This is a genomic window from Modestobacter versicolor (assembly GCF_014195485.1).
GTDB lineage: Bacteria > Actinomycetota > Actinomycetes > Mycobacteriales > Geodermatophilaceae > Modestobacter > Modestobacter versicolor.
Genome location: NZ_JACIBU010000001.1, coordinates 4,006,988 through 4,101,612 on the forward strand (window position 1 = coordinate 4,006,988; position 94,625 = coordinate 4,101,612).

The following is a 94,625-nucleotide window of genomic DNA, read 5'->3' on the forward strand; positions in this document are numbered from 1 at the left end:
CGATCCACGGTGGTCTCCCGCAGTCGGCCCGCCGCCGCGCGCTGGAGGCGTTCACCGACGCCCGCAGCCCGGTGCTGGTCGCCACCGACGTCGCCGCGCGTGGCATCCACGTCGACGACGTCAGCCTGGTGCTGCACTACGACCCGCCGGCAGACCACAAGACCTACCTGCACCGCTCCGGCCGCACCGCGCGCGCCGGTGCCGCGGGTGTCGTGGTCTCCCTGCTGCTGCCCGACCAGGTGGGACAGGCCAAGCGCCGGTTCCGCCAGGCCAAGCTGGACCCGCAGGTGACCCGGATCCGTCCGGGTGACCAGCCCATCGCCGACCTGGTCGCCGGTGGCACGTTCGTCGAGCCGATCGTCCGTCCGGTGCGCGAGTCGCGCCGGCCGGCCGGTGGCCGCGACGGGCGCCGCCCCGCCGGTGACCGTCCGGGTGGGTTCCGCAGCGGACCGCGCCGTCCGGCCGGCGACCGCGATCGCTCGTACGGAGACCGCCCGCAGGGCGAGCGCTCCTACGGCGATCGGGATCGCACCGCCGGTGCCGGTGACCGTCCCTCCGGGGACCGCTCCTTCGGTGGCGACCGCAGTCGCTCGTACGGAGACCGCCCGCAGGGCGAGCGCTCCTACGGCGACCGGGATCGCTCCTACGGCGGCGAGCGCCGCTCCGGCGGGGACTCCCGGGACCGTCGTCCCGGTGGGTACCGCGGCTCGAGCGAGGGGCAGCGCCCCGGCGCCCGCCCCGCGCGCCCGGCTCGCTCCTTCTGACGAGGGGCCCCGTCCTCCCGGACGCGGCTGAGCAGCACCAGCAACGGCAACGGCCGGTCCCCGCACTGCGGGGGCCGGTCGTTGCCGTTGTGCTCAGTCCTGGTGGTTGATCATGGGGCCGTTGCCCCGGGACACGCCGTCACCGGCGCGTTCCGCGGCCAGACGCCCATGATCAACGGGGCAGCGCGGCCCCCGGGCTAGCGGACGACGTCGCTGCGGAAGACCAGCGCCGTGCCGACGTCCTCCACGACCTGCGCCCACGCGGTGAGCAGCGCGGGCGCCTCCTCGGCGGCCAGCGGTGCCCGCGGGTCGCTCTCGGCGCGGGCGAGGGCCCGGCCCAGCGGCGCCCCGGCGGCGAGGTGCTGCTGCACGCGCGGCAGCTCGGCGTACTCGGCCAGGTCGAGCACGCCCTCGACCGGCTGCAGCAGCGCGCGGTGCTCGACCAGGCCGCCGGCACCCTGGGCGACCTCGGCGAGCACCTCGGAGATCTCGACCAGGTCGTAGCGGTCCTGGTCGGCCGGCAGCGGCAGGGTGTCGGTGTCGGCGACCTCGGGCCAGGAGGCGATCTCGGTAAGGTCGTGGGCCTCGTCACCGGCGCAGAAGCGGGCCAGCTCGACCGGCGTCGGGAAGACGAACACCTGGCCGTCACGGCCCAGGAAGCGGGCCCGGTCCTCGACGTAGCAGCGCAGCGTCAGCCCGGCGCCCTCGGGGACGACGACCTCCACGGGCAGGATGCCCACCGCCTCCCAGAACTCCTGGGCGGCGGCGACGGCCGCGGGGGTCGCGCGCAGCGGGCTGCCGCTGCGGATCGTGCGGATGCCGGCGGTGGCGGCCTCCGCGGGGGCCGCGGCGGTGGAGCCGGCCGCGGGGCGGCGGACCGGGGCGTCGTCCTCGTCGTCGACCAGGTCCTCGTCCACGTCGGCGTCGGGGTCGTCCTCGGGCTCGGCGGCCCGGGACTCGGCCTCCTCGGCTGCCGACGGGTAGTCCTCGACCGAGACGGTGCCCGCGCCGGTCCAGTCGAGGTGCTCGTCGAGCTCCTCGAGGACGTCCTCCCAGAGCTCGTCGATGGCGGTGCCCAGCCGCACCCAGGACTCCTCGCCGTCCCGGCCGAGGAACGCGTCGATGCCCAGGCCCAGCGCCGCGGCCTCCGGGCGGGACACCAGGTCGGCGACCGACTCGAAGCCGGTCTCGTCGTCGGTGTCCTCGTCCTCGTCGTCCGCGGCGGTGTCGCAGCACTCGGCCAGCCGCCCGACGATGTCGAAGGTCGCGGCCAGCTCCTCGACGGCCCAGCGGTCGGGGTTCTCCGCGACCACGTCGTAGACGCCGTCGAGGTCGAAGCGGTGGTCCTCGTCAGGGGTGAGGTCAGCGGCGCTGAGCTCGGCCACCACCGGCCAGACCGGGTGGTCGGCCAGGTCGTGGTCGGTGTTCACCCGGCAGAACGCGGCGAGCGCGGCGGGGGAGGGGAACAGGTGGACGACGGCCGTCGGGCGCGGCGGCTCAGGGTCGTCGTCGTTGATGTCGGCGAGCACCTCGACGGTGCTGCCGAGGAACGCCTGCCACTCCTCGCCGTCCTCCTCCCAGGGCGGCGCCCAGAGCGTGTAGCCCGTGCGGTCGTCGAGGGTCAGGGCGATGGGGACGATGCTGGGGCGGGACACGGGACGATCCTGCCCGATGCCCCCGGGAACCCGCTCGGCCCGTCTAGACGCCGATGGGGTGCCACACGCTCTTGGTCTCCAGGAACGGCCGCATCCGGGACAGGCCGGGGTCGGCGGTCCAGTCCGGCTCCTCGGCGCCGGACCGCAGCACCCGCTTGATCGTGCCGGCCGCGGACCGCTCCAGCTCCATCGCCAGCGGTGCGGGCGCACCGGCCAGGTCGATCCCGTCGACGTCGGCGTGCTCGGCCAGCCAGGGGCCGATCTCCGCGGCGTCGCCGGTGAGCAGGTTGACCACCCCGCCGGGGACGTCGGAGGTCGCCAGCACCTCGCCGAGGGTGATCGCCGGCAGCGGCCGGTCCTTGGAGCTCACCACGACGGCGGTGTTGCCCGATGCCAGCACGGGGGCGAGCACGCTGACCAGGCCGAGCAGCGAGCTGCGCTGCGGGGCGAGCACGGCGACGACCCCGGTGGGCTCGGGCACGGAGAAGCCGAAGTACGGGCCGGCGACCGGGTTGGTGCTGCCCAGCACGGCGGCGAGCTTGTCGGTCCAGCCCGCGTACCAGACCCAGCGGTCGATGGCGGCGTCCACCTCGGCCCGCGCCTTGGACGACGACAGCCCCTCGCCGGCGGCGACCTCCTCGGCGAACTGGGCGGCCCGGCCCTCCATCACCTCGGCGACCCGGTAAAGCACCTGGCCGCGGTTGTAGGCGGTCGCGCCGGACCACTTCGGGAACGCGCCGCGGGCGGCGACGACGGCGTCCCGGGCGTCCTTGCGGGAGGCCCAGGCGGCGTTGGCCAGGAAGTGCCCCTTCGCGTCGTGCACCTCGTAGGTGCGCCCGGACTCCGAGCGGGGGAACGCCCCGCCCAGGTAGAGCTTGTAGGTCTTGCGGACGGCGAGGCGGTCGCTCACTTCTCGTGCCCTTCGGAGAGGTAGGCGGCCAGGCCCTGCCGGCCGCCCTCGCGGCCGTAGCCGGACTGCTTGTAGCCGCCGAACGGCGAGGTGGGGTCGAACTCGTTGAAGGTGTTCGCCCACACGACGCCGGCGCGCAGCTGGTCGGTGACCTTCAGGATCCGGGAGCCCTTCTCCGACCAGATGCCGGCCGAGAGCCCGTAGGTGGTGTTGTTGGCCTTCGCGACCGCCTCGTCGGGGGTGCGGAAGGTCATCACCGACAGCACCGGCCCGAAGACCTCGTCGCGGGCGATCCGGTGCGCGGGGGAGACGTCGGTGAAGACGGTCGGCTTGAACCAGAACCCGCGGTCGGGCAGCTCGCCCTCGGGCTGCCAGCGGTGCGCGCCCTCGGCGTCGCCCGCGGCGGTGAGCTCGGTGATCCGGGCCAGCTGCTCGGCGGAGTTGATCGCGCCCAGGTCGGTGTTCTTGTCCATCGGGTCGCCGACCCGCAGCGTGCCGATCCGCCGCTGCAGCGCGGCGACGACGTCGTCGTGCACCGACTCCTGCACCAGCAGCCGGGAGCCGGCGCAGCAGACGTGCCCCTGGTTGAAGAAGATGCCGCGGACGATGCCCTCGACGGCCTGGTCGACCGGGGCGTCGTCGAAGACGATGTTGGCCGCCTTCCCGCCCAACTCCAGGGTCAGCCGCTTGCTGGTGCCGGCGACCGCCCGGGCGATCGAGCGGCCCACCTCGGTCGAGCCGGTGAACGCGACCTTGTCGACGTCGGGGTGGCTGATCACCGCCCGCCCGGTCTCGCCGGCGCCGGTGACGATGTTGACCACGCCCGGCGGGAGGTCGGCCTGCCGGCAGACCTCGGCGAACAGCAGCGCGGTCAGCGGCGTGGTCTCGGCCGGCTTGAGGACGACGGTGTTGCCGGCGGCCAGCGCCGGGGCGACCTTCCAGGCCAGCATCAGCAGCGGGAAGTTCCACGGGATGACCTGACCGGCCACGCCCAGCGGGCGCGGGGCCGGCCCGAGGCCCGCGTGCTCGAGCTTGTCGGCCCAGCCCGCGTGGTAGAAGAAGTGCGCCGCGGCCAGCGGGACGTCGACGTCGCGGGACTCCCGGATCGGCTTGCCGTTGTCCAGCGTCTCCAGGACGGCGAACTCCCGGGCCCGCTCCTGCAGCAGCCGGGCGATCCGGAACAGGTACTTGCCGCGGTCGGCCGGCCGCATCGGGCCCCACACCCGGGTGAACGCCCGCCGGGCGGCGCGCACGGCGCGGTCGACGTCCTCGGTGCTGCCGGTCGCGACCTCGCTGAGCACCTCCTCGGTGGCCGGGTTCACCGTCTTCAGCGGGGTGCCGGTGCCGTCGGTGAACTCGCCGTCGATGAACAGCCCGTAGCTGGGCCGGATGTCGACGATGGAGCGGGACTCCGGCGCCGGGGCGTACTCGAAGAGGCTGGTCATCTCAGTCCACGCTCACGTGGTCGGGGCCGCTGTAGTGGCCGGTGCGGAGCTTCTGGCGCTGCAGGAGCAGGTCGTTGAGCAGGCTGGAGGCGCCGAAGCGGAACCAGTCCGGGGACAGCCAGTCCGCACCCGCGGTCTCGTTGACCAGCACGAGGTGCTTGACGGCGTCCTTCGTCGTCCGGATGCCGCCGGCGGGCTTGACGCCGACCTGGCGGCCGGTGGCCGCGCGGAAGTCGCGCACCGCCTCGAGCATCACCAGGCAGACCGGCAGGGTCGCGGCGGGGGAGATCTTGCCGGTGGAGGTCTTGATGAAGTCGCCGCCGGCCAGCATCGCCAGCCAGGACGCCCGGCGGACGGCGTCCAGGGTGACCAGCTCGCCGGTCTCCAGGATCACCTTGAGGTGCGCGGACCCGCAGGCCTCCTTGACCGCCACGATCTCGTCGAAGACGTCGAGGTACCGGCCGGAGAGGAACGCGCCCCGGTCGATGACCATGTCGATCTCGTCGGCGCCTCCTGCCACGGCGTCGCGGACGTCGGCCAGCTTGACCGCGCGGCTGGCCCGGCCGCTGGGGAAGGCGGTGGCGACGGCGGCGACGTTGATGCCGGTGCCGGCCAGCGCCTCCTTGGCCACCCCGGCCAGGTCGCCGTAGACGCAGACCGCGGCGACCGCCGGGCAGCCCGGGTCCTCGGGGTCGGGGCGGCGGGCCTTGGCGGCCAGCGAGCGCACCTTGCCCGGGGTGTCCGAGCCCTCCAGGGTGGTCAGGTCGACCATCGAGATGGCGGTGTCGATCGCCCACGCCTTGGCGGTGGTCTTGATCGAGCGGGTGCCGAGCACCTTCACCCGGGTCTCGGCGCCGACCTGGTCGACGCCGGGGAGGCCGTGCAGGAAGGCGCGGAAGGCGTCGTTCGAGCGGGTCACGTCGGCGAACGGGTCCGGCAGGGGGCCGGTGAGGCTGCCCCCACCGGTCAGCGCGCCCGGGTCCAGCACGTGGGTCATGCCCGGCATTCTCCACTGCCACCCGGCACGGCCGGACGGGCCGTCACCCCGGTCGGCGCCCGGTCCGGTCCTCGCCGTCGGCCGGTTCGTCGCCGCGGGGGTCGCCGGGCTGCCCCGGCGCGCTGCCGAGCTCGTCGACGAGCAGCAGGTCGCGGCGGACGTGCCGGCGGCGGTAGGCGATCCGGCTGACCATGTGCGCGCTGACCGGTGCGGTGAGCAGCTGGAAGGCGGCGACCAGCAGCAGCATCCAGGTCACCGACGACCCGGTCAGCCGGATCGCACCGCCGACCATGATCAGCAGCACGCCGGCGGTCTGCGGCTTGGTGCCGGCGTGCATCCGGGACAGCACGTCGGGGAAGCGGAGCAGCCCGAGCCCGGCGGTGAGGCAGAGGAACGCGCCCACCAGCAGGCAGACCATCGCGATCACGTCGGCGACGGAGTCCACGTCGTTCACGCCCGGGCCTCCTCGGTGGGGGCGGCCCGGTCGGCGGCCGCGCCCTCGGCCGCCGGTGGCAGCCCGACGTCCTGGCCGTCACCGGTGGACTCCATCAGCATCCCGCCGATGTAGCGGGCCACCGACACCGAGCCGACGAAGCCCAGCAGCGACACGACGACCAGCACCGGCACGACCGTCGGGTTGCGGGTCAGCGCCGCGTAGACGGCGAGCCCGGCGGAGACGATCACCAGCAGGGCGTCGGTGGCGACCACCCGGTCCAGCAGCGAGGGGCCGAGGGCGAGCCGGACCAGCGCCAGCAGCACGCCGGTGCCCAGCATCGCGAAGGCGAGCACGGAGACGACGGTCACGCGGGGGTCCTCCGCTCGTCGGGCTGCGGGTCGAGCGCAGCGATGTCGGCGTCCGAGCCGAAGGCGCGCACCACCCGCTCCTCGGTGGCCAGCACCTGGGCGCGGGCGGCCTCGACCGCGGCCAGGTCACGGACCGAGAGCAGGTGCAGCGCGACGGTGCCGGCCTCCCGGTCCAGGTCGATGACGATCGAGCCGGGCACCAGGCACAGCGTCTCGGTGACCATGGTCATCAGCAGGTCGGAGTCGGTGCGCAGCTGGACCGAGATGATCGCGCCGTTGCGCAGCCCGCCGAGGCGCAGCGCGTCCCAGGCCACCTGCGCGCTGGAGGTCACCAGGTCGAAGGCGAACCGCAGCAGGTACCGGAGCACCGCCGCCGGGTGGAAGCCAGCGCCGTCGGTCACCGGCGGGAGCGGGAGCAGCCAGGTGACGGCCACCGCGACCACCGCGCCGGAGATCAGGTTCGCCCACGACCAGGTGCCCCAGAGCAGGTTCCACACCAGCACCAGGGCGACCAGCAGCGGCAGCTGGTCGCGCAGCCGGCGCAGCGCCACGTCGGGGGCGGTCACCGGGGGGTCTCCTCGCCGAGCACCGACTCCAGGTAGGGGGTGCGGTCCCGCAGGTCGCCCGCCGCCCGGTCGGTGAAGCCGTACAGCGGGCCGGCGACCACGGTGAGCGCGGCGGTCACCGTGACCATCGCGATCGTCGCGCCGAGCATCACCCCCGGCAGGGGGCGGTCGGGTCGCGGGCGACGGCCCCGGTGCCGGTCGCCGAACCCGTCCTGCGAGGGGGCGGTGTCGGTGGCGACGGCGGTGTGCCGGGCCCAGGCCCGCTGGCGGGCGGCGGCCCGGACGGGCCCGCGCCCACCGGCGGCCGGCCCCGCCGCGCCGTCACCGGCGGCCACCGCGGCCGGCTCGGGCTCGGCGGCGGTCTCCGGACCGGCGTCGGCGGCGGCCGCCCGGGCGGTGTCGGCGCCCGGCTCCTGCGCGGCCGGCCGCCAGAACGCCCGGGTCCACACCCGGGCGATCGCGATCAGCGTGAGCAGGCTGGTGACCACGCCACCGCCGACCAGCACCAGGGCCGGCCAGCTGCCCTCGGCCACCCCGGCCTCGAGCAGCCCGAGCTTGCCGATGAAGCCCGACAGCGGCGGGATGCCGGCCAGGTTCATCGCCGGCACGAAGAACAGCACCGCGAGCAGCGGCGACGAGCGGGCCAGCCCGCCCAGCCGGTCGACCGACGTCGACCCGCCCTGCCGCTCGACCAGCCCGGCGACGAGGAACAGCGTGGTCTGGATGGCGATGTGGTGGGCGACGTAGAAGACCGCCCCGGCCAGGCCGGCCGTCGTCCCCAGGGCGATGCCGAAGACCATGTAGCCGATGTGGCTGACCAGGGTGAAGGACAGCACCCGGCGGATGTCGGTCTGCGCCACCGCGCCCAGGATGCCGATGAGCATGGTGGCCAGCGCCGCCCACATCAGCACGTCGTCGAGCGCGCCGTCGGGGAACAGCAGCGTCTGGGTGCGGATGATCGCGTAGACGCCGACCTTGGTGAGCAGGCCGGCGAACACCGCGGTGACCGGCGCCGGGGCGGTCGGGTAGCTGTCCGGCAGCCAGGCCGACAGCGGGAACACCGCGGCCTTGATGCAGAAGGCGATCAGCAGCATCGACTGCAGCAGCAGCTGGGTGCCCTCGGGCAGCTCGGCGACCCGGACGGCGAGCTGGGCCATGTTGACCGTGCCGGTGGAGGCGTAGACCAGCGCGATCGCCGCGAGGAACAGCAGCGAGCTGAGCAGGCTGACCACGATGTAGGTGATGCCGGCCCGGATCCGCGGCGCCGAGCCGCCGAGGGTCAGCAGCACGTAGCTGGCGGTCAGCAGGATCTCGAAGCCGACGTAGAGGTTGAACAGGTCGCCGGCCAGGAAGGCGTTGCTCACACCGGCGATCAGCACCAGGAACGTCGGGTGGAAGATCGACAGCGGCGTCTCCTCGTCGCCGTCGGCCGAGCCCTGCCCGACGGCGAACACCAGCACGCCGAGGGCCACGGTGCTGGCCACGACCAGCATCAGCGCCGAGAGCCGGTCGACGACCAGCACGATGCCCAGCGGCACCGGCCAGCCACCCACCGACACCGCCTCGGCGCCGTTCGCGTCGGCCAGCAGCAGCAGCGCCACCGAGACGGCGAGCACCGCCGACAGCACCAGGATGCTCAGCGTCCGCTGGGTCCGCGGGTGCCGGCCGACCAGCAGCGCACCCGCCGCCCCGAGCAGCGGCAGCAGCACCGGCAGCGGGGTCAGGACGCTGGTCACGAGCGGCTCCGCAGGGTCGGGGGCAGGCCGACGTCGTCGGAGGCGATGCCCGGGTGCCGCCGCCGCAGGGCCGCCTCGGCGTCCCGGTCGGCGGACAGGCTGTCGGCGTGGGCGGCCGGCCGGTCGTCAGGCGCGAGGTCGTCGGGGTCGAGGTCGTCGGCGTCCATCGCCTCGCGCGCGGCGACCCGCCGGTCCTCCTCGTCGACGCCGACCACCTCCTGGCGGACGAGCCGCCAGGAGCGGTAGATCATCGCCAGCAGGAAGGCCGAGATGCCGAAGGTGATCACGATCGCGGTGAGCACGAAGGCCTGGGGGAGCGGGTCGCTCATCTCCTCCGGCTCGGCGACGCCGAGGATCGGCGCGAGGCCGGCCGGCCCGCCGGTCGACAGCAGCAGCAGGTTGGTGGCGTTGCCCAGCAGCAGGAAGCCGAGCAGCACCCGGGTCAGGCTGCGGTCCAGCAGCAGGTAGACGCCGGCGGCGTACAGGCCACCGATGACCACGGGCAGGACGACGGTGGGGGTCATCGCACGATCACCTCCTCGGGGGTGGAGTCGATGGGGTCGTCCTCGTCGACCTGGCGGTCCAGCTCGGCGCCCAGGCTGCGGAGCACGTCGAGCACCAGGCCCAGCACGATCAGGTAGACGCCGATGTCGAAGAACAGCGAGGTCACGAGCTTGACGTCGCCGAGCACCGGCAGGGTGGTCTCCAGGATCGCGGTCTGCAGCACCTCGGCGCCCAGCGCCAGCCCGACCACCCCGGTGACCCCGGAGAACAGCAGCCCGGCGCCCAGCAGCAGCCCCGGGTCGACCGGGGCGGCCTCGCCCAGCTCGTACCGGCCGCCGGCCAGGTAGCGCAGCACCAGGGCCAGCCCGGCCACCAGGCCGCCGGCGAACCCGCCGCCGGGCTCGTTGTGCCCGGTGAAGAGCAGGTACAGCGAGAAGACGACGATCGTGTGGAACAGCACCCGGGTGACGACCTCGAGCACCACCGACCGGCGCTGGGGCGGCAGCAGCGCGCTGGCCGCCAGCCACCGGTGGCGGGGTGCCCAGCGGGCCGGGGCCGGCGAGGTGGGGACCGGGTCGGTGGCGCGCTCGACCGCCCCGGTGCGCCGGCGGAGGAAGACCAGGCTGGCCACGCCGGTCGCGGCGACCACCAGCAGCGAGATCTCGCCGAGGGTGTCCCAGGCGCGGATGTCGACCAGGGTGACGTTGACGATGTTCTGCCCGCCGCCGAACTCGTAGGCCTCCGCCGGGTAGTCGACCGACACCGGCTCGGCCGTGCGGGCGGCCAGCGCCACGGCGCCCACGGCGGCCATGAACCCGCCGACGCAGACGGCGACGACCCCGCGCAGCGCCCGCTCGCGCGGCCGGTGCCGCTCGGTGATGTCCTTGGGCAGCTTGCGCAGCACCAGCACGAAGGTCACCAGGGTGAGCGTCTCGACCAGGAACTGGGTCAGCGCCAGGTCCGGGGCGCCCTGCAGGATGAACAGCACCGCCAGCGCGTAGCCGGTGACGCCGACGACCAGCACCGCCGAGAGCCGCTGGCGGATCCGGATGGCCAGCACCGCGGCGACCAGCGCGGTCGCGCCGACCAGCGCCTGCACGGGGGAGTCCCAGGCCCGCCACTCGTCGGGCCACGGCGCCCGGAACACCAGCACGCTGCCGGGCAGGGCCAGGACGGCGACGAGGATGGTGCCCAGGTAGGCCGGCAGCGAGCCGCGCTGGGTCGTGCCGGTGACCAGCACCGCGAGCCGGTCGAGTGCCTGCAGGGTGTTCCAGTAGCCCTCGTCGGCGGAGGCGCCGACGGCCAGCCGCTGCTGCAGCCGGGTGGTGCGGGCCCGCGCGGCGAACAGCGCGAGGCCGCCGGCGACGGTGACCGCGGACAGCGCGAGCGCCGGTTGCAGGCCGTGCCACAGCGCCAGGTGCTCGGCCTCCGCGGCGAGCAGCGGCAGGGTCTCGGCGTAGCCGGCGACCAGGGGGTCGAGCAGCGGGCTGGCGACCCCGGCGACCAGCCCGCACAGCGCGAGGACGGCCGGCGCGGCCAGGAACAGCGCGCCCGGCGGGTGCACCAGCTCGACCGGCTCGACGTGGGCCAGGTCGGGCTTGCGGGCGAACGCACCCCACAGGAAGCGGGCCGAGTAGGCGACGGTGAGCGCGGAGCCGAGCACCAGACCGGCCAGCACCAGCGCCGCTGCGGTGCGGTCGGGCAGCCCGCCGTCCCAGAGGGCGGTGAAGGCGGCCTCCTTGCCGACGAAGCCCAGCAGCGGCGGCAGGCCGGCCATCGACGCCGCGGCGAGCGTGCCGATCACCGCCAGGGCCGGCAGCCGGCGGCCCAGGCCGGAGAGCCGGCGCAGGTCGCGCACGCCGGTGGCGTGGTCGATGACCCCGACGGTGAGGAAGAGGGTGGACTTGAACAGCGCGTGGGCCACGGTCATCGCCAGCCCCGCCGCGGCGAGCTCGGCGCTGCCCGCGCCCACCAGCACCATCAGGAAGCCGAGCTGGCTGACCGTGCCGAAGGCGAGCAGCAGCTTGAGGTCGTTCTGGCGCAGCGCGCGGTAGCCGCCGACCAGCATCGTGGCCAGGCCCAGGCCGAGCACGACCGGCCGCCAGCCCGGGACGTCGGCCAGCCCGGGGGCGAGCCGGGCGACGAGGTAGACGCCGGCCTTCACCATGGCCGCGGCGTGCAGGTAGGCGCTGACCGGCGTCGGCGCCTCCATCGCGGCGGGCAGCCAGAAGTGGAACGGGACCATCGCCGACTTGGTGATCGCGCCGACCAGCACCAGCAGGGTGCCGGCGACGACCAGCGGGCCGCTGCCGGGGTCGGCCACCACCTCCGACAGCAGGAAGCTGCCGCTGGCCTGGCCCAGCATGATCAGCCCGACCAGCATCGCCAGCCCGCCGGCGGTGGTCAGCACCAGCGCCTGGCTGGCCGCCCGGCGTCCGGCCAGCCGCGAGCCCGAGCCGCCGATCAGCAGGAACGAGAAGACGGTGGTGAGCTCCCAGAAGACGTAGAGCAGGAGCATGTCGTCGGCCAGGACCAGGCCGAGCATCGAGCCGGCGAAGGCGGTCAGCGTGCCGGCGAAGCGGGCCAGCCCCTCGTCGCCGGGCTCGAAGTAGCGGGAGCAGTACACGAGCACGAGCGCGCCGACGCCGGTGACCAGCGCGGCCAGGGTGAGCGACAGCTGGTCCAGCCGCAGGGTGATCGTCAGGTCCAGGGCCGGGATCCACGGCGTCGTCTCGGTGACCGCGCGGCCGCCGGTGACCGCGGCCAGCTGCCCCAGCACCCAGCCGAGGGCCACCCCGGGCACGAGGGCCAGCGCGAGGAAGGCGGACCGCCCCCACCAGCGCACGAGCAGGGGGGCGGCCAGGGCGGCCACCAGGTGCAGGGCGAGCAGTGCGGTCATGCGTCTCCCGGGGTCGTTCGACGGGCGGCTCGGGGGGACACCTCGGCCGTCGAGGACGACGCGGCGACGTCCCGACCCTACCAAAGGCTTTCGATTTGTTCGATTTGAGCCGGGAGCGGCCTATGCTGCGCCGGTGCACTCCGCCGCCGCTGGTGAACACACCGTCGACCCGCCCGCCGACGCCGCCGCCGCCGACCGGCTGCGCGACCTGGCGGCCGCCGTCCCGGGCGAGGCGGCGTGGGCGGTGGTCGGCGCCGACGGCCGCCGCTGGGAGCTGCCCGCCGAGATGCTCGAGGTGCTGCGGCTGGCCGCGACGGCCCTGGCCGAGGGGCGGCCGGTGACCCTGTCCTGCCACGAACCGGTGCTCTCCACGCAGGAGGCCGCCGACCTGCTCGGCGTCAGCCGTCCCACGCTGGTCCGGCTGCTGGACTCCGGCGTCATCCCCTACGACCAGCCGCGCCGCCACCGCCGGGTGCAGCTGGCCGACCTGCTCGCCTACCAGGAGCGCTGCCACCACGACGACCAGGACGGCGTGACCGCCGCCGGCCGGGGACGCGCCCGCCGGGAGGCGACCGCCCCCCGGTAGCCCGCGTGCCGACGAGGCCGGGAGCGGGGCGGATACGGTGTGCGCCGTGCAGCTGACCGTCGTCGACCACCCGATCGCCCGCGCCCGCCTGTCCCGGATGCGCGACGAGCGCACGGACAACGCCACCTTCCGCGCGGCGCTGCGCGAGCTGACCCAGATGCTGGTCTACGAGGCCACCCGCGACCTGCAGGTCGCCGAGGAGCCGATCACCACCCCGGTCACCGACACGATCGGCTACCGGCTCGCCGCCCCGCCGCTCATCGTCCCGGTCCTGCGCGCCGGCCTGGGCATGGCCGACACCGCGCACGGCATGCTGCCCGAGTCGCAGATGGGCTTCGTCGGCCTGGCCCGCAACGAGGTCACCTTCGAGCCGGAGCCCTACATGGCCTCGCTGCCGGCGTCGCTGGTCGGCCGCGCGGTCTTCGTGCTCGACCCGATGCTGGCCACCGGCGGCTCGCTGGTGAACTGCTGCACCCTGCTCACCGACCGCGGCGCCACCGACATCACCGTGCTCTGCGCGCTCGCCGCCCCGGAGGGGATCGCGCGGCTGGAGGAGAGCGGCCTGCCGCTGCGGGTCTTCACCGCCAGCGTCGACGAGCGGCTCAACGAGCACGCCTACATCGTCCCGGGGCTGGGCGACGCCGGCGACCGCCAGTTCGGCGCCGTGTGAGCATGCGGTTCGGCGTGCTCGGCACCGGCTTCTGGGCCGGCGAGGTGCACGCCACGTCGCTGGCCGGGCACCCGGACGCCGAGCTGGTCGGCGTCTGGGGGCGCGACCTGGCGAAGGCGAAGGCGGTCGGGGCGCAGTTCGACGTCCCGGGCACCGACGACGTCGACGCCCTGCTCGCCGACGTCGACGCGGTGAGCTTCGCCCTGCCGCCCGACGTGCAGGCCCCGCTCGCCGAGCGCGCCGCCGCCGCCGGCAAGCACCTGCTGCTGGAGAAGCCGGTCGCGCTGTCGACCGAGGCGGCCGACCGGGTGGTCGACGCCGTCGCCGCGGCCGGCGTCGCGTCGGTCGTGTTCTTCACCAACCGCTTCCGGACGGCGACCTCCACCTGGCTCGAGCAGGCCGCCCGCACCACGCTGGCCGGCGGGTCGGTGACCTGGTTGGGCCGGCTGACCGGCTCGCCGTTCGACACCCCCTGGCGGCGCGAGCACGGCGCGCTGTGGGACATCGGCCCGCACGCGCTGTCGCTGCTGGTGCCCGCCCTCGGCCCGGTGACGGCGGTGCAGGCCGGTGCCGGCCAGGGCGACACCGTGCACCTGACGTTCTTCCACCCCGGCGGCCGGGCGAGCACGGCCACCGTCTCCTCCACGGTCGCCGAGCTCGCCTCCGGCATCGACGTGTGGGTGCACGGGGACGCCGGCCGGCTGGTGCTGCTGCCCGAGTCCGGCACCGCGGTGGAGGCCCACCGGGTGGCGGTCGACGAGCTGCAGGCCGCCGCCCTCACCGGCGGCGCCCACCCCTGCGACGCGGCGTTCGGCCGGGACGTCGTCCGGGTGCTGGCCGCCGCCCAGCGCTCCCTGGGCACCGGCTGCCGGGAGCTCGTCGAGGGATGAGCCGGGCCGCCGGGCTGGGCTCCTGGTTCGTCCCGACCGGGCGGACCCGGCGTCGGGACTGGTGGCTGCGGTACGTCCTGGTGCTCGTGGTGATCGGCGCGGTCGCCGTCTTGGTCGACGCCCGCTGGTTCCCGGACAGCTACCCGCGGCTCGAGCGCGGCGACGGGTTCGACGTCCTGTGGCCCTTCCCGGACTCCGGGGGACCGGTCACCGCGATCGGTGCGCTGGTCCTGCTGGTGCCCAACGTCGCGGCGATGACCACCCGGCTGCACGACCGGGACCACTCCGCGTGGTGGCTGCTGTGGAACCTGCTGCCCGGCATCGGCTGGCTGGTGCTCGTCGTCACCGTCGGCCTGCTGGGCTCCCAGCCGCGCGCCAACCGCTACGGACCGCCTCCGCCCCGAGGTGGCCGGCGCGGGGGACACTGACCCGGTGAGCTTCTGGCAGTGGTATGTGCGCCGCGGACGCATCGACCGGCGCACCTGGTGGTTGCACTACTCGCTGCCGGTGACGGCGCTGGGCGTGCTCGGCCTGCTCGCCGACGTGTCGCTGGGCAACGTCGACCTGGACGCGGTCGCCGCCGGCGACGCCTCCGCCTACGGCCCGGTCGTCGTGCTCGTGCTGCTGCTCACCGCCCCGGCGTCGATCTCGGCCAGCGCGACCCGGCTGCACGACCGCGGCATGCCGGCCTGGTGGCTGCTGCTGGGCCTGGTGCCCTACGTCGGTGGGCTGGCACTGCTGGTGCTCAACGGCTTCCTGCCCGGCGACGCCGGCCCCAACCGGTACGGCCCCGCGCGGGGGTGGCTGCCCGGCCCGGCCGCCCAGCCGCTGTTCCCGCCCGCGGCGCCGCCGGCCGGTCCGCCGACCGGGCCGCCGACCGGGCCACCGTCCCCGCCGCCGTCCGCGCCGCCCTACTGGGGCTGATCCCCCGGGCGGTCGCCGTCAGCCGGTGGTGAGCGGGGTCGGCCGGGACAGCAGGTTGCTCAGCAGCAGCACGGTGTTGGTCTGCTGCACGTAGGTCAGGTCGCGCAACCGGCTGACGACCCGCTCCAGGTGCCGGGCGTCGGAGGCGACCACCCGCAGCACGGCGTCCGCACCGCCGGACACCGTCTCCGCCGAGATGACCTCCGGCATCGCGTCGAGGTCCCGCTTCATCCGCTCCACCGGCACCGTCCCGGTGGTGAACAGCTCGACCGACGCCGACAGCGCCCAGCCCATCACCACCGGGTCGACGACCGCGGTGAACCCGCGGATCGCCCCGTCGGCCACCAGCCGGTCGACCCGGCGCTTGGTCGCCGACAGCGACAGCCCCACGGCACGCGCCAGGTCGGCGTAGGGCTCCCGCCCGTCCTTGACCAGCCGGGACACCAGCTTCCGGTCGATGTCGTCCACGAACCGATCGTAGTTCCTTGCGTTGATCGCTGAAAGTCGCAAGGAAGTGGTGCATGGACGCGCGCGCGGCGCAACATCACCGAAATCATCCGCTCCCTACGCTCAGCGCCGACATCCGGAACCCCTGAGTGCTGGAGGACCCATGCCGCGGCTGACGACCCTCGAGGCCCGTGCCCTGGACGCCGTGGACCGGGAGGCCGTCGCCACCTCGCTCACCGAGCTGCTGGCGGTCCCCAGCGTGACCGGGTCCGACGCCGAGTCCGACGTCCAGCACGTGCTCGCCAAGCAGCTCAGCACGCTCGGCCTGGACGTCGACCTGTGGCCGCTGGACCTCCCCGCGCTCACCGCGACCGCCGGCTTCCCCGGCACCGAGGCCGACCGCGCCGAGGCGTGGGGGCTGGTCGGCACCGCCCACGGGGAGGGCGACCGGCCGGCGCTGGTGCTGCAGGGGCACGTCGACGTGGTCCCCTCCGGTGACCTGGGCCAGTGGCGCAGCGACCCGTTCGAGCCGACCTGGCGCGGAGGGCGGGTGCACGCCCGGGGCGCCTGCGACATGAAGGCCGGGGTGGCGGCGAACCTCGCCGCCTACGCGGCGGTCGCCCGCTCCGGCGTCCGGCTGCGCCGCGGCCTCGCGCTGCAGTTCGTGGTCGGCGAGGAGGACGGCGGCCTGGGCGCCTTCGGCACGCTGCAGCGCGGCCACACCGGTGACGCCTGCATCATCACCGAGCCGACCAGCGGGACGCTGATCACCGGCGCGGCCGGCGCGCTCACCTTCACCCTCGAGCTGCACGGGGTGGCCACCCACGCCAGCACCCCGTACGCCGGGCACAGCGCGCTGGACTCCTACCTGCCGCTGCACCGCGCCCTCGCCGGGCTGTCCGAGGAGCGCAACCGCACCGTCGAGCCGCTGATGCGGGAGTACCCGGTGCCGTACCCGATCGTCGTCGGCCGGCTGCGGGCCGGCGACTGGTCCAGCAGCGTGCCCGACCTGCTGGTCGCCGAGGGCCGGCTGGGCCTGCGCATCGAGGAGGACCCGGACGACGCCCGCCGGGAGCTCGAGCAGCGCGTCGCCGAGGTCGCCGCCCGCGACCCGTTCCTGCGCGACCACCCGCCCGTGCTGACCTGGTCCGGCGGCCAGTTCGCCGGCGGCCACCTGCCCGCCGGGGCCGAGCTGCGCGACCTCGTCGCCGACGTGCACGCCGACGTCACCGGCGCCGGCCGCCCCCGCGAGCGCGGGGCCCCCTACGGCAGCGACCTGCGGCTCTACGCCGGCGCCGGCATCCCGACGCTGCACTACGGCCCGGGCGACGTCCGGCTGGCGCACGGCCCCGACGAGGCGGTCGACCTCGACGAGGTCCTCACCGTCACCCGGGCGCTGGTGCTCGCGGTGCTGCGCAGCTGCGGTGCGGAGGGCTGAGCGGGCACCGACCACGCGCTGACGCTGCCGACCCCGTCCTGCAGGGCAGGGTCGGCAGCGCTGCCGCGTGGTCGGTGGGGGAGCCCGGTCAGAGGCCGAGGGCCGCGGACATCTCCGCGCGCAGCCGGTCGAGCTCGTCCGCCGCTCGGCGGCGGGCGGCAGGCACGGCCGCGGCGTCGGCGACCGGGACGACGGTCTCCAGGTAGGCCTTGAGCTTGGGCTCGGTGCCGCTGGGCCGCACGATCACCCGGACGCCGTCGCCGCGCAGCCGCACCGCGTCCACCGGCGGCCGGCCCTCCATCAGGTCGGTCGCCTCGACGTCCCGGCCGAGCAGCTGCGCCGGTGCCGACGCCCGGAGCCGGTCCATCGCCGCGGAGATCAGCGAGAGGTCCTCCACCCGCACCGACAGCTGCCCGGTGGCGAACAGCCCGTGCTCGACGGCCAGCTCGTCGAGCCGGTCGGTGAGCGTGCGCCCCTCGGCGGCGAGCTCGGCGGCCAGCAGCGCCACGGCCAGCGCGGCGGAGATCCCGTCCTTGTCGTGCGCGACCGCCGGGGTCACCGCGTAGCCCAGCGCCTCCTCGTAGCCGAAGACCAGCGGGGCCTCGGCCGACCCGGCGCGGATGATCCACTTGAAGCCGGTCGGGGTCTCCTCGGCGGGCACCCCGTGCGCCCGGGCGAGCTCGCCGAGCAGCGATCCGCTGACCAGCGAGCGGGCGTACGTGCCGCGCACGCCGCGGCGGAGCAGCCAGTCGGCCAGCAGCGCGCCCACCTCGTCGCCGGTGAGCTGCCGTCCGCCCACGACGACCGAGCACCGGTCGGCGTCGGGGTCCTCGGCGATCGCGACGTCCGCGCCCACCCGCCCGGCCAGCGCCGACAGCAGGTCGACCGCGCCCGGCTCCTCCGGGTTAGGGAAGGCGACCGTCGGGAAGGCCGGGTCGGGCCGGTCCTGCTCGGCCACGGTGTGCAGCGGGGCGAAGCCGGCGGCCTCGAACACCCGGCGGGTCGTCGCCGAGCCCACGCCGTGCATCGCCGTGTACGCGACCACGAGACGGCGGCGGGCAGCGGCGTCCAGCCGGTCGGGCTGCAGGGCGGCGACCACCGCGGCCACGTAGTCGTCCTCGACCTCGTCGCCGAGGGTCAGCCAGTCGTCGGAGAGCGGCAGCTCGCGGGCCGGGCCGACGGCGGCGATCGCGGCCTCGATCTCCCGGTCGGCCGGCGGCACCAGCTGGGCGCCGTCGGCGAGGTAGACCTTGTAGCCGTTGTCCTGCGGCGGGTTGTGGCTGGCGGTCACCACCACGCCGGCGACGGCGCCCAGGTGCCGGACGGCGTAGGACAGCACCGGCGTGGGCAGCGGCCGGGGGAGCACCTGGACGGCGAACCCGGCGCCGGAGAGCACCGCGGCGGAGAGGTGCGCGAACTCGTCGGAGCGGTGCCGGGCGTCGAAGCCGATGACCACCCCGCGGCCGGCGTGCCCCTGGGTGACCAGCCAGGCGCCGAGGCCGGCCGCGGCCCGGGCGACCACGGCGGCGTTCATCCCGGCCGGTCCGGCCCTCAGCGGCCCGCGCAGCCCCGCCGTCCCGAAGGTGAGCGGCCCGGTGAACCGGCGTTCCAGCTCGGCGGTGTCGCCGGCCGCCACCAGCGCCTCGACCTCGGCCCGGTCGCCCTCGTGCGGGTCGGCCGCGGCCCAGGCGCGCGCGGTGTCGAGCAGCCCGCTCACGGCGCCGGACGGCTCGCCGGCGCTCACGGCATCCGCTCGATCAGCTGCACCAGGAACCGTCCCAGCTCGCCGGCCGCGGCCTTGCCCGCCGCCAGCACCTCCAGGTGGTCCAGCGCCTCGCCGGTGATGCCGGCCGCGGCGTTGGTGACCATCGACAGGCCGAACACCTCCATGCCCGCGGCCCGGGCGGCGATCGCCTCCAGCGCGGTGGACATGCCGACCAGCTGGGCGCCGAGCGTGGTGAGCATCCGGATCTCGGCGGGGGTCTCGAAGTGCGGGCCGGGCAGCGCGGCGTAGACGCCCTCGGCGAGGGTGGGGTCGATCTCCTTCGCCAGCGCCCGCAGCCGCGCGGAGTACAGGTCGGTGAGGTCGACGAAGGTGGCGCCGACCAGCGGCGAGCGCGCGGTGAGGTTGAGGTGGTCGCTGATCAGCACCGCCTGGCCCACCCGGTGCTCGGGCGCCAGCCCGCCGGCGGCGTTGGTGAGCACGACGGTGCGCACGCCCGCCGCGGCCGCGGTGCGGATGCCGTGCACCACCGGCTCCACGCCGCGGCCCTCGTAGAGGTGGGTGCGGCCCAGGAAGAGCAGCACCTTGCGCTCGCCCACCTGCACCGAGCGGATCTCGCCGCCGTGCCCGGTGACCACGGGGGCGGCGAAGCCGGGCAGGTCGCCGATCGCCACGCTGGCCAGCGTCTCGCCGAAGGCGTCCGCGGCCGGAGCCCAGCCCGAGCCCATCACCACCGCGACGTCGTGGCCACCGCCCAGGGCGGCGGTCAGCTGCTCGGCGGCCCGGGCGGCCAGCGCAGCGGGGTCCAGGGAGGTGGGGGTGGTCGGCTCGCTCACGCGCCGAAAGTAGCCCAGCGCCGGTGCGGCCCAGCGCTCAACACCGGGGTGGTGGCTGCCGACAACGACGGCATGGAGCGCACCGACGTCGACGGCGTCCCGGTCTTCGCCGCCCCCGGCCCCGAGCGGATCACCGCCGGCCTGGTCTTCGGCGTGGGCTTCCGGGACGAGACCTTCGCGACCCGCGAGGTCAGCCACCTGATCGAGCACCTGGCGATGGGCGCGCTGCCCAAGTCGCACCTCAAGTGCAACGCCACCACCGACGTCGACTCCACGACCTTCTTCGCCACCGGCCGCCCCGAGGCGGTGCGCGACTTCCTCGAGGGCGTCTGCCGGGCGCTGTCGGACCTCCCGCTGGAGCGGATGGCGATGGAGGTCGGCGTGCTGCAGGCGGAGAGCTGCAGCACCGGCTACAGCACCGCGGCCTCGATGTGGGCCGCCCGCTACGCGCTCACCGGGCCGGGGCTCGCCGTGACCGACGGCCCGGGCCCGGACTGCCTGACCCCCGAGGTGGTCCGGGCGCACGCGGCCCGCTGGTTCGTCCGGGAGAACGCCGCCCTCTGGTGCCACGGTGAGCTGCCCGCGGGGCTGCGGCTGCCACTGCCCGGCGGCGCGGTGCCGGTGCGGGTCCGCCCGGTGCCCCGACCCCAGCAGGGGCCGGTGTGGACCAAGGGCGAGGCGCCCGGCGTCGGCCTGCTGCTCGCCGACGAGCGGCCCTACGACATCGCCCTGCGGATGGGCGTCGAGGTGCTGAGCGAGCGGCTGCGCGACGTCGCCCGGCACGCGCGCGGGCTGAGCTACCACGTGGCGGGCACCGGCCTGGACGTCACGCCCGAGCGCCGCGAGCTGGCGGTGTGGGTCGACGCCCGCGAGGGCCAGGAGGCCCCGGTGGCCGGGATCGTGTGGCAGCAGTTCTCCACGCTGTGCCAGGACGGCCCGACCGCCGAGGAGCTGGCGCACGCGCTGGCCGGCTTCGAGGAGGACGTGGACAGCGAGCCCGACGCCGTGGTCGCCTCCGACCTCGCCGACGCCGCCCTGTGCGCGGTCACCGGGATGCGCCCGTTCCCGGTGGCCGAGGCCCTCGCGGCCTGGCGGGCGGTCACGCCGGCCGACGTCGTCGCCTCGCTGCGGACGGCGTGGGCCAGCGCCCTGCTGTACGTGCCCGAGTGGGCGCACTACGCCGGTCCGGCCGGTCCGGTCGAGCGGCGGTACACCTGCAACGTCGTCCCGGGGCTGCCGGCGGGCACCGTCTTCCAGCCGCCGGCGGTCAGCCGCGCGCTCAAGCGGCAGGTGCGGCTCACCGTGGTCGTCAACGACGCGGTGCTGGCGCACTCCGACGCGGACGGCGACGTGCACTGCATCCCGTGGGACGCCGTCGAGGCGGTGGCCCCGATCGACGAGTCCCGCGGGGTCGTCGTGGTCGGCCGGAACCTGTGCTCGATCGTCGTCCACCCGGAGGTGTACGGGAAGAAGACCGCCGAGCGGATCGTCGAGGCCATCCGCGGCCACGTGCCGGCCGAGCGCTGGCTGCAGCGCCGGCCCGCGCCGACCCTCGCCCCGGTCGGCTGAGCCGCAGGTCACCGCCCGGCGGGTGATCGCGACCCTCCCTAGACTCCTCAGGGTGCAGATCCCCTTCCACTCCTCGGAGCGCGCCAGCCTGGGTGTCGAGTGGGAGCTCCAGCTCGTCGACCCGCAGACCCGTGAGCTGACCTCCGGGGCGACCGAGATCCTGGCCGAGATCACCCCGGCCGGGCTCGACGAGCACCCCAAGGCCAAGCACGAGCTGCTGCAGTCGACCGTCGAGATCATCACCGGCGTCTGCACCACGGTCGCCGAGGCGAAGGCCGACCTGGCCGCCACCCTCGACGAGGTCGTCGCGGCCGCCGCGCGCCGCGGGCTCGGGGTGATGTGCGCCGGCAGCCACCCGTTCACCCGGTGGGACTCGCAGGAGGTCTCGCCCAAGGAGCGCTACGCCCAGCTGGTCGAGCGGATGCAGTGGCTGGCCCGCCGGCTGCAGATCTTCGGGGTGCACGTGCACGTCGGCGTCCGGGCGCCGGAGAAGGCGATCCCGATCGTCAACGCGCTGGCCCAGTACCTGCCGCACTTCCTCGCGCTCTCGGCGTCGTCGCCCTTCTGGGCCGGCTGCGACACCGGGCTGGCCTCGGCCCGCACCAAGGTCTTCGAGGGCATGCCCACCGGGGGGCTGCCGCACCAGCTCGCCGACTGGGCCGAGTTCGAGGAGTACATGGAGACGCTCATCCGGGCCGGGGCGATCGAGAGCGTCCGCGAGGTCTGGTGGGACGTCCGGCCGCACCCGGACTTCGGCACCGTCGAGCTGCGGGTCTGCGACGGGCTGCCCACGCTCGACGAGATCGGCGTGGTCGCCGCGCTGGCCCAGTGCCTGGTCGAGCAGTTCGACGGCCAGCTCGACCGCGGCTACACGCTGCCCATGCCGGCCGAGTGGGTGCTGCGGGAGAACAAGTGGCGCGCCGTCCGCTACGGGCTGGACGCCGACATCGTGGTGGACGAGAAGGGCACCGTGCGCCCGGTGCGCGAGTCGATCGCCGAGCTCGTCGAGGAGCTCATGCCGGTGGCCCGGCGGCTGGGCTGTGAGGCCGAGCTGGCCGACGCCCACCGGCTGCTCGCCGCCGGCGCCTCCTACCAGCGGCAGCGCGCGGTGGCGGCCGCCCACGGCGGTGACCTGCGCCCGGTCGTCGACAGCCTGCTCGCCGAGCTGCGCGACGGCCTGCCCGGGCGGGCACCCGGGGCGTGAGCGGCGACGGGGAGGACGAGATGACGACGGGGTTGATGACCGAGGACGACCCCGGCCGGGCCGTGGACGGGTGGTCGCGGGCCCACCACGCCGAGCTGGTGGAGGTGCGGCGGCACCTGCACGCCCACCCGGAGCTGGGCTTCGCCGAGCACGAGACCACCGCCTACCTGGAGCAGCGGCTCACCGCCGCCGGGCTGCGGCCGCGACGGCTGAAGGTGGGCACCGGGCTGGTCTGCGACGTCGGCGGCGACGTCGACGGCCCGGTCGTGGTGCTGCGCGCCGACATCGACGCGCTGCCGCTGACCGACCTCAAGGACGTCCCGTACGCCTCGACCCGGGACGGGCTGTGCCACGCCTGCGGGCACGACGTGCACACCACCGTGCTGCTGGGCGTCGCCCTGGCGCTGGCCTCGCTGGACTCGCTGCCCGGCACCGTCCGCTGCGTCTTCCAGCCCGCCGAGGAGCAGGTGCCCGGCGGTGGCCTGGAGGTCGTCGACGAGGGCGTGCTCGCCGGTGCGACGCGGGCCTTCGCGCTGCACTGCGACCCCTCGCTGCAGGCCGGCAAGGTGGGGCTGCGCACCGGCTCGATCACCGCGGCCTGCGACCGGGTCGAGGTCACCCTGACCGGCCCGGGCGGGCACACCGCCCGGCCGCAGCTCACCGTCGACCTGGTGCACGCCCTCGGCCTGGTCGTCACCGAGGTGCCCGGGCTGCTGTCCCGGCTGGTCGACCCCCGGTCCAGCCTCTCGCTGGTGTGGGGCGCGGTCAGCGCGGGCGTCGCGGCGAACACCATCCCGGAGACCGGCCAGCTGCGCGGCACGCTGCGGGTGCTCGACCGGTCGGTGTGGAACGAGGCCGAGGACCTGGTCCGGCGGCTGGTCACCGAGGTCGCCGAGACCGCCGGGGCGTCGGTGTCCATCGAGTACGTGCGCGGGGTGCCGCCGGTGGTCAACGACCCGCGCAGCGTCGCGCTGCTGCGGTCGGCCGCGCTGGAGACCGTGGGCAGCGAGGGCGTCGCGCTCTCGCCGCAGAGCATGGGCGGGGAGGACTTCGGCTGGTTCGCCGAGGTGCTGCCGATCGCGCTGGCCCGGCTGGGCACGCACGGCTCCGGCGACCCGCTGGACCTGCACCGGGGCACCTTCGACGTCGACGAGCGCGCGATCGGCGTGGGCGTGCGGCTGATGGCCAGGACAGCGCTGCACGCGCTGGCGGCCGACGCCGCCGTACCCGCCGGTAACGTGCCGCGGTAGACGCGCTCCACAGGCACTGAGAGGCGGGGACCCGACGATGCGTTCCACCGGCCAGCAGACCGCCGCACCCGAGGGCGGGCCACCGGCCGAGCCGGAGGCCCCCGAGCTGCTCGAGCTCGCCGGGGAGTTCCCGGCCGCCAGCCGCGCCCAGTGGCGCGACCTGGTGGCCGGCGTGCTGCGCAAGGCCGGCCGCGACCAGCTGCCCGACCCGGTCGAGGACGCGCTGCGGCGCACGGTGGCCACCGGCGTCAGCGTGGCCCCGCTGTACACCGCCGAGGACGCCGGCGACCTCCCCGCGCTCGCCGGGGTGCCCGGCCTGCCGCCGTTCACCCGCGGCTCCCGGGCCGGTGCGGCCGGGGTGACCGCGGCCGGCGGTGCGGACACCGAGGTGCCCGGCGGCTGGGACGTCCGGCAGCGGCACGCCGACCCGGACGTCGCGCTGACCCGGGAGGCGATCGCCGCCGACCTGGAGAACGGCGTCTCCTCGCTGTGGCTGGTGGTCGGCGAGGGCGCGGTGCCGGTCGGGTCGCTGGGCGAAGTGCTCGCCGACGTCTACCTGGACCTGGCGCCGCTGACCCTCTCCGGGGGTGCGCCCGCCGCGGAGGCGTTCCTCGCGCTGGTCGAGGGCCGCACCGACCTCGCCTCCGGCGGGTGCCTGGGGCTGGACCCGCTGGGCGTGCACGCCACCACCGGCCAGGCCCAGGACCTCGACGGGCTGGCCGACCTCGCGCGCCGTGCGCCCGACGGCTGGCGCACCGTCGTCGTCGACGGCACCGTCTTCGCCGACGCGGGTGCCTCGGCGGTGGAGGAGCTCGGCTGCGCGGTCGCCGCGGGGGTCGCCTACCTGCGGGCGCTCACCGCCCAGGGCCTCACCGTCGACGAGGCCCTCGGCCAGCTGGAGTTCCGGTTCTCCGCCTCCGCGGACCAGTTCACCACCATCGCCGCGCTGCGGGCCGCCCGCCGGGTCTGGGACCGGGTGGCCGACGCCAGCGGCGGCGCACCGGCGGCCCGCGCGATGCGCCAGCACGCGGTCACCTCCTCGGTGATGACCAGCCGGCACGACCCGTGGGTGAACATGCTGCGGACCACGGTGGCCTGCTTCGCCGCCGGGGTGGGCGGCGCCGACGTCGTCACCGTGCAGCCCTTCGACGCCGCGCTCGGCCTGCCCGACGCCTTCGCCCGCCGGATCGCCCGCAACACCCAGAGCCTGCTGGTCGAGGAGGGGCACCTCGCGCGCGTGCTCGACCCGGCCGGTGGCTCCTGGTACGTCGAGTCGCTCACCGAGGACCTCGCCCGGGCTGCGTGGAGCTGGTTCACCGAGATCGAGCGCGCCGGCGGGCTGGCCGCGGCGCTGTCCAGCGGCCTGGTCGCCGAGCGGATCGGCGCGGCGTGGACCGAGCGCTCCCAGCGGCTGGCCACCCGCACCGACGCCCTCACCGGGGTCAGCGAGTTCCCCAACCCGGCCGAGGTGCTGCCCACCCGCCGGCCGGCCACCCCACCGCCGTCCGGCGGGCTGCCGCGGGTGCGCGCCGCCGCGGCGTTCGAGGAGCGGCGCGACGCCGTGGAGGCCGTGGACCCCCGGCCGCGGGTGTACCTGGCGACCCTCGGCCCCGTCTCCCGGCACACCGCCCGGTCCACCTTCGCCGCGAACACCTTCGGCGCCGGCGGGTTGCACACCCCGGCCGGCGACGGCGTCGCCGGCCTCGCGGACGCCGCGACCACGGTCGCCTGCATCTGCGGCACCGACCGCGACTACGCCGACTCCGCCGCGTCGCTGGCCGCCGAGCTGCGGGCGGCCGGCGCCACCGCGGTGTGGCTGGCCGGTCCGCCGTCGCTGGAGGTGGACGGCGTCGACGGGTACGTGTACGCCGGGTGTGACGCGCTCGCGGTGCTGGACCGCGTGCTCGAGCAGCTGGAGGTCACGGCGTGAGCACCATCCCCGACTTCGGCGGCCTCGAGCTCGACCCGCCGGCTCCCGCCGCGGGCCCCGAGCAGTGGGCGCAGGCGTACGAGCAGGCCACCGGCCGCAGCGTGGCCGAGGCGACCTGGGAGACCCCCGAGGGGATCGCCGTCCCGCCGCTGGCCACCCCGGCCGACCTGGCCGACGTCGACTTCCTGCACACCCTCCCGGGGATCGCGCCCTACCTGCGCGGGCCCTACCCGACGATGTACACGACCCAACCCTGGACGGTACGGCAGTACGCCGGGTTCTCGACCGCGGCGGAGTCCAACGCCTTCTACCGGCGCAACCTCGCCGCCGGGCAGAAGGGCCTGTCGGTCGCCTTCGACCTGCCCACCCACCGCGGCTACGACTCCGACCACCCGCGGGTGGTCGGAGACGTCGGGATGGCCGGGGTGGCGATCGACTCGATCCTGGACATGCGGCAGCTGTTCGACGGCATCCCGCTGGACCGGATGAGCGTCTCGATGACGATGAACGGCGCCGTCCTGCCGGTGCTGGCGCTCTACGTGGTCGCGGCCGAGGAGCAGGGGGTGAGCCCGGACCAGCTCACGGGGACGATCCAGAACGACATCCTCAAGGAGTTCATGGTCCGCAACACCTACATCTACCCGCCGAAGCCCTCGATGCAGATCATCAGCGACATCTTCGCGTTCACCTCGACGCAGATGCCGCGGTTCAACTCGATCTCGATCTCCGGCTACCACATCCAGGAGGCCGGGGCGACGGCCGACCTGGAGCTGGCCTACACGCTGGCCGACGGGGTGGAGTACCTGCAGGCGGGCAAGGCGGCGGGGCTGGACGTGGACGTGTTCGCGCCCCGGCTGAGCTTCTTCTGGGCCATCGGGATGAACTTCTTCATGGAGGTCGCCAAGCTGCGGGCCGGGCGGCTGCTGTGGGCCAAGCTGGTCAAGGAGGCCGGCGCGCACAAGGACAAGTCGATGTCGCTGCGCACCCACTGCCAGACCTCGGGCTGGTCGCTCACCGCGCAGGACGTCTACAACAACGTCGTCCGCACCTGCCTGGAGGCGATGGCCGCGACCCAGGGGCACACCCAGTCGCTGCACACCAACGCCCTGGACGAGGCGCTCGCGCTGCCGACCGACTTCTCCGCCCGGATCGCCCGCAACACCCAGCTGCTGCTCCAGCAGGAGTCGGGGACGACGCGGGTCATCGACCCGTGGGGCGGGTCGGCGTACGTGGAGAAGCTGACCTTCGACCTGGCCCGCCGCGCCTGGGCGCACATCCAGGAGGTCGCCGAGCACGGCGGCATGGCGCAGGCGATCGACGACGGCATCCCGAAGCTGCGCATCGAGGAGGCCGCCGCCCGCACCCAGGCGCGGATCGACTCCGGCCGGCAGCCGGTGATCGGCGTCAACAAGTACCGGGTGACCGCCGACGAGGCGGTCGAGGTGCTCCGGGTCGACAACGCCGACGTGCTCGCCCAGCAGAAGGCCAAGCTCGCCGAGCTGCGCGCCACCCGTGACGCCGGTGCGGTCGCCGAGTCGCTGCGCCGGCTCACCGACGCCGCCCGGGCCGCCGCCGAGGGCCGGCGGTCGAACGACCTCGACGCCAACCTGCTCAAGCTGGCCGTCGACGCGGCGCGGGCGAAGGCGACGGTGGGGGAGATCTCCGACGCGCTGGAGGAGGTCTACGGCCGGCACTCCGGGCAGGTGCGCACCATCTCCGGCGTGTACCGCGACGAGGCAGGGAAGGACGGCGCGGTGGCCGAGACCCGCGACATGGCGGCGGCGTTCGCCGAGGCGGAGGGCCGGCGGCCGCGGATCCTGGTGGCCAAGATGGGCCAGGACGGCCACGACCGCGGCCAGAAGGTGATCGCCACGGCCTTCGCCGACCTCGGGTTCGACGTCGACGTGGGCCCGCTGTTCCAGACCCCGGAGGAGGTGGCCCGGCAGGCGGTCGAGGCCGACGTGCACGTCGTGGGCGTCTCCTCCCTCGCCGCCGGCCACCTGACCCTGGTGCCGGCGCTGCGCGACGCGCTCGCCGCCCTCGGTGCCGACGACGTCCTGGTCGTGGTCGGCGGGGTGATCCCGCCCGACGACGTCCCGACGCTCGAGGAGATGGGCGCGGCCGCGGTGTTCCCGCCCGGCACGGTCATCTCCGAGGCCGCCCAGGACCTGCTGCGCACGCTGTCCCAGCGCCTCGGGCACGGCTGAGCGGACAGGGGAGTGAGCATCGCAGCGAGCGAGGAGCGGAGCGACCCGCGGGAGCGAGGGGATGATGGCGGCTCCTGACGTCGCCGGCCTGGCCGACGGCGTGCTGGCCGGTGAGCGGCGGGCGACGGCGCGGGCGATCACGCTGGTCGAGTCGCGCCGGGCCGACCACCGGGAGGCCGCCCAGGAGCTGCTGGTCGCGCTGCTGCCGCACACCGGGGCTGCTCGCCGGGTCGGCATCAGCGGGGTGCCCGGGGTGGGGAAGTCGACGTTCATCGACACCCTCGGGACGACGCTGACCGCGGCCGGCTCGCGGGTGGCGGTGCTCGCCGTCGACCCGTCGTCCGCGCGGTCGGGCGGGTCGATCCTGGGCGACAAGACCCGGATGGCCCGGCTGGCCGTCGACGACCGCGCGTTCATCCGGCCCGCGCCGACCGCCGGCACGCTGGGCGGGGTGGCCCAGGCGACCCGGGAGTCGATGGTCGTGGTGGAGGCGGCCGGCTACGACGTCGTCCTGGTGGAGACCGTCGGGGTCGGGCAGTCGGAGGTCACCGTCGCGGAGATGGTCGACTCGTTCCTCTTCCTGACCCTGGCGCGCACCGGCGACCAGCTGCAGGGCATCAAGCGCGGGATCCTGGAGATCGCCGACGTCATCGCGGTCAACAAGGCCGACGGCCCCGGCGAGGTCGACGCCCGCCGGGCGGCCCGCGAGCTGGCCGGGGCCATCCGGATGCTGCGCGGGCGCGGCGACTCGTGGGACGTCCCGGTGCTCACCTGCGCGGGGCTGACCGGCGACGGGCTGGACGCCGTCTGGGCCGCGCTGGTCGACCACCAGGACCGGATGCGGGCGTCGGGTGAGCTGGCCGAGCGGCGCCGGGGGCAGCAGGTTCGGTGGCTCTGGCAGCTGGTGCGCGACGGGCTGGAGCACCAGCTGCGCGCGCACCCCGCGGTGCGGGCGGCGACGCCGGAGCTGGAGGCCGCGGTGCTGGCGGGCGAGCTCACCCCTGCGCTGGCCGCCCGGCAGGTGCTGGACACGTTCCTCGGCGGCTCGGCGTCGTCCCCCTCTTCCTCTTCCTCCTCCTCCTCCTCCCCGTGATCATGGAGCTGGTGCAGCGACACCCCGTCGAGCACCGGTGGGTCGTCGACGCAGCTCGATGATCGTCGGGCGTCCCCAACCGCGGGCGTCGTCCACAGATCGCCCTCGGCCGCCCACCGGTGGCATCGACGGCCCCAGCCTCGGCCGGTGGACTTCAGCTTCTACCGGACGGTGGCCGCCCAGGGCGGCGTGTTCAGCACCGCACAGGCCCAGACGACCTGCTCGGACGCCGACATCCGGCGCCTCGTCGCGAACGGACGGTGGAGGCGGACGCGCTGGCGAGGGGTTCTGGCCGACGCGGAGTGCCCGCAGACGCCGGCGTTGGTGGTCCGCGCCGCTCTGCGCGCGGTCGGCGCGGACCTGGTGGCCTGCCACGGGACGGCGGCCGTGCTCCACGGCTTCGACGTGCTGGGCTCGGACACCGTGCACCTCCTCGGGCCCGCGTCGGTGGCCAACCGTTCGCGTCCCGGGATCCAGGTGCACCCCTCGGTGCAGGGCACGGACGACGCCCTGATGGTCGACGGCGTCTGGTGCACGCCACCCGCACGGACGGCGTGCGACGTGGTCCGCTCGAGCCCGCCCATCGACGGGCTGGCGGTGCTCGACGCTGCGTTGCGCCACGGTGCCTGCGGTGCGGCCGACCTGGTGGCCGCCGCCGAGGCGCAGGCCGGGCTGCGGGAGGTCGTCCGGCTCCGTGGGCTGGTGCCGCACGTCGACGGCCGGGCCGGGTCGCCGATGGAGTCACGGATGCGCTGGCGGTTCATCGACGGCGGGCTGCCCGCGCCGGAGGTCCAGGTCCGGGTGGCGGAGGGGCATCGGTGGCGCGAGATGGACACGGCCTGGCGCGCAGCACGGGTGGGCGCGGAGTTCGACGGGCTCGAGGCGCACATGACGGCGGAGCAACTCCGCGACGACCGGCGTCGGCACAACTGGCTCACCGAGCGCCGATGGACGCTGCTGCACTTCACGGCAGCCGACGTCTACCGCCGACCTGAGCTGATGGTGGCTGCGGCGTCCCGGGCGCTGCGCCTGCCGGCCCGCTGACGATCATGGAGCTCGACGGGCGACGCGCCGTTGCCGCACGGCGTGCCGCCGCCCCAGCCCCATGATCGTCGCGAGGGGGGCGGGGGACGACGGTTCAGTTGCCGATCGAGCGGCAGTCGCGGCGGCGCAGGTCGAGCAGGTAGTCGTCGGGCGCACCGGCGGCCTCGGCGGCGTCGGCGATCGTGCCCAGGTGCCGGGCCGAGGGCAGGCCGCCCTCGAAGGCGTCCAGCGCGTAGGCGAAGGCCACCACGTCGCCGGCCAGGGTGTGCACCCGCAGCCGCACCTTGCGGTACAGCCCGATGTCGACGCCCTCCCAGGCGTCCAGCGCCCGCTCGTCGGCCTCGGTCAGGTCGTAGAGGGCGACGAAGACGCCGGGCGAGGCGCCCTCGGCCGGCACCAGGGTGGCCAGCGCGCCCTCCCAGCCGAACTCCTCGGCGCCGAAGGTCAGCCGCCAGCCGGGGATCCAGCCGGTGCCGGCGAACGGGGAGGACGGGCAGCGCTGCAGCATCTGCGCGGGGTCCATGTTCGACCCGTACGCGGCGTAGAGGCCCATCCCCGGCAGCCTAGCGATCACGGGCGGCCCGGGCCCGTCCGCGTCGGTGGTCCGCACGCGGCCCGGGAGCAGGGACAATGGAGGAGCACACGCCCGACCAGCTCTGGAGACGAAGACCCATGACCCGCATCGTGATCATCGGCGGTGGCCCGGCCGGCTACGAGGCCGCGCTCGTCGCCGTCCAGCTCGGTGCGGACGTCACCGTGATCGAACGCGACGGCATCGGGGGCGCCAGCGTCCTCACCGACTGCGTCCCGTCCAAGACCTTCATCGCCTCCGCCGGCGCCATGACGTCGGTCCGCGACTCCGCCGTCCTCGGGCTGCGCGGCACCGACCTCGCCACCGTCGGGCTCGACCTGGCCGCGGTCAACCAGCGGATCAAGGGCCTGGCCGTGGCGCAGTCCGCCGACATCCACGCCCGGCTGGAGTCCGAGGGCGTCGCGATCATCGCCGGCCACGCGCGCCTCTCCGACGAGGTCCGCGGGCTGGCCGCGCACCGGGTCGAGGTGCTGGACGCCGACGGCGCGGTCGCCCAGGAGCTCGAGGGCGACGTCGTCCTCATCGCCACCGGCGCCGACCCGCGGGTGCTGCCCGGGGCCGAGCCCGACGGCGAGCGGATCCTCTCCTGGCGCGACGTCTACGACCTCGACGAGATGCCCGAGCACCTGGTCGTCGTCGGCTCCGGCGTCACCGGCGCCGAGTTCGCCTCCGGCTACCTGGAGGCCGGCGTCCCGGTGACCCTGGTCTCCTCACGCGACCAGGTGCTGCCCGGTGAGGACGCCGACGCGGCCGCGGTGGTCGAGGAGGTCTTCCAGTCCCGGGGCGGGCGGATCGCCGAGCGCGGCCGCGCGGAGAAGGTCATCCGCACCGAGAAGGGCGTGCGGGTCGAGCTGACCGACGGCCGGGTGGTCGAGGGCTCGCACGCGCTGATGACCGTGGGCACCGTGCCGAACACCGACGGCCTGAACCTGGAGGCCTGCGGGGTCGACGTCACCAAGGCCGGCCACATCGTCGTCGACCGCGTCTCCCGCACCACCGTGCCCGGCATCTACGCCGCCGGTGACGTGACCGGTGTCTTCCAGCTGGCCTCCGTGGCCGCGATGCAGGGGCGGATCGCGATGTGGCACGCCCTCGGCGAGGCGGTGGCGCCGATCCGGCTGAAGACGGTGGCCGCCAACGTCTTCACCCACCCGGAGATCGCCACCGTCGGCGTCCAGGAGGAGTCGCTGACCGAGGGCGCGGACGTCGAGGTCATCCGGCTGCCGCTGGCCACCAACGCCCGGGCGAAGATGGGCGACCTGCGCGACGGGTTCATCAAGCTCTACGCCCGCCGCTCGACCGACGTCGTCATCGGCGGTGTCGTGGTGGCCCCCGGGGCGTCGGAGCTGATCCTGCCGATCGCGCTCGCGGTCACCAAGGGGCTCACCGCCGGCGACCTGGCGCAGACCTTCGCGATCTACCCCTCGCTGTCCGGTTCGATCACCGAGGCCGGCCGCCGGCTGATGGGCATCGAGGACGAGCACAGCTGAACCCCGCCCGACGTGGCCGGTCTGTGACGGGGGAGGAGCAGGGGACGTGGTGAGGCACCCGGTCGGGTGACACCCGGCCGGTCGCTCAAGTTCCGGCACCGGGACGTCGATGCTGACCCAGGTCCCCCCTCGGTCAGGAGTTCTTCCTTGCACGTCGACAACCGGCCGCGCCGCCGCCTCATCGGGCTCGTTGCCACCGCCGTCGTGCTGACCGGGGTCCTCGCGACCGGTCCGGTCGCCGCCCGCGCCGAGCAGACGCCGGCGCCGACGACCGCGAGCGCCGAGCCCACGACACCGGCTCCGACCGAGGCCCCGGCGCCCACCGAGGCCCCGGCGCCCACCGAGGCCCCGGCGCCCACCGAGGCCCCGGCGCCCACCGAGGCCCCGGCGCCGGCCGTGATCCCGACGCCGTCCACCGCGCCCGCGACGGAGGACGCCCCGGAGGCACCGGCCGAGGCCGGTGACACGGTCGTCGGTGAGCTGGTGCAGGCCTACGCCGACCCGGCGCCGGCCGACGAGGACGGCCACGAGGACGGGCACGGGGACGGGCACGAGGACGGGCACGGGGACGGGCACGAGGACGGGCACGACGACGGCCACGACGACACGCTGCTCAGCTGGGTGGAGACCGCCGCGGGTGACACGGTGCGGGTCGTCACCGAGGACGTCGCCGAGCTGCCCGCCGGTGCCACCGTCGAGGTCACCGTCGGCGAGACCGTGCCCGACCAGGCCGCGGCCGAGGGGCAGGAGCCCGCCCGCGAGGTGCTGGCCGCCGACGTCCTGGCCGGCCCGGCCCCCGACGAGCCGACGACCGCGCAGACCGTGGCCCCGGTCAACCACCCGGTCACCGTGGTGATGCTCCAGCCGGCCAACGCCGCGCGGGACTCCACCACGCTGGCCCAGGTCGTCTCGGCGGTCAACGGGCCGGTCGGTGACTTCTGGGAGCAGCAGAGCGGCGGTGCCGTCCGGGTCGGGGTCACCGCGGCCGTCGACTGGTTCCAGGGGACGTCGACCTGCGCCAATCCCACCGCGCTGTGGACCGAGGCGGCGGCCCGGGCGGGCTGGACCTACGCCGCGGGCCGGCACCTGCTCGTCTACGTCCCGTCCGGCGCCACCGGCTGCTCCTACGGGCTGGGCGAGGTGCGCCAGGACATGAACTCCGGTGGCCGGATCTACGTCCGGGCGACCGCCACCTCCGTGATCGCCCACGAGCTCGGGCACAACTTCGGTCTCAACCACTCCTCGGAGCTGCAGTGCGACCGCGCGGTCGAGGGGCCGCTCGGCAGCGCCTGCCAGATCAGCGCGTACCAGGACTACTACGACCTGATGGGCGTCTCCTGGAGCCAGGTCGGCACCCTGTCGGCGCTCCAGCAGGCCCAGCTCGGCGTGCTGCCGGCCGCCCAGCGCGTCGAGGTCACCCCGGACACCCTGGCCGCCGACCACCTGCTGTCGCCGTTGGGCGGCAGCAGCGGGACGCGGGCGGTCAAGCTGACCACGGCCGGCGGCGTCGTCTACTGGCTGGAGTACCGGACGGCCGTCGGCCGCGACTCCTGGCTGGGCACGTCCGGCAACGTGGTGGGCCTGGACCAGGGGGTGGTGCTCCGCCGCGCCAACCCGGGTCAGCCCGACTCCTCCCTGCTGCTGGACCCGACGCCGTCCGCGCGGGCCTCCTGGGGCGGCGACGTCCGCACCGTGATCACGCCCGGCAGCCCCCTGGTGCTCGCAGACGGCGCCTTCACGGTGACCGTGACGTCCCAGTCCGCCGGTGGGGCGGTGGTCCGGGTCGTGCCCGGGCGTGCGCCGGTCGGCTCGCTGGACACCGCGGTGCTCTCCGGGGTCACGTACTCGATGTCGGGCTGGGCGCTGGACCCGGACGCCCCGTCGGTGAGCGTGCCGGTACACGTCTACGTCGACGGCCGGGGCGTCGCGCTGACCGCCGACCTGGCCCGTGACGACGTCGCGGTCGCCCGCCCGGGCGCGGGTGCCCTGCACGGGTGGTCCTTCAGCACCGTCCTCCCGGAGGGCGGTCACACCATCTGCGCCTTCGCCATCGACGTGGCCCACGGGCCCGGTAACAGCACGCTTGGTTGCCGGGTGGTCACGGTGGCGACACGGCTGCCGCGTGCCTCCCTGGACGCCGTCTCGGTCTCCGGCTCGGACATCACCGTGCAGGGCTGGGCGATGGACCCTGACCTGCCCACCACGTCGGGGCGGGTGCACGTCTACGTCGACGGCCGGGCAACCGTGGTCGTCGCGGCCGGCGACCGTCCCGACGTCGCAGCGGCCTTCCCGGGTGCGGGAGCGGCGCACGGGTTCTCCTCCTCGGCCACGGTCGCACCGGGCGTCCACTCGGTGTGCGTCTATGCCATCGACGCCGACACCCCGACCCGCAACACCCCGCTGGGCTGCCGTTCGGTCGCCGTCCACTTCGCCCTGCCGGTTGCCAACTGGGAGGTGCTCTCGGCCTCCGGTCCAGCGTTGACGGTGCGCGGCTGGGCGGTGGACCCCGACGACCTCACCGCACCGGTCGCCGTGCACGTGTACGTGGACGGCCGGGGGACGGCGGCCACGGCGGACGGCGACCGTCCCGACGTCGCTGCGGTCCTCCCGGGAGCGGGACCGGCGCACGGGTTCAGCGCCACGGTCCAGGTGTCGCCGGGCCCGCACGTCGTCTGCACATACGCGATCGACAGGGACCTCGGGTCGCGCAACGCACCGTTGGGGTGCCGGTCCATCAGCACCCAGGTGGCCCTCCCGCTCGGCAGTGCGGACCAGGTCACGGCGCGGGGCACGACGGTCTCGGTGACCGGGTGGGCGCTGGACCCCGACACCCCGACGACGCCGAGCACCGTGCACCTCTACGTCGACGGGGTGGGCGCGGCGGTCACCTCCGAGCTGTCCCGGCCGGACGTCGCGGCTGCCTTCCCCGGCGTCGGGGACGCGCACGGTTTCGCCTTCAGCACGCAGGTGGGCGCTGGGACGCACACCGTCTGCAGCTACGCGATCGACGACCTGCCGGCGCGCAACACGCCCCTCGGCTGCCGCACCGTCACGACCGGCCCGTAGCCCGGCCGGGCCGCACGGGCTTCGGGGCGTCGAAGCCTCCGCTGCGGCCGCTCGGTGTGTGCGTCCGCCGTGGACGGACCGATCCCAGGACGCGGCTGAGCCGTCCCGCAGTCGGAGCCGGCCGGTGGACGGCGGGTGAGCGGTGAGTGACTGGTCGGTCCGGTGTGGGCGTGGAGTGACGGCGAGCCGGTCCTGTCAGGTCCTCGCGTGCCAGCATCCCGGCGTGTCGCCCGAGTCCCGGTGGTGCGGCCACCCGCACGCCCTCCTGCGCGGCGTCGTCCTGGTCCTGCTCACCGGCTGCCTCGCCCTCGCCGCGGGCGCGCTCCCGGCGAAGGCGGCCGCACCACCGGTCGGCAATTGGGAGGCGCTGTCGGCGACGGGGTCGACCCTGTCCATCGCGGGCTGGACCACGGACCCGGACCAGCCGCACGCGGCCGTCGCGGTGCACGTCTACGTGGACGGTCGGGGCGCGGCCCTGGTCGCCGACCGTGATCGGCCGGACGTCGCGGCGGCCTTCCCCGGTGCCGGTCCCGCGCACGGCTTCACCTGGTCCGGGGAGGTGCCGGTGGGCCGGCACACCGTGTGCGTCCACGCCATCGACCCGGCCACGCCGTCGACGTACACGCCACTCGGCTGCCGGTCGATCGTCACGGCGGGCACGCAGCCCGTGGGCAACTGGGAGGAGACGACACCGAACGGCACGCGCGCCGAGCTACGCGGCTGGGCACTCGACCTGGACCAGCCCACGGTGGACACCGCGGTGCACGTCTACGCGGACGGGCGATTCGCGGGCACCGGGGAGCCGACGTCGCGGCCCGACGTCGGGGCCCGACGTCGGGGCCGCGTATCCGGGGACGGGCTCCCAGCACGGCTGGACGGCGAGCGTGTTCCTCCTCCCGGGGTCCCGCAGCGTCTGCGTGTACGTCATCGACGTCGACGACCCGTCCCGGAACACCCCGCTGGGCTGCCGCACGGTCACCACGCAGATGGCGCTCCCGCTGGCCAGCTGGGACGAGACCCGGGTGCAGATGCCCCACACCACGATCTCCGGTTGGGCCTTCGACCCCGACCGGCCGGGGGAGGCAGTGCAGGTTCACGTCTACCTCGACACGGGGACCGCCGCTCTGTGGACCGGCGACCTCCGGCCTGACGTGCACGCCGCTCACCCAGCCGCCGGGGACTCCGCGGGCTGGAGCCTGACGGCGTACCTCGAGTCCGGGCTCCACCGGGCCTGCGTCTGGTCATCGACGCGGACGACTCGCGGCGGAACACCCCACTGGGCTGCCGGGACATCAAGGTGGGGATGACGTCACCGACCGCGGCCTGGGAGCACGTGCAGGTGCAAGGGGCACGGCTGCTCCTCACCGGCTGGGCGTTCGACGCCGACTCCCCGGGCACGACCACCCGCCCGCTCGTGTCCGTGGACGGCGAGACGTGGGGGAGCGCCGAGCAGCTGGCGCGGGCCGACGTCGCCGCCGCGTTCCCGGTCGCAGGCCCGTCGGCCGGCTGGTCGTTCGAGCGCTCCGTCGCCCCGGGTCGGCACCGGGTGTGCGTCACCGTTCCCGACGTCGGTCGAGCACCCGGCGCCGACCTGGGCTGCCGTGACGTCGTCACCAGCCGCGCGCTGCCGATCGGGAACGTCGACGTCCGCACCGCCGCCTCGGGGGTCATCACCCTGTCCGGCTGGGCCCTAGACCCTGATGACCCGACGGCCTCGATCGAGGTGACGGCGTACGACGCCTACAACCGCACCGACCGGCGGGTCACGGCGGACGAGGACCGCCCTGACATCGCCGTCACCTTTCCCGGTGCCGGTCCAGCGCACGGCTGGTCCATGGAGCTCCCGCAGGGATCGAGCGGCGGGGGTTGGACCGTCTGCGCCACTGCGGACACGGGGTGGGGCACCCGGAGCCTGGGCTGCGGCTTCGTTCCCGACACCCACCCTTGATCCGCCCGGCGGTCGGCCCTCAGCCGGCGGCGTCGGAGATGGTGCACAGGACGGCCCCGCTGGTCACGCTCGCGCCGACCTCGGCGGTCAGGCCGGACACGGTGCCGGCCTTGTGGGCGGTGATGGGCTGCTCCATCTTCATGGCCTCGAGCACCACGACCAGGTCGCCGGCGGCCACGGTCGCGCCGTCGGAGACGGCCACCTTGACGATGGTGCCCTGCATCGGCGCGGTCAGCGAGTCGCCGGAGGCGGCCGAGCCGCCGTGACCGCCGCCGCGCTTGCGCGGCTTGGCGCCGGCAGCGGCCGGTGCGGGGCCACCCGCGGCCAGCCCGGCCGGCAGCGAGACCTCCAGCCGGCGCCCGCCGACCTCGACGACGACGGTCTGCCGCGGCTCGGCGTCGGCGGTCTCCGCAGCCGGTCCGTACGGCGGGACCTGGTTGTCCCACTCGGTCTCGATCCACCGGGTGTGCACGGTGAACGGCTCGCTGGTGAACGCGGGGTCGCTCACCACGGCGCGGTGGAACGGGACGACGGTGGGCATGCCCTCGACGACCAGCTCGGCCAGCGCGCGGCGGGCCCGCTGAAGGGCCTCGGTGCGGGTGGCGCCGGTGACGATCAGCTTGGCCAGCATCGAGTCGAACGCGCCTGCGACCTCGCCGCCGGTCTCGACGCCGGAGTCCCAGCGCACGCCGGGGCCCTGCGGGACCTCCAGCCGGGTCACCGGGCCGGGCGCGGGCATGAAGTTCCGCCCGGCGTCCTCGGCGTTGATCCGGAACTCGATGCTGTGCCCGCGCGGGGCGGGGTCCTCGGTGATCTCCAGCGGCAGGCCCTCGGCGATGCGGAACTGCTGGCGCACCAGGTCGATGCCGGAGGTCTCCTCGCTGACCGGGTGCTCGACCTGCAGCCGGGTGTTGACCTCCAGGAAGGAGATCGAGCCGTCGGCCCCCACCAGGTACTCGACGGTGCCGGCGCCGTGGTAGCCGGCCTCGGCGCAGATCGCCTTGGCCGAGGAGTGGATCCGCTCGCGCTGCTCCTCGGTGAGGAACGGCGCTGGCGCCTCCTCGACCAGCTTCTGGTTGCGCCGCTGCAGCGAGCAGTCCCGGGTGCCGACGACGATGACGTTCCCGTGGGTGTCGGCGAGCACCTGGGCCTCGACGTGCCGGGGCTTGTCCAGGAACCGCTCGACGAAGCACTCCCCGCGACCGAAGGCGGAGACCGCCTCCCGGACGGCGGAGTCGAACAGCTCGGGGATCTCCTCGATCGTGCGGGCCACCTTGAGCCCGCGGCCGCCACCGCCGAAGGCGGCCTTGATCGCCACCGGCAGCCCGTGCTCCTGGGCGAAGGCGATGACCTCGTCGGCGTCGGCGACCGGGTCCTTGGTGCCGGGCACCAGCGGGGCGCCGGCCTTGGTGGCGATGTGCCGGGCGGCGACCTTGTCACCGAGGTCGATGATCGCCTGGGGAGAGGGGCCGATCCAGGTCAGCCCGGCGTCGATGACCGCCTGGGCGAAGTCGGCGTTCTCGGACAGGAACCCGTAGCCGGGGTGCACCGCGTCGGCGCCGGACTGCCGGGCGGCGTCCAGGATCTTGTCGACCACCAGGTAGGAGTCGCCGGGGGTGGTGCCGCCGAGGGCGAAGGCCTCGTCGGCGGCGCGCACGTGCAGGGCGTCCCGGTCCGGCTCGGCGTACACGGCGACGCTGGTGAGCCCGGCGTCCCGGCAGGCACGCGCGACGCGCACCGCGATCTCACCGCGGTTGGCGATCAGGACCTTCTGCACGTCAGTTCTCCTTCGACGACACGTTCGGGACGGGGTGCTCAGCGCTGCCAGAGGTCGGTCAGCGCCACCCCGAGCTTGGCGAGCTGGGTGCGCAGCAGCGGCAGCGAGAGGCCGATGACCGCGGAGTGGTCGCCCTCGATCCGGCGGACGAACGGGGCGCCCAGCCCGTCGAGGGTGAAGGCGCCGGCGACCGCCAGCGGCTCACCGGTGCCGAGGTAGGACTCCAGCTCGGCCGGGGTGGGGGTGGCGAAGTGGACGACGGTCGAGGAGACGCCGACGTCCCGCTGGGTCACCGAGCCGCCCTGCACGTCGAGCACGGCCTGACCGGTGTGCAGCACGCCGCTGCGCCCGGCCATCCGCTGCCAGCGCAGCCGGGCGTCGGCGGCGTCCGCCGGCTTGCCCATCGCCTGGCCGCGGAACTCCAGCAGCGAGTCGGCGCCGACCACCAGGGCGTCGGTCTCCTCCTTGGCGACCGCACCCGCCTTGGCGGCGGCCAGCAGCGCGACCAGCTCGGCCACCCGGGGCGCGGTCACCGCGGACTCGTCGACCCCGCTGACCACGACCTCCGGGGTGAGCCCGGCCTGGCGCATCAGCTGCAGCCGGGCGGGGGACTGCGACGCCAGCACCAGCCGGCGGCTCATGCCGGCCGCCCGGCCGCGCGCCAGCCACCGGGGCCCGGCTGCAGCGGGGTGCGGACGACCGGGGAACCCCAGCCGCCCACCGGGGAGGGCCGGCGGCGCGGACGGCGCTGGGACATCGCCGCGACGACGACGGTGAGCGCGGCGAGCTCTTCGGCGGTGGGCTCGCCGCGGACGACGCGGAGGAGCGGCTCGGTCGCCGTCACAGCGGGATGTTCCCGTGCTTCTTGGGCGGCAGCGTCTCCCGCTTGTTGGCCAGCAGCCGCAGCGCCCGCACCACGTGGATGCGGGTGTGCGACGGCGGGATGACCGCGTCCACGTACCCGCGGTCGGCGGCGATGTAGGGGTTGGCCAGGGTGCCCTCGTACTCGGTGATCAGCTCCGCGCGCAGCGCCTCCGGGTCCTCCGCCGCGGCGAGCTCCTTGCGGTAGAGGATGCCGACCGCGCCCTGCGCGCCGATGACGGCGATCTGCGCGGTCGGCCAGGCCAGGTTGACGTCGGCACCGAGGTGCTTGGACCCCATCACGTCGTAGGCGCCGCCGTAGGCCTTGCGGGTGATCACCGTGATCAGCGGGACGGTGGCCTCGGCGTAGGCGTAGATCAGCTTGGCGCCGCGGCGGATGATGCCGTCCCACTCCTGGGAGGTGCCGGGCAGGAAGCCGGGGACGTCGACGAAGGTGAGCACCGGGATGTTGAACGCGTCGCAGGTGCGCACGAACCGAGCGGCCTTCTCGCTGGCGTCGATGTCCAGCGTCCCGGCGAACTGGGTGGGCTGGTTGGCCACGACGCCGACCGGGCGGCCCTCGACCCGGCCGAAACCGGTGAGGATGTTGGGCCCCCACAGCTCCTGCACCTCGAGGAAGTCGCCGTCGTCGAGCACGTGCTCGATGACGGTGTGCATGTCGTAGGGCGTGTTGGGCGAGTCGGGGATGAAGGTGTCGAGCTCGAGGTCGGTCTCGGTGAGCGCCTCGGGCAGCGCGGTGTCGACCGGGGCGACCTCGATCGCCGGCAGCGGGTCCAGGTTGTTGCTGGGCAGGTAGGACAGCAGCGCCTTGACGTAGTCCAGCGCGTCGGCCTCGTCCTCGGCCAGGTAGTGCGCGACGCCGGACTTGGTGTTGTGGGTGCGGGCGCCGCCGAGCTCCTCGAGCGTCACGTCCTCACCGGTCACGGTCTTCACCACGTCGGGGCCGGTGATGAACATCTGGCTGGTCTTGTCGACCATCACGATGAAGTCGGTGAGCGCGGGGGAGTACACGTGCCCGCCGGCCGCGGCCCCCATCACCAGCGAGATCTGCGGGACGACGCCGGAGGCGTGCACGTTGCGCCGGAAGATCTCCGCGTAGAGGCCGAGGGAGACCACGCCCTCCTGGATCCGGGCACCGCCGCCCTCGTTGATCCCGATGACCGGGCAGCCGTTGCGCACCGCCAGGTCGAGCACCTTGACGATCTTCTCGCCGTAGACCTCGCCGAGGCTGCCGCCGAAGACGGTCACGTCCTGGGAGAACACGCACACCGGGCGGCCGTCGACGGTGCCGTACCCGGTGACGACGCCGTCGCCGAAGGGGCGCCGGGCGTCCATCCCGAAGTTCGTGGACCGGTGCCGGGCGAACTCGTCGAGCTCGGTGAACGAGCCCGGGTCCAGCAGCGCCTCGATCCGCTCGCGGGCGGTCATCTTCCCGGCGGCGTGCTGCTTGGCCACCGCGCGCTCGGACCCGGCGTGCGACGCCTCCTCCACCCGCCGCTGGAAGTCGGCCAGCTTGCCGGCGGTCGTGTGCAGGTCGATGTCGGCGGGGACGGGTTCTCCCGCGCTCTCCAGTTCGGCGGCACTCACAGCGCCGTAGCGTAGGTGACGTGCCAGGACCCGACCTCCCCGCGGGCGGAGACGCCGACCGCCCGGCCCTCGACGCCGCCGCCCTGACCGCCTCGCTCACCGCCGGCAGCAGCCTCTGGCGGGCGGTCGAGGCCGTCGAGGCGATCGGGTCGACCAACGCCGAGCTGGTCACCCGGGCGGCCGCCGGCGAGCCCGAGGGGCTGGTCCTGGTCGCCGAGCACCAGCAGGCCGGGCGGGGCCGGCTGGACCGCACCTGGACCTCGCCGCCGCGGGCCGGGGTGACCGTCTCGCTGCTGCTGCGCCCCGACGTCCCCGCTGCCCGCCGCGCCTGGCTGTCGCTGCTCACCGGCGTGGCCCTGGCCGAGTCGGTGTCCGCGGCGGCCGGGGTGCGCACCTCGCTGAAGTGGCCCAACGACCTGCTCGCGCCCGACGGCACCAAGCTCGCCGGGATCCTGGCCGAGAGCTCCGGGTCGGCCGTCGTCGTCGGCGTGGGGCTCAACGTCTCCACCCGCCGCGAGGAGCTGCCGGACACCGGCACCTCCCTCGCGCTGGTGGCGGGGGGTCCGGTCGACCGGACCGAGGTGCTGCTGGCCTTCCTGCGCGCGTTCGAGCGGCGTTACCGGCGCTGGACCGAGGTGCTCGGCGACCCGGTGTCCTCCGGGCTCGCCCAGGACTACCTGGCCTGGTGCAGCACCGTCGGCAGCACCGTCACCGTGACGATGCCCGACGGGTCCACGCTCGACGGCCTCGCCGAGGCGGTCGACTGGGACGGCCGGCTCGTGGTGCGCACCCCCGCCGGGGTGCTCGAGCTCGCCTCCGGCGACGTGCGACACGTGCGGCGCAGCGTCCGGGAGGGATGACTGCGCCTGCGCGGTCGGTCATCCTGTCCGCATGGCGTACCCGGACAAGGTGCTCGGCGAGGACGAGGAGGTCGTCCGCCACCTGCACCCGCACTGGACGACGGTCTTCTGGCCGGTCGTGCTGTTCCTCGTCCTCGTGGGCGCCGCGTCCTTCGGGGCCGCGCTGGTGCCCGACGGCGACCAGCAGGGCCTGTGGCGGCTCGTCGTGGTCGCCGCGGCCGCCGTCCTGGCGCTCGTGCTCGTGGCGGTGCCGCTGCTGCGCTGGCGGACGACGCACTACGTGGTCACCACGCACCGGCTGCTCTTCCGCACCGGCATCCTCGCCCGGCACGGCCGGGACATCGGGCTGTCCCGGATCACCGACGTCTCCTACAAGCAGACGCTGTGGGAGCGGGTCATCAACTCCGGCACCGTGTCGATCGAGACGGCGGGGGAGGGCGGCCCCACGGTGTTCTCCGCCATCCCGGACAGCGACGGCGTGCAGCAGCTGCTCAACCAGCTGGTCGAGGAGGACGCCGACCGGCGGGCGCAGGAGAGCGCGGCCTACCTCGGGGAGTACCACCGCGGCGACGGGCACCCCACCCAGCAGCACTGAGGGGCCGGTGCGGGGGCCGGGCTGACCACCGGACCGGTCCGTCACGGCGCGCCTGGGCGGTTCTGTCAGAGGGCCGACCTAGCTTCGGGGCATGCGCCTGCTCCACACCTCCGACTGGCACATCGGCAGGTCCCTGCACGGCACCGACCTGCTGGCGGAGCAGGAGGCGGTGCTCGGCGGGCTGGCCGAGGTGGTCGCGGCAGAATCGGTCGACGTGGTGCTGGTGGCCGGCGACGTCTACGACCGTGCGGTGCCCTCTGCCGACGCGACCGGAGTGCTCGACCGCGTGCTGATGCGGCTCCGGCGCGCCGGAGCCGAGATCGTCCTCACGCCCGGAAACCACGACTCGGCGCGCCGGCTGGGCTTCGGCGCCGGCCTGATGGCCCGGTCCGGCGTGCACGTGCGGGCGGTCACCCCAGCGCTCGACGAGCCGGTCCTGCTGTCCGACGAGCACGGTGACGTCGCCGTGTACGGCCTGCCCTACCTGGAGCCGGAGATCGCCCGGCACGAGCTGGGCATGGCCGAGGGTCGCAGCCACGAGGCAGTCCTCACCGTGGCGATGGACCGGGTCCGGTCCGACTTGTTCCTCCGGCCGAACAGCCGGTCCGTCGTCCTGGCCCACGCCTTCGTCGGCGGCGGAGTGCCCAGCGACAGCGAGCGCGACATCTGCGTGGGCGGGGTCGACCTGGTGCCGGCCGCGATCTTCGACGGGGTCGACTACGTCGCCCTCGGGCACCTCCACCGCCCGCAGACGCTCAGCGACCGGGTGCGGTACAGCGGTTCGCCGCTGGCCTACTCCTTCGGCGAGGCCGGGCAGCAGAAGCAGGCCTGGCTGGTCGACCTCGACGCCGGCGGCCTCGCCGCGGTCCGGCCGGTCCCGCTGCCCGCGCCCCGGCAGCTCACCCTGCTCCGCGGTGAGCTGGCCGAGCTGCTCGCCGAGCCGGCGCTCGACTCCGTGGTGGAGCACTTCCTGTCCGTCCAGCTCACCGACCCGATCCGGCCGGTCGACCCGATGCGTCAGCTGCAGGGTCGCTTCCCGTACTGCGTCCACCTGGAGTGGGTGGGCAGCGGCGCCCTGGCCGACGGGCGCAGCTACACCGAGCGGCTGTCCGGGCGCAGCGATCTCGAGGTGGCCGACGAGTTCGTGAGCCACGTCCGCGGCCTGGGGGCGACACCCGCCGAGCGCGACCTGCTCGGCCGCGCCCTGGTCGCCGCGGCGCGCGAGGGCGAGGACCGGTGAGGGTCCACCGGCTCGCACTCACCGCCTTCGGGCCGTTCGCCGAGCGGGTGGAGGTCGACCTCGACGATCTCGGCCGGGACGGGCTCTTCCTGCTGTGGGGACCGACGGGTGCGGGCAAGACGACGCTGCTCGACGGCGTCGTGTACGCCCTGTACGGCACCGTGCCGGGCGCCCGCGGTGAGGAGAAGCGGCTACGCAGCGACCACGCGTCGAGCGAGGTGCGCACCCAGGTCGAGTGCGAGGTCACCCTGGGCAGTGAGCGGCTGCTGGTCACCCGTCGTCCGGAGCAGCAGCGGCCCAAGCGGCGCGGCACCGGCTTCACCACCGAGCAGGCCCGGCTGACCGTGCAGCGCTGGGCCGCGGGCAGCTGGGAGCCGGTCAGCACTCGGATCGATGAGGGGTCCGATCACCTGCGCACCCGGCTGGGACTGTCGGCGGAGCAGTTCTGCCAGGTGGTCCTGCTGCCGCAGGGTGACTTCGCGCGCTTCCTGCGGGCCGAGCCGGAGGACCGCAGCCGGCTGCTCCGCACGTTGTTCGACGTCGGCCGGTTCGCCCGGGTGGAGTCCTGGCTCGACGAGCAGCGTCGGGCAGCTCGCACGGAGCTCGACGTGGTGCGCACCAGGGCGAGCACGCTGCTGGCCCGGGTGGCCCAGGTCGCCGACGTGGACGTTCCCGAGGAATTGGCCCCCGAACTCGTGGGCGTCGCTCCGGCCGCTCAGGCGGGGGCGTGGCTGCACCGGGTCCGTACCGAGGTCGCCGAGCGGCTGACCGAACTCGAGAAGGCGGCCACCGCAGCGGCCGACGAGGTCGGCCGGGTCGATGCGGCGCTGGCCGCGGCCCGGGCCGAGGAGCAGCGCCACGCCCGCCGGGACCGGGCCCGCGCCCAGCTGGCGCGGCTGCAGGCCGAGGCCGCGGAGCTGGTGCCGCTGCGCGCCGCTCTGGACGGGAGCACGCGGGCCGAGCCGGTGCGCGACGTGCTGGAGGCCGCCGGGCGCGCGGGCCTGGCGGCCGAGGCCGCCGATCAGCAGCTGGCATCGGTCCGCAGGGCCTGGGCCACGGTGTCGGCAGGGCGCGCGGCCGACACGCTGCTGGCCCGGGCGCTGCGCGACGAGGTGGCCGAGCTGCGCAGGCTGGTCCCCGAGGTCGACCGCGCCGACCAGCTGGCCCGGTCGGTCGCGCGCACCGGCCGGCAGGTCGCGGAGCTGGTCGACCGGTGCGCAGCCGCCGAGGTCGCGGCCACCGGGTGGCCCGACCGGCTGGCTGCGCAGGAGGCGGTCGTCGCGGCTGCCGCTGAGGCCGAGGCCCGGCTCCCTGGCGCGACCGCGACGCTGGAGCGCGCCCGGGCGTCGCTGACCGCCGCCCGAGCGGCGCAGGAGGCGTCGACCCGGGTGGAGCAGCTGCGCTCCGCGAGCAGCGCAGCCCGAGAGGCCTGGCTCGACGCCCGAGAGGCGTGGGGCGACCTGCGCACCCGACGGCTGGACGGGATGGCCGCCGAGCTCGCCGCCGGTCTGGCCGAGGGTGCCGACTGCCCGGTCTGCGGGGCCGTGGAGCACCCGCGGCTCGCCCGGCACGACGGTCCGCTGGTCACCCAGGCGGACGAGGACGCCGCCCGGCTGGTCGTGGAGGAGCGCGAGGGCCGCTCGGTGGCCGCCCAGCGCGCCCTTGAGGAGATCGAGCGGGAGCTGGCCGGGTTGCGCGCCCAGGCGGGTGCCCTGCCGCTCGAGGAGCAGGAGCTGGTGGTCGCCGCGGCGCGCGAAGCAGAGCGCTCGGTGCGCGGGCAGGCCAGCACACTGGGCGCTGCCCGACAGCAGCTGACCGCCCTGGTGGCGGCCCGCGACGATGCGCTCGCCGCCTGGGCGGCCGCCCGTGAGGAGCTGGTGCAGCGCCGCGCCGAGCTGGCGGCGGCAGAGCAGTCGCTGGCCGAGGTCCGGGAGCAGCTGACCGCGGCCCGGGGCGAGGACCCCGACCTCCCCGCGCGCATCCGCCGCCTGACCAGCGAGGCGGAGCGGTGCGAGGCGCTCGTCGACGCCGAGGGGGCCGAGGTCCGGGCGCGCACCGCGGCCGACACCGCCCGCCGGTTCGCCGATGAGCGGGTCGCCGAGGCGGGCTTCCCCGACCTGCTGGCCGCCGCCGACGCCCTGCTGGAGAGCGGCCGGGCCGCCGGGATCCGGCGCCGGGTCACCGAGCACGACCAGCAGTGGTCAGTGGTCACCGCGACGCTCGCCGAGCCGGAGCTGGCCGATCTGGCGCCGCGGCCCGACCTCGCCGCCATCACCGACGCCTGCCGGTCGGCCACCGCGGTCCGCGAGGAGGCGGTCGCCGCCCTCGCCGACGCCCGTCGGTGCACCTCGGCCCTCGACGCTCTCGCCGCCGACCTGACCGCGGTCGAGGTCGAGCTGGACGAGCACCGGGCGACGGCCGAGCAGGTCTCGGCACTGGCCGACCTGGTCAACGGCCGGGGGCAGAACGCCTTGAAGATGCGGCTGCAGTCCTTCGTCCTGGCCGCCCGGTTGGAGCAGGTGGCCGAGGTCGCCAGCCGGCGGCTGCGGGACATGTCCGGTGGCCGCTACACGTTTCTGCACAGCGACGCGCAGGGGCGGCACGGTGCCCGCGGCGGCCTGGGCCTCGACGTCCTGGACGAGTACACCGGACTTCGCCGGCCGACCAAGACGCTGTCCGGTGGGGAGAGCTTCATGGCCTCCCTCGCCCTGGCGCTCGGGCTCGCCGACGTCGTGACCGCGGAGAGCGGCGGCGTCCAGATCGACACGCTCTTCGTCGACGAGGGCTTCGGCACCCTGGACCCACAGTCGCTGGACTCGGTGATGACCGTCCTCGACGAGCTCCGCCGCGGTGGCCGCACGGTGGGGTTGATCAGCCACGTGGAGGAACTGCGCACGCGGATCACCAGCCGGCTCGAGGTGCTCAGCGGCCGGAACGGTTCGCGACTGGCGGCCTGACCGGGGTCGGCGGCGCTGCCAGCAACGTGCCCTGAGGGTCGTCCGGGGCGTCAGATTGCGTCGTCGGCGAGCACGGGGTCCCGCTCCCGTGCAAGTGCGGATCCGTGCGCGGGGAAGACCCACCGTCGGTAGGCGAAGTACCGGATGAGGGTGCCGAGGACGATCGACCCGAGGTTGGCGGCCTGGAGGACGAGAGCCCCGTCCTGGCCGAGCGGGTAGCGCACAAGAGCCACGATGCCGAGGCCCAGCACCAAGGTCACGCCGTTGATGACGGCGAACATGACGTACTCGCGGCGTACGCCGGTCCGGGCACGGTGCGAGAACGACCAGTAGCGGTGGCCGACGTAGGCGACGGTCATCGAGACCAGGGTCGACAGCAGCTTGGCCGTCACCGCGCCGGTGCCCATGTGTGCGTAGAGCAGCTGGAAGAGCCCGACGTCGAGGAAGAAGCAGGCCACGCCCACCACGCCGAAGGCGCTGAGCTCCTTCAGCAGCAGACGCCAGCCCTGACGCAGGCGGCCGCCACGTTCTCCGGAGGACGAGGTCACGTCGTCAGCGTACGAGTCGTTGCCGGGCGCCACGATCGGCTCCAGGCCCGGGACGTGCGTGTGGTCTGCCACTCAGTCGAGGTGGGCAGCGACGGGTGCTTCGACCGCGAAGGGCTGCGACTCGTGGCTGCCGCGGTGCTGCCATGGTGCAGGAACCGACAGGTAGGCGAGCCGGTTGCGCTCCAGGCGGTCCCTGGACGCCCGCTCGAGGATGGCACCGACCAGCCCGAGGACCAGAGCGGCGAGGAACAGCCCGATCACGACGAACAGCGTCGGGAACCGCGGCACCGTGCCGGTGTCCTGGTAGGTGACCAGGACGGGGATCACGATGATCACGCCCAGCAGTCCGAGCAGCAGGCCGGGCAGCCCAAAGCTGAGCGCCGGCCGGAAGTCGCGGAAGAGCCGGAAGAGCCGACGGAAGATGCGGGCGCCATCGCTGTAGGTGTTGAGCTTGCTCTCCGAGCCGGTGACCCGCTCCACGTACGCCGTGCTGAGCTCTGCCCACGGCATGCCGAGCGACGCACCGTGAGCGTTCAGCTCGATCTCCACCTCGAACCCGCGAGCCAGTAGGGGGCAGGACTTCACGAACCGCCGGCTGAAGCCACGGTAGCCGGTGAGCACGTCGGAGTACGAGGTGTCGAAGAGGAAGGCGAAGGTCCGGGAGAACACGCGGTTGCCCCACTGGTGACCCACCCGGAACTCGGCGGCGCCGTCGTCCGAACGCGCCTCGCGGGCGGCGAGGACGGTGTCCACGCCGTCCTCCCGCATGAGCCGGATCATCTCGGGGGCGGCACTCGCGTCGTAGGTGCCATCGCCGTCCACCATGATGAAGAACGCCGCGTCGACGTCGGAGAACAACCGCCGCACCGCGTACCCCTTGCCCCGGTGGGTCTCCCGGATGACGTCCGCGCCGGCCTCGACGGCCAGGGCTCCGGTGTCGTCGGTCGAGTTGTTGTCGCAGACCACCACCCGCGCACCGGGCAGGTGCCTCCGAAAGCCGGTCACCACCTCGGCGATGGTCGTGGCCTCGTTGTGGCAGGGGATCAGGACGGCCACGTCCTCGTAGGTCACGCGGCTCCTCTCGCTGCGGGGTACCACCCGAACGGGCGGCACGATTGGGTCCAGCTCCTCGTCGGGCTCTACGGTAACTGCGTGCGCACCAACGTCGGACGCGCGGAACCTCGGGCGTTCCCCCTGACGGGTGGGCGTGGTAGGGGTCTGCGCTTCTTCCTGCTGTCCTGGTTCCTCCTGTCCGTGGCCATCTCGGGCTGGGCCATCACGACCCCCCTGTTCGCCAGCCCCGACGAGCCCGCTCACGTCGTGAAGGCAGCGGCGGTCGCGCGCGGCGAGCTGACCGGGCGCACCATCGAGCAGCCCGGCACGTACTTCGAGATCATCACCGGGGTCGAGGTCCCGGAGTACTACGCGGACTCGATGGACAACACCGAGTGCTTCCTGCAGAAGGCGAGCGAGGCTGCCGACTGCGCCCCCGACTTCGCCGCCGGTGACAACCGGGACGCCGAGGTCCAGACGTGGATCGGCCGGTACCCGCCGCTGTACTACGCGATCGTCGGACTACCCAGCCTGGTGTCCGACGGGACAGCCGCCGTGCTCGGCATGCGGGTGGTCAGCGCGGTCCTCTGCGCGGGGTTCTTCGCCCTGGGGCTGTGGGCGCTGCGGACCAGCCGGCACGGCCGGGTGATGCTCGCCGCGGGTTGGTTGGCAGTCACCCCGACGGCGCTCTTCTTCGGTGGCATGGTCAACTCCAGTGGTCTGGAGATCGCCGCCGGCTTCGCCACCTGGTGCCTGCTCGTCCCCCTCGTCCGAGACCCTGCCGCCCACCACGTCCGCGGCCGGTTGGCCGCAGGCATGACCACTGCGGTCGTGCTCCTGAACACACGTCCTGGTTCGGGGCTGCTTGCGCTGCTGATCGCCGTCTGCCTCGTCGTGATGGCCACCCGAGAGTTCTGGCGAGCCGCGCTCGCTGAACGGCGGTGGGTGCCTGCATCGACGATCGGTGCGATCGGCGCAGTCTGCGCCGGAGCCTGGCTGCTGGCCGTCGACCCCACCGCGTCGCTCGGGGGCATCCCTGACTCGAAGCTCGGGGACGTGTCCACGGCCCTCGGTGCGGCCATCGGGCTGACCGGGCGGTACGTCAAGGAGCAGTTGGCCGTCTTCGGGGCGCTCAACGTGACGCTCCACGGCCTGTTCCTCGTCCTGCTCGGTGGGGCCATCGCCCTCCTGGTGCTGGCCGGCCTCGTGCGCGGCAGGGCCGGCACGCGTTGGGCGCTCGGCCTGCTGCTGGTCGCCTCGTTCGTCGTCCCCGTGGTGAGCCAGATCCCGTCGGCAGCCGATCTGGGCCTCATCTGGCAGGGGCGCTACGGGCTGCCGATGTCGATCGGCCTCCCGATCGTCGCGATGGCCGCGCTCACCTCCCGCCACGGTGAGGACCGGCTGACCCGGTGGAGTGCGCTTGCGCTCACCCCACTCGTGGCAGGAGTGCACGTGGCGGCGCTCTTCTGGTCGCTGTGGCGCTACGGTTACGGCTTCGGCGTCCCGCTGTTCAGCGTCCCCCTCGAGTGGACGCCGCCCGGTACGTGGACGATGCCCGTGGCCTTCGTGGTGGCCGTCAGCGCGCTGTCGGCGGTGGTGGCGTTCCCGCTGGTCCCTCCACGCTCCTCGTGGCGCCGGTGGAGCACCGGTCGGTCTGTCCCCGCGCGTGCGGTCGACCCGGTCGGGACCGAGGATGTCCGGGATCCCGAGCCTGCGGCCGGGTCGGCCACCGCCATACCGAAGGAGCCGGCCACGCCACGCGTGCCGGACGATGGCGCAGGAACAGCGGGGGCCGGGGTGCCGTCCCATGACCTGGCTGAGAACATCGTCTCCGGAGGTCCGAACGTGGTCGAGCGGATGGCACACGTCGAACCCGTCTCGGACGGAGGTCACCGACCGTGAGGGGGCGCCGTCGATGCCCGACAGCCGCCGGGCACTCGGGTCCTCGTCGCATCGTCCGGTCACTCTCGTGCTTCCGACCGCAGTGACCACTCCACTCGACCCCCGCACCGCTCTCCCGGTCGTGGCCATGGTGGGTGGAGGGCAGCTGTCCCGGATGACCCACCAGGCGGCGATCGCCCTCGGCCAGTCGCTGCGGGTGCTGGCCGCCGCCCCCGACGAGTCGGCCGCCCTGGTCGCCGCCGACGTGCAGCTGGGCGACCACCGCGAGCTGGCCGACCTGGAGCGCCTCGCCGACGGGGCCACCGTGCTCACCTTCGACCACGAGCACGTGCCCACCGAGCACCTGCGCGCCCTGGAGGCAGCCGGCCACCGCGTCGCACCGGGCTCCGCAGCCATCGTCCACGCGCAGGACAAGCTCGTGCTGCGCCGGGCGCTGGCCGAGGCGGGGGAGCCGCAGCCGGCCTGGGCCGAGGCGCGCACCGTGCACGACGTCACCGCCTTCGCCGACGAGGTCGGCTGGCCGGTGGTGCTGAAGACCCCGCGGGGCGGCTACGACGGCAAGGGCGTCTTCGTCGTCCACGGGCCCGACCAGGTCGCCGACCTGCTGGAGCGGCACGGCACGCTGCTGGCCGAGGAGCGGGTCGCGATGGTGCGCGAGCTCTCCGCCCAGGTCGCCCGCTCGCCGTTCGGCCAGGTCGCGGTGTGGCCGGTGGTCGAGACCGTGCAGCGCGACGGGGTCTGCAACGAGGTGCTGGCGCCGGCTCCGGGGCTGCCCGACGAGCTCTCGACGGCGGCCCAGGAGCTCGCCGTCCGGATCGCCGACTCCCTCGGCGTGGTGGGCATGCTCGCCGTCGAGCTGTTCCAGACCGCCGACGGCGTGCTGGTCAACGAGCTCGCCATGCGCCCGCACAACTCCGGGCACTGGACCATCGAGGGCGCCCGCACCAGCCAGTTCGAGCAGCACCTGCGCGCCGTCCTGGACTACCCGCTCGGCTCCACCGCGATGACGGCGCCGGTCGTCGTGATGGCCAACGTGCTCGGCGGGGCGACCGCGGACGACGGCTGGACGGGCCCGGGTCTCGACGAGCGGGTGCACCACCTGATGGCGCACTGGCCCGACGTGAAGCTGCACTGGTACGGCAAAGGCCAACGACGCGGCCGCAAGCTGGGGCACGTCACCGCGCTGGGCGACGACGTCGCCGAGGTGCGCGCCCGCGCGGTCGCCGCGGCCCGCTACCTGGCCGACGGCGTGGTCGACGACGCCTTCGCCTTCGACACCGAGCACTGAACCGAGCACCGAGGAGCCCCGTGAGCGGACCTGTCGTCGGCATCGTGATGGGCAGCGACTCCGACTGGCCGATGATGGAGCCCGCCGCGGCGGCGCTCGCCGAGTTCGACGTCCCCTACGAGGCGCACGTCGTCTCCGCGCACCGCACCCCCCGGCGGATGCTCGACTACGCCGAGACGGCCGAGTCACGGGGCCTGCGGGTGGTCATCGCCGGGGCCGGGGGAGCGGCGCACCTGCCGGGGATGATCGCCGCGGCCACCCCGCTGCCGGTGATCGGCGTCCCGCGGCCGCTGGACCGGCTCGACGGGCTGGACAGCCTGCTGTCCATCGTGCAGATGCCCGCCGGCGTGCCGGTCGCGACGGTGTCGATCGGCGGGGGCCGCAACGCGGGGCTCCTGGCCGTGCGCGTCCTCGCGGTGGCCGACGACCGGCTGCGGGCCGCGGTGAGCAGCTTCCAGGCCGAGCTCGCCGCCTCGGTGCTGGCCCGGGACGACGCCTTGCAGGCCCGGATCGCCCCCTGATCCGCTGGGGTGAGGTGCTTCCCGGCGGCGGGACGGCGGCCTAGCATCTACTCGTGGGTAACAACGCTGGGCTGTACGCGCTGACCGAGGAGCACGAGGCCGTCCGCGAGGCGGTCCGCGAGATCGCCGAACGGGAGATCGCCCCCTTCGCCGCGGAGGTGGACGCCGAGTCCCGCTACCCGGTGGAGGCGCAGAAGGCGCTCACCGCGGCGGGCTTCCACGCCACGCACGTGCCGGAGGCCTACGGCGGTGAGGGTGCCGACGCGATCGCCACCTGCATCGTCATCGAGGAGGTCGCCCGGGTCGACGTCAGCGCCTCGCTGATCCCCGCGGTCAACAAGCTCGGGTCGGTGCCGATCAGCCTGTCGGCGTCCGAGGAGCTCAAGCAGCGGGTGCTCCCGTCGATCGCCGCCGGCACCGCGATGATCAGCTACGGGCTCTCCGAGCGGGAGGCCGGTTCCGACGCGGCGTCGATGCGCACCCGCGCCCGCCTCGAGGGCGACAGCTGGGTGCTCAACGGCACCAAGGCGTGGATCACCAACGCCAGCGTCTCGGAGTGGTTCACGGTCATGGCCGTCACCGACCCGGAGAAGGGCGCCAACGGGATCTCCGCCTTCGTCGTGCACCGCGACGACCCGGGCTTCGCCGTGGGCCCCAAGGAGCGGAAGATGGGCATCAAGGGCTCGCCCACCTGCGAGCTCTACTTCACCGACTGCACGATCCCGGCCGACCGGGTCATCGGCGAGCCCGGCACCGGCTTCAAGACCGCGCTGCGCACGCTGGACTTCACCCGGCCGACCATCGGTGCCCAGGCCGTCGGCGTGGCCCAGGGCGCGCTCGACGCCGCGGTCGCCTACACGAAGGAGCGCCGCCAGTTCGGCTCGGCGGTGTCGGACTTCCAGGGCGTGCAGTTCATGCTCGCCGACATGGACATGAAGATCCAGGCGGCCCGGCACCTGGTGTACGTGGCCGCTGCTGCCGGTGAGCAGGGGCGGCCGGACGTCACCCGGGTCTCCGCCGCCGCCAAGGCCTTCGCGTCCGACACCGCCATGCAGGTCACCACCGACGCCGTCCAGCTGTTCGGCGGGGCCGGGTACACCCAGGACTTCCCGGTCGAGCGGATGATGCGCGACGCGAAGATCACCCAGATCTACGAGGGCACCAACCAGGTGCAGCGCATGGTGATCGCCCGGAGCCTGCTGCGCTGACGGCGGGGCGCTCCCGACCGCCTGGGAGGACGTCCCTAGGAGCTGGCCGACGACGTGGTGGCGGAGCTGCGGGACGAGGGCCTCTAGCCGCTCAGTCCAGCAGCCGGGACACCGCGGCCAGCCGGGCGTCGCCGGCCATCGAGGCCAGCCACGTCGACCAGCCGGGGCGGGTGCGCACCGCCTCCAGCGCGGTGCGGGCCGCGGTCCGGTCGCCCCGGCGGGACGCCGCCAGCGCGGCGTAGAGGTCGCGGGCGCCCTCCGGTGCGAAGACCGCGAGCGTCTCGTAGTCGCGCTCGTCGTACGCGCGCTGCAGGTTGCGCAGCATCCGCAGCTGGGCGACCGGGTCGCCGGAGTCGTCGACCCGCAGGTCGACCCGGACGCCGTCGTCGTCCTCGGTCGCCGCGGTGCCGCTGACCACCTGCAGCGCCGCCGACTGACGGCCCCGCAGGTCGCCACCGGCGTCCTGCCCCGCGGTCAGGGCGGCCAGCAGCCGGTCGGCCAGCGAGCCGCCGGCCGCGGCGAAGGCAGCGGACATCGCCGGCAGGACGTCGGGGGAGGCGAGCATGTTGCCCTGCACGCTGAACCCCTCGCCCAGCAGGTGACCGCTGGCCGGCAGCGACCCCCGGCCGGTGTCGGCGGCGACCTGGCCGGCCGCGTCCAGCACCGCGATCTGCCGGTCGACGTCCTCGGCCGCGTGCGACGCGCGCCGCACCAGGTCCTGCGGCGAGGTGCCCTCGGCGAGCCCGGCCATCAGCGACGTGCCCAGCCCGCGCCGGCTGCGCGCCTGCACCGCGACCACGCCGACGCCCGGCCGGACCGTGGGCACGGCCCGGCCGACGGCCAGGATGCAGGAGGAGACCGCGATGCCCAGGTCCCCGGTGGCCGGGTCCCGGGCGATGACGGAGAAGGTCATCGACTCCCGTTCTCGCAGTGGGTTGTGCGGCCCCCCTGCAGGGGCCCGCGCCGAGCGTGCGAGGCGTGGGGGGCAGGGGGTCCTTCTTCAGACCGACGCCGGCAGCCGCATCGTCGGCACGTCGTCGCCGACGGCGAGCGGGGCACCGGTGGCCGCGACCACCTGGTCGACGGTCACGCCGGGGGCCACCTCGCGCAGCACCAGGCCGTCGCCGGTGACGTCGACGACCGCCAGGTCGGTGATGATCCGGTCGACGCAGGCCTTGCCGGTGAGCGGCAGCGAGCACTCCTCGACGATCTTGGGGGAGCCGTCGCGGGCGACGTGCTCCATCATCACGACCACCTCGCGGGCGCCGTGGACGAGGTCCATCGCCCCGCCCATCCCGTTGACCATCTTCCCGGGGATCAGCCAGTTGGCCAGGTCGCCGCGGGCGTTCACCTGCATGGCCCCGAGCACGGCGACGTCGATGTGGTGGCCGCGGATCATCCCGAAGGAGAGCGAGGAGTCGAAGAAGCTGGCGCCGGGCAGCAGCGTGATCGTCTCCTTGCCGGCGTTGATCAGGTCCGGGTCCTCGTCGCCCTCGAAGGGGTACGGGCCGACGCCGAGCACGCCGTTCTCGCTCTGCAGCACCACGTGGACCCCGTCGGGGATGTGGTTGGGCACCAGGGTGGGCATGCCGATGCCCAGGTTGACGTACTGGCCGTCGACCAGGTCGAGGGCGACCCGGGCGGCGAGCTGGTCACGGGTGAGGGTCATGGTCAGGCCTCCGTCGTCTCGGTGCCGGCGGCCGCGGGGACGGCGGCGCTCGGGCGGGGGCGGGTGGTGCGCTTCTCGATGGCCTTGCCCTCGCTGCCGACGACGACCACCCGCTGCACGAACACCCCGGGCAGGTGGACCGCCTCGGGGAGCAGCTCCCCGGGCTCGACCAGCTCCTCGACCTCGGCGATCGTGATCGTGCCGGCCATCCCGGCCAGCGGGTTGAAGTTGCGGGCCGACTCGTGGAACACCAGGTTGCCGTGCCGGTCGCCCTGCGCCGCCCGGACCAGCCCGTAGTCGGCGGTCAGCGCCGTCTCCAGCACGAAGTCCTGGTCGCCGAAGCGGCGGACCTCCTTCGGCGGGCTGGTGGCCACCACGTTGCCCTCGGCGTCGTAGCGCACCGGGATGCCGCCGTCGGCGACCAGTGTGCCGACGCCGGTGGGGGTGTAGAACGCGGGGATGCCGGTGCCGCCGGCGCGCAGCCGCTCGGCAAGCGACCCCTGCGGGGTGAGCTCGACCTCGAGCTGGCCGGAGAGGTACAGCCGGGCCAGCTCCTTGTTGCCGCCGACGAAGGAGCTGATCGTCTTGCGGATCCGGCCGGCGTAGAGGAGCACCCCCAGCGCCTGGTCGTCCACGCCGCAGTTGTTGGAGATAGTGGTGAGCTCCGACGCGCCCTGCTCGAGCAGGGCGTCGATCAACTGGAAGGGGACCCCGCAGAGCCCGAACCCGCCGACGGCGAGCACCGCCCCGTCGGGGATGTCGGCCACGGCCTCACGGGTGCTGGAGACGACCTTGTCCACTGCGCTGACCACCGTCCATCGGGCGCTGGGCGGGGAGGGTCAGGCGGGGCGGCCCAGCTCGCGGATCCCGTCGAGCTTCAGCCCGAGCGTAGCGGTGACCCGTTCCGTCTCGGCCCGGTGCTGCAGGCGGGTGGAAGACGCAGCTCGGCAGAGCACCAGCGAGGCGCCGGCGGCGAGCGGGGCCAGCAGCCAGGCGACGGGGCCCGCCTCGGTCGCCGTCCGCTGGTCGACGAGCACCCGGTCGCCCTCGGCGATGCCCAGCCGGCCGGCCAGCTCGGTCGCCGTCTCGACCAGCCCGGCCAGGCTCAGGTCCCCGCCGCCGAGCACCAGCCCCGGGCCGGCCGGGTCGGCCGGCTGCCAGGGGGAGAACACGTCACCGTGCGCCCGGACCTCCAGCGCGAAGTCCCGCGCCGGGCCCACGTAGCCGGCCATGCCCAGCCCCATCGGGTGCAGCGACAGCCCCATCAGCTCCGGCAGCCCCTGCTCCTCCAGCGGCGGCAGCCGGTCGGCGTCGGCCAGCACCACGTCGGCCGCGGCGAAGCGGTCGTCGTCCTCGCCCGCGGTGTCCAGCACCGCGGCGCCGCAGCTCCAGACCCCCAGCAGCACCGCCGCGGTCTGCCAGTGCACCGGCAGCGCCACGGCCACGGTGCTGCCCGGGCCGACGTCGAACTCCTCCTGCAGCAGGTTCCCCGTCTTGGCGACCCAGTTGGCCAGCGTGGTGGCCGACAGCTCGGTGCGCTCCCCGGAGACGTCGTCGTAGAACGTCACCAGCGGGGCGCCGGCGTTCCGCCGGAGCGCGGCGGCGAGCAGGTCGGCCGGGAGGGTGGCCATCAGTTGATGCAGGTGGTGTCGGCCGCGGTGCGCTGGTCCTCGCCCTCGGTCGTCGGCGCCGCGGGGGGCGCGGTCACGGCCTGGCCGACCCCGTTGAAGTCCGAGCCCAGCACCAGCTGCACGGTGCCGGCGGTGGCGTCGGGGGAGACCACCTGGGTCGCACCGGGGACGGCAGCGGCGAGCGTGGCGGCCAGCGCCTCGTCGCCGGCGGCGAACCGGATCTCGGTGACGGTGTAGTCGGAGGAGTCGGCGTTGCCGGTGCCCGCGACGCCGAAGCCGGCCGAGGTCAGCTCGGTGGAGGCCTGCGCGGCCAGCCCGCTGGTGCCCGAGCCGTTGAAGACCTCGACGGAGACGTCGGACGGGGCGGCCGCGGGCGGCGCCTCGGAGGCGGGCGGCTCGGCGGCCTCCGGCTCGGCGTTCAGCTCGGCGAAGAACTGGTGCAGCTTCTCCTCGTCCTCCAGCCGGAGGATGTACCGGCCGGCGTCGTCCTCGTCGTCACCGATGTAGGGGACGGTCTGGAAGTCGATGCTGCCGGGCTGCACGGACTGCATCTGCTGGGCCAGGTTGAGCAGGTTCAGCGTCTGGTCGACGGTCAGCGCGTCGGCGGCCGCCTGCACCAGCTGGCGCTGCTTGCCCAGGTCCAGCAGCACGTTCTCGCTGAGCATCTTGCGGATCATCCCGGCGATGAAGGTCTGCTGGCGGATGATCCGGTCGAAGTCGCCGCGCGGCAGGCCGTGGCGCTGCCGGACGAAGGCCAGCGCCTGCTCACCGCTGATGGTCTGCACGCCGGCCGGCAGGTCGACGCCGGAGAAGTCGTCCTGGACGGCCTCGCAGAGGTTGACCTCCACGCCGCCGACGACGGAGGACAGCTTGAAGAAGCCGAGCAGGTCGACCTCGGCGTAGTGGTCGATCCGCAGCCCGGTGAGCTGGCTGATCGTCTGGATGAGCAGCTGGGCGCCGGCGGCCTGCTGCTCGGCCTCGGAGGCCTCGCTCCCCGCCTCCTGCGCACCGTAGGCGTAGGCGGCGTTCAGCTTGTCCGAGCCGTGGCCGGGGATCTCCACGTAGGAGTCACGGGGGAAGGAGACGAACGAGGCCGCGGAGCCGTCGGCCGGCACGTGCACCAAGATCATGGTGTCGGTGTTGAGGCCCGCGTTGGCCTCGGTGTTGAGCTGCGCCAGCTCCTCGTCGGTGGCCCCGGCGCGGCTGTCGCTGCCGACCAGCAGGAGGTTCATCGCCTCGCCGGTGTCCACGACCTCATCGTTGCCGGAGGTCGGGATCGCGTCAGTGCGGTTCACGCTGGCGTCGGCCACGCGGCCGAGGTACCAGCCCCAGCCGCTGGTCGCGAGCAGGACGACGGAGAGCAGGCCGGCCACCACGCGCGCGCCGCCCGCCAGCCGGCCGTGCCCGGTGCGGGCACGGCCGTCGGCGGTCGCCGGGGCGTGCCGCGCCGGCCGCCCGGCCCGGGGGTCGAGCCGGGGCGGCAGCGGGCGGGGGTTGCCGGCCTGGTGGTCGTCGTTGTCGCGCACAGAAGTCCTCACGTCGGGGCCGGCCGTCTCGGTCGAGAAGCGTGACCTCGGGTCTCGCGGCGGAGTCGACGTGACGATACGACTGAGAACTGTGCGAACCGGGCAATGACGTGGCTCTGCAAGACTAGCCAGCACCACCTGTCCGCCCAGTCACTCGAAGGGCTCTCCCAGATGCGCATCCTGGTCACCGGCGGTGCCGGCTTCATCGGCTCCCACTACGTACGGACCCTGCTGTCCGGCGGCTACAAGGGGTTCGAGGACGCCGAGGTGACGGTCTTCGACAAGCTCACCTACGCCGGCAACCTGGCCAACCTCGCCCCGGTCGCGGACAACCCGCGCTACCGCTTCGTGCAGGGCGACATCTGCGTGGCCGCCGACCTCGACGCCGCGCTGCCCGGGCACGACGCCGTCGTGCACTTCGCCGCGGAGTCCCACGTCGACCGCTCGATCACCGGAGCGGCGGGCTTCGTGCTCACCAACGTGCTGGGCGCCCAGCAGGTGTTCGAGTCCGCGCTGCGCGCCGAGGTGGGCCGGGTCGTGCACGTCTCCACCGACGAGGTCTACGGGTCGATCGACGAGGGCTCCTGGACCGAGGACCACATCCTCGAGCCGAACTCGCCGTACTCGGCGTCGAAGGCCGGCAGCGACCTGATCGCCCGCGCGTACGCCAAGACCTACGGGATGAACATCTCCATCACCCGGTGCAGCAACAACTACGGGCCGTACCACTTCCCGGAGAAGGTCATCCCGCTGTTCGTCACCAACCTGCTCGACGGGCACAAGGTCCCGCTCTACGGCGAGGGCGCCAACGTCCGCGACTGGCTGTTCGTCGACGACCACTGCCGCGGCATCCAGCTGGTGCTGGAAAAGGGCGCGCCGGGGGAGTACTACAACATCGGCGGCGGCCGGGAGCTGTCGAACAAGGAGCTCACCGAGAAGCTGCTCGAGGCCACCGGCCGCGACTGGAGCTACGTCGACCACATCGTCGACCCTCGGGGCGGCGGCCACGACCTGCGCTACTCCGTCGACTACTCCAAGACCGGTGCGCTGGGCTACGCCCCGCGGATGTCCTTCGAGGACGGCCTGGCGCTGACCGTGCAGTGGTACCGGGACAACCGCGCCTGGTGGGAGCCGCTCAAGGCGTCCGCGGCGACGGCCCGGTCGTGACCTCCGCGACGCCGCTCAGCTGGCTGGTCACCGGCGCCCGCGGGCAGCTGGGGCACGACCTGCTCGAGGTGCTGGCCGGCCGGGACGGCGACCAGGTGACGGCCGTCGGGCGCGCCGAGGTCGACCTGACCGACGAGGCCGCCGTCCGGGCGACCGTCCGCGACTGGCTGGCCGCGTCCGCCGGCCGGCGGGCGGTCCTGGTGAACGCCGCGGCCTACACCGCCGTCGACGACGCCGAGACCGACGAGGGCACCGCCCTGGTGGTCAACGGGTCCGCCCCGCGCTGGCTGGCCGAGGAGCTCTCCGGACGTGGCCGGCTGGTGCACGTCTCCACCGACTACGTGTTCGACGGCTCGGCCACCGAGCCGTACCCGGTCGACGCGCCGGTCGCCCCCCGGTCGGCCTACGGCCGCACCAAGGCCGCGGGTGAGCAGGCGATCGCCGCGGTGGGCGGCGACGCCACGGTGGTGCGCACGGCGTGGGTGTACGGCCGGCACGGTGGGAACTTCGTGCGCACGATGACCAAGCTGGAGGCCCAGCGCGAGACGGTCTCGGTCGTCGACGACCAGGTCGGGTCGCCCACCTGGTCCGCCGACCTGGCTGCCGGCCTGGTGGAGCTCGGCGCGCGGGAGGAGCCCTCCCCGCCGGTGCTGCACTACACCAACAGCGGCCAGGTGAGCTGGTTCGGCCTGGCCCGCGCGGTCTTCGAGGAGCTGGGGGCGGACCCGGCCCGGGTGCTCCCGACCACGACGGACGCCTTCCCCCGCCCGGCACCCCGGCCGGCCTACTCGGTGCTGGACGGGTCGGCGTGGACGGGAGCGGGCCTGACCCCGGCGCCGCCGTGGCGCGAGTCGCTGCACACGGCGATGCAGGAGGGCTTCCGGGACTGACGGTGGCTGGTCATCTGCGCCGTCGGGTGACCACCCACGAAGCTCGTTGGCCGTTTTCGTCACGAAATGGTCAAGGAGACGCGCCGAACAGCCGATGAGATGACGTGGACGGGTCCGTGCTCCACGCGGACCTCCGCTTCAGCTCATCGGAGGACCATTCGTGCGTCGCCTCATCGTGGGCTCTGTCGCCTTCCTGGCCATGACGGGCACCGTGCTGACGCTGCCGGTCTACGCCGCGCCCGTCCCCGCGCCGCACCCGGTCGAGACCTCGATCGACGAGGTCGAGCTCGGCTCGGTCGTCGAGCCCGAGGGCGACGCCGTGGTGGCCACCGACGGGGTGGTGCAGCCCGACGGCGTCGAGGAGTCCCAGGCCGCCGGCTCCGCCGCGCCGGGGACCTCGCAGCCCGCGACGGAGAGCGCGCCGGCCGACCCGTCCGCCGCGCCGTCGACCGCCCCGACCGGCGACGAGCCGGCCGGCACCAGCACCCCGGCGGAGACGAGTTCCCCGGCCTCCAGCGCTCCGGCCTCCAGCGGGCCGGCGTCCGACGAGGACGTCCCCACCTCAGGCGAGGAGCTCCCGGGTGTCCCGGCGCTCACCGTGTCCCGCGAGGACACCGACCCCTTCTCCGCGGTCGGCGTCACGTGGCGCGACGACCCGTCGATCACCGACGTCCAGGTCCAGGTCCGCACCCAGGACGAGGACGGCGACTGGGGCGAGTGGGGGACCCTCGAGGCCGACGACATCGAGCAGACCGAGTCCCCGAAGACCGAGGACCTCGACGTCCGTGGCGGCACCGCCCCCTACTGGACCGGCCCGGCCCGGGGCATCGAGGTCATCGTGCAGGGTGCCGGTGGCGCGGTGCCGGAGGACGTGAGCGTCGCCCTGCTCGACCCCGGCACCAGCAAGGCCGACGCGCTGCCCGCCACCGGGGCGAAGGACGAGGCGCACGCCGGCACGTCCATGCCCGACGTCGTCAGCCGCGCGCAGTGGGGTGCCGACGAGTCCATCCGCACCTGGGGCCCGGAGTACGCGCCGACCATCAAGGCCGCGACGCTGCACCACACGGCCGACGGCAACGGCTACACCGCTGCCCAGGTGCCGGCGATGATGCGCTCGATCTTCGCCTACCACTCGCAGACCCGCGGCTGGGGCGACATCGGCTACAACGTCATCGTCGACAAGTACGGCCGCATCTTCGAGGGCCGCTACGGCGGTCTGAGCTCGACCGTCATCGGGGCGCACGCCGGCGGTTTCAACACCGGCACGTTCGGCGTCTCGATGCTGGGCAACTACGCCGAGGTCGACACCCCGCAGGCCATGCTCGACTCCGTCGCGGCGATCATCGCCTGGAAGCTGTCGCTGTACGGGGTCGACCCCAAGGGCACCACCCAGCTGACCTCCGGTGGAGGCGGTACCTCCAAGTACGGCGCCGGCGCGGTGGTCACCCTGCCCACGGTCTTCGCCCACCGGGACGTCGGCAGCACGACCTGCCCAGGGCAGTACGCCTACAACCGGATGGGCCAGCTGAGGGACATGGTCGGCTCGCGGATGGCGGGCTCGGTCGGTGGCAGCCCCGTCGGCAACACCGAGAAGCTCTCCATCAGCGGCTCGACCGTCACGGTGGGCGGGTGGACGTTCGACCCTGACTACCCAGCCGGCAGCATCGACGTCGGCATGCTGGTTGACGGAGTGACGGCCGCGCACTTCACCGCTTCGCGAACCCGCGCCGACGTCGCTGCCGCCTACCCCGCAGCCGGGCAGGCACACGGGTTCGAAGGCACGTTCACCCTCGCCAAGGGAGTGCACAACGTCTGCGCCGTGGCGGTCAACGCAGCTCCGACCGGCCTGAACACCTGGATGCGGTGCCAGACGATGACGTCCACACCGCCTCCCGTCCCCTCCACGATCCCGTTCGGCAACGTCGAAGCCGTGTCAGTCGCCGGCCGGACCCTGTCCGCCAGGGGCTGGACGATCGACCCCGACGCGCAGACCAGTGCCCTCGACGTCCACGTCTACGTCAACGACGGCTGGGGGGGCGCCCTGCTGGCCAACGGCAGCCGGCCCGACGTCGCCGCGGTCCACCCGGCGGCCGGCCCCGCGCACGGCTTCACCTGGTCCACCGCGGTGTCCGCGCCGGGCCCTTACACGGTGTGCATCTTCGCCATCAACAAGAACGCCGGCGCCAGCAACCCCAAGCTGGGCTGCCAGACCGTGACGGTCCCTGGCACGTCCTGGAACCCGCAGGGCCATGCCGACTCCGCCACTGCTTCCGGCCGCAGCGTGTCGGTGTCGGGCTGGGCGGTCGACCTGGACACCCCGACGACCCCGCTCGCGGTGCACGTCTACGTGGACGGTGGTTACGCCGGCCAGGTCACCGCGGACCGGCCCCGCGCCGACGTGGGGGCGCTCTTTCCCGGAACCGGCACCGCGCACGGCTTCAGCGGTGCGCTCGACCTGGCGCCGGGCGAGCACACGATCTGCGCCTACGCCATCAACACCGGCCACGGCGAGACGAACCCCTCGCTCGGGTGCCACCCCGTCACCGTGGCTGCCGCCTCGTGGAACCCGGTGGGCAGCCTGGATGACGTCATCGGCTCCGGCGGCGTCATCGAGGTCCGAGGCTGGGTTTGGGACCCCGACCGGGCTAAGGCCCCCAGCGACGTGCACCTGTACGTCGACGGCCGCTGGTCCGAGGCTATGACGGCAGCCGGTGACCGGCCCGACGTCGCCGGTGCCTTCCCCAAGGCGGGGGCTGCCCACGGCTACGCCGCCAGCGTGTCGGTGCCGCCGGGCCAGCACCAGGTCTGCGCCTACGGGATCAACTCCGGCCACGGCACCACCAACCCGCTGCTCGGCTGCCGCACGGTCACCGGCTGACCGGGACCGAGCGGCCAGCGGCGCCTGCCGCTGGCCGACGTACAGGAAAGGCACCTGACATGCCCCGATCCCCACGCCGTCCCGCACTGCTGGCCGGCGGTGCCGTCCTGACCGCGGTCGCCGTGGTGACCGTCGTTCAGCTCACCGGTTCGAACGACGTCCCCTCCAGCCCGGCTGCTGCGCCGAGCACGTCCAGCACGCCTGCACCGACCACGACCGAGCCCGTCCCCACCCCCGTGGCGGTCACGTCGATCGCGCCCCCCGCCCCGGGAGAGGAGGTGGCCACCGACCCGGAGCAGACGAGGACCGGCGGTGCCGTGAACCCGGTGATCACCTATGCCGGCTGGGAGGCGGGCTCGTGGTCCCTGGAGGTCAACGGCTACGTGGCAGGCGTGATCGAGCTGGAGGGCACCTGCCGGCTGACCGCCACGCAGGGAGGGGCGCCCCTGGTCGACGAGAACCCGGCCGAACCTGACGCCAGCACGATGAACTGCGGGCTGCTCCAGATCGCCGGGTCCGACCTCGGCGCGGGCACGTGGACGGCGGTGCTGACCTACGAGTCGGCCACGTCCGCGGGCGAGAGCACGGCGGTCGACGTGGAGGTCCCCGCTCGATGACTCGCCTGGTCATCCGGCTCGTCGCCGGTCTGCTGGGGCTCGTGGCCCTGTCGGGCTTGGTCCTCGTCGCCGACAGCCCGGCGCCGCTGGTCGACGTCACGCCGGCGGCCGACACCGGCCAGTTCACCCCCGGCAACATCATCAGCGACGCTGTCTTCTTCGACGGCGACGGGATGAGCGTCGACGACGTCCGCGCCTTCATCGAGCTGAAGGGGATGAACTGCAAGGCCGGGGCGGACGGGACGCCGTGCCTCAAGGACTTCCGGCAGGACACGACTGCTCGAGCAGCGGACTCGTTCTGCACCGGGTACGGCGCTGGAGTCGCTGAGCCAGCGGCGCTGATCATCGCCAAGGCAGCCCTGTCCTGCAACATCAGCCCGAAGGTGCTGCTGGTGATGCTGCAGAAGGAGCAGTCGCTGGTCACCAACAGCGGCTCCTCGCTCTACGCCCGCCGTTACCGCGAGGCGATGGGCTACGCCTGCCCGGACACCGCTCCGTGCGACCCGGCCTACAACGGCTTCCAGAACCAGGTCTACAGCGCGGCCCGCAGGTTCCAGGTCTACAAGGCCAACCCCACCAGCTACGGGTACCGGGCGGGACGCACGCAGGACATCTTGTTCCAGGCGAACAAGCCCGAGTGCGGCTCGAGTCCTGTCTACATCCAGAACCAGGCGACCGCCGGGCTGTACGTCTACACGCCGTATCAGCCGAACGCCGCGGCGCTCCGGGCCGGCTACGGCACGGGCGATGCCTGCTCCGCTTACGGCAACCGGAACTTCTGGCTCTACTTCACCGACTGGTTCGGCTCGACGCAGGCGCCCGGGGAGTCGCCCTGGCAGCCCGTCGGTGCGCTGGACCAGGTGTCGGCGCGCACCGGTGACTCCGTCGACGTCCGCGGCTGGACCGTCGACCCTGACACTGCCGAGCCGATCGACGTGCACGTCTACGTCGACGGGCAGCCGCGCAGCTCCACGCGGGCCGACGTGGCCCGCGCCGACGTCGCCGCGGCGCTGCCGGCCTGGGGTGCCGGCCACGGATTCCAGCTGACGGTGCCGGTCACCCAGGGCGTGCGCCAGGTGTGCGTCTATGCGATCAACGTGGCCAAGGGGGCGAACAACCCGGTCCTCGGCTGCATGACCGTCGACACCCGGGGGCTGCCGGTCGGCAGCGTCGAGCGAGCGGTCGTCACCGAGGGCCAGGGTGTGTTGCGCGGCTGGGCACTCGATCCCGACACCGCTGCCCCGCTGGACGTGCACGTCTACGTCAACGGCACCTGGACGGCGAAGGCCGTGGCGGGTGACGACCGGCCCGACGTGGGCGCCGTCTACCCGGCTGCCGGTCCCGCGCACGGCTGGTCGGTGACCGTGCCGCTGAGGCCGGGGCAGAACCAGGTCTGCGTCTACGCCATCAACGTCGGGTCCGGTGCCAAGAACCCCGAGCTGGCCTGCCGGCTCGTGGACCTGCAGGTCGTGCCGCAGGGTGACGTGCAGGTCACCGGCGGGGCGTCGGCCGCGAGCATCAGCGGCTGGGCACTGGACCCTGAGACCGCTGCGCCCGTCGACGTGCACCTCTACGTCGACGGCCAATGGGCCACCGCGCTGACCGCCGACCGGGAAAGGCCCGACGTGGCGGCCGCCTTCACCGGCCTCGGCGTCAGGCACGGGTTCGCGACCTCGCTGGCGCTTGCCCCCGGACCCCACCAGGTGTGCGCCTATGCGATCAACGTCCGGCAGGGCACGGCGAACCCGCAGATCGGCTGCGGCTCGGCGCTGGTGGGCGTCCCGGCGGTGGGGAACCTGGAGCAGGTGACCGCGACCCGGGCGTCGGTCCGGGTCAAGGGCTGGGCGCTCGACCCCGACACGGCCGCGCCGGTCGACGTGCACATCTACGTCGACGGGGCGTTCCACTCGGTCCTCCGGGCCGACGCGGACCGTCCTGACGTGGGCGCGGCGTACCCCGCCGCCGGCGCTGGGCACGGCTTCGACACCGCCCTGGTGCTGGCCCCGGGCCGCCACTCGATCTGCGCCTTCGCCATCAACGTGCTGGGCGGGACGACCGGCAACCCGCCGCTCGGCTGCCGGGACGTCACCGTGCCGGCGAGCGTGGCCCCGCAGGGCAGCCTGGACGCGGTCGACGTGAGCGCCGGCCATGCCGTGGCACGGGGCTGGGTCTACGACCCCGACGTGCCGACCACGCCGATCGCGGTGCACTTCTACGTGGACGGTGCCTGGGCGGGGCAGTTGCTGGCCGAGGAGCCCAGGCCCGACGTGGCCGCAGCGGTCCCAGGCGCGGGTGAGTTGCACGGGTTCACGGCCTACCTCCCGGTCTCGCCGGGCCGGCACACGGTGTGTGCCTACGGCATCGACACCGCGGGCGGCACCAACCCGTCGCTGGGCTGCGCAGTGGTCACCCGCTGAGCGCCTGCTCGTAGGCCGCTCGGGTGGCAGCCGCCGTGGACGTCCAGCTGAACAGACGGGCCCGGGCCCGGCGCGCCGCGTCGGCCCCCGGCCCGTCGGCGTGGTCGGCGCAGGTGGTCAGCGCCGCGACCAGTGCGTCGACGTCGCCGGCAGGCACCAGGCGGGCGGTCCCCGGGTCGTCGCCGACCACCTCCCGGATGACCGGGAGGTCCGAGGCGATGACCGGCGTGCCGCAGGCGAAGGCCTCCAGCGGCGGGAGCCCGAAGCCCTCGTAGGCCGTCGGGTACACCAGCGCCTCGGCGCCCGCCACGATCGACCGGACCTCCCGGTCGCCGCGGTAGCCGGTGAAGACCACCTTCTCCGGCGGCAGCCCCGCCACGTCCAGCGACGGCCCCCAGCCGGCCGGGCCGACGAGGACGAGACCGGGCGCGTCGGGACGGGTGCGGAGCAGCTCGCGGTAGGCCGTGACGAGCAGTGGCAGGTTCTTTCGCGGCTCCAGGTTTCCCACGAAGACGAACCACCGGTCCGGCAGCCCGAGCTCCCGGCGCAGGTCCACGTCCGGGGCGGTGGCGTCGAACCACCCGTCGTCGACCCCCAGGTGGGTGGCGACCACCCGGTCGGCGGGGAGCCGGTACGTCTCGCACACCTCCTCGGCGACCGCGGCGCTCGGGGTGAGCACCAGCCGGGCCCGTCGGATGCTGAGTGGCACCAGGTCCCGGTAGGCGCGGGCGGCGGGCGTGACCGTCAGCGGACGACGTAGGAAGGAGAGGTCGTGCACCGTGACGACGCCGGCCGCGCGACCGGTCGGCGGCAGCACGAAGTTCGTCGCGTGGAACACGTCGGTCCGCCCGGTGAGGAGGGTGACGGGCGGCCACTCGCTGCGCGCCCAGACCCGGTGCATCACGCGGGCCGGCGCCGGCGGCCCGACCGCACGGACCCCCGGGGGGAGGACGCTGCCTAGGTCCGCGCGGCCGCGGACGGTGAAGGCGATCCCGGTGACCTCGTCGTCCCCGTGGGCGGCCGCCAGCTCGCGGCTGAGTGAGGCGACGTACCGCCCGACACCGGTCTGCGGACCGATCAAGGGGGTGACGTCGAGGCTCATGAGCATGCTGTGACCAGTGGGAGGGTCATGGGTGATCAACTCGCATCGAGAGGTACGTTGGCGGAGCCGGGGTACGGCCCGACACGGTCGGGTCTGCTCTGCGCACCCACATCTGTCCGACCATCCCAGGAGTCGTTGATCGTGACCTCCCCCACCGAAGGTTCTCCCGAGACTACGGATCCCGCGTCGCCGGGGGCGGGGGCGGGGGCGGAGCCCGAGGTGGCGTCCGGGGACGTCTCGGACGCCGTCGCGATCGGCGAGGCCCGCGGTCCCGCCGGGGTCGTCGTGGACGGCGACGCCCCGCCACCGCGCCTCCGCCGTCGGGTCCGCGAGGCCGTCCGCGGCCGGCTGCCCGAGGGCAGCAAGCAGCGCGCGCTGGCCAAGGCGGGCCTGTCCACCTACCGCGAGGTGCTGAACACCGCGAGCACCATCCGGTCGCTGTGGGCCATCCCGGGCGTGGCCGAGCCCTCCGCGCCCTCCTACCGCTCGTGGCTGCGGGAGCACGAGGTCACGGACGAGCAGTCGGAGGCGCAGCGCGAGTACTCGCGGAAGGCCGCGCACCCCGTCTCCGTGCAGGTCATCGTCCTGCCGGGCGCGGGTGACGCCGAGGCGACCGTGGCCTCCCTGCGCGAGCAGTCCTGGCAGCACTGGACGGCGGTCGTCTGCGACCCCACGGTCACCTCCACTGTCGAGCCGAACGTCTCCGGTCAGGTCGTCCAGGCCGGCGGCATCGCCGTCGAGGCGGCCAACACGCACGTGACGCACGGGGGCGCCGACCTCGTGGTGGTGCTGGAGGCGGGTGACCGACTGCGCTCCGACTGTCTGTACCAGGTGGCCGCGGCGGCGCACCGTGACCCGCTGGTCGACGTCATCACCTGGGACGACGACGTCTACGCCGGCGACAAGCACAGCGACCCGCTGTTCCGTCCGAGCTGGTCCCCGGAGCTGCTGCTCGGGGCGTTCTACACCGGTCGCTCCTTCGCCGTGCGCCAGGCCCGGTTCCTCGCGGCGGGCGGGCTGCGCGCTGAGGCCGGCGCGGCCCAGCACTGGGACCTCCTGCTCCGTGCGGACTGCGAGCCGGAGCGGGTCACCCGGGTGACCCGGGTGCTCAGCAGCGTGCCCGCGCGCACCCCGGTGCCGGACGCCGACGCGGTGCGGGTCGTCCAGCAGCACCTGGACCGCAAGGGAGTCGCGGCCGAGGCGCGTCCTGCGGGCGAGGGCCGGGTACGTGTGTACTGGACGCCGCAGGAGTGGCCGTCGGTCAGCGTGATCATCCCGACCCGGCACAACCGCACCATGCTGTCGACCTGCCTACCCTCGCTGGAGCGCACCGACTACCCGTCCTTCGAGGTGGTCATCGTCGACAACGGCGGCCAGAACGCGGACAACGAGCAGTGGTACGCCACCCGTGGTCTCGGGTTCCCGCTTGAGGTCCTCTGGTGGCACGAGCAGCCGTTCAACTACTCGGCGGTCAACAACGCCGCCGTCCGCACGGCCACCGGTGACGTCCTGGTCTTCCTCAACGACGACACCGAGGTGCTCGACCCCGAGTGGCTCAAGGAGATCGTCGGCTGGGCGATGCAGCCGCAGATCGGCGTGGCCGGCCTGCAGCTGACCGGTCCGGACGGGATGATCCAGCACGCCGGCGTCATCCTGGGCATGGGCGGCTTCGCGGACCACGTGTTCGAGGGCATGCGCCCCGGCAGCGACTCGCTGTACGGGCCCACCGACTGGTACCGCAACGTCCTGGCGGTCACCGGTGCTTGCTGCGCGGTGCGGCGCGAGGTCTTCGACCGGGTCGGCGGCTTCGACGAGCGCTTCATCCTCTGCGGCTCGGACGTCGCCCTCGGTCTGGACATGGTGCTCGACGGGCTGCGGAACATCTGCTCGCCGTTCGCCGGCATCCGGCACCTCGAGTCCGCCACCCGCGGCACCACCGTGCCGACGGAGGACTTCTTCGCCAGCTACTGGCGGTACAACACCTGGCTCTTCGGCGGTGACCCCTACTGGAGCCCGAGCCTGTCGCTGGGCAGTCGTGAGCCCGAACTGCGCGGCCGCTACGAGCCCAGCCCGCAGCAGCGGCTGGCCGGGCCGCTGGGGCGCGACTTCACCGCGTTCCGGCAGACCAACAACGCCGCCGAGTCGCGGATGCTGGCCGACATGTGCCGAGCCCTGCCCTCGGACGTCGCGGCCGTGGACGCGCTGCACGCGCAGAACGCCGAGCCGTTCCAGGTGCGCACCGTCAACTGGTTCATCCCCGACATCGACAGCCCGTTCTACGGCGGCATCAACTCCGCGCTGCGCATCGCCGACGAGCTGGCCCGCAACCACGGCGTCGAGAACCGCTTCGTGGTGTGGGGCAGCCCGCCGGACCACTTCGTCCGGTCCGCCCTCGCGGCGGCGTTCCCGTCGCTGGCGGACTCGCAGATCGTGTTCTTCGACGGGTCGAAGGCCGACCTGGCGAAGGTGCCGGAGGCCGACGTCGGCATCGCGACCCTGTGGGTGACCGCATACGCCCTGGCGCACGCGCCGGGGATGAAGCGGAAGTTCTACCTCATCCAGGACTTCGAGCCGATGTTCTACCCGGCGAGCACGCTCTACGCCCTCGCCGAGGAGACCTACAAGCTCGGTCTCTACGGGCTGTGCAACACCGACAACCTCCGGCAGATCTACGCCGACGACTACGCCGGCAAGGGCATGAGCTTCGCCCCGGCCGTCGACGGCTCGGTCTTCCACGCCCGGTGGCGCCACCAGCGCACGCCCGGCTCCCCGGTGACGGTCTTCGTGTACGCGCGGCCTGGCCACTGGCGGAACTGCTGGGAGATGGCGTCGCTCGCTCTCGAGGAGCTCAAGCGCAGGCTGGGCGACGGCGTGCGGATCGTCACCGCCGGCGCCTGGGCAGCCGGCCAGGGCGCGGACGAGGACATCCAGCCGCTCGGCCTGCTGCCCTACCGGGCGACGGGCGAGCTGTACCGCAACAGCGACGTCGGCCTGGCGCTCACCGTGTCCAAGCACCCGTCGTACCTGCCGCTGGAGCTCATGGCCTGTGGCGTGCCGGTGGTGGCCTTCGACAACCCGTGGGGCCACTGGATCCTCGAGCACGAGGAGAACAGCCTGCTGTCGAAGCGGACGGCGGACGACCTCGCCGACCAGCTCGAGCGGCTCTGCCGGGACAAGGAGCTGCGCGAGCGGCTCTCGACCCGGGGCCTGCAGGACATCGCGGCGCGGCACGGTGACTGGGACAAGGCCCTGACCGACATCTACGGCTACCTGTGCGACCCGGAGGGGCGAGGGGCCTGAGCATGCCCGCACCGGCGGGGCCGGGTGTGCTCCTCGTCACCGCGGAGAGCCTGGGAGTGCGGATGGCCGGACCGGCCATCCGCACCCTCGAGCTGGCCCGGGCCCTCGCCCGAGATGAGCGGGTCGGCCCGGTCTCAGTTGCCTCGCTGGGCGCCGTCGAGCTGACCGACGACGCCGTCCGGCTCGTCCCGGTGTCGGGAGCCGGCACACTCGCCGGGCTGCTGGACGGTGTGAGCGTCGTCGTGGTGCAGGGCGACGTGCTCGGGCTGCGCCCGGAGCTCGTCTCGTCGGCGCTGCCGATCGTGGTGGACGCCTACGACCCGTTCCACCTGGAGCAGCTGGAGCAAACGCGCGGGCTGCCGGAGGAGACCCGCCGGGCGGTCGTCCGTGACTGCATCACCTCGCTGAACCTGCAGCTGTCCCGGGCCGACCTCGTGCTCTGTGCCTCGCGCCGGCAGCGTGCCCTCTGGCTGGGGCACCTGGCCGCCCTGGGCCGGCTGAACCCGGTGACCTACGACGCGGCGGCCGACCTCTCCGGGCTGGTCGCCGTCGTCCCGTTCGGCACGTCGGCGCTGCCGCCGGCGCCCGGTGACCGCACGCTGCTCACGGCGGCGTTCCCGCAGGTGACCGCCGACGACGTGGTGGCCGTCTGGGGTGGCGGCATCTACGAGTGGCTCGACCCGGTCACCCTGGTGCGCGCCGTGGCCGACGCGGCCGCCCAGGCCCCCCGGCTCAAGCTGGTCTTCCTCGGCACGAAGCATCCGGTGCCCGGTATCGACAGCACGGCGGCGGACGCCCGTCGGGTCGCCGCGGAGCTGGGTGTGCTCGACGAGACGGTGTTCTTCGCCGAGGGCTGGGTGCCCTATGCCGAGCGGGACCGGTGGCTCGGCGCCGCGGACCTCGCCGTGACCACGCACTGGGACCACCTGGAGACGGAGTTTGCCTTCCGCACCCGCGTGCTCGACGCCCTGTGGTGCGGCCTGCCGGTGGTCAGCACGACGGGTGACGAGCTCGCCGACGTCCTCGACCGGGCCGGCGCGGGGCTTGTGGTGCCCCCGGGCGACGTCCCGGCGCTGCGGGACGCGCTGGTGCGGCTGGCGACCGACGACGCGCTCCGGGCCGAGGTCGCCGGTGCGGCGAGCCGGTTGGCCGAGCGCTTCACCTGGGACCGCGTGAGTGCGCCGCTCGCGGACTTCTGCGCCGCACCACGGCGCGCGCCGGACCTCGACCTGGATCCGGTCGCCCGGGTCCAGCTGGGATTGCGGCAGCCCGGCACCGCCGTCGGTTCGCCGTGGCAGCGCGTGCAGGCCGCTCTGCGTGAGGGTGGTCCGGCGCTGCTCACCCGTCGGTTGCGCAGCCGGTTGCCCTTCGGACTGGGCGGAGGCGCCCTCTAGCGAGGCGTGGGGCCTCCGCCCAGTCCCGCTGAGGATCAGTCCGTGGAGCCCCGTCGGAGGCCGGTGAGCCGGGTGGCAGCCACCCGGCGGAGGTCACGGACCACCTGGGCGGCGTCCGGGACGACCTCGCGTGCTGCCTCGGCCTCGGCCTCGACCTCGGCCCGGAGCTCGCGGAGCTCGGTCTCCAGCCGGGCCTTCTCCGCCTCGAAGGTCTTGCGCTCCTCCGCCTGCTCGACCCGCAGCTGGTCGCGCTGGGCCACAGCGGCGTCGCGCCGGGCGGTGAGCTCGGTGAGGTGCTGGGCGGAGAAGCGGGGAAGGAGCAGGAACTCGGCGTGGCCGACCTGCTCGGCGAAGGGGGCGAACCGCTGCTTCTTCTTCACGACCACGATCGAGTCGTAGAACGCCAGGCTCGCGACCATGTCGGTCCAGACCCGGTCGATGGGACCGGGGCGGTGGTAGCCGTTGACGTCGTCGACCTTGGTCTTGCACCACTCGATGAAGGTGCCCGGCCGACCGGTACCGCCCTGGTAGGCCTCCCAGTAGGAGGTGTGGCAGTCCTCGGTCAGCAGGATGCCGCCGTCGGCCAACAGAGGGAACATCGTCTCTGCCGTGACGATCTGCTGTTGCATCTCGTGGCCGCCGTCGTCGATGACGATGTCGAAGGGGCCGTACTTCTCCGAGAGGGAGCGCAGGAACTCGGGGTCGGTCTGGTCACCGATCTCCACGACGTGGTCCGGGGAGGAGACCTCCCGGGCCCGCTCGTCGATGTCGACGCCGACGATCGTCGCCTGCGGGCCGAAGTACCAGCGCCACATGTCCAGCGAGCCGCCCCGGTAGACGCCGATCTCCAGGATCCGCACCTCCCGGCCACGGAACCGCTCGAAGTGCTCGGAGTAGACCGGGAAGTAGTGGATCCACTTGTCCAGCACCCGGCCGGTGCGCTTCGTGGAGAAGAACCCGAACAGCGGGTCGCCCTGGACGTCGGGGAGCCCGTCGCCGAGGTAGAACGCGGCCCGGTAGCACTCGTTGGAGAGGTAGTCGATCTCCCCGGCGTCCCGGATGGCGTCGCCGAGGGCGCGGGCCATGCCGGCTGCGGTGTCGGCGGTGTCGAGAGCCGTACGGATCAACGTGCGGTCCGCGTCGTCGAGGGCGTCGCTGTCGGTGATGGCACGCTCGACGTCGTCGTGAGACTTCTCGGCGAGGGCCAGCAGGATCGCCTTCAGCGTTCCTTCGTTGATCATCCGTGCTCCAAGTCGTCGGGGTGGGTCACTGCTCGATCGCCGGCGCGGCAGCGGTGTGCTGCCTCCACCGCCCGGGCATGCGGACCAGCCCTGGCTCTGTCACGACGTCCTCCGCGCGCACCTTGAGCACGAACGCGCGGTCGATGTAGTCGTACATGTGTCCCTTGTCCACGGCAGCGACGCTGAGCAGGAACTCACCGGGCTGCAGCGGGAGCGAGTCGACGGTGTAGTCGACGGCCCCGGTTCCTGCGGGGACCACGAAGGTGTCCGGCCCGTAGCCGGAGTTCGGACCGGCGGCCTGGACCCCGGACTCGTGTACGAACGCCAGCCCGAAGGTGACGTCGGGCAGGTCCTCGGTCGCCTGGTAGGAGATCCGGACGGTGCAGGGCCGGCCGGTGCTGAGGAACTTGCGCTCCACGCCGTCCTGGTCGAGGAACTGGATCCCGGTCACCCGGATCTCGCCGGAACCACGGCGCGGCGTTCGGCCCTCGAACTCGTCGTCGTCGGTGACGACGACGTCCGTCTGACCGGTCGCAGCGGCCTCGGCGTCGTCCGCTGCGGCCTCGCGCTCGTTGACCGCGGAGAGGTAGTCGTCGACGACCTCGCGCGCCGGACCGACCCGCTTCAGCGTGCCACCGTCCAGCCACGCTGCCTCGTCGCACAGGTCGGCGACCAGGGCCAGCGAGTGGGTGACCAGCACGATCGTGACGCCCTTGCGGCGCAACTCGTAGAGGTGGTCGAAGCAACGGCGCTGGAATGCCTCGTCGCCGACCGCGATGACCTCGTCGATGATGAGGATCTCCGGCTCGAGGTTCACCGCGATGGCGAAGCCGAGTCGCACGTACATGCCGGATGAGTAGACCTTCACCGGGGTGTCGATGAACTCCTCGAGCCCGCTGAACGCGATGATCTCGTCCATCGCCGCGTCGATCTGCTTGCGGGTCATGCCGAGGATCGAGCCGTTGAGATAGATGTTGTCCCGGCCGGACATCTCCGGGTGGAAACCGGCACCGAGCTCCAGCATCGCGGACACGCGGCCGTGTGCGGTGATCGAGCCCGACGACGGGCGGTGGATGCCGGCCACCAGCTTCAGCAGCGTGGACTTGCCCGAACCGTTGTGACCGATCAGCCCGAAGGTGCGGCCGCGCGGGATGTCCAGCGTGACGCCCTTGAGTGCCCAGAAGTCCTCGCTTCGATTGCGCCGCTCGCGAGAGCTGAACATCTCCTTGACGTTGGTCTTCCGGTCGTTGTGCAACCGGAACTTCTTTGTGACGTCGCGGACGGAGATGGCCGCCTCGCGGGGGGCCTCCTCGGGGACGTCCTCGGTCTGCATCGGGGAGAAGACGCTCACAGTTCCTCGCTCACGTCAGCGGCCTTTCGCTGGAAGAAGGTCCACCCGACGGCGAGCACCACCAGGCTCAGCACGGTCAGGTACGCCAATCGACCCCAACCCGGGAAGTCCAGGTGCCAGAGCACGGCCCGGAACGACTCGACGAACGAGGTGATCGGGTTGTACTCGTAGATGCGCAGCCACGGGTGCGCCGCGTACAGGTCGGTGACCAGGGTGATCGGGTAGATGATCGGCGACGCGTAGAACAGCAGCCCGAGCAGGACCGTCACGATGTACGCAACGTCCCTGAAGCGGGCGTTCACGATCGCCAGCAGCATGCCCAGGCCGAGCGCGAAGGCGCCCAGCAGCAGGAGCAGCACCGGGACCAGCAGGATCGTCCAGCTGATGTTCTGGACCACCAAATAGACCACGACCAGCAGGCCGAACTCGATCGCCGTCTGGTTCAGCACGGCGAGCGCCGAGCCCATCACGGGGGCGAACGGCGGGAAGTGGATCTTCCGCAGCAGCGGCCCGGCGCCGACGAGCGCGCCCATGCCGCTGGTGGTGACGGCGTGGAAGAAGTTCCAGACCACCAGTGCGGTGAAGAGGTAGATCGGGAAGCTCTGGAGCGTCCCGTTCCCGGCGACCGGTGTGGGGAAGCGCAGGATGAAGCCGAAGACGAGACTGTAGGTCGCCAACGTGGCCAATGGGTTGATCAACGACCAGGCAGAGCCGAGCAGACTGCCCTTGTACTTGCCCTTGATCTCGCGGTTGGCGAAGTTGCCGATCAGTCCGCGGTATTGCCATACTTCCCGCAGCGACTGCGTCATTCCCCGGGTTCCACCTGTCTTCTGATCGAAGGCCGGCTCAATGAGTTCCCGGCTCGCATCTTCTGCCCTGGCGCACGTTGTCGGCGGGGCGTCCTGGGCAGGGCGTCCACGGCCTGGCTGCCATCGCCCATACGCTAGCACCGGAGCGGCGAGGTGCTCGGGCCGTGCCCGTCGTCCAGGCGGCAGCTGTCACGTCCGTCGCTCCGGACCCTCCCGTCGCGCCGGACCGCCGCCCGGGCCCACCGATCGCCCCGACGACCGCCGGCTGCGCACCGCGCGGGGCAGGTAGCGCACCACGTCGCGGGCGACGGCCAGGCGGAGCCCGGGCCGCAGGTTCCACGGGATGACCCCGTTGACCGGTGGGACAGGCCGCAGGGTGAGCGAAGCGGTCGTCACGGCAAAACGGAGCGCGGCCAGCAGGGCGACCCGGGCCGGGGCCCGGCGCATCAGCATCCAGAGCCGGTTTCGTTCGTTGTGGTAGGCGAAGGACCGGGAACGTTGGTCGACGGTGGCCGAGTGCTCGTGCACGACGACGGCGGTCGGCTGGAAGCGGATCGACCAGCCAGCGTCCGTCAACCGCCAGGAAAGCTCGGTGTCCTCGTAGTAGAGGAAGAACTCGGTGGCGAATCCCCCGACCGCCCGCACGGCGTCGGTGCGCAGCAACGCCGCGCCGCCGCTGAACCCGAACACCTCCGTGGCCTCGGCCAGCGTGTCGGGCGACTCGCCGAGCCCCCGGTCGGCGCCGTACCAGGTGTCGAGCAGGACGACGCCGGCGTTGTTCACCTCCGGGGGCTCCCGGTCGGCGAGCAGCATCAGCGAGGTGATGGCCGCCGCTTCGGGATGGGCGTCGGCGGCCCGGACCAGTTCGGCGAGCCAGGCCGGGTCGGCCACCGCGTCGTTGTTCAGCAGCGCTACGAACTCGGTGCCGACGGTGTCGATGCCGCGCTGCACGCCGCCGGCGAAGCCCTCGTTGCGTGCGGTGGTCACCACCTCCACCTCCGGCCGGCCGGCCAGCAGCTCGGCGGTCCCGTCGGTCGAGGCGTTGTCGACGACGACCACCCGGTGCGCGAGCGTCTGCGCGCGGAGCGAGTCCAGGCAGGCGGGCAGCAGGTGCGCGCCCTCCCAGCTGACCACCACCACGGTCACGCGCACGGTGCTGTCCGGCGGAGCTCCTGGGTCGTCGGCCATGCCCACAGACGGTAGTTCCCCGCACGAACTCCGTACTCTCGCCGGGTGGACATCGCGCTCGTCACCGAGCAGGCGCTCGCCCGGGTCCCAGGGGGCACGGGCAGGTACGCCACGGAGGTGGCCGGTGCCCTCGCGGCGACCGCGCCGGCGGGGGCCACGGTGACCGGCTGGACGGCGTGGCACCGGGACGTGGACGCCGCCCGGGTCCCCGGTGTCCACGGGCCGCGGCGGCTGCCGTTGCCCTCCCGACCGCTCGCCGCTGCCTGGGAGGCGGGGCTCCCGCCGCGCCCCTGGGGGGCCGACCTGGTGCATGCCACGACAGTGCTGACCCCACGCCGCGGTCGCCGCACGCGACTGGTCGTGACGGTCCACGACGCGGTGCCGTGGACCCACCCGGAAACGCTCACCCCGCGGGGCGTGCGCTGGCACCGGGCGCTCGCGACGCGCGCGGCGGCCGAGGCCGACGCGATCGTGGTCCCCACCGAGGCGGTCGCCCGCGAGCTGGCGAGGCACCTGTCGCTGCGGGCACCCGTCTTCGTCGCGGGGGCGGGGGTGAGCGCACGCCTCGCGCGTCCGGCCGACTCTGAGGAGCGGCTGGCGCGGCTGGGACTGCCGGGCGGGCACCTCGTGTCGGTGGCTACCCTGGAACCGCGCAAGGGCCTGGACGTCCTGCTCCGGGCGCTCGCCGAGCAACCCGGCCGACTGCCGCCGCTGGCCGTCGTGGGCCGGACCGGCTGGGGCGGCGTCGAACCGGCCGACATGGCCCGTGGCTTCGGCCTCCCCGAGGGCAGTGTGCTGCCGCTGGGCGGGCTCTCGGACGAGGACCTGGCGGCCGTGCTCTCCGGGGCTGTGGCCGCCGTCGTGCCCAGCCGCGCCGAGGGCTTCGGGCTGCCGGTGGTCGAGGCGATGGCGGCCGGGGTGCCGGTGGTCACCTCCGCCGACCCGGCTCTCGTTGAGGTGGGCGGCGGTGCCACCCGGGTGACCCCGATCGGCGACCCCGCCGCCCTCGCTCGTGCGCTGGACGAGCTGGTGGCCGACCCCGCGGCGCTGGCTGCGATGCGCCGCGCGGGCCTGGCGAGGTCCGCAGAGTTCACCTGGAGCGCCGTCGCCGGCCGGCTGTGGGACGTCTACGCGGACCTGCTGCACCCCTGATCCGCGGCGGGTGGGGCGGCTGTGGCGTAGCGAGTGCGACGGCTGGACATCTCCGTGCTCGTCTGTCGTCATGGCAGGCATGCGAATCGTCGGACGGGTCGTCCTCTCGACCGTCCCTCTCCTGTGCCTGGTCTCGTGCACGGCGGGGGAGGCCGACGCCCCGACCACCGGCCGTGAGGCCTCCGTGGCGAGCGGTGCAGCCGCGTCCGACGCCGCCTCCGCGGTCGAGACCGGCTTGCCCGGGGACGAGGCGCTGTCGCCGCCACCGCCAGACCGTGCAGCACCGGGCCTGCTGGCACAGCTGGACGGGCTGCCGGTGGGCGCGCTCAGCGGCACCGTGGACCTGGAGGTCTCCGGGCTGACCGCCTTCGCCGAACCGGCGCAGGGCCGGTGCACGCAGACCGCTGACGGCCGGGGCTTCGAACTCGTGCTGTCCGACGGCTCGCAGCTCGCGGTGACCTTCGGCCCGGAAGGTGGGGCCTCCCGGCTCACCGCCCCGGGGATCGAGATCGAGCAGACGCTGCGGGACGTGGACCTGCAGGTGGGCGGTGGATTCCGGTTCACCGCCGATCTCCTCACCGGCGGGACGACCGAGCCGTCGGGCACCCTCTCGCTCACCGGGGTCTGCGCATGAGCGCGGCCGCCCGCCGCGCGGGCTGCGCACTTCTCGTCGTCCTCACCGCCCTGGTGCTGCTGGCGGGGGCGCCCGCCACGCCTGCCCGGGCGGACATGTCCGGGTCCGTGGCCGAGGCGAGCGCCTACGCTGACGATCGCGGCGTGCAGGTGGGCATCGCAGTGCTCGACCGGGACACCGGGCAGTGGACGGAGAACGGCGGCCTGGCGCACACGCCGATGAGGTCGGCGTCCGTCCCGAAGATCTTCGTCGCCGAGAGCCTCATCGACCGCAGTCGGCGAGGGGAGATCAGCCTGACCCAGAACGACCGGGTGCTCATGGAGTCCATGGTCATCCGGTCCGACGACGCGGCGATGTCCAACCTCTACAGCCGATTCGGCGGTCTCGGCATGGTCCGCGCCGTTGCGGCCAAGTACGGGCTGAGCGAGATCGGCGACCCGCCGTCGGCCGGCTACTGGGGCATGTTCCAGATCACCGCGCACGACATCGTGTCCTTCTACCGTGGCGTGCTCGAGGGGGGGCTCCAGCCCGCCGACCGCGACTACCTCGTCTCGCTCATGCGGCGGGCCACACCGACCGGGACCGACGGGTTCGACCAGTACTTCGGCATCCCGCACGCGCTGCCCAACCAGGTGTGGGGCGTCAAGCAGGGGTGGATGTGCTGCCAGGAGAGCCAGCGGCGCCTGCACACGACCGGCATCCTGGGTGCCGACAACCGCTTCCTGGTGGCCGTGCTGTCCCAGGCGCCGCAGAGCCGCTCCTACGCCTACTCCGGGGAGACGGTGACCCGCGTCGTCCAGACGCTGTTCCCCGGCGGGGTCGTGCCGCCCAGCGAGGTCCCCAACAACCCCATCGGCAACCTCGACGTCGCGACCGAGGTGGCGGCGGGGGTGCTCCGGGTCAGCGGCTGGGCCGGGGACCCCGACACGCCGTCGTCCCCGATCGAGGTGCACGCCTACCTGGACGGTGGGTTCGCCGGGAGCGCGCGGGCGGACCGGGACAGACCCGACGTCCCCGCCGCGGTACCCGGATACTCGTCGGCTCGGGGGTACGCCCTCGACATCGCCGTGGGCGACGGCGCCCACCGGCTCTGCGTCTACGCGATCAACGTGAGCAAGGGCACGATCAACCCGGAGCTGGGCTGCCGCTCGTTCAGCATCCAGCTGAGCCCGCTCGGCAATGTCGACCGGATCACGCTCCGGGGGCTCCGCACGGTGCAGGTGGAGGGCTGGACCCTGGATCGCGAGGCGCCCGGCACGGCCACGGACGTGCACCTCTACGTCGACGGACAGTGGACTGCTGCGGTGCGCGCCTCCGCCGACCGGCCTGACATCGCCGGCGCGTTCCCCGGCGCGGGGGCGGCTCACGGTCTGTCAGCGCAGCTGACCTTGTCGTCGCCGGGGCGGCACCGGGTCTGCGCCTACGCGATCAACGTACCGGGCACCGGGGGTTCCAACCCGATGATCGGCTGCGCCACGGTCGACGCTCCGGCGACGATGCTCGGCAGCTACGACGAGGCAGTGGCACAGGGCGGGGGGATCCGGCTGCGCGGCTGGGTCATCGACCCGGTCCGCCCCACATCACCGGTTGCCGTGCACGTCTACAGCGACGGCGCCTGGGTGACCGCAGCAGCCGCGGGTGCGGTGCGGGACGACGTGCGGGGGGCCTTCCCCGAGGCCGGGGGAGCGCACGGGTTCGATGTCTCCGCGATCCTGCCGCCGGGGCCGCACCAGGTGTGCGTCTACGCGATCTACGCCGACGGTCGCGCGGCCAACCCGCAGCTGGGCTGCCGATCCGTCGGCTGACGAGCACGCGGCGGGGGAGAGGCAGCCGCCCCTCCCCGCCGCGTCAGTCAGCGAGCAGGCGCAGGAGGTAGTCGCCGTAGCCGCTCTTGACCAGCGGCTTCGCCAGTGCCTGCAGCTGCTCGTCGTCGATGAAGCCGCGACGCCAGGCGATCTCCTCGATGCAGCCGATCTTCCAGCCCTGCCGCTCCTCGACCACCTGGACGAACTCGGCCGCCTGCATCATCGACACGTGGGTGCCGGTGTCCAGCCACGCGGTGCCGCGCTCGAGCACCGTGACCGTCAGCTCACCGCGGCGCAGGTACTCGTCGTTGATCGCGGTGATCTCCAGCTCGCCCCGCTCGCTCGGTGTGATCGTGGAGGCGATCTCGACAACGCGGTTGTCGTAGAAGTAGAGCCCGGGCACCGCGTAGCTGCTCTTGGGGACGGCGGGCTTCTCCTCGATGGAGATGACCCGGCCGGCGTCGTCGAACTCGACGACGCCGTAGTCGCGCGGGTTGGCCACGTGGTAGGCGAAGACGTGCCCACCGGCCGGGTCGGTGTTGGCGCGCAGGTTCTTGCCCAGCCCCGTGCCGTAGAAGATGTTGTCACCGAGCACCAGGGCCACCGGCTGGTCGCCGATGAACTCCGCGCCGATGATGAAGGCCTGCGCCAGTCCCTCCGGCTTCGGCTGGACGGCGTAGCTGAGTTCGATGCCGATGTCGGAGCCATTGCCCAGCAGCCGCTGGAACTGCGCCTGGTCGTCCGGCGTCGTGATGATCAGGACCTCGCGGATCCCGGCGTTCATCAGCAGGGACAACGGGTAGTAGATCATCGGCTTGTCGTAGATCGGCATCAGCTGCTTGCTGATGGCCTTGGTGATCGGGTAGAGCCGGGTGCCGCTTCCGCCCGCCAAGATGATGCCTCGCATCGGCCCAGCCTATCGGCGCCGGTCGCTCGGCTCCTCTCGTAGTCTGTGCGTCGACCCGCGCGCACCGATCCACCCGCCCCGACCGCCCCCGGAGCCCCTCCTGTCGAACAGCCCCCGCGTGGTGGTCGATGCCACCGCCGTCCCCGCCGACCGAGGCGGGGTCGGCCGCTACGTCGACGAGCTCCTCCCGGCGCTGCAGGCCGAGGGCGCGGACCTCGCCGTGGTCTGCCAGGCCCACGACGTCGAGCACTACCGCCGGCTGCTGCCCGGGGTCGAGCTGCTGGCCGCCCCGGCGGCGATCGCCCGGCGGCCGGCGCGGCTGGCCTGGGAGCAGGTCGGGCTGCCCCTGCTCGCCCGGCGGGCCCGCGCCGACGTGCTGCACTGCCCGCACTACACGATGCCGCTGGCCGGGGGGCTGCCGGTGGTGACCACGCTGCACGACGCCACCTTCTTCACCCACCCCGACGTGCACCTGGCGGTGAAGCGGCGGTTCTTCCAGACCTGGACCCGCATCTCGCTGGCCCGCGCGGCCCGCTGCGTGACGCCGTCGGCCGCCACCCGCGACGAGCTGGTCCGGGTGGCCGGCGCCGACCCGGCGCGCATCGACGTCGCCCACCTCGGGGTGGACGCCGCCCGGTTCCACGTCCCCTCGGCCGAGGAGCGCGCCGCGGTGCGCGCGCACCTGGGCGTGACCGGCCCCTACCTCGCCTTCCTCGGCACGCTCGAGCCGCGCAAGAACGTGCCCGCGCTGGTGCGCGGCTGGAGCGCGCTCACCGACCCGCCGGCCCTGGTGCTCGCCGGCGGCCGCGGCTGGGACACCGAGGTCGACGTCGCCGCGGCCGACGTCCCGGCGGGGCACCGGCTGCTGCGGCCCGGGTACCTGCCGCTGGAGATGCTCGCCGGCTTCCTGGGCGAGGCCGAGCTGGTGGTCTACCCCAGCCTGGGCGAGGGCTTCGGCCTGCCGGTGCTCGAGGCGATGGCCTCCGGCGCGCCGGTGCTCACCACCCCGCGGCTGTCGCTGCCGGAGGTCGGTGGCGACGCGGTGGCCTACGCCGAGCCCGACGCCCCGGCCCTCACCGCGGCGCTCCGGGAGCTGCTGGCCGACCCGGCCCGCCGCGCCGAGCTGGCCGCCGCCGGGCAGGTCCGGGCCGCGGGCTTCGACTGGCGGGCCTGCGCCCGCGCGCACCGGGCGAGCTACGCCGCGGCGGCCGCCGCGTGACCGCCCCGCTGCGGGTCGTCGCCGTCACCTACTCCCCGGGGGAGGCGATGGAGGGCTTCCTCTCCAGCCTGCGCCGGGCGACCACCCGCCCGCTGGACGTCGTGCTGGCCGACAACGGCTCGACCGACGGCTGGCCCGAGCGCGTCGCCGCCGCCGACGACGACGTCCGGCTGCTCCGGGTCGGCGGCAACGTCGGCTACGGGCCGGCCGCCAACGCCGGGCTGGCCGACCGCCGCACCGGCTGGGCGGTCGTGGCCAACCCCGACGTCCGGTTCGAGGACGGCGCGGTCGACGAGCTGCTGGCCGCGGCCGCGCGCTGGCCGCGGGCGGCGACCCTGGGGCCGGCGATCCGCACGCCGGAGGGCGCGCTGTACCCCTCGGCCCGCGACCTGCCCGACCTGTCGACCGGGATCGGCCACGCGCTGCTCGGCTGGGTGTGGCCGGCCAACCCGTGGACGGCGCGGTACCGGCGCGAGCGCGAGGCACCCCGGGAGCGCCCGGCCGGCTGGCTGTCCGGCTCCTGCCTGCTGGTCGACCTCGAGGCCTTCCACTCCGTCGGCGGCTTCGACCCCGGCTACTTCATGTACTTCGAGGACGTCGACCTGGCCGAGCGGCTGGGCCGGCGCGGCTACCTGCACGTCTACGTGCCCACCGCGGTCGTGGTGCACGAGGGCGGGCACGCCACCCGGCGCGAGCCGCACCGGATGCAGCGGGTGCACCACACCAGCGCGCTGCGCTACCTCTCCGCGCAGTACCCGCGCCGCCGGCACGCGCCGCTGCGCTGGGCGCTCCGCGCGGGCCTGGGCGGCCGGATGCTGGTGTCCTACGTCAGCGGGCGGGTGGGCGCCGGCGCCGAGCCGCAGCAGACGGTCGAGGCGCTGCCGTCCCGCCGCCGGTGGCGGCGCCGGTGACGGTCCCGACGTCGAACCCCACGCCGACCCCGAGGTGCCCGAGGAGGGACCAGTAGTGCAGCACGCGGTGATCATGGCCGGCGGGTCCGGGACGCGGTTGTGGCCGCTGTCCCGGGCGGCGCGGCCCAAGCAGCTCCTCGACGTCGTCGCCGACCCCGGCGGCGGTGGCGCGCACAGCCTGCTCGCCGAGGCGTTCACCCGGCTGCAGGCGGTGCTGCCGGCCGACCGGATCTGGGTCTGCACGGCCGCGCGGTACGCCGACGCGGTGCGCGCGGCGCTGCCCGAGCTGCGCCCCGACCGGCTGGTGCTCGAGCCCGTCGCCCGGGACACCGCGAACGCGGTCGGCCTGGCCGCCGCGCTGGTCGCCGACGTCGACCCCGACGCCGAGCTCGCGGTGGTCAGCGCCGACCACGTCATCCGGCCGGTCGAGCGGTTCGCGAGCGCGCTGCGCACCGCCTACGACGTGCTCGCCGTCCGGCCGCGGGCGCTGGTCACCCTCGGCGTCACCCCCACCTCGCCGGCCACCGGCTTCGGCTACGTGCAGAAGGGCGCCGCCACCGAGGTGCCCGGCGCCAGCGAGGCGGCGTCGTTCCGGGAGAAGCCGGACCGGGCCACCGCCGAGGGGTACCTGGCCAGCGGCGAGTACGTGTGGAACTCCGGGATGTTCGTCTGGCGGGCCCGCACCGTGCTCGACGCGCTCGCCGAGCACCTGCCGGAGTCCGCGCGCGGGCTGGACCGGGTGGTGGCCGCCCCGGCCGGACCCCAGCGCGACGCCGTCCTGGCCGAGGTGTTCCCCACGCTGCCGAAGATCAGCGTCGACTACGCGGTGCTCGAGCCGGCCGCGACCGAGCCCGGCCGGGTCGTCGTCGTCGACCTGGACGTCGACTGGTTGGACGTCGGCTCGTGGCCGGCGCTGGCGGGCACGCTGACCACCGACGACGCCGGCAACGCCGTGCGCGGCCTCACCGTGCTGCTGGACAGCTCGGGCAACGTGGTGCTCAGCGACGACCCCGACCACCTGGTGGCCCTCGTCGGGCTGCGCGACAGCGTCGTCGTACACACCGCCGACGTCACCATGGTCTGCCCCGTGGGTGCCGCCGAGCGGGTGAAGCAGCTGCTCGCGGCAACCCAGCAGGGGCACGGTGCGCGGTTCTCCTGAGCTTAGTGCGGCAGGTGTGACGAGTGGGGCCGGACACGCTCCCGGCTCCCGGCGGCACGGCGACGACCGGGAGAGCCTGGGCGGGTGGCGCTTTCCCTGGTCGACCGGAAGGGCGCCGCTCCGCTCGCAACCCCCGGCTCCGGCCCGGACCGCCTCGTCGCCCTCGACGGTCTGCGGGGGATCGCGGCGCTGGTCGTCGTCGTGCACCATGCGCTGCTCACCTGGCAGGTGCTCGCGGCGCAGTACTTCGTCGACAACCGCGGGTCCGGGAGCTGGTGGCTGACCTTCACCCCGCTGCACCTGATCTGGGCCGGGACCGAGGCAGTCATGGTCTTCTTCGTGCTCAGCGGACTGGTCCTCGCCCTCCCCTTCCTCGAGCGGGCGCCCCACCCGGGAGGGTGGCGGGGCTACTACGGACAGCGCCTGGTGCGGCTGTACGTCCCGGTCGTCGCCTCCGTCTTGCTCGCCGCCGCGTTCGTCCGGACCTTCCCGCGCGAGCACGGGGCGACGACGAGCTGGTGGTTCGACGCCCACGCGGTGCCCGCCGACGCAGCCACCCTCGCCCGCGACGCCGTGCTGGTCAGCGGCGTCAGCTGGGTCAACCCGTCGTTGTGGTCGCTCCAGTACGAGGTGCTCTTCTCCGTCCTGCTGCCGCTTCACGTGCTCGCCGCCCGCCGGCTCGGGGAGCGCGCCGGCTGGCTGGTGCCGCCCTTGCTCGTGCTCGCCGGGGCGGGGGTCCTGGTCGGCGAGCCGGTCCTCGCCTGGCTGCCGGTCTTCGGCCTCGGCGTCGTCATGGCGGTGCTGCGCCGGAGGCTGCAGCGGCTCGGCTCAGGCATCTCCTCCGGCCCGGCGGCCCGCGCCGTCTGGCTCGCCCTCACCGCCGCCGCGGTCGTCCTGCTGCTGGCGGAGTGGTGGAGCCGGGGCCTGCACCAGGTCGCACCCCTGCCCCTAGCTGTCGCCCGCACGTGCGGCGTGGCCGGCGCCGTCCTCGTCGTCTTCCTGGCGATGGCGTGCCCGGCAGCAGGTGCGCTCCTCACCCTGCGCCCGGTCCGCTGGCTGGGTGCGGTCTCCTTCTCCCTCTACCTGGTGCACGAGCCGGTCCTGGTGTCGGTCTCATCGCTGGTCGGTGGCTCCCGTCGGGGCGTCGCGGTGACGCTCGTCGTCGGGATCGGGCTCGCCCTGGTGCTCGCGACGGTCTTCCACCGGCTGGTCGAGGTGCCCAGCCAGCGCTTGGCGCGTGCCGTCGCGGTCCGCCTGCGGGGGAGCGTGGCGCCTGCGGCTGACGCGCCGCCCCTCAAGCCCTTCCTCCCGCCCGTGCCCCGCCACGCTCAGGGCAGGCTGCCGGTGCGCGCCGGCTCAGTCCTCCCGCGTGGGCCCGCGGTGCTGCCGCTGCCGACCATGCCGATCCGGGTCCAGCGACCGGCTCCGCCGCGAACTCGTCCGCCGGTGCCTGCCGGCTCGGGTGGGCCTCGGGCCCACCCGGTCCCTGGTTAACCTCGCGGCATGAAGAACCTCGACGTCGCCGCTGTCGTCACCGGAGGGGCCTCCGGCCTCGGCGAGGCCACCACCCGCACGCTCACCGCCGCCGGGGTGGCGGTCACGGTCCTGGACCTGGCCGAGGAGCGCGGTGCCGCCCTCGCCGCGGAGCTGGGCGGGCACACGACGTTCGTGCGCACCGACGTCACCGACGAGGCATCGGTGCAGGCGGCCCTCGAGGACGCCACGGGCAAGGACCGGCCGCTGCGGATCGCCGTCAACTGCGCCGGCATCGGCTACGCGGCCCGGGTGCTCGGCCGCGACGGCAGCCCGCACGAGCTGGGCGCCTTCACCCGCACGGTCACCGTCAACCTGGTCGGCACCTTCAACGTGCTGCGGCTGGCGGCCGCGGCGATGGCCCGCACCGAGCCCGACGAGGACGGCGAGCGGGGCGTCGTGGTCAACACCGCCTCGATCGCGGCCTACGACGGCCAGATCGGCCAGATCGCCTACGCCGCGTCCAAGGGCGGCATCGTCGGGCTGACCCTGCCCGCGGCGCGCGACCTCTCCTCGGTCGGCGTGCGGGTGTGCACGATCGCCCCGGGGCTGGTCGACACCCCGCTGCTGGCGTCGCTGCCCGAGGAGGCGCGGGTCTCGCTGGCGGCCGGCATCCCGTTCCCCAAGCGGCTGGGCCGGCCCGAGGACTTCGCCGAGCTGGCGCTGGACATCGTCCGGCACGGCTACCTGAACGGTGAGGTGATCCGGATGGACGGGGCGCTGCGGATGGCACCGCGCTGAACCCTGGCACCATCGGGGGCGTGGCTGTGGGGGAGCACGTGCTGGCCGTCGAAGCACCGGCGTACGAGCAGGTCTGGACGCCGGGCTGGCCGGTCGACGTCCGCCGGGTGCTCTCCCGCGACCGCCGGGGCACCGGCGACCCGACGGTGCGGTTCGCCGAGAGCGGCGTGTGGCGGACGACGACGACCCCCGACGGCCCGGCCACCGTGCGGCTCACCGGGTCGGTGATCGCGCTGCGGGTGCAGGCCTGGGGTCCGGGGGCGGCCTGGGCCGGAGCCGCCGTGCCCCGCTGGCTGGGCGCCGAGGACCGCACCGAGGGCTTCGACGCCGACGCGCACCCGCTGGTCGCCCGGCTGCACCGCGGCGCGCCCTGGCTGCGGCTGGGCAGCACCGGCCGGGTCTGGGACGCCCTCGTGCCCGCGGTCCTGGAGCAGAAGGTGACCGGCATCGAGGCGCACCGCACCTGGCGGGAGCTGCTCCGGCTGGCCGGCGAGCCCGCGCCCGGCCCGGCGCCGGAGGGCATGCGGGTGGTCCCCTCGGCGGAGCGGGTGCTGGCGGTCACCGACTGGCAGTGGCACGCCTGCGGGCTGGACGGCGCCCGCCGCCGGGCGCTGCGCGCCGTCGCCTCGGTGGCGTCGCGGCTCGAGGCCGCCGTGCACGACGACTGCGCCGACCTGCGCCGCCGGCTGCAGTCGGTGCCGGGCATCGGGGTCTGGACGGCGGCCGAGGTCGCCCAGCGCGCCGTCGGCTGCCCGGACTCGGTCAGCGTGGGCGACTACCACCTGAAGAACCTGGTCGGCTGGTCGCTGGCCGGCCGCAAGACCGACGACGCCGGGATGCTGGAGCTGCTGGAACCGTGGCGCGGCCACCGGCAGCGCGTGGTGCGGCTGCTGGAGGTGGGGGGCAGCATGCCGCCCAAGCGGGGCCCGCGGATGGCCCCCACCCAGTACCGCTCGATCTGACCGCGGCGCGCTCGGGGGCCGCCACTGGACGTGCTGGTCGCTGGTCCGGTGCGGCGTCTGGTGCCCCTGGGACAGGACCGTCGCCCGACCTCGTCGGGACGACGCCGTCGCGTTACGGTCTGCCCGGCGCCCGGTGGAGGCGACGGGGATCACGGGGGAACACGCATGCGCAAGGTCGGCTCACTGATCGCCGGTGGGGCACTGGTTGCGGGGATCGTGGCGGGCACCGGAGGTGCTGCGCAGGCGGCGTCGCCGCTGAACCCGGTCGGGAACATGGACGGTTTCAGCTACGACGGCCGGCTGGTGGTCAGCGGCTGGACCTTCGACCCCGAGACCGCCGCCTCGATCGACGTGCACGCCTACGTCGACGGCCAGCTCGCTGCTGTGGCCACCGCCAACGGGTCGCGGCCGGACGTCGCGGGCGTCTACCCCTCCTACGGGCCGTCGCACGGCTGGTCTTTCGACCTGGGGAAGCGCTCGGCCGGGGTGCACCAGGTGTGCGTGTACGCCATCAACGTCGGTGGCGGGGACACCAACCCGGTGCTGGGCTGCCGCACCTTCACGGTGGCCGGAAACCCAGCGCTCAACCCGGTCGGCAACGTGGAACTGGTCGCCCTGATCGCCGAGGGTCTCTTCATGCAGGGCTGGACGCTGGACCCCGAGACGCCTGCGTCCATCGACGTCCACGTGTACCTGGACGGTCGACTGGCCACCGTCACGACGGCGGACCGGTCCCGGCCTGATGTCGCGGACGTGTACCCGGCGTACGGCGCCGCGCACGGGTTCTCCGCAGTACTGCCGACCCCTGGGGCCGGAGTGCACTCGGTCTGCGCTTTCGCGATCAACGTGGGCGACGGGACGACGAACCCGCAGCTGGGCTGCCGCCAGTTCACCGTCGCACCGGCCAACCCCGGGGACGACGTGGACTGCAACGACTTCGCCACCCAACGGGCGGCCCAGGAGTGGTTCAACCGCTACTACCCCTACTACGGGGACGTCGCCCGGCTCGACGGCAACAACGACGGTCGGGCGTGCGAGTCGCTGCCCTGAGCCTGCTGAGCGGCCGTGGCTCAACCATGACAGCCGCTACTCGGCGCCCGGTGCGCGCAGAGGACCTGCTGGTCAGCGGGGTCTCTGGGGCACATGGTGCCTGCATGGCGTGTCGCCGGGAGTTGTCCGAGCGGACGGGATCGGCACGTTACCGTCTGGTCGCCGCGCGGGTGCGCGGCGTCACGTCGGGGAGGACGCATGCGCAAGGTCGGCTCACTGATCGCCGGTGGGGCACTGGTTGCGGGGATCGTGGCGGGCACCGGAGGTGCTGCGCAGGCGGCGTCGCCGCTGAACCCGGTCGGGAACATGGACGGTTTCAGCTACGACGGCCGGCTGGTGGTCAGCGGCTGGACCTTCGACCCCGAGACCGCCGCCTCGATCGACGTGCACGCCTACGTCGACGGCCAGCTCGCTGCTGTGGCCACCGCCAACGGGTCGCGGCCGGACGTCGCGGGCGTCTACCCCTCCTACGGGCCGTCGCACGGCTGGTCTTTCGACCTGGGGAAGCGCTCGGCCGGGGTGCACCAGGTGTGCGTGTACGCCATCAACGTCGGTGGCGGGGACACCAACCCGGTGCTGGGCTGCCGCACCTTCACCGTCGGCGGCTCGGCTGCGTTGAACCCGGTGGGCAACCTCGAGCAGGTCGCGCTCATCCCCGAGGGTCTCTACCTGCAGGGCTGGACGCTGGACCCCGAGACGGCCGCCTCCATCGACGTGCACGCCTACGTCGACGGGCAGCTGGCCGGTGTGGCGACCGCCAACGACCACCGCCCGGACGTCGGGTCGCTCTACCCGTCCTACGGCGCGCAGCACGGCTTCCGCACCGTGGTCACCCCGCCGGTGCCGGGCGTCCACCGGGTGTGCGTGTATGCCATCAACGTCGGTGACGGCACGACCAACCCGTCCCTGGGTTGCCGGTCCTTCACCGTCTCGTCGTTCAACTTCGGCGCCACTGCCACGCTGTCCAGCGGCATCGCCGTCACGGTCCAGAAGCCGAGTCGCGTGACGGTGTCGAACACCGCGTCGCCGAGCCCGTCCGCCGGTTACAGCGGCGTCCTGTTCAGCATCACGTTCACCAACAAGACCGGTCGGACGTTCACGCCTTACGACGACGTGCTGCTGGTCTCTGGCCCCACGGGCCGGCAGGCACCGCTCACCTTCGACTCCGGCGGGAGTGACCCCGACAACTGGTTCAACGGCAGCATCCCGCCGGGCCAGAGCCAGACGGCGACCTTCTTGTTCCAGGTGCCCACGGCGGAGCTGAGCCAGCTGCGCCTCGAGGTGAACCCGGACTTCTTCGAGGACGAGTCGGCCTTCTTCGCCGGCTCGGCCTGAGTGGGCTGCCGGCGCAACCCACGGGTTGCGCCGGCGGAGCGCCGTGGGGCTCAGTTCCCGCGCAGCTCCTGGTAGCGGGCGGTGCACTGCGCCATGGTCGGCAGCAGGCCCTGCTCACGGGCCTCGGCGAGCGTCGGGGCGGCGGTGTCCTTGGCCGACAGCTCGAACTCCACGTCGGTCGGCCAGGGCAGCCCGAGCTCGGGGTCCATCGGGTTGATGCCGAACTCGCGGCCGGGGGAGTAGCCGCTGGAGACCAGGTAGGTCACCGAGCTGCCGTCGGCGAGGGAGACGAAGGCGTGCCCGAGGCCCTCCGACAGGTACACCGCCCGCGGCTCCTCGCTGTCGAGCACGACGGAGTCGTGGACGCCGAAGGTGGGGGAGTCCACCCGGATGTCGACGATGACGTCGAGGACCTTGCCCGCCGGGCAGTAGACGTACTTGGCCTGGCCGGGCGGCACCAGCGCGAAGTGCACGCCGCGCAGCACGCCGCGGGCGGACACGCTGTGGTTGGCCTGCGCGAGCGTCAGCCCGAAGCCGGTCGCCCCGGCCAGCACGTCGGCGCGGTACCACTCGGTGAACCGGCCACGGCTGTCACCGTGCGGGACGAGGTCGAGGACGTAGCTGTCGGGGACGGCGAGCTCGCGGATCTCCACGCCCCCGACGCTAGCGGAGGCCGGGGAGCCGGGCGCGACGTACCCGGCGCTCAGCCGGCCGCTGCGCCGATCCGGAGCCGCCCGACGAGCGAGCTGCCGCCGAGGGTGGCCGCGGGCTCCCAGCGGGTGCCCCAGCCCTCCGCGGACAGCTGTACCAGCGCCGCGCCCACCACCGCGCCCACGGCCACCGCCGCGGCGGGGGTGACCGGCTCGGCCAGGTGCACGTCGACGACGTCGCCGTCCGCGCCGTCCTCCTCGAGGCCGTAGCGGAAGACCACGGCGCACTCGGGCAGGGCGGCCACCGCGACCCGGAACGCCTCGGTGGCCGCGGCCAGGGCGCCGGGGCGGGAGGTGAGGGCGGCGGCCGGGGCGCGGCCGGCCACGACGTCGCGGGTGCCGGTGCGGAACAGGTCGCCGGGGCCCAGCCGCACCAGCGGTCGGGTGCCCGGGTCGGGCTCGGGCACGGCCAGCTGCAGCCCGCGCACGACCGCGACCGGGACGCCGGTGAGCTTGCCCTTCACCAGGTCGGCGGCCGACGCCAGCTCGTCGACCACGGCGACCTGGGTGGTCTCCAGCCGGTTGCCGTGCGGGTCGACGGCGCCGCGGTGGTCGACCAGGGCGGGCAGCCCGGCCGAGCCGATGGCGACGTCGGTGACCCCGTCGCGCCAGGTCCGGCCGAAGGTGTCGCTGACCACGACGGCGACGGTCACGCCGAGCAGCCCGTGCAGGGCGGTGCGCAGCGCGCGGGCCGAGGCGTCGGCGTCCTCGGGCAGCAGGACCAGGGCGTCGGTGGCCACGTTGGAGGCGTCGATGCCGGCGGCGGCGACCACCCAGCCGTGCCGGGTCTCCACGATCCGCAGCGGTCCGCGGCGGGCGACGACCCGGACGGTCTCGGCGTCGATGGCGCGCTGCCGGGCGGCCTCCCGGTCGGTGCTGGGCTCGACGTGCACCAGGTTGCCCTCGACCTTGGCCACGACCTTGGAGGTGACCACCACGACGTCGCCGTCGGCCAGCCACGGTGCCGCGCCGGCCACCGCCCCGGCCAGGTCGTCGCCGGGGGCGAACTCCGGCAGCCCGGCCACCGGGTGGACGGAGATGCCCGGGGTCGGTGGGACCTCAGGCACCAGCCGCGTCCAGGGCGGCGCGGGCCAGCGCGCGGGTGGCCTCGGGGTCGCTCATCAGCAGCGGGACGGCGCGGACGTCGACGCCGGGCACCGTGGCGGCGTCGCCGGTGTGCACCAGCCAGGCGTCCAGCAGGCCGTCGGCCGACCGTGCGCCGTAGTGCCGGCCGACGCCCTCGGCGCTGACCTCGACGCCGACGACGGGCAGGCAGCGGTCGGCCATCCCGCGCAGCGCGGCGCCGTCGACGATGGGGGAGACGCCGACCACCCGGCCCCGGGCGGCCCGGACGGCGTCCCGGATGCCGGGCACGCCGAGCACGGTGCCGATCGAGACGACCGGGTTCGACGGGGCGAGCAGCACGGCGTCGGCGGTGCCGAGCGCCTCGACCACGCCGGGCCCGGGGCGGGCGTCGTCGACACCGACCTGGACGAAGCTGTGCGCGTCCAGCGCCGCACGGTGACGGACCCACCACTCCTGGAAGTGGATCGCCCGCGGGCGCCCGGTCTCCGGGTCGGTCACCACGACGTGGGTCTCGACCCGCTGGTCGCTCATCGGCAGCAGCCGGACCCCGGGCTGCCAGCGCTCGGCGAGGGCGGCGGTGACGTCGGAGAGCGGGTAGCCGGCGTCCAGCATCCGGGTGCGGACCAGGTGCGTGGCCAGGTCGCTGTCGCCGAGACCGAACCAGGTCGGCTCGGCCCCGTAGGCGGCCAGCTCGTCCTTGACCGTCCACGTCTCGCCGCGTCGTCCCCAGCCGCGCTCGTCGTCGATCCCGTCACCCAGCGTGTACATGACCGTGTCCAGGTCGGGGCAGATCCTGAGCCCGTGCAGGGTCACGTCGTCGCCGGTGTTGACCACGGCGGTGACCTGGGCCCCGGGGGCCGCGGCCAGGACGCCGCGGAGGAACCGGGCGCCGCCGACGCCTCCGGCGAGTACGACGATGTGCACGCCACCATGGTGCCTGATCGGCAGAAGTGCACTGTGCACCCGGATCCCCGGTCGATGATCTTCACGAAACACTTCCGGCCCGATGGGCAGATGGTGTTCAGGCGGGCGGCGTGTCGAGGTGGCCTGTGACCACATCAGAACAACTTGTGACTGGTGGGGCGGCTGTGACTGCGCGTTACACCGACCCGACTTGACCTCGACTCAACGACACGCGTGTAATTCCGACGTTGTCATCAGCCGCCCGACCCGGGAGCAGCCCGGGGGCGAGGCAGCGTGACGAAGCGAGAGGGGACGCAACGTGATGGCCGAGGTGTCGTGGTTGAGCGAGTACAAGACGCAGGCAGCGGGTTCCGCGCCGGCGGCCTACGGGCAGGACGTGCTGGGCATGGCGGGCGTGTTCGACGCCGCCGTGCCGGGCGTGGACGCCGAGGACCAGGGCTGGCAGGAGCGCGCGCTGTGCGCCGAGACCGACCCCGAGGCGTTCTTCCCGGAGAAGGGCGGCTCGACCCGCGAGGCCAAGAAGATCTGCACCGGCTGCGAGGTGCGCTCCGAGTGCCTCGAGTACGCCCTCGCCAACGACGAGCGCTTCGGCATCTGGGGCGGCCTCTCCGAGCGTGAGCGCCGCCGCCTCCGTCGCCGCGCCGGCTGAGGAAGGACCCCCTTCCTCCCCACCCCTCGCAGGCTCGGGGCGGGTCCCTGGAAGGGCGCCGTTCCAGCACGTCACCGAGAGCGTCGGGCCCCGTCCCCTCCACGGGGGCCCGACCTCTCCTCCGCTCCAGGCGGCCGATGTGGTCGACTGGACGCCGTGCCCTCCCGGACCGCTGACGGCCGTGCCCGCGTGGCCGGTGAGATCCGCGCCGCAGCACCCCTCATGGCCGCACTGGCCGCCCCCGTCACCGCCCGGGGGCCGTGGCTGACCGCGGCGCTCAACGCGTCGCCCGCCGGCCCGCTCGGTCGGGTCCGCCCGCTGGCCCTGGTGGTCGAGCCGCACCCGCAGGGCGGACCGGACGCCGTGGCCCTGCTCTCCACCCGCCGTCGCGGCGTGACGACGGCGGTCACCCTGCTCGGCGCCCAGGTGGCCCCGCTGCCCGACGGCCGCCCCCAGCACCGGCTGCTCGCCCGGGACGAGGAGGCCGCCGCCCGGCTCGCCGCGGGCGTGGCCGACCTCCTCGACGACCTCCGCGGTCCGTGGACGCTCCGCCTGGCCGGCCTGCCGCTGGGCGACCCCACCGTGCGGCACCTCGCCGCGGCGCTGCCCGACTCCTCGCTCGCCACCACCCGCAGCCGCCGGTTGGTCGACGAGCTGGACACCGTGGGTGACGTGCTGCGCAGCCGGGACCCCGCCGAGCTCGAGCGCTGGCTGCCCGCGGTGCTCGACCGGGTGCCGCCCGTCCAGCGGCCGTTCCTGCGGTCCACCGCCCGGCTGCACGCCGCGATCGGCCAGCTCGAGGTCGCCGTGGTCCGCGCCGCCGCCGGTCCGGCCGCCGTCCTGCTCACCCTGGTCGACCGCCGTCCGGGCGGGGAGGACCGCTGGCCGTGGTGGGCGTCCAGCGACGTCGGCGGGCTGCGCCGCGAGCTCGGCTCGCCGTCGGTGTCGCTGACCGCCTCGGCCGGGCTCATCCGTCGCTGAGGCGGGTCAGCGGACTCGCGCAGCTGTCAGCGTGGGTTCGCGGCCAGCGTCGACTCGATGGCGGACAGCGAGGCGTCATCGA

80 protein-coding genes (1 of these 80 cut by a window edge) are annotated in these 94,625 nt (G+C 74.1%); 46 read left to right on the plus strand and 34 right to left on the minus strand.

Annotated features, from left to right (window positions below):
• A protein-coding gene (locus FHX36_RS19645; protein ID WP_110551665.1) for a DEAD/DEAH box helicase crosses the window boundary here: on the plus strand, positions 1 to 764 show its final stretch. Its footprint begins 922 nt before the window's first position; the window shows 764 of its 1,686 coding nt (coding positions 923-1,686); the start codon falls outside the window, past its left edge; its stop codon occupies positions 762 to 764.
• A gap of 197 nt (positions 765 to 961) precedes the next feature.
• On the opposite strand, the gene FHX36_RS19650 is transcribed toward FHX36_RS19645, so the two are convergent.
• Genes FHX36_RS19650 through FHX36_RS19695 form a run of 10 tightly spaced genes read right to left on the minus strand, consistent with a single transcriptional unit; the run spans position 962 to position 12,280 of the window.
• On the minus strand, positions 962 to 2,419 hold the full coding sequence (locus tag FHX36_RS19650) for a hypothetical protein (protein ID WP_110551666.1): 1,458 nt from the start codon (positions 2,417 to 2,419) through the stop codon (positions 962 to 964).
• 43 nt (positions 2,420 to 2,462) lie between these two features.
• Positions 2,463 to 3,329: an aldehyde dehydrogenase family protein gene (locus tag FHX36_RS19655; RefSeq protein ID WP_110551667.1), complete on the minus strand. Its 867-nt coding sequence runs from the start codon at positions 3,327 to 3,329 to the stop codon at positions 2,463 to 2,465.
• Positions 3,326 to 4,774 (minus strand): aldehyde dehydrogenase family protein, encoded by a 1,449-nt coding sequence (locus FHX36_RS19660; RefSeq protein WP_110551668.1) that lies wholly within the window; start codon positions 4,772 to 4,774, stop codon positions 3,326 to 3,328. The genes FHX36_RS19655 and FHX36_RS19660 overlap by 4 nt, the downstream gene beginning before the upstream one ends.
• A 1-nt stretch (position 4,775) precedes the next feature.
• Positions 4,776 to 5,771 carry a deoxyribose-phosphate aldolase gene (gene deoC / locus FHX36_RS19665; protein ID WP_246405520.1) on the minus strand — a complete coding sequence of 332 codons (996 nt, stop codon included), beginning with the start codon at positions 5,769 to 5,771 and terminating at the stop codon, positions 4,776 to 4,778.
• Positions 5,772 to 5,814: 43 nt separating this feature from the next.
• Positions 5,815 to 6,225, minus strand: coding sequence for a monovalent cation/H(+) antiporter subunit G (gene mnhG / locus FHX36_RS19670; RefSeq protein WP_110551669.1), 411 nt, complete (start codon positions 6,223 to 6,225; stop codon positions 5,815 to 5,817).
• A complete protein-coding gene (locus FHX36_RS19675) occupies positions 6,222 to 6,575 on the minus strand; it encodes a monovalent cation/H+ antiporter complex subunit F (protein ID WP_110551670.1) in 354 nt (117 codons plus the stop codon). Before FHX36_RS19675 ends, mnhG begins: the two co-directional genes overlap by 4 nt.
• Complete coding sequence (locus tag FHX36_RS19680) at positions 6,572 to 7,141, minus strand: Na+/H+ antiporter subunit E (RefSeq protein ID WP_110551671.1); 570 nt, start codon at positions 7,139 to 7,141, stop codon at positions 6,572 to 6,574. The genes FHX36_RS19675 and FHX36_RS19680 overlap by 4 nt, the downstream gene beginning before the upstream one ends.
• Positions 7,138 to 8,877, minus strand: coding sequence for a Na+/H+ antiporter subunit D (locus tag FHX36_RS19685; RefSeq protein ID WP_183514048.1), 1,740 nt, complete (start codon positions 8,875 to 8,877; stop codon positions 7,138 to 7,140). The genes FHX36_RS19680 and FHX36_RS19685 overlap by 4 nt, the downstream gene beginning before the upstream one ends.
• Positions 8,874 to 9,401 carry a Na(+)/H(+) antiporter subunit C gene (locus FHX36_RS19690; RefSeq protein WP_110551126.1) on the minus strand — a complete coding sequence of 176 codons (528 nt, stop codon included), beginning with the start codon at positions 9,399 to 9,401 and terminating at the stop codon, positions 8,874 to 8,876. The genes FHX36_RS19685 and FHX36_RS19690 overlap by 4 nt, the downstream gene beginning before the upstream one ends.
• Complete coding sequence (locus tag FHX36_RS19695) at positions 9,398 to 12,280, minus strand: Na+/H+ antiporter subunit A (protein ID WP_110551127.1); 2,883 nt, start codon at positions 12,278 to 12,280, stop codon at positions 9,398 to 9,400. The genes FHX36_RS19690 and FHX36_RS19695 overlap by 4 nt, the downstream gene beginning before the upstream one ends.
• Positions 12,281 to 12,413: 133 nt before the next feature.
• Between FHX36_RS19695 and FHX36_RS19700 the strand changes: the two genes are divergently transcribed.
• From FHX36_RS19700 to FHX36_RS19720, 5 genes are read left to right on the plus strand one after another with little or no spacing between them, the layout of a single operon-like run.
• The gene (locus FHX36_RS19700) at positions 12,414 to 12,866 is read left to right on the plus strand and encodes a helix-turn-helix domain-containing protein (protein ID WP_220035833.1); all 453 of its coding nucleotides are present in this window, start codon (positions 12,414 to 12,416) and stop codon (positions 12,864 to 12,866) included.
• A gap of 46 nt (positions 12,867 to 12,912) precedes the next feature.
• The gene (gene upp, locus FHX36_RS19705) at positions 12,913 to 13,536 is read left to right on the plus strand and encodes a uracil phosphoribosyltransferase (RefSeq protein WP_110551128.1); all 624 of its coding nucleotides are present in this window, start codon (positions 12,913 to 12,915) and stop codon (positions 13,534 to 13,536) included.
• 2 nt (positions 13,537 to 13,538) lie between these two features.
• Positions 13,539 to 14,426, plus strand: a complete 888-nt coding sequence (locus FHX36_RS19710) for a Gfo/Idh/MocA family protein (RefSeq protein ID WP_110551129.1) — start codon at positions 13,539 to 13,541, stop codon at positions 14,424 to 14,426.
• Positions 14,423 to 14,854: a DUF805 domain-containing protein gene (locus FHX36_RS19715; protein WP_110551130.1), complete on the plus strand. Its 432-nt coding sequence runs from the start codon at positions 14,423 to 14,425 to the stop codon at positions 14,852 to 14,854. The genes FHX36_RS19710 and FHX36_RS19715 overlap by 4 nt, the downstream gene beginning before the upstream one ends.
• Positions 14,855 to 14,858: 4 nt before the next feature.
• On the plus strand, positions 14,859 to 15,350 hold the full coding sequence (locus tag FHX36_RS19720) for a DUF805 domain-containing protein (RefSeq protein ID WP_181428662.1): 492 nt from the start codon (positions 14,859 to 14,861) through the stop codon (positions 15,348 to 15,350).
• An 18-nt stretch (positions 15,351 to 15,368) separates the two neighbouring features.
• On the opposite strand, the gene FHX36_RS19725 is transcribed toward FHX36_RS19720, so the two are convergent.
• Positions 15,369 to 15,818 carry an Lrp/AsnC family transcriptional regulator gene (locus FHX36_RS19725; protein WP_110551132.1) on the minus strand — a complete coding sequence of 150 codons (450 nt, stop codon included), beginning with the start codon at positions 15,816 to 15,818 and terminating at the stop codon, positions 15,369 to 15,371.
• Between the two features lie 142 nt (positions 15,819 to 15,960).
• Between FHX36_RS19725 and FHX36_RS19730 the strand changes: the two genes are divergently transcribed.
• A complete protein-coding gene (locus tag FHX36_RS19730) occupies positions 15,961 to 17,235 on the plus strand; it encodes an ArgE/DapE family deacylase (RefSeq protein ID WP_110551133.1) in 1,275 nt (424 codons plus the stop codon).
• A gap of 88 nt (positions 17,236 to 17,323) precedes the next feature.
• On the opposite strand, the gene FHX36_RS19735 is transcribed toward FHX36_RS19730, so the two are convergent.
• Both FHX36_RS19735 and FHX36_RS19740 read right to left on the minus strand, forming a co-directional pair.
• A complete protein-coding gene (locus tag FHX36_RS19735; RefSeq protein WP_258372614.1) occupies positions 17,324 to 18,979 on the minus strand; it encodes a phospho-sugar mutase in 1,656 nt (551 codons plus the stop codon).
• Complete coding sequence (locus FHX36_RS19740) at positions 18,976 to 19,794, minus strand: purine-nucleoside phosphorylase (protein ID WP_220035834.1); 819 nt, start codon at positions 19,792 to 19,794, stop codon at positions 18,976 to 18,978. Before FHX36_RS19740 ends, FHX36_RS19735 begins: the two co-directional genes overlap by 4 nt.
• Positions 19,795 to 19,845: 51 nt before the next feature.
• On the opposite strand from FHX36_RS19740, the gene FHX36_RS19745 reads away from it, so the two are divergent.
• The 7 genes from FHX36_RS19745 (at position 19,846) to FHX36_RS19775 (ending at position 30,091) form a co-directional block, all read left to right on the plus strand.
• Positions 19,846 to 21,363, plus strand: coding sequence for a peptidase M16 family protein (locus FHX36_RS19745; protein ID WP_146251530.1), 1,518 nt, complete (start codon positions 19,846 to 19,848; stop codon positions 21,361 to 21,363).
• A gap of 52 nt (positions 21,364 to 21,415) precedes the next feature.
• Positions 21,416 to 22,567, plus strand: coding sequence for a glutamate--cysteine ligase (locus tag FHX36_RS19750; RefSeq protein WP_110551135.1), 1,152 nt, complete (start codon positions 21,416 to 21,418; stop codon positions 22,565 to 22,567).
• Complete coding sequence (locus FHX36_RS19755; RefSeq protein ID WP_258372615.1) at positions 22,564 to 23,817, plus strand: amidohydrolase; 1,254 nt, start codon at positions 22,564 to 22,566, stop codon at positions 23,815 to 23,817. The genes FHX36_RS19750 and FHX36_RS19755 overlap by 4 nt, the downstream gene beginning before the upstream one ends.
• 37 nt (positions 23,818 to 23,854) lie before the next feature.
• Entirely contained in the window at positions 23,855 to 25,747 is a 1,893-nt protein-coding gene (locus tag FHX36_RS19760; RefSeq protein WP_110551137.1) for a methylmalonyl-CoA mutase family protein, read from the plus strand.
• Positions 25,744 to 27,954 (plus strand): methylmalonyl-CoA mutase, encoded by a 2,211-nt coding sequence (gene scpA / locus FHX36_RS19765; protein WP_110551138.1) that lies wholly within the window; start codon positions 25,744 to 25,746, stop codon positions 27,952 to 27,954. Before FHX36_RS19760 ends, scpA begins: the two co-directional genes overlap by 4 nt.
• A gap of 64 nt (positions 27,955 to 28,018) precedes the next feature.
• Positions 28,019 to 29,047 carry a methylmalonyl Co-A mutase-associated GTPase MeaB gene (gene meaB / locus FHX36_RS19770; RefSeq protein ID WP_110551145.1) on the plus strand — a complete coding sequence of 343 codons (1,029 nt, stop codon included), beginning with the start codon at positions 28,019 to 28,021 and terminating at the stop codon, positions 29,045 to 29,047.
• A gap of 324 nt (positions 29,048 to 29,371) precedes the next feature.
• Complete coding sequence (locus tag FHX36_RS19775) at positions 29,372 to 30,091, plus strand: PDDEXK family nuclease (RefSeq protein ID WP_183514050.1); 720 nt, start codon at positions 29,372 to 29,374, stop codon at positions 30,089 to 30,091.
• Positions 30,092 to 30,185: 94 nt separating this feature from the next.
• Here the strand turns inward: FHX36_RS19775 and FHX36_RS19780 are convergent, their stop codons facing one another.
• Positions 30,186 to 30,644, minus strand: coding sequence for a gamma-glutamylcyclotransferase family protein (locus tag FHX36_RS19780; RefSeq protein ID WP_110551140.1), 459 nt, complete (start codon positions 30,642 to 30,644; stop codon positions 30,186 to 30,188).
• 119 nt (positions 30,645 to 30,763) lie between these two features.
• Between FHX36_RS19780 and FHX36_RS19785 the strand changes: the two genes are divergently transcribed.
• The 4 genes from FHX36_RS19785 (at position 30,764) to FHX36_RS19800 (ending at position 37,187) form a co-directional block, all read left to right on the plus strand.
• Positions 30,764 to 32,173: an NAD(P)H-quinone dehydrogenase gene (locus FHX36_RS19785; RefSeq protein WP_110551141.1), complete on the plus strand. Its 1,410-nt coding sequence runs from the start codon at positions 30,764 to 30,766 to the stop codon at positions 32,171 to 32,173.
• A 147-nt stretch (positions 32,174 to 32,320) separates the two neighbouring features.
• Positions 32,321 to 35,239, plus strand: a complete 2,919-nt coding sequence (locus FHX36_RS19790; protein WP_183514052.1) for a zinc-dependent metalloprotease family protein — start codon at positions 32,321 to 32,323, stop codon at positions 35,237 to 35,239.
• A 917-nt stretch (positions 35,240 to 36,156) separates the two neighbouring features.
• On the plus strand, positions 36,157 to 36,546 hold the full coding sequence (locus tag FHX36_RS19795) for a hypothetical protein (RefSeq protein WP_183514054.1): 390 nt from the start codon (positions 36,157 to 36,159) through the stop codon (positions 36,544 to 36,546).
• Complete coding sequence (locus tag FHX36_RS19800; RefSeq protein WP_110550466.1) at positions 36,543 to 37,187, plus strand: hypothetical protein; 645 nt, start codon at positions 36,543 to 36,545, stop codon at positions 37,185 to 37,187. Before FHX36_RS19795 ends, FHX36_RS19800 begins: the two co-directional genes overlap by 4 nt.
• Before the next feature lie 19 nt (positions 37,188 to 37,206).
• Here FHX36_RS19800 and FHX36_RS19805 read toward each other — a convergent pair whose 3' ends face one another.
• Genes FHX36_RS19805 through FHX36_RS19820 form a run of 4 tightly spaced genes read right to left on the minus strand, consistent with a single transcriptional unit; the run spans position 37,207 to position 41,433 of the window.
• Entirely contained in the window at positions 37,207 to 38,964 is a 1,758-nt protein-coding gene (locus tag FHX36_RS19805) for an acetyl/propionyl/methylcrotonyl-CoA carboxylase subunit alpha (RefSeq protein ID WP_110550468.1), read from the minus strand.
• Positions 38,965 to 39,002: 38 nt separating this feature from the next.
• Positions 39,003 to 39,605, minus strand: coding sequence for a Maf family protein (locus tag FHX36_RS19810; RefSeq protein WP_110550470.1), 603 nt, complete (start codon positions 39,603 to 39,605; stop codon positions 39,003 to 39,005).
• Positions 39,602 to 39,808, minus strand: a complete 207-nt coding sequence (locus FHX36_RS19815; RefSeq protein ID WP_110550472.1) for an acyl-CoA carboxylase subunit epsilon — start codon at positions 39,806 to 39,808, stop codon at positions 39,602 to 39,604. Before FHX36_RS19815 ends, FHX36_RS19810 begins: the two co-directional genes overlap by 4 nt.
• Complete coding sequence (locus FHX36_RS19820; protein WP_110550474.1) at positions 39,805 to 41,433, minus strand: acyl-CoA carboxylase subunit beta; 1,629 nt, start codon at positions 41,431 to 41,433, stop codon at positions 39,805 to 39,807. The genes FHX36_RS19815 and FHX36_RS19820 overlap by 4 nt, the downstream gene beginning before the upstream one ends.
• Positions 41,434 to 41,453: 20 nt before the next feature.
• Here FHX36_RS19820 and FHX36_RS19825 point away from each other — a divergent pair, with 20 nt between their 5' ends.
• The 4 genes from FHX36_RS19825 to FHX36_RS24055 all read left to right on the plus strand — a co-directional run bounded on the left by FHX36_RS19825 (position 41,454) and on the right by FHX36_RS24055 (position 47,085).
• Positions 41,454 to 42,293, plus strand: a complete 840-nt coding sequence (locus tag FHX36_RS19825; RefSeq protein WP_110550476.1) for a biotin--[acetyl-CoA-carboxylase] ligase — start codon at positions 41,454 to 41,456, stop codon at positions 42,291 to 42,293.
• A 31-nt stretch (positions 42,294 to 42,324) separates the two neighbouring features.
• Positions 42,325 to 42,888: a PH domain-containing protein gene (locus FHX36_RS19830; RefSeq protein ID WP_110550479.1), complete on the plus strand. Its 564-nt coding sequence runs from the start codon at positions 42,325 to 42,327 to the stop codon at positions 42,886 to 42,888.
• 91 nt (positions 42,889 to 42,979) lie between these two features.
• Positions 42,980 to 44,128, plus strand: coding sequence for an exonuclease SbcCD subunit D (locus tag FHX36_RS19835; protein ID WP_110550481.1), 1,149 nt, complete (start codon positions 42,980 to 42,982; stop codon positions 44,126 to 44,128).
• The gene (locus tag FHX36_RS24055) at positions 44,125 to 47,085 is read left to right on the plus strand and encodes an AAA family ATPase (RefSeq protein ID WP_110550483.1); all 2,961 of its coding nucleotides are present in this window, start codon (positions 44,125 to 44,127) and stop codon (positions 47,083 to 47,085) included. The genes FHX36_RS19835 and FHX36_RS24055 overlap by 4 nt, the downstream gene beginning before the upstream one ends.
• A 50-nt stretch (positions 47,086 to 47,135) precedes the next feature.
• Here FHX36_RS24055 and FHX36_RS19845 read toward each other — a convergent pair whose 3' ends face one another.
• Together FHX36_RS19845 and FHX36_RS19850 are read right to left on the minus strand one after the other, a co-directional pair.
• Positions 47,136 to 47,633 (minus strand): GtrA family protein, encoded by a 498-nt coding sequence (locus FHX36_RS19845; protein WP_258372555.1) that lies wholly within the window; start codon positions 47,631 to 47,633, stop codon positions 47,136 to 47,138.
• A gap of 72 nt (positions 47,634 to 47,705) precedes the next feature.
• On the minus strand, positions 47,706 to 48,704 hold the full coding sequence (locus FHX36_RS19850) for a glycosyltransferase (protein ID WP_220035781.1): 999 nt from the start codon (positions 48,702 to 48,704) through the stop codon (positions 47,706 to 47,708).
• Positions 48,705 to 48,785: 81 nt separating this feature from the next.
• Here FHX36_RS19850 and FHX36_RS19855 point away from each other — a divergent pair, with 81 nt between their 5' ends.
• The 4 genes from FHX36_RS19855 to FHX36_RS19870 all read left to right on the plus strand — a co-directional run bounded on the left by FHX36_RS19855 (position 48,786) and on the right by FHX36_RS19870 (position 53,605).
• Entirely contained in the window at positions 48,786 to 50,588 is a 1,803-nt protein-coding gene (locus tag FHX36_RS19855) for a DUF2142 domain-containing protein (protein ID WP_183514056.1), read from the plus strand.
• A gap of 82 nt (positions 50,589 to 50,670) precedes the next feature.
• Positions 50,671 to 51,876 carry a 5-(carboxyamino)imidazole ribonucleotide synthase gene (locus FHX36_RS19860; protein WP_220035782.1) on the plus strand — a complete coding sequence of 402 codons (1,206 nt, stop codon included), beginning with the start codon at positions 50,671 to 50,673 and terminating at the stop codon, positions 51,874 to 51,876.
• A gap of 20 nt (positions 51,877 to 51,896) precedes the next feature.
• Positions 51,897 to 52,397 carry a 5-(carboxyamino)imidazole ribonucleotide mutase gene (purE, locus tag FHX36_RS19865; RefSeq protein ID WP_258372556.1) on the plus strand — a complete coding sequence of 167 codons (501 nt, stop codon included), beginning with the start codon at positions 51,897 to 51,899 and terminating at the stop codon, positions 52,395 to 52,397.
• A gap of 53 nt (positions 52,398 to 52,450) precedes the next feature.
• Positions 52,451 to 53,605 carry an acyl-CoA dehydrogenase family protein gene (locus FHX36_RS19870; protein WP_110550493.1) on the plus strand — a complete coding sequence of 385 codons (1,155 nt, stop codon included), beginning with the start codon at positions 52,451 to 52,453 and terminating at the stop codon, positions 53,603 to 53,605.
• Positions 53,606 to 53,696: 91 nt separating this feature from the next.
• On the opposite strand, the gene FHX36_RS19875 is transcribed toward FHX36_RS19870, so the two are convergent.
• The 5 genes from FHX36_RS19875 to FHX36_RS19895 all read right to left on the minus strand — a co-directional run bounded on the left by FHX36_RS19875 (position 53,697) and on the right by FHX36_RS19895 (position 58,431).
• Entirely contained in the window at positions 53,697 to 54,518 is an 822-nt protein-coding gene (locus FHX36_RS19875) for a DUF1028 domain-containing protein (protein WP_110550495.1), read from the minus strand.
• A gap of 87 nt (positions 54,519 to 54,605) precedes the next feature.
• On the minus strand, positions 54,606 to 55,274 hold the full coding sequence (locus FHX36_RS19880) for a CoA transferase subunit B (RefSeq protein ID WP_110550497.1): 669 nt from the start codon (positions 55,272 to 55,274) through the stop codon (positions 54,606 to 54,608).
• 2 nt (positions 55,275 to 55,276) lie between these two features.
• The gene (locus FHX36_RS19885) at positions 55,277 to 56,074 is read right to left on the minus strand and encodes a CoA transferase subunit A (RefSeq protein ID WP_110550499.1); all 798 of its coding nucleotides are present in this window, start codon (positions 56,072 to 56,074) and stop codon (positions 55,277 to 55,279) included.
• A gap of 39 nt (positions 56,075 to 56,113) precedes the next feature.
• Positions 56,114 to 56,905: a TIGR03089 family protein gene (locus tag FHX36_RS19890; RefSeq protein WP_110550501.1), complete on the minus strand. Its 792-nt coding sequence runs from the start codon at positions 56,903 to 56,905 to the stop codon at positions 56,114 to 56,116.
• Complete coding sequence (locus tag FHX36_RS19895; protein ID WP_110550504.1) at positions 56,905 to 58,431, minus strand: LCP family protein; 1,527 nt, start codon at positions 58,429 to 58,431, stop codon at positions 56,905 to 56,907. The genes FHX36_RS19890 and FHX36_RS19895 overlap by 1 nt, the downstream gene beginning before the upstream one ends.
• Before the next feature lie 171 nt (positions 58,432 to 58,602).
• Between FHX36_RS19895 and rfbB the strand changes: the two genes are divergently transcribed.
• From rfbB to FHX36_RS19920, 5 genes are all read left to right on the plus strand, one after another.
• Entirely contained in the window at positions 58,603 to 59,598 is a 996-nt protein-coding gene (gene rfbB, locus FHX36_RS19900; RefSeq protein WP_110550506.1) for a dTDP-glucose 4,6-dehydratase, read from the plus strand.
• Positions 59,595 to 60,488 carry a dTDP-4-dehydrorhamnose reductase gene (gene rfbD / locus FHX36_RS19905; RefSeq protein ID WP_110550507.1) on the plus strand — a complete coding sequence of 298 codons (894 nt, stop codon included), beginning with the start codon at positions 59,595 to 59,597 and terminating at the stop codon, positions 60,486 to 60,488. Before rfbB ends, rfbD begins: the two co-directional genes overlap by 4 nt.
• Before the next feature lie 160 nt (positions 60,489 to 60,648).
• Positions 60,649 to 63,366 (plus strand): N-acetylmuramoyl-L-alanine amidase, encoded by a 2,718-nt coding sequence (locus tag FHX36_RS19910; protein WP_258372558.1) that lies wholly within the window; start codon positions 60,649 to 60,651, stop codon positions 63,364 to 63,366.
• Positions 63,367 to 63,425: 59 nt separating this feature from the next.
• A complete protein-coding gene (locus FHX36_RS19915) occupies positions 63,426 to 63,983 on the plus strand; it encodes a hypothetical protein (RefSeq protein ID WP_146251491.1) in 558 nt (185 codons plus the stop codon).
• Positions 63,980 to 66,400, plus strand: a complete 2,421-nt coding sequence (locus tag FHX36_RS19920; RefSeq protein WP_110550513.1) for a hypothetical protein — start codon at positions 63,980 to 63,982, stop codon at positions 66,398 to 66,400. The genes FHX36_RS19915 and FHX36_RS19920 overlap by 4 nt, the downstream gene beginning before the upstream one ends.
• Here the strand turns inward: FHX36_RS19920 and FHX36_RS19925 are convergent.
• On the minus strand, positions 66,390 to 67,502 hold the full coding sequence (locus FHX36_RS19925) for a glycosyltransferase family 4 protein (RefSeq protein ID WP_220035783.1): 1,113 nt from the start codon (positions 67,500 to 67,502) through the stop codon (positions 66,390 to 66,392). The genes FHX36_RS19920 and FHX36_RS19925 overlap by 11 nt on opposite strands.
• Positions 67,503 to 67,721: 219 nt before the next feature.
• Here FHX36_RS19925 and FHX36_RS23665 point away from each other — a divergent pair, with 219 nt between their 5' ends.
• Both FHX36_RS23665 and FHX36_RS19935 read left to right on the plus strand, forming a co-directional pair.
• On the plus strand, positions 67,722 to 70,802 hold the full coding sequence (locus FHX36_RS23665) for a rhamnosyltransferase WsaF family glycosyltransferase (protein ID WP_110550516.1): 3,081 nt from the start codon (positions 67,722 to 67,724) through the stop codon (positions 70,800 to 70,802).
• Positions 70,803 to 70,804: 2 nt separating this feature from the next.
• A complete protein-coding gene (locus FHX36_RS19935; RefSeq protein WP_146251492.1) occupies positions 70,805 to 72,196 on the plus strand; it encodes a glycosyltransferase family 4 protein in 1,392 nt (463 codons plus the stop codon).
• A 35-nt stretch (positions 72,197 to 72,231) separates the two neighbouring features.
• Here the strand turns inward: FHX36_RS19935 and FHX36_RS19940 are convergent, their stop codons facing one another.
• From FHX36_RS19940 to FHX36_RS19955, 4 genes are all read right to left on the minus strand, one after another.
• Positions 72,232 to 73,437: a class I SAM-dependent methyltransferase gene (locus tag FHX36_RS19940; protein ID WP_110550520.1), complete on the minus strand. Its 1,206-nt coding sequence runs from the start codon at positions 73,435 to 73,437 to the stop codon at positions 72,232 to 72,234.
• A 25-nt stretch (positions 73,438 to 73,462) separates the two neighbouring features.
• Positions 73,463 to 74,788 (minus strand): ABC transporter ATP-binding protein, encoded by a 1,326-nt coding sequence (locus tag FHX36_RS19945; RefSeq protein WP_220035784.1) that lies wholly within the window; start codon positions 74,786 to 74,788, stop codon positions 73,463 to 73,465.
• Positions 74,785 to 75,597, minus strand: a complete 813-nt coding sequence (locus tag FHX36_RS19950; protein WP_110550522.1) for an ABC transporter permease — start codon at positions 75,595 to 75,597, stop codon at positions 74,785 to 74,787. Before FHX36_RS19950 ends, FHX36_RS19945 begins: the two co-directional genes overlap by 4 nt.
• A gap of 189 nt (positions 75,598 to 75,786) precedes the next feature.
• Positions 75,787 to 76,785 (minus strand): glycosyltransferase family 2 protein, encoded by a 999-nt coding sequence (locus tag FHX36_RS19955; protein WP_110550542.1) that lies wholly within the window; start codon positions 76,783 to 76,785, stop codon positions 75,787 to 75,789.
• Positions 76,786 to 76,830: 45 nt separating this feature from the next.
• Here FHX36_RS19955 and FHX36_RS24060 point away from each other — a divergent pair, with 45 nt between their 5' ends.
• The 3 genes from FHX36_RS24060 to FHX36_RS19970 all read left to right on the plus strand — a co-directional run bounded on the left by FHX36_RS24060 (position 76,831) and on the right by FHX36_RS19970 (position 80,376).
• Positions 76,831 to 77,937, plus strand: a complete 1,107-nt coding sequence (locus FHX36_RS24060; RefSeq protein ID WP_110550524.1) for a glycosyltransferase family 4 protein — start codon at positions 76,831 to 76,833, stop codon at positions 77,935 to 77,937.
• A gap of 184 nt (positions 77,938 to 78,121) precedes the next feature.
• A complete protein-coding gene (locus tag FHX36_RS19965) occupies positions 78,122 to 78,571 on the plus strand; it encodes a hypothetical protein (protein WP_146251493.1) in 450 nt (149 codons plus the stop codon).
• The gene (locus FHX36_RS19970) at positions 78,568 to 80,376 is read left to right on the plus strand and encodes a serine hydrolase (RefSeq protein ID WP_110550527.1); all 1,809 of its coding nucleotides are present in this window, start codon (positions 78,568 to 78,570) and stop codon (positions 80,374 to 80,376) included. Before FHX36_RS19965 ends, FHX36_RS19970 begins: the two co-directional genes overlap by 4 nt.
• A gap of 43 nt (positions 80,377 to 80,419) precedes the next feature.
• Here the strand turns inward: FHX36_RS19970 and rfbA are convergent, their stop codons facing one another.
• Positions 80,420 to 81,283, minus strand: coding sequence for a glucose-1-phosphate thymidylyltransferase RfbA (gene rfbA, locus FHX36_RS19975; protein WP_110550543.1), 864 nt, complete (start codon positions 81,281 to 81,283; stop codon positions 80,420 to 80,422).
• A 118-nt stretch (positions 81,284 to 81,401) separates the two neighbouring features.
• On the opposite strand from rfbA, the gene FHX36_RS19980 reads away from it, so the two are divergent.
• From FHX36_RS19980 to FHX36_RS20015, 8 genes are all read left to right on the plus strand, one after another.
• On the plus strand, positions 81,402 to 82,502 hold the full coding sequence (locus FHX36_RS19980; protein ID WP_258372559.1) for a glycosyltransferase family 4 protein: 1,101 nt from the start codon (positions 81,402 to 81,404) through the stop codon (positions 82,500 to 82,502).
• Complete coding sequence (locus FHX36_RS19985) at positions 82,499 to 83,413, plus strand: glycosyltransferase family 2 protein (RefSeq protein ID WP_110550528.1); 915 nt, start codon at positions 82,499 to 82,501, stop codon at positions 83,411 to 83,413. The genes FHX36_RS19980 and FHX36_RS19985 overlap by 4 nt, the downstream gene beginning before the upstream one ends.
• Positions 83,414 to 83,468: 55 nt before the next feature.
• Positions 83,469 to 84,572 carry a mannose-1-phosphate guanylyltransferase gene (locus tag FHX36_RS19990; RefSeq protein ID WP_110550529.1) on the plus strand — a complete coding sequence of 368 codons (1,104 nt, stop codon included), beginning with the start codon at positions 83,469 to 83,471 and terminating at the stop codon, positions 84,570 to 84,572.
• A gap of 84 nt (positions 84,573 to 84,656) precedes the next feature.
• Positions 84,657 to 86,066 carry an acyltransferase family protein gene (locus tag FHX36_RS19995; protein ID WP_110550530.1) on the plus strand — a complete coding sequence of 470 codons (1,410 nt, stop codon included), beginning with the start codon at positions 84,657 to 84,659 and terminating at the stop codon, positions 86,064 to 86,066.
• Positions 86,067 to 86,075: 9 nt separating this feature from the next.
• Positions 86,076 to 86,846: an SDR family NAD(P)-dependent oxidoreductase gene (locus tag FHX36_RS20000; protein ID WP_110550531.1), complete on the plus strand. Its 771-nt coding sequence runs from the start codon at positions 86,076 to 86,078 to the stop codon at positions 86,844 to 86,846.
• Positions 86,847 to 86,866: 20 nt separating this feature from the next.
• The gene (locus FHX36_RS20005) at positions 86,867 to 87,808 is read left to right on the plus strand and encodes a DNA-3-methyladenine glycosylase family protein (protein ID WP_258372560.1); all 942 of its coding nucleotides are present in this window, start codon (positions 86,867 to 86,869) and stop codon (positions 87,806 to 87,808) included.
• Between the two features lie 273 nt (positions 87,809 to 88,081).
• The gene (locus FHX36_RS20010; RefSeq protein ID WP_221202980.1) at positions 88,082 to 88,858 is read left to right on the plus strand and encodes an excalibur calcium-binding domain-containing protein; all 777 of its coding nucleotides are present in this window, start codon (positions 88,082 to 88,084) and stop codon (positions 88,856 to 88,858) included.
• Positions 88,859 to 89,056: 198 nt separating this feature from the next.
• Positions 89,057 to 90,193: a hypothetical protein gene (locus FHX36_RS20015; RefSeq protein WP_110550535.1), complete on the plus strand. Its 1,137-nt coding sequence runs from the start codon at positions 89,057 to 89,059 to the stop codon at positions 90,191 to 90,193.
• A 50-nt stretch (positions 90,194 to 90,243) separates the two neighbouring features.
• Here FHX36_RS20015 and FHX36_RS20020 read toward each other — a convergent pair whose 3' ends face one another.
• From FHX36_RS20020 to cofD, 3 genes are read right to left on the minus strand one after another with little or no spacing between them, the layout of a single operon-like run.
• Complete coding sequence (locus FHX36_RS20020) at positions 90,244 to 90,846, minus strand: dTDP-4-dehydrorhamnose 3,5-epimerase family protein (protein ID WP_110550537.1); 603 nt, start codon at positions 90,844 to 90,846, stop codon at positions 90,244 to 90,246.
• Positions 90,847 to 90,896: 50 nt separating this feature from the next.
• Positions 90,897 to 91,970 (minus strand): coenzyme F420-0:L-glutamate ligase, encoded by a 1,074-nt coding sequence (locus FHX36_RS20025; RefSeq protein ID WP_183514058.1) that lies wholly within the window; start codon positions 91,968 to 91,970, stop codon positions 90,897 to 90,899.
• Positions 91,963 to 92,913 carry a 2-phospho-L-lactate transferase gene (cofD, locus tag FHX36_RS20030; protein ID WP_110554314.1) on the minus strand — a complete coding sequence of 317 codons (951 nt, stop codon included), beginning with the start codon at positions 92,911 to 92,913 and terminating at the stop codon, positions 91,963 to 91,965. The genes FHX36_RS20025 and cofD overlap by 8 nt, the downstream gene beginning before the upstream one ends.
• 385 nt (positions 92,914 to 93,298) lie before the next feature.
• Between cofD and FHX36_RS20035 the strand changes: the two genes are divergently transcribed.
• Together FHX36_RS20035 and FHX36_RS20040 are read left to right on the plus strand one after the other, a co-directional pair.
• Complete coding sequence (locus FHX36_RS20035) at positions 93,299 to 93,562, plus strand: WhiB family transcriptional regulator (RefSeq protein ID WP_181428963.1); 264 nt, start codon at positions 93,299 to 93,301, stop codon at positions 93,560 to 93,562.
• Between the two features lie 222 nt (positions 93,563 to 93,784).
• Positions 93,785 to 94,543, plus strand: coding sequence for a GNAT family N-acetyltransferase (locus FHX36_RS20040; RefSeq protein WP_246405523.1), 759 nt, complete (start codon positions 93,785 to 93,787; stop codon positions 94,541 to 94,543).
• The last annotated feature ends 82 nt before the right edge of the window (positions 94,544 to 94,625 follow it).

Bases quoted from the DNA above. Each gene is read 5' to 3' on its own strand.
- FHX36_RS19660 (WP_110551668.1), bottom strand. From the start codon at position 4,774: ATGACCAGCCTCTTCGAGTACGCCCCGGCGCCGGAGTCCCGCTCCATC.
- deoC (WP_246405520.1), bottom strand. From the start codon at position 5,771: ATGACCCACGTGCTGGACCCGGGCGCGCTGACCGGTGGGGGCAGCCTC.
- FHX36_RS19690 (WP_110551126.1), bottom strand. From the start codon at position 9,401: ATGACCCCCACCGTCGTCCTGCCCGTGGTCATCGGTGGCCTGTACGCC.
- FHX36_RS19695 (WP_110551127.1), bottom strand. From the start codon at position 12,280: ATGACCGCACTGCTCGCCCTGCACCTGGTGGCCGCCCTGGCCGCCCCC.
- FHX36_RS19710 (WP_110551129.1), top strand. From the start codon at position 13,539: ATGCGGTTCGGCGTGCTCGGCACCGGCTTCTGGGCCGGCGAGGTGCAC.
- FHX36_RS19715 (WP_110551130.1), top strand. From the start codon at position 14,423: ATGAGCCGGGCCGCCGGGCTGGGCTCCTGGTTCGTCCCGACCGGGCGG.
- FHX36_RS19730 (WP_110551133.1), top strand. From the start codon at position 15,961: ATGCCGCGGCTGACGACCCTCGAGGCCCGTGCCCTGGACGCCGTGGAC.
- FHX36_RS19760 (WP_110551137.1), top strand. From the start codon at position 23,855: ATGCGTTCCACCGGCCAGCAGACCGCCGCACCCGAGGGCGGGCCACCG.
- meaB (WP_110551145.1), top strand. From the start codon at position 28,019: ATGGCGGCTCCTGACGTCGCCGGCCTGGCCGACGGCGTGCTGGCCGGT.
- FHX36_RS19780 (WP_110551140.1), bottom strand. From the start codon at position 30,644: ATGGGCCTCTACGCCGCGTACGGGTCGAACATGGACCCCGCGCAGATG.
- FHX36_RS19785 (WP_110551141.1), top strand. From the start codon at position 30,764: ATGACCCGCATCGTGATCATCGGCGGTGGCCCGGCCGGCTACGAGGCC.
- FHX36_RS19800 (WP_110550466.1), top strand. From the start codon at position 36,543: ATGACGTCACCGACCGCGGCCTGGGAGCACGTGCAGGTGCAAGGGGCA.
- FHX36_RS19810 (WP_110550470.1), bottom strand. From the start codon at position 39,605: ATGAGCCGCCGGCTGGTGCTGGCGTCGCAGTCCCCCGCCCGGCTGCAG.
- FHX36_RS19830 (WP_110550479.1), top strand. From the start codon at position 42,325: ATGGCGTACCCGGACAAGGTGCTCGGCGAGGACGAGGAGGTCGTCCGC.
- FHX36_RS19835 (WP_110550481.1), top strand. From the start codon at position 42,980: ATGCGCCTGCTCCACACCTCCGACTGGCACATCGGCAGGTCCCTGCAC.
- FHX36_RS19875 (WP_110550495.1), bottom strand. From the start codon at position 54,518: ATGACCTTCTCCGTCATCGCCCGGGACCCGGCCACCGGGGACCTGGGC.
- FHX36_RS19880 (WP_110550497.1), bottom strand. From the start codon at position 55,274: ATGACCCTCACCCGTGACCAGCTCGCCGCCCGGGTCGCCCTCGACCTG.
- FHX36_RS19890 (WP_110550501.1), bottom strand. From the start codon at position 56,905: ATGGCCACCCTCCCGGCCGACCTGCTCGCCGCCGCGCTCCGGCGGAAC.
- rfbB (WP_110550506.1), top strand. From the start codon at position 58,603: ATGCGCATCCTGGTCACCGGCGGTGCCGGCTTCATCGGCTCCCACTAC.
- FHX36_RS19915 (WP_146251491.1), top strand. From the start codon at position 63,426: ATGCCCCGATCCCCACGCCGTCCCGCACTGCTGGCCGGCGGTGCCGTC.
- FHX36_RS19920 (WP_110550513.1), top strand. From the start codon at position 63,980: ATGACTCGCCTGGTCATCCGGCTCGTCGCCGGTCTGCTGGGGCTCGTG.
- FHX36_RS19925 (WP_220035783.1), bottom strand. From the start codon at position 67,502: ATGAGCCTCGACGTCACCCCCTTGATCGGTCCGCAGACCGGTGTCGGG.
- FHX36_RS19935 (WP_146251492.1), top strand. From the start codon at position 70,805: ATGCCCGCACCGGCGGGGCCGGGTGTGCTCCTCGTCACCGCGGAGAGC.
- FHX36_RS19940 (WP_110550520.1), bottom strand. From the start codon at position 73,437: ATGATCAACGAAGGAACGCTGAAGGCGATCCTGCTGGCCCTCGCCGAG.
- FHX36_RS19950 (WP_110550522.1), bottom strand. From the start codon at position 75,597: ATGACGCAGTCGCTGCGGGAAGTATGGCAATACCGCGGACTGATCGGC.
- FHX36_RS19955 (WP_110550542.1), bottom strand. From the start codon at position 76,785: ATGGCCGACGACCCAGGAGCTCCGCCGGACAGCACCGTGCGCGTGACC.
- FHX36_RS19970 (WP_110550527.1), top strand. From the start codon at position 78,568: ATGAGCGCGGCCGCCCGCCGCGCGGGCTGCGCACTTCTCGTCGTCCTC.
- rfbA (WP_110550543.1), bottom strand. From the start codon at position 81,283: ATGCGAGGCATCATCTTGGCGGGCGGAAGCGGCACCCGGCTCTACCCG.
- FHX36_RS20000 (WP_110550531.1), top strand. From the start codon at position 86,076: ATGAAGAACCTCGACGTCGCCGCTGTCGTCACCGGAGGGGCCTCCGGC.
- FHX36_RS20010 (WP_221202980.1), top strand. From the start codon at position 88,082: ATGGACGGTTTCAGCTACGACGGCCGGCTGGTGGTCAGCGGCTGGACC.
- FHX36_RS20015 (WP_110550535.1), top strand. From the start codon at position 89,057: ATGCGCAAGGTCGGCTCACTGATCGCCGGTGGGGCACTGGTTGCGGGG.
- FHX36_RS20035 (WP_181428963.1), top strand. From the start codon at position 93,299: ATGGCGGGCGTGTTCGACGCCGCCGTGCCGGGCGTGGACGCCGAGGAC.
- FHX36_RS20040 (WP_246405523.1), top strand. From the start codon at position 93,785: ATGGCCGCACTGGCCGCCCCCGTCACCGCCCGGGGGCCGTGGCTGACC.